General features: G+C 70.8%; 103 protein-coding genes, 2 tRNA genes and 1 riboswitch. Of the genes, 54 read left to right on the forward strand and 51 right to left on the reverse strand.

What is annotated here, in order from left to right; genetic code table 11:
* The 3 genes from D0D28_RS13945 to D0D28_RS13955 all read right to left on the reverse strand — a co-directional run.
* Positions 1–1,328, reverse strand: a 1,328-nt coding sequence (locus D0D28_RS13945; RefSeq protein ID WP_240323204.1) for a serine/threonine-protein kinase, incomplete at its 3' end; no start/stop codon positions are given.
* A 23-nt stretch (positions 1,329–1,351) separates the two neighbouring features.
* A complete protein-coding gene (locus D0D28_RS13950) occupies positions 1,352–1,558 on the reverse strand; it encodes a cold-shock protein (RefSeq protein ID WP_094005748.1) in 207 nt (68 codons plus the stop codon).
* A gap of 94 nt (positions 1,559–1,652) precedes the next feature.
* Positions 1,653–2,240, reverse strand: a complete 588-nt coding sequence (locus D0D28_RS13955; protein WP_094005747.1) for an AIM24 family protein — start codon at positions 2,238–2,240, stop codon at positions 1,653–1,655.
* Between the two features lie 70 nt (positions 2,241–2,310).
* On the opposite strand from D0D28_RS13955, the gene moeA reads away from it, so the two are divergent.
* Positions 2,311–3,534, forward strand: a complete 1,224-nt coding sequence (gene moeA, locus D0D28_RS13960) for a molybdopterin molybdotransferase MoeA (RefSeq protein WP_116110855.1) — start codon at positions 2,311–2,313, stop codon at positions 3,532–3,534.
* Positions 3,535–3,587: 53 nt separating this feature from the next.
* On the opposite strand, the gene D0D28_RS13965 is transcribed toward moeA, so the two are convergent.
* The gene (locus D0D28_RS13965; protein ID WP_094005745.1) at positions 3,588–3,797 is read right to left on the reverse strand and encodes a hypothetical protein; all 210 of its coding nucleotides are present in this window, start codon (positions 3,795–3,797) and stop codon (positions 3,588–3,590) included.
* Between the two features lie 214 nt (positions 3,798–4,011).
* On the opposite strand from D0D28_RS13965, the gene D0D28_RS13970 reads away from it, so the two are divergent.
* Both D0D28_RS13970 and D0D28_RS13975 read left to right on the forward strand, forming a co-directional pair.
* Positions 4,012–4,731, forward strand: coding sequence for a phosphatidylserine decarboxylase (locus tag D0D28_RS13970; RefSeq protein WP_116110856.1), 720 nt, complete (start codon positions 4,012–4,014; stop codon positions 4,729–4,731).
* Between the two features lie 2 nt (positions 4,732–4,733).
* The gene (locus tag D0D28_RS13975; protein WP_116110857.1) at positions 4,734–5,684 is read left to right on the forward strand and encodes a CDP-alcohol phosphatidyltransferase family protein; all 951 of its coding nucleotides are present in this window, start codon (positions 4,734–4,736) and stop codon (positions 5,682–5,684) included.
* On the opposite strand, the gene D0D28_RS13980 is transcribed toward D0D28_RS13975, so the two are convergent.
* Complete coding sequence (locus D0D28_RS13980; protein WP_116110858.1) at positions 5,681–6,292, reverse strand: TetR/AcrR family transcriptional regulator; 612 nt, start codon at positions 6,290–6,292, stop codon at positions 5,681–5,683. The genes D0D28_RS13975 and D0D28_RS13980 overlap by 4 nt on opposite strands.
* Positions 6,293–6,339: 47 nt before the next feature.
* Here D0D28_RS13980 and D0D28_RS13985 point away from each other — a divergent pair, with 47 nt between their 5' ends.
* Positions 6,340–6,957, forward strand: a complete 618-nt coding sequence (locus D0D28_RS13985) for a nitroreductase family protein (RefSeq protein ID WP_116110859.1) — start codon at positions 6,340–6,342, stop codon at positions 6,955–6,957.
* Here D0D28_RS13985 and D0D28_RS13990 read toward each other — a convergent pair.
* Complete coding sequence (locus D0D28_RS13990; protein WP_116110860.1) at positions 6,950–7,885, reverse strand: zinc-binding dehydrogenase; 936 nt, start codon at positions 7,883–7,885, stop codon at positions 6,950–6,952. The genes D0D28_RS13985 and D0D28_RS13990 overlap by 8 nt on opposite strands.
* An 83-nt stretch (positions 7,886–7,968) precedes the next feature.
* Here D0D28_RS13990 and D0D28_RS13995 point away from each other — a divergent pair, with 83 nt between their 5' ends.
* A complete protein-coding gene (locus D0D28_RS13995) occupies positions 7,969–8,562 on the forward strand; it encodes a TetR/AcrR family transcriptional regulator (protein WP_116110914.1) in 594 nt (197 codons plus the stop codon).
* 4 nt (positions 8,563–8,566) lie between these two features.
* Positions 8,567–10,771, forward strand: a complete 2,205-nt coding sequence (locus D0D28_RS14000) for an AAA family ATPase (RefSeq protein WP_116110861.1) — start codon at positions 8,567–8,569, stop codon at positions 10,769–10,771.
* Positions 10,772–10,799: 28 nt separating this feature from the next.
* Here the strand turns inward: D0D28_RS14000 and D0D28_RS14005 are convergent, their stop codons facing one another.
* Both D0D28_RS14005 and D0D28_RS14010 read right to left on the reverse strand, forming a co-directional pair.
* Positions 10,800–11,471: a LytR C-terminal domain-containing protein gene (locus tag D0D28_RS14005; RefSeq protein ID WP_094005738.1), complete on the reverse strand. Its 672-nt coding sequence runs from the start codon at positions 11,469–11,471 to the stop codon at positions 10,800–10,802.
* Positions 11,468–11,785 carry a DUF3263 domain-containing protein gene (locus D0D28_RS14010; RefSeq protein ID WP_094005737.1) on the reverse strand — a complete coding sequence of 106 codons (318 nt, stop codon included), beginning with the start codon at positions 11,783–11,785 and terminating at the stop codon, positions 11,468–11,470. The genes D0D28_RS14005 and D0D28_RS14010 overlap by 4 nt, the downstream gene beginning before the upstream one ends.
* A 128-nt stretch (positions 11,786–11,913) precedes the next feature.
* Here D0D28_RS14010 and D0D28_RS14015 point away from each other — a divergent pair, with 128 nt between their 5' ends.
* Positions 11,914–12,468, forward strand: coding sequence for a peptide deformylase (locus D0D28_RS14015; protein WP_094005736.1), 555 nt, complete (start codon positions 11,914–11,916; stop codon positions 12,466–12,468).
* Positions 12,469–12,616: 148 nt separating this feature from the next.
* Positions 12,617–13,531, forward strand: coding sequence for a S1C family serine protease (locus tag D0D28_RS14020; protein WP_094005786.1), 915 nt, complete (start codon positions 12,617–12,619; stop codon positions 13,529–13,531).
* Here the strand turns inward: D0D28_RS14020 and D0D28_RS14025 are convergent.
* Together D0D28_RS14025 and D0D28_RS14030 are read right to left on the reverse strand one after the other, a co-directional pair.
* Positions 13,528–14,076: a Uma2 family endonuclease gene (locus D0D28_RS14025; protein WP_116110862.1), complete on the reverse strand. Its 549-nt coding sequence runs from the start codon at positions 14,074–14,076 to the stop codon at positions 13,528–13,530. The two genes, D0D28_RS14020 and D0D28_RS14025, sit on opposite strands and share 4 nt — an antisense overlap.
* Positions 14,077–14,140: 64 nt before the next feature.
* Positions 14,141–14,863, reverse strand: a complete 723-nt coding sequence (locus tag D0D28_RS14030; RefSeq protein WP_116110863.1) for an alpha/beta fold hydrolase — start codon at positions 14,861–14,863, stop codon at positions 14,141–14,143.
* 87 nt (positions 14,864–14,950) lie between these two features.
* On the opposite strand from D0D28_RS14030, the gene D0D28_RS14035 reads away from it, so the two are divergent.
* The 4 genes from D0D28_RS14035 (at position 14,951) to thiD (D0D28_RS14050) (ending at position 19,000) form a co-directional block, all read left to right on the forward strand.
* On the forward strand, positions 14,951–15,505 hold the full coding sequence (locus D0D28_RS14035; RefSeq protein ID WP_116110864.1) for a TetR/AcrR family transcriptional regulator: 555 nt from the start codon (positions 14,951–14,953) through the stop codon (positions 15,503–15,505).
* 177 nt (positions 15,506–15,682) lie between these two features.
* Positions 15,683–17,326, forward strand: a complete 1,644-nt coding sequence (gene thiC / locus D0D28_RS14040) for a phosphomethylpyrimidine synthase ThiC (protein WP_162831059.1) — start codon at positions 15,683–15,685, stop codon at positions 17,324–17,326.
* On the forward strand, positions 17,326–18,141 hold the full coding sequence (thiD, locus tag D0D28_RS14045) for a bifunctional hydroxymethylpyrimidine kinase/phosphomethylpyrimidine kinase (protein ID WP_116110865.1): 816 nt from the start codon (positions 17,326–17,328) through the stop codon (positions 18,139–18,141). The genes thiC and thiD (D0D28_RS14045) overlap by 1 nt, the downstream gene beginning before the upstream one ends.
* Positions 18,142–18,166: 25 nt before the next feature.
* Positions 18,167–19,000: a bifunctional hydroxymethylpyrimidine kinase/phosphomethylpyrimidine kinase gene (gene thiD / locus D0D28_RS14050; RefSeq protein ID WP_094005731.1), complete on the forward strand. Its 834-nt coding sequence runs from the start codon at positions 18,167–18,169 to the stop codon at positions 18,998–19,000.
* A gap of 122 nt (positions 19,001–19,122) precedes the next feature.
* Here the strand turns inward: thiD (D0D28_RS14050) and D0D28_RS14055 are convergent, their stop codons facing one another.
* The 4 genes from D0D28_RS14055 to thiO all read right to left on the reverse strand — a co-directional run bounded on the left by D0D28_RS14055 (position 19,123) and on the right by thiO (position 21,712).
* Positions 19,123–19,554, reverse strand: a complete 432-nt coding sequence (locus D0D28_RS14055; RefSeq protein ID WP_094005730.1) for a MarR family winged helix-turn-helix transcriptional regulator — start codon at positions 19,552–19,554, stop codon at positions 19,123–19,125.
* A gap of 85 nt (positions 19,555–19,639) precedes the next feature.
* Positions 19,640–20,401, reverse strand: a complete 762-nt coding sequence (locus D0D28_RS14060) for a thiazole synthase (protein WP_116110916.1) — start codon at positions 20,399–20,401, stop codon at positions 19,640–19,642.
* A gap of 4 nt (positions 20,402–20,405) precedes the next feature.
* A complete protein-coding gene (gene thiS / locus D0D28_RS14065; RefSeq protein WP_094005729.1) occupies positions 20,406–20,606 on the reverse strand; it encodes a sulfur carrier protein ThiS in 201 nt (66 codons plus the stop codon).
* Positions 20,606–21,712 (reverse strand): glycine oxidase ThiO, encoded by a 1,107-nt coding sequence (gene thiO / locus D0D28_RS14070; protein WP_116110866.1) that lies wholly within the window; start codon positions 21,710–21,712, stop codon positions 20,606–20,608. The genes thiS and thiO overlap by 1 nt, the downstream gene beginning before the upstream one ends.
* Positions 21,708–21,816, reverse strand: a riboswitch (TPP riboswitch). Its footprint overlaps the gene before it by 5 nt.
* Before the next feature lie 31 nt (positions 21,817–21,847).
* On the opposite strand from thiO, the gene thiE reads away from it, so the two are divergent.
* Positions 21,848–22,504: a thiamine phosphate synthase gene (gene thiE, locus D0D28_RS14075; protein WP_116110867.1), complete on the forward strand. Its 657-nt coding sequence runs from the start codon at positions 21,848–21,850 to the stop codon at positions 22,502–22,504.
* A gap of 175 nt (positions 22,505–22,679) precedes the next feature.
* Here thiE and D0D28_RS14080 read toward each other — a convergent pair whose 3' ends face one another.
* Positions 22,680–23,264 carry a TetR/AcrR family transcriptional regulator gene (locus D0D28_RS14080; RefSeq protein WP_116110917.1) on the reverse strand — a complete coding sequence of 195 codons (585 nt, stop codon included), beginning with the start codon at positions 23,262–23,264 and terminating at the stop codon, positions 22,680–22,682.
* Between the two features lie 80 nt (positions 23,265–23,344).
* Here D0D28_RS14080 and D0D28_RS14085 point away from each other — a divergent pair, with 80 nt between their 5' ends.
* A complete protein-coding gene (locus tag D0D28_RS14085) occupies positions 23,345–23,578 on the forward strand; it encodes a hypothetical protein (protein ID WP_116110868.1) in 234 nt (77 codons plus the stop codon).
* Between the two features lie 132 nt (positions 23,579–23,710).
* Here the strand turns inward: D0D28_RS14085 and D0D28_RS36170 are convergent, their stop codons facing one another.
* Together D0D28_RS36170 and D0D28_RS14100 are read right to left on the reverse strand one after the other, a co-directional pair.
* On the reverse strand, positions 23,711–24,613 hold the full coding sequence (locus D0D28_RS36170; RefSeq protein ID WP_205413260.1) for a hypothetical protein: 903 nt from the start codon (positions 24,611–24,613) through the stop codon (positions 23,711–23,713).
* 169 nt (positions 24,614–24,782) lie between these two features.
* On the reverse strand, positions 24,783–25,511 hold the full coding sequence (locus D0D28_RS14100) for a GntR family transcriptional regulator (protein ID WP_094005725.1): 729 nt from the start codon (positions 25,509–25,511) through the stop codon (positions 24,783–24,785).
* Between the two features lie 127 nt (positions 25,512–25,638).
* Here D0D28_RS14100 and D0D28_RS14105 point away from each other — a divergent pair, with 127 nt between their 5' ends.
* On the forward strand, positions 25,639–26,646 hold the full coding sequence (locus tag D0D28_RS14105; RefSeq protein ID WP_094005783.1) for an SIS domain-containing protein: 1,008 nt from the start codon (positions 25,639–25,641) through the stop codon (positions 26,644–26,646).
* Entirely contained in the window at positions 26,643–27,557 is a 915-nt protein-coding gene (locus D0D28_RS14110; protein ID WP_116110869.1) for an N-acetylglucosamine kinase, read from the forward strand. The genes D0D28_RS14105 and D0D28_RS14110 overlap by 4 nt, the downstream gene beginning before the upstream one ends.
* Positions 27,558–27,664: 107 nt before the next feature.
* Here D0D28_RS14110 and D0D28_RS14115 read toward each other — a convergent pair whose 3' ends face one another.
* Positions 27,665–28,318 carry a DUF3159 domain-containing protein gene (locus D0D28_RS14115; protein WP_116110870.1) on the reverse strand — a complete coding sequence of 218 codons (654 nt, stop codon included), beginning with the start codon at positions 28,316–28,318 and terminating at the stop codon, positions 27,665–27,667.
* 220 nt (positions 28,319–28,538) lie between these two features.
* On the opposite strand from D0D28_RS14115, the gene D0D28_RS14120 reads away from it, so the two are divergent.
* The 3 genes from D0D28_RS14120 to D0D28_RS14130 all read left to right on the forward strand — a co-directional run bounded on the left by D0D28_RS14120 (position 28,539) and on the right by D0D28_RS14130 (position 31,084).
* Positions 28,539–29,342 carry an SGNH/GDSL hydrolase family protein gene (locus tag D0D28_RS14120; protein WP_167481460.1) on the forward strand — a complete coding sequence of 268 codons (804 nt, stop codon included), beginning with the start codon at positions 28,539–28,541 and terminating at the stop codon, positions 29,340–29,342.
* Between the two features lie 381 nt (positions 29,343–29,723).
* Complete coding sequence (locus tag D0D28_RS14125; RefSeq protein ID WP_162830506.1) at positions 29,724–30,203, forward strand: DUF6932 family protein; 480 nt, start codon at positions 29,724–29,726, stop codon at positions 30,201–30,203.
* 2 nt (positions 30,204–30,205) lie between these two features.
* On the forward strand, positions 30,206–31,084 hold the full coding sequence (locus D0D28_RS14130) for a hypothetical protein (protein WP_198958241.1): 879 nt from the start codon (positions 30,206–30,208) through the stop codon (positions 31,082–31,084).
* A 420-nt stretch (positions 31,085–31,504) separates the two neighbouring features.
* Here the strand turns inward: D0D28_RS14130 and D0D28_RS14135 are convergent, their stop codons facing one another.
* From D0D28_RS14135 to D0D28_RS14170, 8 genes are all read right to left on the reverse strand, one after another.
* Positions 31,505–34,213, reverse strand: coding sequence for an AfsR/SARP family transcriptional regulator (locus D0D28_RS14135; protein ID WP_116110871.1), 2,709 nt, complete (start codon positions 34,211–34,213; stop codon positions 31,505–31,507).
* A gap of 246 nt (positions 34,214–34,459) precedes the next feature.
* Positions 34,460–35,353 (reverse strand): ectoine hydroxylase, encoded by an 894-nt coding sequence (thpD, locus tag D0D28_RS14140; RefSeq protein ID WP_369806799.1) that lies wholly within the window; start codon positions 35,351–35,353, stop codon positions 34,460–34,462.
* 66 nt (positions 35,354–35,419) lie between these two features.
* The gene (locus tag D0D28_RS14145) at positions 35,420–35,833 is read right to left on the reverse strand and encodes an ectoine synthase (protein WP_020416992.1); all 414 of its coding nucleotides are present in this window, start codon (positions 35,831–35,833) and stop codon (positions 35,420–35,422) included.
* Between the two features lie 22 nt (positions 35,834–35,855).
* Entirely contained in the window at positions 35,856–37,109 is a 1,254-nt protein-coding gene (gene ectB, locus D0D28_RS14150; RefSeq protein WP_094005718.1) for a diaminobutyrate--2-oxoglutarate transaminase, read from the reverse strand.
* A gap of 68 nt (positions 37,110–37,177) precedes the next feature.
* Positions 37,178–37,678 (reverse strand): diaminobutyrate acetyltransferase, encoded by a 501-nt coding sequence (ectA, locus tag D0D28_RS14155; RefSeq protein WP_162830505.1) that lies wholly within the window; start codon positions 37,676–37,678, stop codon positions 37,178–37,180.
* 209 nt (positions 37,679–37,887) lie between these two features.
* Complete coding sequence (locus D0D28_RS14160) at positions 37,888–38,664, reverse strand: Abi-alpha family protein (RefSeq protein ID WP_116110872.1); 777 nt, start codon at positions 38,662–38,664, stop codon at positions 37,888–37,890.
* 33 nt (positions 38,665–38,697) lie between these two features.
* Positions 38,698–39,042 carry a LapA family protein gene (locus D0D28_RS14165; protein ID WP_094005716.1) on the reverse strand — a complete coding sequence of 115 codons (345 nt, stop codon included), beginning with the start codon at positions 39,040–39,042 and terminating at the stop codon, positions 38,698–38,700.
* 42 nt (positions 39,043–39,084) lie between these two features.
* A complete protein-coding gene (locus D0D28_RS14170; RefSeq protein ID WP_116110873.1) occupies positions 39,085–39,879 on the reverse strand; it encodes a class I SAM-dependent methyltransferase in 795 nt (264 codons plus the stop codon).
* 62 nt (positions 39,880–39,941) lie between these two features.
* Here D0D28_RS14170 and D0D28_RS14175 point away from each other — a divergent pair, with 62 nt between their 5' ends.
* From D0D28_RS14175 to D0D28_RS14185, 3 genes are read left to right on the forward strand one after another with little or no spacing between them, the layout of a single operon-like run.
* Positions 39,942–40,508: a helix-turn-helix domain-containing protein gene (locus D0D28_RS14175; protein WP_116110874.1), complete on the forward strand. Its 567-nt coding sequence runs from the start codon at positions 39,942–39,944 to the stop codon at positions 40,506–40,508.
* Positions 40,505–41,656 carry an NADH:flavin oxidoreductase gene (locus D0D28_RS14180; RefSeq protein ID WP_116110875.1) on the forward strand — a complete coding sequence of 384 codons (1,152 nt, stop codon included), beginning with the start codon at positions 40,505–40,507 and terminating at the stop codon, positions 41,654–41,656. The genes D0D28_RS14175 and D0D28_RS14180 overlap by 4 nt, the downstream gene beginning before the upstream one ends.
* A 5-nt stretch (positions 41,657–41,661) precedes the next feature.
* Complete coding sequence (locus D0D28_RS14185) at positions 41,662–42,381, forward strand: SDR family oxidoreductase (protein WP_240323205.1); 720 nt, start codon at positions 41,662–41,664, stop codon at positions 42,379–42,381.
* Positions 42,382–42,768: 387 nt separating this feature from the next.
* Here the strand turns inward: D0D28_RS14185 and D0D28_RS14190 are convergent, their stop codons facing one another.
* Both D0D28_RS14190 and D0D28_RS14195 read right to left on the reverse strand, forming a co-directional pair.
* Positions 42,769–43,170, reverse strand: a complete 402-nt coding sequence (locus D0D28_RS14190; RefSeq protein WP_116110876.1) for a DUF4259 domain-containing protein — start codon at positions 43,168–43,170, stop codon at positions 42,769–42,771.
* Positions 43,171–43,268: 98 nt separating this feature from the next.
* Positions 43,269–44,222: a ring-cleaving dioxygenase gene (locus tag D0D28_RS14195; protein ID WP_116110877.1), complete on the reverse strand. Its 954-nt coding sequence runs from the start codon at positions 44,220–44,222 to the stop codon at positions 43,269–43,271.
* Between the two features lie 95 nt (positions 44,223–44,317).
* Here D0D28_RS14195 and D0D28_RS14200 point away from each other — a divergent pair, with 95 nt between their 5' ends.
* Both D0D28_RS14200 and D0D28_RS14205 read left to right on the forward strand, forming a co-directional pair.
* Entirely contained in the window at positions 44,318–44,770 is a 453-nt protein-coding gene (locus D0D28_RS14200; RefSeq protein ID WP_116110878.1) for a MarR family winged helix-turn-helix transcriptional regulator, read from the forward strand.
* 62 nt (positions 44,771–44,832) lie between these two features.
* On the forward strand, positions 44,833–45,216 hold the full coding sequence (locus D0D28_RS14205) for a VOC family protein (RefSeq protein WP_116110879.1): 384 nt from the start codon (positions 44,833–44,835) through the stop codon (positions 45,214–45,216).
* A 170-nt stretch (positions 45,217–45,386) separates the two neighbouring features.
* Here D0D28_RS14205 and D0D28_RS14215 read toward each other — a convergent pair whose 3' ends face one another.
* From D0D28_RS14215 to boxC, 4 genes are read right to left on the reverse strand one after another with little or no spacing between them, the layout of a single operon-like run.
* Positions 45,387–46,244 carry an amidohydrolase family protein gene (locus D0D28_RS14215; protein ID WP_116110880.1) on the reverse strand — a complete coding sequence of 286 codons (858 nt, stop codon included), beginning with the start codon at positions 46,242–46,244 and terminating at the stop codon, positions 45,387–45,389.
* Complete coding sequence (locus tag D0D28_RS14220; protein ID WP_116110881.1) at positions 46,241–47,803, reverse strand: benzoate-CoA ligase family protein; 1,563 nt, start codon at positions 47,801–47,803, stop codon at positions 46,241–46,243. The genes D0D28_RS14215 and D0D28_RS14220 overlap by 4 nt, the downstream gene beginning before the upstream one ends.
* 21 nt (positions 47,804–47,824) lie before the next feature.
* Positions 47,825–49,243: a benzoyl-CoA 2,3-epoxidase subunit BoxB gene (gene boxB, locus D0D28_RS14225; RefSeq protein ID WP_116110882.1), complete on the reverse strand. Its 1,419-nt coding sequence runs from the start codon at positions 49,241–49,243 to the stop codon at positions 47,825–47,827.
* Position 49,244: 1 nt separating this feature from the next.
* A complete protein-coding gene (boxC, locus tag D0D28_RS14230; RefSeq protein ID WP_116110883.1) occupies positions 49,245–50,861 on the reverse strand; it encodes a 2,3-epoxybenzoyl-CoA dihydrolase in 1,617 nt (538 codons plus the stop codon).
* A gap of 76 nt (positions 50,862–50,937) precedes the next feature.
* Between boxC and ilvD the strand changes: the two genes are divergently transcribed.
* Genes ilvD through D0D28_RS14245 form a run of 4 tightly spaced genes read left to right on the forward strand, consistent with a single transcriptional unit; the run spans position 50,938 to position 54,399 of the window.
* Entirely contained in the window at positions 50,938–52,605 is a 1,668-nt protein-coding gene (ilvD, locus tag D0D28_RS14235; protein ID WP_094005779.1) for a dihydroxy-acid dehydratase, read from the forward strand.
* Between the two features lie 21 nt (positions 52,606–52,626).
* Entirely contained in the window at positions 52,627–52,824 is a 198-nt protein-coding gene (locus tag D0D28_RS35625) for a hypothetical protein (protein WP_162831060.1), read from the forward strand.
* 40 nt (positions 52,825–52,864) lie between these two features.
* Positions 52,865–53,518: a TetR/AcrR family transcriptional regulator gene (locus D0D28_RS14240; RefSeq protein WP_116110884.1), complete on the forward strand. Its 654-nt coding sequence runs from the start codon at positions 52,865–52,867 to the stop codon at positions 53,516–53,518.
* Entirely contained in the window at positions 53,515–54,399 is an 885-nt protein-coding gene (locus D0D28_RS14245) for a TIGR03564 family F420-dependent LLM class oxidoreductase (RefSeq protein ID WP_116110885.1), read from the forward strand. The genes D0D28_RS14240 and D0D28_RS14245 overlap by 4 nt, the downstream gene beginning before the upstream one ends.
* Here D0D28_RS14245 and D0D28_RS14250 read toward each other — a convergent pair.
* The 4 genes from D0D28_RS14250 to D0D28_RS14265 all read right to left on the reverse strand — a co-directional run bounded on the left by D0D28_RS14250 (position 54,396) and on the right by D0D28_RS14265 (position 58,026).
* The gene (locus D0D28_RS14250) at positions 54,396–54,875 is read right to left on the reverse strand and encodes a hypothetical protein (RefSeq protein ID WP_094005701.1); all 480 of its coding nucleotides are present in this window, start codon (positions 54,873–54,875) and stop codon (positions 54,396–54,398) included. The two genes, D0D28_RS14245 and D0D28_RS14250, sit on opposite strands and share 4 nt — an antisense overlap.
* A gap of 72 nt (positions 54,876–54,947) precedes the next feature.
* Positions 54,948–56,645 (reverse strand): SelB C-terminal domain-containing protein, encoded by a 1,698-nt coding sequence (locus D0D28_RS14255; RefSeq protein WP_116110886.1) that lies wholly within the window; start codon positions 56,643–56,645, stop codon positions 54,948–54,950.
* Positions 56,633–57,913 (reverse strand): L-seryl-tRNA(Sec) selenium transferase, encoded by a 1,281-nt coding sequence (gene selA, locus D0D28_RS14260; RefSeq protein ID WP_094005699.1) that lies wholly within the window; start codon positions 57,911–57,913, stop codon positions 56,633–56,635. The genes D0D28_RS14255 and selA overlap by 13 nt, the downstream gene beginning before the upstream one ends.
* 18 nt (positions 57,914–57,931) lie before the next feature.
* A tRNA-Sec gene (locus tag D0D28_RS14265) sits at positions 57,932–58,026 on the reverse strand.
* A 66-nt stretch (positions 58,027–58,092) separates the two neighbouring features.
* On the opposite strand from D0D28_RS14265, the gene selD reads away from it, so the two are divergent.
* The 3 genes from selD to D0D28_RS14280 are packed head-to-tail and all read left to right on the forward strand — an operon-like array spanning position 58,093 to position 61,681.
* Positions 58,093–59,085 (forward strand): selenide, water dikinase SelD, encoded by a 993-nt coding sequence (gene selD, locus D0D28_RS14270; protein ID WP_116110887.1) that lies wholly within the window; start codon positions 58,093–58,095, stop codon positions 59,083–59,085.
* A gap of 15 nt (positions 59,086–59,100) precedes the next feature.
* Positions 59,101–61,248 carry a P-loop NTPase fold protein gene (locus D0D28_RS14275; RefSeq protein WP_116110888.1) on the forward strand — a complete coding sequence of 716 codons (2,148 nt, stop codon included), beginning with the start codon at positions 59,101–59,103 and terminating at the stop codon, positions 61,246–61,248.
* 28 nt (positions 61,249–61,276) lie between these two features.
* Positions 61,277–61,681, forward strand: a complete 405-nt coding sequence (locus D0D28_RS14280; protein WP_116110889.1) for a CoA-binding protein — start codon at positions 61,277–61,279, stop codon at positions 61,679–61,681.
* A 1-nt stretch (position 61,682) separates the two neighbouring features.
* On the opposite strand, the gene D0D28_RS14285 is transcribed toward D0D28_RS14280, so the two are convergent.
* Positions 61,683–62,459, reverse strand: a complete 777-nt coding sequence (locus D0D28_RS14285; RefSeq protein WP_094005695.1) for an SDR family NAD(P)-dependent oxidoreductase — start codon at positions 62,457–62,459, stop codon at positions 61,683–61,685.
* A gap of 108 nt (positions 62,460–62,567) precedes the next feature.
* Between D0D28_RS14285 and D0D28_RS14290 the strand changes: the two genes are divergently transcribed.
* From D0D28_RS14290 to D0D28_RS14300, 3 genes are all read left to right on the forward strand, one after another.
* The gene (locus D0D28_RS14290) at positions 62,568–63,674 is read left to right on the forward strand and encodes a PucR family transcriptional regulator (RefSeq protein ID WP_116110890.1); all 1,107 of its coding nucleotides are present in this window, start codon (positions 62,568–62,570) and stop codon (positions 63,672–63,674) included.
* Between the two features lie 120 nt (positions 63,675–63,794).
* On the forward strand, positions 63,795–65,090 hold the full coding sequence (locus D0D28_RS14295; protein WP_116110891.1) for an MFS transporter: 1,296 nt from the start codon (positions 63,795–63,797) through the stop codon (positions 65,088–65,090).
* Between the two features lie 127 nt (positions 65,091–65,217).
* On the forward strand, positions 65,218–66,072 hold the full coding sequence (locus D0D28_RS14300) for an endonuclease/exonuclease/phosphatase family protein (RefSeq protein WP_205413265.1): 855 nt from the start codon (positions 65,218–65,220) through the stop codon (positions 66,070–66,072).
* Between the two features lie 40 nt (positions 66,073–66,112).
* Here the strand turns inward: D0D28_RS14300 and D0D28_RS14305 are convergent, their stop codons facing one another.
* The 3 genes from D0D28_RS14305 to D0D28_RS14315 all read right to left on the reverse strand — a co-directional run bounded on the left by D0D28_RS14305 (position 66,113) and on the right by D0D28_RS14315 (position 68,782).
* Positions 66,113–66,550, reverse strand: a complete 438-nt coding sequence (locus D0D28_RS14305; protein ID WP_116110893.1) for an ester cyclase — start codon at positions 66,548–66,550, stop codon at positions 66,113–66,115.
* 305 nt (positions 66,551–66,855) lie between these two features.
* Complete coding sequence (locus tag D0D28_RS14310) at positions 66,856–67,956, reverse strand: Glu/Leu/Phe/Val family dehydrogenase (RefSeq protein ID WP_116110894.1); 1,101 nt, start codon at positions 67,954–67,956, stop codon at positions 66,856–66,858.
* A 13-nt stretch (positions 67,957–67,969) separates the two neighbouring features.
* Positions 67,970–68,782 carry an HpcH/HpaI aldolase/citrate lyase family protein gene (locus D0D28_RS14315; protein WP_198958238.1) on the reverse strand — a complete coding sequence of 271 codons (813 nt, stop codon included), beginning with the start codon at positions 68,780–68,782 and terminating at the stop codon, positions 67,970–67,972.
* A 332-nt stretch (positions 68,783–69,114) separates the two neighbouring features.
* Here D0D28_RS14315 and D0D28_RS14320 point away from each other — a divergent pair, with 332 nt between their 5' ends.
* The 4 genes from D0D28_RS14320 (at position 69,115) to D0D28_RS14335 (ending at position 72,815) form a co-directional block, all read left to right on the forward strand.
* Positions 69,115–69,951 carry an HpcH/HpaI aldolase/citrate lyase family protein gene (locus tag D0D28_RS14320; protein ID WP_116110895.1) on the forward strand — a complete coding sequence of 279 codons (837 nt, stop codon included), beginning with the start codon at positions 69,115–69,117 and terminating at the stop codon, positions 69,949–69,951.
* Between the two features lie 265 nt (positions 69,952–70,216).
* A complete protein-coding gene (locus tag D0D28_RS14325; RefSeq protein ID WP_116110896.1) occupies positions 70,217–71,506 on the forward strand; it encodes an SLC13 family permease in 1,290 nt (429 codons plus the stop codon).
* Between the two features lie 803 nt (positions 71,507–72,309).
* Positions 72,310–72,492 (forward strand): hypothetical protein, encoded by a 183-nt coding sequence (locus tag D0D28_RS14330; protein WP_116110897.1) that lies wholly within the window; start codon positions 72,310–72,312, stop codon positions 72,490–72,492.
* An 11-nt stretch (positions 72,493–72,503) separates the two neighbouring features.
* Positions 72,504–72,815, forward strand: coding sequence for a hypothetical protein (locus tag D0D28_RS14335; protein ID WP_205413261.1), 312 nt, complete (start codon positions 72,504–72,506; stop codon positions 72,813–72,815).
* A 38-nt stretch (positions 72,816–72,853) separates the two neighbouring features.
* Here the strand turns inward: D0D28_RS14335 and D0D28_RS35630 are convergent, their stop codons facing one another.
* Entirely contained in the window at positions 72,854–73,387 is a 534-nt protein-coding gene (locus D0D28_RS35630) for a hypothetical protein (RefSeq protein ID WP_162831061.1), read from the reverse strand.
* Between the two features lie 546 nt (positions 73,388–73,933).
* Here D0D28_RS35630 and D0D28_RS14350 point away from each other — a divergent pair.
* Genes D0D28_RS14350 through D0D28_RS14360 form a run of 3 tightly spaced genes read left to right on the forward strand, consistent with a single transcriptional unit; the run spans position 73,934 to position 75,518 of the window.
* The gene (locus D0D28_RS14350; RefSeq protein WP_116110900.1) at positions 73,934–74,176 is read left to right on the forward strand and encodes a hypothetical protein; all 243 of its coding nucleotides are present in this window, start codon (positions 73,934–73,936) and stop codon (positions 74,174–74,176) included.
* Positions 74,169–74,678 carry a DUF6879 family protein gene (locus D0D28_RS14355; RefSeq protein WP_116110901.1) on the forward strand — a complete coding sequence of 170 codons (510 nt, stop codon included), beginning with the start codon at positions 74,169–74,171 and terminating at the stop codon, positions 74,676–74,678. Before D0D28_RS14350 ends, D0D28_RS14355 begins: the two co-directional genes overlap by 8 nt.
* 12 nt (positions 74,679–74,690) lie before the next feature.
* Positions 74,691–75,518 carry a helix-turn-helix domain-containing protein gene (locus D0D28_RS14360; protein ID WP_116110902.1) on the forward strand — a complete coding sequence of 276 codons (828 nt, stop codon included), beginning with the start codon at positions 74,691–74,693 and terminating at the stop codon, positions 75,516–75,518.
* Positions 75,519–75,571: 53 nt separating this feature from the next.
* Here D0D28_RS14360 and D0D28_RS14365 read toward each other — a convergent pair whose 3' ends face one another.
* From D0D28_RS14365 to D0D28_RS35645, 7 genes are all read right to left on the reverse strand, one after another.
* The gene (locus D0D28_RS14365) at positions 75,572–75,943 is read right to left on the reverse strand and encodes a hypothetical protein (protein WP_116110903.1); all 372 of its coding nucleotides are present in this window, start codon (positions 75,941–75,943) and stop codon (positions 75,572–75,574) included.
* 378 nt (positions 75,944–76,321) lie between these two features.
* Positions 76,322–76,882 (reverse strand): hypothetical protein, encoded by a 561-nt coding sequence (locus D0D28_RS14370; protein ID WP_116110904.1) that lies wholly within the window; start codon positions 76,880–76,882, stop codon positions 76,322–76,324.
* The gene (locus D0D28_RS37355; RefSeq protein WP_275895902.1) at positions 76,879–77,007 is read right to left on the reverse strand and encodes a hypothetical protein; all 129 of its coding nucleotides are present in this window, start codon (positions 77,005–77,007) and stop codon (positions 76,879–76,881) included. The genes D0D28_RS14370 and D0D28_RS37355 overlap by 4 nt, the downstream gene beginning before the upstream one ends.
* Before the next feature lie 16 nt (positions 77,008–77,023).
* Entirely contained in the window at positions 77,024–77,383 is a 360-nt protein-coding gene (locus tag D0D28_RS35635; RefSeq protein WP_162831062.1) for a hypothetical protein, read from the reverse strand.
* A gap of 441 nt (positions 77,384–77,824) precedes the next feature.
* Positions 77,825–78,451: a hypothetical protein gene (locus tag D0D28_RS35640; protein ID WP_162831063.1), complete on the reverse strand. Its 627-nt coding sequence runs from the start codon at positions 78,449–78,451 to the stop codon at positions 77,825–77,827.
* A 614-nt stretch (positions 78,452–79,065) separates the two neighbouring features.
* Positions 79,066–80,310 carry an AAA family ATPase gene (locus tag D0D28_RS14375; protein ID WP_116110905.1) on the reverse strand — a complete coding sequence of 415 codons (1,245 nt, stop codon included), beginning with the start codon at positions 80,308–80,310 and terminating at the stop codon, positions 79,066–79,068.
* A complete protein-coding gene (locus tag D0D28_RS35645) occupies positions 80,307–80,717 on the reverse strand; it encodes a hypothetical protein (protein WP_162831064.1) in 411 nt (136 codons plus the stop codon). Before D0D28_RS35645 ends, D0D28_RS14375 begins: the two co-directional genes overlap by 4 nt.
* Positions 80,718–80,849: 132 nt before the next feature.
* On the opposite strand from D0D28_RS35645, the gene D0D28_RS14380 reads away from it, so the two are divergent.
* Together D0D28_RS14380 and D0D28_RS14385 are read left to right on the forward strand one after the other, a co-directional pair.
* Positions 80,850–81,296 carry a helix-turn-helix domain-containing protein gene (locus D0D28_RS14380; protein ID WP_162831065.1) on the forward strand — a complete coding sequence of 149 codons (447 nt, stop codon included), beginning with the start codon at positions 80,850–80,852 and terminating at the stop codon, positions 81,294–81,296.
* 258 nt (positions 81,297–81,554) lie between these two features.
* A complete protein-coding gene (locus D0D28_RS14385; RefSeq protein WP_162831066.1) occupies positions 81,555–82,883 on the forward strand; it encodes a site-specific integrase in 1,329 nt (442 codons plus the stop codon).
* A 99-nt stretch (positions 82,884–82,982) separates the two neighbouring features.
* Here the strand turns inward: D0D28_RS14385 and D0D28_RS14390 are convergent.
* Positions 82,983–83,058, reverse strand: a tRNA-Thr gene (locus D0D28_RS14390).
* A gap of 152 nt (positions 83,059–83,210) precedes the next feature.
* On the opposite strand from D0D28_RS14390, the gene D0D28_RS14395 reads away from it, so the two are divergent.
* The 3 genes from D0D28_RS14395 (at position 83,211) to otsB (ending at position 88,835) form a co-directional block, all read left to right on the forward strand.
* The gene (locus D0D28_RS14395; RefSeq protein ID WP_094005687.1) at positions 83,211–84,731 is read left to right on the forward strand and encodes a threonine/serine ThrE exporter family protein; all 1,521 of its coding nucleotides are present in this window, start codon (positions 83,211–83,213) and stop codon (positions 84,729–84,731) included.
* 82 nt (positions 84,732–84,813) lie between these two features.
* A complete protein-coding gene (locus D0D28_RS14400; protein WP_017985373.1) occupies positions 84,814–86,256 on the forward strand; it encodes an alpha,alpha-trehalose-phosphate synthase (UDP-forming) in 1,443 nt (480 codons plus the stop codon).
* Between the two features lie 47 nt (positions 86,257–86,303).
* A complete protein-coding gene (otsB, locus tag D0D28_RS14405; RefSeq protein WP_162831067.1) occupies positions 86,304–88,835 on the forward strand; it encodes a trehalose-phosphatase in 2,532 nt (843 codons plus the stop codon).
* A 723-nt stretch (positions 88,836–89,558) separates the two neighbouring features.
* On the opposite strand, the gene radA is transcribed toward otsB, so the two are convergent.
* Both radA and D0D28_RS14415 read right to left on the reverse strand, forming a co-directional pair.
* On the reverse strand, positions 89,559–90,917 hold the full coding sequence (gene radA / locus D0D28_RS14410; protein ID WP_116110908.1) for a DNA repair protein RadA: 1,359 nt from the start codon (positions 90,915–90,917) through the stop codon (positions 89,559–89,561).
* 33 nt (positions 90,918–90,950) lie between these two features.
* The gene (locus D0D28_RS14415) at positions 90,951–91,607 is read right to left on the reverse strand and encodes a copper chaperone PCu(A)C (RefSeq protein ID WP_240323206.1); all 657 of its coding nucleotides are present in this window, start codon (positions 91,605–91,607) and stop codon (positions 90,951–90,953) included.
* Between the two features lie 325 nt (positions 91,608–91,932).
* Here D0D28_RS14415 and D0D28_RS14420 point away from each other — a divergent pair, with 325 nt between their 5' ends.
* The 8 genes from D0D28_RS14420 to D0D28_RS14455 form a co-directional block, all read left to right on the forward strand.
* A complete protein-coding gene (locus D0D28_RS14420; RefSeq protein WP_020417039.1) occupies positions 91,933–92,424 on the forward strand; it encodes a CarD family transcriptional regulator in 492 nt (163 codons plus the stop codon).
* Between the two features lie 99 nt (positions 92,425–92,523).
* Positions 92,524–93,159 carry an IspD/TarI family cytidylyltransferase gene (locus D0D28_RS14425; protein WP_116110910.1) on the forward strand — a complete coding sequence of 212 codons (636 nt, stop codon included), beginning with the start codon at positions 92,524–92,526 and terminating at the stop codon, positions 93,157–93,159.
* Positions 93,156–93,623 carry a 2-C-methyl-D-erythritol 2,4-cyclodiphosphate synthase gene (ispF, locus tag D0D28_RS14430; protein ID WP_116110911.1) on the forward strand — a complete coding sequence of 156 codons (468 nt, stop codon included), beginning with the start codon at positions 93,156–93,158 and terminating at the stop codon, positions 93,621–93,623. The genes D0D28_RS14425 and ispF overlap by 4 nt, the downstream gene beginning before the upstream one ends.
* A gap of 41 nt (positions 93,624–93,664) precedes the next feature.
* Positions 93,665–94,351: an HAD family hydrolase gene (locus tag D0D28_RS14435; RefSeq protein WP_116110912.1), complete on the forward strand. Its 687-nt coding sequence runs from the start codon at positions 93,665–93,667 to the stop codon at positions 94,349–94,351.
* 31 nt (positions 94,352–94,382) lie between these two features.
* Positions 94,383–95,774 (forward strand): cysteine--tRNA ligase, encoded by a 1,392-nt coding sequence (gene cysS / locus D0D28_RS14440; RefSeq protein WP_116110913.1) that lies wholly within the window; start codon positions 94,383–94,385, stop codon positions 95,772–95,774.
* Positions 95,775–96,731, forward strand: coding sequence for a 23S rRNA (guanosine(2251)-2'-O)-methyltransferase RlmB (gene rlmB / locus D0D28_RS14445; protein ID WP_094005679.1), 957 nt, complete (start codon positions 95,775–95,777; stop codon positions 96,729–96,731).
* A 395-nt stretch (positions 96,732–97,126) separates the two neighbouring features.
* Entirely contained in the window at positions 97,127–98,560 is a 1,434-nt protein-coding gene (locus D0D28_RS14450; protein ID WP_094005678.1) for an MBOAT family O-acyltransferase, read from the forward strand.
* A 174-nt stretch (positions 98,561–98,734) separates the two neighbouring features.
* Positions 98,735–99,202: transposase family protein (locus D0D28_RS14455; RefSeq protein ID WP_162831068.1), on the forward strand; the 468-nt coding region annotated here is incomplete at its 3' end.

Genomic DNA, 99,202 nt, shown 5'->3' on the forward strand with positions numbered 1-99,202 from the left:
TGACTGCCCTGGCCCGGCTGGTCCTGGTGACCGGGGTGGCTGCCCTGGCCCGGGTGGCCGCCGGAGCTCGGCTGGCCGAAGTTGCCGGGCTGGCCGGGCTGCCCTGGCTGACCGCCGTGGGCTGGCGGGCCGAAGTTGCCGGGCTGGCCCGGCTGATCGCCGGAGCCCGGCTGGCCGGGGTAGCCGCCATGGGCGGCGTCGGGCTGACCGCCCGGACCGGGGACGCCCGGCGGGCCGAAGTTGCCGGGCTGGCCGGTGCCCTGCGGGCCGCGGTAGCCGCCTTGGGCGGCGTCGGGCTGACCGCCCGGACCGGGCTCGCCGGGCTGGCTGGCGCCCTGCGGGCCGGAGTAGCCGGCGCCGGGCTGCGCGCCCGGCGTGATACCGCCCGCGCCGGGGTGGCCGCCCGGCTGTCCCGCTGAGTACGGCTGCATCCCGGCCTCCCGGGTCGTCGGCTGGGGTGGTCCCGGCGGGGTGGTCGAGCCGGCGGCCGGGCCGAGGGACTTGCGCGCCGCGGTGATCAACTCGACGCAATTGTCGTAGCGGTCGGCGGGGTTCTTCGCCATGCCTTTGCGCACGACCTCGTCCACGGCGGAGGGCAGCCCGACCACCCCCGACACCGCGGGCGGCTCCACGGCCAGGTGTCCCTTGATGACCGTCGGCACGTCGCCGCTGAACGGGGGCTGCCCGGTGAGGCACGCGTACAGCACACAGGCCAGCGCGTACTGGTCGGTGCGCCCGTCCAGCGGCTCCCCGCGCAGGTGTTCCGGCGCGGCGTACGTCGGCGACCCGAGGAAGTCGCCGCCCCGGGTGCGGTGCCCGGTCGCGCCGCGGCGGGTCAGCCCGAAGTCGGCGACGTAGACGTGCTCGCGCGCCGACTCCCGGCTGGTGACCAGCACGTTGGCCGGTTTGACGTCGAGGTGGACCAGGCCGCGCTCGTGCAGGCAGTCCAACGCGTCGGCGACCTGGTCGAGCAGCCTCAGCGTGCGGTCCGGGGAGATCGGCCCGTCCGCGATGAGACTGGCCAGATCGGCCCCGTCGACCAGGCGCATGGCGATGTAGAGCATCCCGTCGAGCTCACCGAAGTCGTACAACGGCACGACGTTCGCGTGATCCACGGCGGAGGTGTTGCGCGCCTCGTCCACGAACCGTTCGCGGAACTCGGCGTCGGCACCCAGGTGCTCGCCGATCACCTTCAAGGCCACCTTGCGACCAAGCCGCACGTCGGTGGCCTTGTACATGACGCTCATACCACCCTTGCCGAGCACTCCGTCTATGCGGTAGTTGCCCAGCCGGCGACCGGTGAGGTCCCCCGACACATCGCCTGTCACACCGCGCAGCCTAGCCGCCGCGGCTACGACACCTTGCGGACGTCCGCTGCCTGCGTCCGGCCGTCCCGGCCCGACTCGATCTGGAACTCGACCTGATCGCCTTCGTCCAGGGTGCGGAATCCATCCGACTGGATGGCCGAGTAATGCACGAACACATCAGGCCCCTCGGGGGACGCGATGAAGCCGTAGCCTTTTTCGGAATTGAACCACTTGACCGTGCCAACAGCCACGGTTTCCTCCTTGCGAAAACCACCGGGAGCCGTGCCCGCCCGGCTCCCGAAGTGGAAGTCACGGTACCGGAGAAACGCGAAGGATCAATAAGATTCAGCGAGATTTCCGCGCTTGCACCAAAAGCGTTCCCGGTCCGGCGAAGTCGAGCATCAGCCCTTCGCCCGTCCGGATGGACTGCTGCCCCGAAGGGTCCAGCGCGCGCAGGCGGACCTGGACGCTGTCCGGATACGCCAGCAGGTGCCCCGGCCGCACCGAGATCAGCTCGCCCGCCGCGAGGTGGAACTGGTCCACCGGGCCGGCGCAGGCGAGCACGAGCGGGCCGGTTCCGCTGTAGTGCTCCAGGAACCCGTGCTCCGCGCCGAACATCGCCTGCAGCCCCGGCCACGAGTCGGCCCGCACCGACGCCGGGCGGGCGAGCACGGCGTGCCGCGCGACGCACCAGCCGGTGCGGCCGTCGAACTCCAGCGGGTAGACGTCACCGGCGCCGGGCGGCGCGAGGTCGAGCCAGCCGCCCTCCTTGGGCGCGGTGAACACCGATGGCGACCGGCGGCCGTTCGACGCTTCGGTGAGGCCGAAGCTGCTCGCGAACATCGACTCGCCCGGGGCCTGCACGGCCTCCCCGGGACCCAGGATCACTCGGGCGACGCCGAACGCGGGCGTGTGCCGGGTGCGGACCTGCATGCCTCCCCCTTGCGGATCAACGAGCGGGGGAAGTGTTGCACGGCCACCCCCGCGAGGCAGGATGGTCCGCGTGATTTCCGTCGACACCTACCGCGCGGCCGTCGTCGAGCTGCTCGGCACCGCGCCGCCGAAGGCGCTCCCGCTGGCCGAGTGCGCCGGGCTGGTGCTGGCTGAGGACGTGCCCGCGGGCGTTTCGCTGCCGCCGTTCGACAACTCGGCGATGGACGGCTACGCGGTGCGCGCGGTCGACGTCGCCTCGGCCACCGCCACCACGCCGGTCGAGCTGCCGGTCGCCGAGGACATCCCGGCCGGGCGCACCGACGTGCCGCCGCTGCTGCCGGGCACCGCGCACCGGATCATGACCGGCGCGCCGATGCCGCCGGGCGCGGACGCCGTGGTGAAGGTCGAGGACACCGACGGCGGCACGGAGAAGGTGTCGATCCGCGAACCGGCCCCGGTGGGCACGCACCTGCGGCGCACCGGTGAGGACGTGGCGGCGGGCACGATCGCGCTGCACGCCGGCACCGTGCTCGGGCCGGCGCAGCTCGGGCTGGCCGCCGCGGTCGGCCTGGACCGGCTGACCGTGCACGCGCCACTGCGGGTGCTCGTGGTGTCCACCGGTTCGGAGCTGGTGACCCCGCCCCAGGAGCTGCGGCACGGGCAGATCTACGAGTCGAACAGCATCATGCTGGCCGCCGGGATCCGCGCGCTGGGCTGCGCGGTCGAGGTGGTGCGCAGCGTGGTGGACGACGTCGCCGAGTTCCGCGCGGTCATCGAGCCGCGGCTGGCGGAGACCGACCTGGTGGTCACCTCCGGCGGGGTCAGCGCGGGCGCCTACGAGGTGGTGAAGGACTCGCTGACCGGCGCCGGCGTCGAGTTCGTCAAGGTCGCGATGCAGCCGGGCGGGCCGCAGGGCAACGGCCGCTGGCACGGGGTGCCGGTGGTGACCCTGCCCGGCAACCCGGTCAGCGTGCTCGTGTCGTTCGAAGTGTTCCTGCGCCCGGCGATCCTGACCGCGCTCGGCCACCGCCAGGTCGACCGGTCGCGGGTGCGGGCGCGGCTGACCGAGGCCCTGCGCTCGCCCGCCGGGCGGCGCCAGTTCCGCCGCGGGTTCTACTCGCACCACGACGGCGAGGTGACCGGCGAGGTCGGTCCGCGCGGCGGCCCCGGATCGCACCTGCTGGCCGCGTTCGCGCAGGCCAACTGCCTGATCGAATTGCCGGAGGACGTGGTGGACGCGCCGGAGGGCAGCGAGGTGGACGTCCTGCTCCTGCCAACGCGTGACTTCTTGTAACAGTTGGCCTACGACTCGTTACTCATTCGCTTGCCGAAGCTAAGATTCAGCCCTTACGGCACCAGCCCGTCGTGCCGGGCCGCTGGGCCGTCGGGGGGTTCAGCGGCTCGGCGCGACGCATCGAGGGCTCGCGCGCAGCGCACCAGGGCCACCGCGGTTTCGGTCGACACCAGCCGGGGTATCGGGACACTGTTCACGTCGTCGCGCCAGGCCTGGAACAGCTCGGAAAGGCGCTCTTCGCGGATGCGCTCCGGGGCCGACATGACGGTTCCTCTCTGCTGTTACTACGGTCTGCATCGGGCGTCGCCACGAAGTGTTAGCAGCGCCTGACCCGTGTGGGGGGCCGTTTGGCGGGACGCGGAACGGTCCACGCAGACCTGGCGGTAGCGTGGATACCCGGATCGGCGAACCGCCACGCCTGGCCAGGCGTCACGGACCGGTCACACGTTGGACACGAATCACCGGGACACCGCTTCGATGAGCAGCACTGCGCCGGACAAGGCGAGCAATCCGATCACCCATGCCCTGAACCTCGCGCGCGAGACACTGCCGCCGATGCACCCCGCCGGGCGGCCGTTCGTCGCCGGCGGGGTCGCGGCCACGCTGCTGCTGCGCCGGGCCTGGAAGCCGCTGGGCGCCGTCGGCGCGCTGGCGACCCTGGCCACCGCGGCGTTCTTCCGCGAGCCGAAGCGCGTGCCGCCGGAGCGGGACGACCTCGTCCTCGCCGCGGCCGACGGCATCGTCTCGCTGATCGAGGAGGCCACCCCGCCCGCGGAGCTGGGCCTGCCCGCCGAACCGCGGATGCGGGTCAGCGTGTTCCTGTCGGTCTTCGACGTGCACGTGCAGCGCGTGTCGGCCACCGGGGTGGTCGAGCGCGTGGCCTACCGGCCGGGCAAGTTCCTGTCCGCCGACCTGGACAAGGCCAGCGACGACAACGAGCGCAACTCGGTGCTGCTGCGCACCGAGGCCGGGCACGAGCTGGTGGTCGTGCAGATCGCCGGCCTGGTCGCGCGCCGGATCCTGTGCCAGGTCGCCGACGGGGAGAAGGTCCGGGCCGGTGACACCTACGGGCTGATCCGGTTCGGCTCGCGGGTGGACATCTACCTGCCGCCGGGCAGCGAGGTGCTGGTGCGCAAGGGCCAGCGGACGATCGGCGGCGAGACGCCCCTGGCCGCGCTGCCGGAGCGAGGAGCCTGATCATGGTCCGGGTGATGACACCGTCGGTGCGGCTGCTGCCGAACGCGATCACGGTCCTCGCGCTGTGCGCGGGCCTGTCCGCCGCGCAGTTCGCGCTCAACCGGCAGTTCGTGCTGGCGATCGGCGCGATCGGCGTCGCGGCCGTCCTGGACAGCCTGGACGGCCGGATCGCCCGCCTGCTCGACGCGACGTCGAAGATGGGCGCGGAGCTGGACTCGCTGTCCGACGCGATCTCCTTCGGTGTCTCCCCGGCCCTCGTGCTCTACATCTGGTTCGGCGACACGTCCGGCATCGGCTGGATCGTGTCGCTGACCTTCGCCGTGTGCATCGTGCTGCGGCTGGCCCGGTTCAACACGCTGCTGGACGTGGAGAAACCGCCGTACGCGAAGGAGTTCTTCGTCGGCGTGCCCGCGCCCGCGGGTGGCCTGTGCGCGTTGATGCCGGTGATCCTGACGCTGGAGTTCGGCGACGGCTGGTGGTCGTCGGCGCCGGTCGTCTACGTGTGGACGGTGGCGATCGCGCTGCTGCTGATCAGCCGGCTGCCGACGCTGTCGCTGAAGTCGGTCAAGGTCCCGGCGAAGGCGGCCGCGCCGCTGCTGGTCGGCGTCGGCCTCGCGGCGGCGGCGATCATCCAGTACCCGCTGATCGCGCTGGCCGTCGCGCTGCTGCTGTACCTGGCGCACATCCCGTATGCGATCCGGCGCTACCAGTGGCTGGCCAGCCACCCCGAGGCGTGGGGCGTGCCGCTGACCGAGCGGCGGGCGATCCGGCGCAGCACGAGCCGCCTGCGCCTGCGGCGGCCACGGATCCGGGTGGCAGGCAACCAGCGGCTGTCCGTGCGCCGGACGCAGGACCACGTGGTGCGCGGGGTGCGCACCTACCCGGCGGAGAGCCAGGACCGCGCGCGCCGCCGCAGCTGGCGTCGCATCGGCCTGCGCCAGCGCAACCGCTAACGCAGGCCCTTGATGAACAGGTCGAGCTGGTAGCGGAAGTCCTGCAGGCAGTCGATCCCGGCGAGCGCGGGCATCGCCCGGTGCAGGTTCGGGTGCCGCTGCGGGGTGACGGTCCGGCGGAACCACTCGACGGCGGGCTCCTCCCGTTCCGCGGCCAGCCCACCGGCGCCGACGAGCACCGCGCCGAACACCATCCCGATCAGCGACCGGTACCCGCGGGCCGCGTGGTGCTCGTCGAGCCCGGCGTCCAGCAGCGCGCCGAGGATGGCGTCCATCAGCCGGACGGCACCCTCGGACAGCGGGTTGGCCTGCTCGGCGGTCATCGCGCGGACGACGGCCGGATGCCGGTTGAGCGTCTCGAACGCGCCCAGCCCGAGCGCACGCAGCCGCTCGTCCCACGGCAGCTCCGGGTCCGGTAGCTCGACCTGCTCGAACACCCGCGCCGCGACGCCGTCCAGCAGGTCCTGCTTGTTCGCGACGTGGTTGTAGAGCGACATCGCCTCCACGCCCAGCTCGGCGGCGAGCTTGCGCATGGACAGGCCGCTCAGGCCGTTCTCCCCGACCAGCCGCAACGCGGCGTCGAGCACCTTCTCCCGCGTCAGCGCCATGACGTACAGCGTAAGTACTTACAGTGTAAGTCTCTGGGAGGATTCAGATGGACGCGGACACGTTGCTGACCACCACCCGCTCGGTGCGGCGCAAGCTGGACCTCGATCGGCCGGTCGAGCCGGAGGTGATCACCGAGTGCCTGCGGATCGCGATGCAGGCGCCGATCGCCGGCAACCAGCTGAGCGCGATCCGCTGGCTCGTGGTCCGCGACCCGGAGCTGAAGGCCCGCATCGCCGAGCCGATCCGCGAGGTCGGCCAGGCCGCCCAGCGCGAGTACGGGCACCTGGTCGCGCCGCGCTCGCTGGAGTCGGCGAAGTTCCTGCTGGACAACATCCACCGCGTCCCGGCGCTGGTGCTGGCCTGCCTGGCCGGGCGCCCGACCGGCGGCAACGGCGAGCTGACCGGGTTCTACGGCTCGATCTACCCGGCGATCTGGAGCTTCCAGCTCGCGCTGCGCGCCCGCGGCCTGGGCAGCACGATCACCGGCTACCACCTGTTCGGCCACGAGGAGGAGGTCGCGCGGGTGGTCGGCATCCCGGAGGACTTCACGCAGGTCGCGTTGCTGCCGGTCGCCTACACCACGCAACGGGACTTCCGGCCGGCCGCGCGGCCACCGGTCGAGGACATCACCTTCCTCGACCGGTGGGGCTCGCGCGTCAGCTGATCTCGAGCACGGCCTTGCCGCGCAGGCGGCGGCCGAGCAACGCCGCGGTCGCCTCGGCGTGCCGGGACCAGTCGCCACGCCAGGTGATCCCGGCGTCGAGACGGCCCGCGGCGACCTCGGCGGCCAGCCAGGTCAGGTCCTCGCGCACGTCCGCCCGCGGGTCGGCCAACAGGAAGAACGTGCTGATCGACCGGTCGTGGCGGCCCTCGGTGGCCACGAACGCGCCGACCGGGAACACCACGTCCTGCCCCGCGGAGTGCCCGACGCTCACCAGCGTCCCGCCGGGCCCCAGTGCGTTGAACGCGGCCACCATCTGCTCGCCCTCCACGTTGTCGAGCACGCCGTGGACGGGCCGGCTCGCCTCGGCCGGGTGCTTGATCACCTCGCGCGCGCCGAGCGCTTCGAGCACGCTCACCTGCGCGGGATCCGCGCTGACCGCCACGACCTCGGCGCCGGCCCGCGCGGCGAGCTGGACGGCGAAGCGGCCGACCCCACCGGACGCGCCGGTGATCATGATCCGGCGCCCCAGGGTCTGCCCGAACCGCCGCAGGACGTGCAGCGCGGTCAGCCCGGCGACGGGAACGGTGCTGATCGCGCCGCCGTCCGCCGCCTCCGGCACGGTGCCCATCGTCGCGGTCGGCACGGCTCGCAACTCCGCCCAGGCGCCGGCCAGCCCCAGGGTGATCACGCGGGTTCCGGGGGCCGGGCCGGAGCCGTCGGCGGCCGCCCGCACCACCACGCCCGTCGCGTCCCAGCCCGGCACGCTCCCCTCGGGCACCTGGGCGGTGTCCACCATGAACGCCTCGCCGTAGTTGAGCGAGACGGCCTCGACCCGGACCAGGGCCTCGTCCGGCGCCGGCACCGGATCGGGCACCTCGGCGAGTTCCAGGTGTGACGACGACGAGTGGTCGACGACCAGCGCACGCATGTTCTCTCCTTCGCAGCGATCTCGCCGCCATAGTGCCACCGAGTGGCACTTGCCATCAAGGAGCATCAACTAGACTGGTGGTGATGACGACGACCGAGCAGTCGCTCTCCCTGCGTGAACGCAAGAAGCTGCGCACCCGCCAGGCGCTGGCCGAGACCGCGGTGGCCATGTTCACCGAGCGCGGCTTCGACGCGACCACGCTCGACGAGCTGGTCGACGCGGTCGAGGTCTCCAAGCGGACCTTCTTCCGCAACTTCACGTCCAAAGAGGACGTCGCGCTCACCGCGATCAAGCAGCTGTGGGAGACCTGCCTCGGCGTGCTCGCCGAGCGGCCGCCGTCCGGACCGCTGCTCGGCGTCCTGAAGGACGCGTTGCTCACCGCCATCGACCGGATGGACGACTACTGGTACCGGCAGTTCCTGCCGACGGTCCGGCTGACCGAGGGCTGCGCCGCGCTGCACGCCCACACGCTGCGGTACTGCGCCGAGGTCAAGACCGAGATCATCCGCGTCCTCGGCGTCCCGCCCGGACTGGAACAGCGCCTGCTGGTCGAGGTCGTGATCGGGGCGTGGAACTGCGCGCTGGCCGAGTGGAGCCCGTCCGGCGAGCGCGACCTGCTGCCGGTCCTCGTCGATCGGGCGTTCGCCGCCATCCCGGCCGCGCTCGCCCTAGAGTGAGGGCGTGAGCGCGCCCCAGATCACGCTGACCATCCGGCACACGCCGTCCGCCCTCGACACCCGGCGCGGCATCGTCCGCCTGCACCCGGAAGTCCTCGACGCGCTCGGCCTGCGCGCCTGGGACGCCGTGCACCTCACCGGCGCCCGGGTGAGCGCCGCGCTCGCCGCACCCGGCAACGCGAGCGGCACCCCCGGCGTGGTCTACGCCGACGACGTGACGCTGTCCAACCTCGGCGTCACCGAGGGCTCGGAGGTCGTCGTCGCGCCGGCGGACGTCTCGCAGGCCCGCTCGGTGACCGTCGCCGGGTCGCGGCTGGCCAGCGCGTCGGTGTCGCCGAACACGCTGCGGCTCGCGCTGACCGGGAAGGTCCTCACGGTCGGCGACGCGGTGTCGCTCCTCCCGCAGGACCTCGCGCCCGCGCCCGGCTCGGACGTGACGACCGTGCGCGGCCAGCTGTCCCGGGCGATCGGCGCCGGCTGGACCACCGAGCTGCTCACCGTCACCGCGACCGAACCCGGCGGGCCGGTCGTGATCAGCCCGTCCACGGTGGTCAGCTGGCGGGACGGCGCACGCGCCACCGCGCCCGCGGCCCCGGCCGCCCCGCAGGCGGCACCCGAGGTGATCGCCGAGCCGGAGGAGCCCGCCCCGCCGCTGGCCGACCTGTGCGGGGCGCACGACCAGGCCCGCACGCTCGCCGAGTGGGTCGATCTGACCTTCCGCCGCCCCGAGCTGCTCGCCCGCCTGGGCACGTCGGCCCGGCTCGGCGTGCTGCTCTCCGGCGCGGAGGGCGTCGGCAAGACGACGCTCGTGCGGTCGGTCGCCGCGGCCGAGAAACTCCGCCTGGTCACGCTGACCGCGCCGTCGATCGCCGTGCTGGAGCCGAACGCGATCGCCACCCGGCTGCGCGAGGCGATCGACCAGGCCGCCGCGGGCGGTCCGGCGGTGCTGCTGATCACCGACATCGACACGCTGCTCCCGGCGACGCAGCCGCCGCCCGTCGCCACGGTGGTGCTGGACGAGCTGCGCGGCGCGCTGACCCGGCCGGACCTCGCGGTCGTCGCCACCACGGCCCGTCCCGAGGCGTGCGATCCGCGGCTGCGGGCGGCCGACCTGCTCGACCGCGAGCTCGCGATCCCGCAGCCGGACGCCCGGGTCCGCACCGAACTGCTGCGCGTGCTGCTGCGGGACGTGCCGCTGGAATCCACTGTGGACTTCGGCGAGATCGCCGACCGCACACCGGGTTTCGTGGCCGCGGACCTGCTGGCGCTGCGCCGGGACGCCGCGGTGCTGGCCGAGCTGCGGCAGCGGGAGGCCGCGGAGCCGCACATCTCGCAGCAGGACCTGCTGGACGCGCTGCAGTCCGTCCGTCCGATCTCGATGTCCACTTCGGACAGCCTGGCGACCGGCGGGCTGACGCTGGACGAAGTCGGCGACATGACCGAGGTCAAGCAGTCGCTGACGGAGGCCGTCCTGTGGCCGCTGCGGTACCCGGATTCGTTCTCGCGGCTGGGCATCGCGCCGCCGCGCGGGGTGCTGCTGTACGGGCCGCCGGGTGGTGGCAAGACGTTCCTGGTGCGGGCGCTGGCCGGCACCGGCGCGCTGAACGTGTTCGTGGTCAAGGGCGCCGAGCTGCTGGACAAGTGGGTCGGTGAGTCCGAGCGAGCGGTGCGGGAGCTGTTCCGCAAGGCCGCCGACGCTGCGCCGTCGCTGGTGTTCCTGGACGAGATCGACGCGCTGGCGCCGCGCCGCGGGCAGTCCGGGGATTCGGGGGTGTCGGACCGGGTGGTGGCCGCGCTGCTGACCGAGCTGGACGGGGTCGAGCCGATGCGCGACGTGGTGGTGCTCGGCGCGACCAACCGGCCCGAGCTGGTCGACCCGGCCCTGCTGCGGCCCGGGCGGCTGGAGCGCCTGGTGTACGTGCCGCCGCCGGACGCCGAAGCGCGAGCCGACATCCTGCGCGCCACGGCCCGGCACACGCCGCTGGCGTCCGATGTGGACCTGGACGCGATCGCGGCCACTTTGGACGGCTACTCGGCGGCGGACTGCGCGGCACTGATCCGCGAGGCGGCGCTCACGGCGATGCGCGAGTCGCTGGAGGCCGCCGAGGTGACGGCGGCGCACCTGGAGACCGCGCGGAAGACGGTGCGGCCGTCGCTGGACCCGGCGCAGCTCGCGGCACTGGAGGCCTACGCGAAGAACCGCGCCTGAGGCGCCGGCCGCCCTTCCGCGCCCGGCGTCAGGAACCCTTGACCTGCGAACCCTTGTAGTCGTTGGTCACGATCACGATGACACCCGGGCTCGCGTCCTGGATGCCCTTGAACCGCGGCTCGACCTTCATCCCGAACGCGGCGGCCAGCGACCGCGCCGCCGTCTCTTCGTCCGTGCCGGGCGTGTAGTACGCCGTGGTCGTCGGGATGATGCCGTGCGGGTAGTTGCCCACCTCGACCACGTTCCAGCCGTTGGCCTTCAGCTCGTCGGCGGCGCGGGCGGCGAGTCCGTGGATGGTGCTGTTGTTGTAGACGCGCACGGGCACCCACTTGGCCGCGGTCTGGTCGGCAGGCACGCCGCCGTCACCCGCGCCCGGGGTTCCCGCGGTGCCGCCCGGCTGGGTCGCCGTGCCACCGGGCGCGCCCGGGGCGACGGTGTCCGTCGGCTGCCCGGGCGGCGGCGTCTCCGACGTCGGCGAGGCCGGGACCGACGGCGGCGGCTCGGTGGGGCTCGCGCCGGTGGTCTCGGTCGGCGCGGTCGTCCCCCCGGTGGCCGTGGGGCTCGGCGCCGCGGTCTGGCCGTTGTCCCCGTCGCCGTTCAGCGCGGTGATGCCGCCGATCACGACCGCCACGAGGGCGACGCCGATCAGCACCACACCGGCCAGGCGCAGCGGGCGGGACAGGCCCTGCAGGAAGTTCATCGCGCCTCGATCCCCAGTCGGCGGGCGACCCGTTTGCGCTGCCGCGCGGTGCGCATCTTGCGCAGCCGCTTGACCAGCATCGGGTCGGCGGCCATCGCTTCCTCTTTGTCGAGGAGCTGGTTGAGCAGCTGGTAGTAGCGGGTGGGCGAGAGGCCGAACTCCTCGCGGACGGCCTGCTCCTTCGCGCCCGCGTAGCGCCACCACTGGCGTTCGAACGCCAGCACCTTGAGCTCGCGGGGCGTGAGCCCGCCCTCGTCGCCGGTGGGCTCGGGCGACGGCCGGTCGCCCTCGGCCATCGACTCCGCGGCGTCCATCTGACTCCTCAACTCGCAAACCACACGGTTGTGATCCCGCGGGCGTCATTCAACCACGGGTCGAGGGTCCGGTTGTGGGATCACGGCCCGGCGCGTCACGGCTCGTCCGCTGGGTACGATCGCGGATTGTGACCATCCACCCGATCCGGATCGCCGGCGACCCGGTGCTGCACAACCCCACCCGCGAGGTGGAGAAGTTCGACGACGAGCTGCGCACCCTCACCGACGACATGTTCGAGACCATGTACGCCGCCGAAGGGGTGGGGCTGGCGGCCAACCAGATCGGCGTCGACCTGCGCGTCTTCGTCTACGACTGCCCCGACGACCAGGGCGTCCGGCACAAGGGCCTGGTGGTCAACCCGCGGCTGGAGACCTCCGAGATCCCGGAGACCATGCCCGACCCGGACGACGACTGGGAGGGTTGCCTGTCCGCGCCCGGGGAGTCGTATCCCACCGGGCGCGCGAGCTGGGCCAAGGTCACCGGCTTCGACCTGGACGGCAACCCGATCGAGGTCGAGGGCACCGGCTACTTCGCGCGCTGCCTGCAGCACGAGACCGACCACCTGAACGGCTACCTCTACCTGGACCGGCTGGTCGGCCGCCACGCGCGGGACGCCAAGCGCATGCTCAAGCGCAACAAGTGGGGCGTGCCCGGGCTGTCCTGGCTGCCCGGCTCGGAGTGAGCTTTCGCCCTCGGTGAACGGGGCGCTTTTCCACGTGCCCGCGAGCGCACACTGGAAAAGCGCAGCAGCCGCGCAGCGGCTTCCATCAGGGGTGGTGGCCGGGCTGACGGGTGGGCGTAACCGTGTAATCGCAGGGGTGGTGGTCGTGGTGGATGACACCGATGCCCTGGACGCCTACTCACGCGCGGTGAGCACGGTGGCCGCCGAGGTGACCCCGCACGTGGCGAGCGTGCGGCTGTCCCGGGGCAGCGGTTCAGCGGTCGTGTTCGCCGACGACGGCCACCTGGTGACCAACGCGCACGTGGTCGGCGACGGCTCGCACGGCACGGCGACGTACGCCGACGGCACCGAGGCGCGGTTCACGGTGGTCGGCGCGGATCCGCTGTCGGACCTGGCCGTGCTGCGCGCGTCGGAGGCGCCACCCGCGGCCCGGCTCGGGGACGCGGACAAGCTGGTCGTCGGGCAGCTGGTGGTGGCGATCGGCAGCCCGCTCGGGCTGGCCGGGTCGGTGACCGCCGGGGTGGTCAGCGCGCTGGGCCGGTCGCTGCCGGTGCGCACGCGCAGCGCCGGGCGGGTGATCGAGAACGTGATCCAGACCGACGCGGCCCTGAACCCGGGCAACTCGGGCGGTGCGCTGGCCGATTCGGCGGGCCGGGTGGTGGGGGTCAACACGGCGGTCGCCGGGTTCGGGCTGGGGCTGGCCGTGCCGGTCAACGAGACCACCCGGCGGATCATCGACACGCTGCTGGTGGAGGGCCGGGTGCGGCGGGCGTACCTCGGGCTGGTCGGGGTGCCGGCGCCGCTGCCGGACGAGGTCGCCGAGCACACCGGGCAGCGCGCCGGGCTGCGGATCGCCGAGGTGGTGCGCGGCGGACCGGCCGAGCGGGCGGGGCTGCGGCCGGGCGATCTGGTGCTGACGGTGGGGCGGTCGCGGATCACGGACGCGCAGGACATCCAGCGGCAGCTGTTCGCCGAGGTGATCGGCACGCGGCTGGCCATCACGGTGCTGCGGAACGGCGCGATGGTCGACGTGTTCGCGACACCGAGCGAGCTGGTGAGCTAAAAGGCCGCGGTCGCGAGCACGAGATCGAACGGCGCGGGCAGGCGGATCTCCTCGCCGAACGAGACCTGCTCCGAGCGGCGGTAGTGCCCGTCGACGGGATCCGAGAACAGGGTGACCGACGGTTTCGGCTCCGCGTAGCGGTCGATCAGGAGGTAGAGGGGCACCGGCGCTTGGGCGTAGGCCCACAGCTTCTCGACGCGATCCGTGCGGGCGTTGCCCTGGGAGACGATCTCCACCACCAGTTCCGCGGCCTCCGCCGGAACGGGCACGTTGTCCGGGCGCGACAGCTCCCGCTCGGGTACCACCACCAAGTCGGGCAGGTAGAGCCGGCTCGCGCCCCGGATGGCGATGCCGAGCGTCTGCAGGATGACCCGGTCCTCCGGCACCGCTCTCGCGAAGGCACGATGGACCGACGCAGCGATTCTGCTGTGCCCGTTGTCGACGGGCGGCGTCAAGCGCACCCCTGCCGAAGTGATCTCCGCCCGCCAGCCCTCGGGCACGTCGAGGTTCTGCCACTCGCGAAGCCGGGTATCCCAGTTGCTCACGTGCCGCAGCCTAGAAGTGCGTTTTCCGTGGTCAACCGCGGTCCGGCGCTCCAGTCCGCGGCCCTCAGGCGAGCTTCAGCAGCAGCTCCGCGAGCTCTCCGGGCGCCGTGATCATGCAGTCGTGGCCGGTGGGCAGCTCCCAGACCTCCGCGGGCGTTCCGTTGGGCTGCACGGCGGGCACCGGGCGCCGCTCGAAGCCCTCGGGCTTGATCGTGCAGTGGATGTGCGTGCGCGGGATCCGCCGCGCCGCCGGGTTGTCCAGCCGCACCGGTTGCTGCAGGCAGCGCACCGGCTGGTCGGACAGCATCGTGCGCAGCCACGCCACGTCGGCCGGGTCGGTCACGCCGAACAGACCCGCAGGTGGTGGCAGCTCGGGCATCGGCGGGACCCGCCAGCCGCTTTCGGACGCCAGCGCCGCGTCGATCAGCCCCTGGGTGACGGGGAGGACGTCCGCCGCGGATTCGCCGTGCTCGGGGACCATCGCGTCGAGGTAGACCAGCCGCGCGATCCGGTCCGGCACCTCGTTGGCCGCCGAGGAGATGACCAGCCCGGCGTAGCTGTGCCCCACGAGCACCACGTCGGTGAGGCCCTCCGCGCGGATCAGCCGGACGACGTCGCCGACGTGGGTGTCCAGCCCGACCTCCGGCCCGGCCAGGTGCACCGTCTCGCCGTAGCCGGTCAGCGTCGGCGCGAGCACCCGGTGCCCGGCCGCCTCCAGCAGCGGCACCACCCGTGCCCAGGCCTGTCCGGTGTGCCACGCGCCGTGCACCAGCAGATACGTCGTCATCAGCCCTCCAACCAAAACGGGACACTGTCCCACTTACGATACGGGACACTGTCCCGCTTAGCCATCACCGGGTGCGACAATGGGCTGGTGGACGACAGCGCACCCAAGCGAGCCGACGCGCGGCGCAACCAGAAGGCGCTGCTCGACGCGGCCGCCGCGGTCTTCGTCGCGTCCGGGGTGGAGGCGCCGATCCGCGACATCGCGGCCAAGGCCGGCGTCGGGACCGCCACCATCTACCGCCACTTCCCCACGCGCGCGGACCTGATCGTCGCCGTCTACCGGCACCAGGTCGAGACCCTCGCCGAAGCCGGCCCCGAGCTGCTCGCCTCCAGCACCACCCCGTACGACGCCCTCGCGACGTGGCTCGACCAGTTCGTCGACTTCGTGATCACCAAGCAGGGCCTCGCCGCGGTGCTGCAGTCCGACGATCCCTGCTACGACCCGCTGCACTCCTACTTCCTGGACCGGCTCGTCCCCGTCTGCACCCAGCTGCTCGACGCCGCCGCCGGGGAGATCCACGACGGCCTGGACGCCTACGAACTCATGCGCGGCATCGGCGGCCTCTGCGCGGGCGCGAGCCGGAAGCACCCCTACGACGCGCGCCGCCTGGTCGGCTTCCTCGTCGCCGGTCTGCGGGTGTGAAACCGCCGTCGCGGGGTTGAGGTCTGCGGTCCCGCATGGCATGGTCGGACGGACAACCGAACAACGCGGGAGCTCGCGCCTTGGCGGGCTGAGAGGGCGGCTGGTGTCCGTTGGGACCCGGCGCCGCCGACCGCCGAACCTGACCGGGTAATGCCGGCGTAGGGAGTGAATTTTCGCGTGACGACGCTGGAAAACGGCAAGACCGTCGCACCGACCGTGACCACCGGGCCGATCACCGGCTCGCGCAAGGTCTACCACCACACCGAGAACGGGCTGAAGGTCCCGGCCCGCCGCATCGAGCTGACGAACGGCGACCACTTCGACGTCTACGACACCTCCGGCCCGTACACCGACCCGGACGCCCCGATCGACGTCCACAATGGACTCTTTCCGCTCCGCTCCGGCTGGCTGGACGGCCGCGAGCACAACACCCAGCTGGGCTTCGCGAAGGCCGGCGTGATCACCCGGGAGATGGAGTTCGTCGCGGCCCGGGAGCGGGTGAGCCCCGAGTTCGTGCGCGACGAGGTCGCCGCGGGCCGCGCGGTGATCCCGGCGAACCGGCGGCACCCGGAGAGCGAACCCATGATCATCGGGAAGAACTTCCTGGTGAAGGTCAACGCGAACATGGGCAACTCGGCCGTGTGGTCCTCGGTCGAGGAGGAGGTCGACAAGATGGTGTGGGCGACCCGCTGGGGCGCCGACACGATCATGGACCTGTCCACCGGCAAGCGCATCCACGAGACCCGCGAGTGGATCCTGCGCAACTCCCCCGTCCCGGTCGGCACGGTGCCCATCTACCAGGCGCTGGAGAAGGTCGACGGCGATCCGGCGAAGCTGTCCTGGGAGGTCTACCGGGACACCGTGATCGAGCAGTGCGAGCAGGGCGTGGACTACATGACCGTGCACGCCGGGGTGCTGCTGCGCTACATCCCGCTGACCGCGAACCGGGTCACCGGCATCGTCTCGCGCGGCGGGTCGATCATGGCCGCGTGGTGCCTGGCGCACCACAAGGAGTCGTTCCTCTACACGCACTTCGCGGAGCTGTGCGAGATCCTGCGCGCCTACGACGTCACCTTCTCCCTCGGTGACGGCCTGCGCCCGGGCTCGATCGCGGACGCCAACGACCGCGCCCAGTTCGCGGAGCTGGAGACGCTCGGCGAGCTGACGCACATCGCGCGCGAGCACGACGTCCAGGTGATGATCGAGGGCCCCGGCCACGTGCCGATGCACAAGATCAAGGAGAACGTGGAGCTGGAGGAACGGCTCTGCGGCGAGGCCCCGTTCTACACGCTCGGTCCACTCACGACGGACATCGCGCCGGCCTACGACCACATCACGTCGGCCATCGGGGCGGCGCAGATCGGCTGGTACGGCACCGCGATGCTGTGCTACGTCACGCCGAAGGAGCACCTGGGCCTGCCCAACCGCGACGACGTGAAGGCCGGGGTGATCGCGTACAAGATCGCCGCGCACGCCGCGGATCTCGCCAAGGGCCACCAGTACGCCCAGGAGTGGGACGACGAGCTGTCCAAGGCCCGGTTCGAGTTCCGCTGGACCGACCAGTTCAACCTCTCGCTCGACCCGGACACCGCGCGCTCCTACCACGACGAGACCCTGCCCGCGGAGCCGGCCAAGACCGCGCACTTCTGCTCGATGTGCGGGCCGAAGTTCTGCTCGATGCGGATCACCCAGGACGTGCGCAAGTACGCCGAGGAGCACGGGCTGTCCACTGTGGATGCCATCGAGGCCGGGATGCAGGAGAAGTCGGCCGAGTTCCAGCAGGGCGGCAAGCAGGTCTACCTCCCGGTGGTCCAGCCGTAATGAGCGTCACCCCGAAGACCGCGCTGACCATCGCCGGGAGCGATTCCGGCGGTGGCGCGGGGATCCAGGCGGACCTGCGCACGTTCTTCGCCTGCGGGGTGCACGGGATGACCGCGGTCACCGCGGTCACGGTGCAGAACTCGCTGGGCGTGCAGGGATTCACCGAGATCCCGCCGGACGTGGTGTCGGCGCAGATCAAGGCGGTCGCCGGCGACATGGGCGTGGACGCGGCCAAGACCGGCATGCTCGCCACGGCGGAGATCATCGGCGAGGTCGCCAAGACGCTCGACGAGGTCCACATCGGACGCGCGACGAACGTGCCGTTCGTGGTCGACCCGGTCGCGGCCTCGATGCACGGGGATTCCCTGCTGCGCGAGGAGGCCCTGGCGGCCATCCGCACGGAGCTGTTCCCCCGCGCGACGCTGGTGACGCCGAACCTCGACGAGGTCCGGTTGCTCACCGGCGTGGAGGTCACCGACCGGGCGAGCCAGCGCGACGCGGCGCGGGCGCTGCTGGCGCTGGGGCCGGTGTGGGTGCTGGTCAAGGGCGGGCACCTCTACGACGACCCGGAGTGCGTCGACCTGCTCTCCGACGGCGTGCAGTTCATCGAGCTGTCCGCGCGCCGGATCGACACGAAACACACCCACGGCGGCGGCGACACGCTGGCGTCGTCGATCACCGCGTTCCTCGCCAAGGGCCTGGGCGTGCCGGACGCGGTGGACGAGGGCAAGCGGTTCATCGAGCGGTGCGTCGCCGAGGCGTACCCGCTGGGCGAGGGCGTCGGGCCGGTGTCCCCGTTCTGGCGGCTCGCTTGATCGACGGGTTTGCGACACTGGAGGCATGAGCCAGAACGCGAGTCCGCCTGCCGCCCTGACCATCGCCGGATCCGACTCCGGTGGTGCGGCGGGGTTGCAGGCGGACCTGCGCACGTTCCTGACCTGCGGGGTGCACGGGCTGGTCGCGGTGACGGCGGTGACCGTGCAGAACACGCTCGGCGTGCACGACCGGTCGGACATCCCGGCGCGGATCGTGGCCGGGCAGATCGAGGCCGTCGCCGCCGACATGGGCATGCAGGCGGCGAAGACCGGGATGCTCGCCTCGGCGGAGATCATCGAGGCGGTCGCGCGGGCGTGTGACCGGGCGGAGATCGGCCGGGACACGAAGGTGCCGTTCGTGGTCGACCCGGTGGCCGCGTCGATGCACGGGCACCCGCTGTTCGACGCGGCCGGGCTGGCCGCGCTGCGCGATCTGCTGCTGCCGCGGGCCGCGGTGATCACGCCCAACCTCGACGAGGTGCGCCTGCTGACCGGGCTCGAGGTGACCGACCGCGCCGGCATGCACGACGCGGCGGTGGCCCTGAAGGAGCTGGGCCCGAAGTACGTGCTGGTCAAGAGCGGTCACCTGACCACTGATCCGGAATGCGTGGACCTGCTCTACGACGGCCGCTCGTTCGTCGAGCTGCCCGGGCCGCGGTTCGCCACGCCGCACACGCACGGCGCCGGGGACGCGATGGCGTCGGCGCTGACCGCCGGCCTCGCGCGCGGCATGTCGGTGCCGGAGGCGGCGCGGTTCGGGAAGTGGTTCGTCAGCAACGCGGTGGCGAACTCCTACCCCATGGGCGCGAAGGTCGGCCCGGTGTCGGCGTTCTGGCGGCTGGCGCCGGAGAACCGCTGACCCGCGAGTCCCACGCTCCCGCACGCGAGTCCCACGCTCAGCCGCGCGAGTCCCACACTCACGCACGCGAGTCCCACGCTCACGCAGGCGAGTTCCACGCTCGTGGCCAGGGCGCCGGTCCGTCAGCTTTCGTCGCCGGCCAGCAGTGCCTCCAGCGCCGGCAGCGCCTGGCCGAGCGCGGCCTGGTGCTCCGGCGACAGCCGGTCGATCCGCTTCTGCAGCTCGTGCACCCGCGTGGACCGCAGGTCGAGCAGCATGCGCTCGCCCGACGGGGTGGCCGTCGCGAGCCAGGCGCGGCGGTCGATCGGGTCGGGCTCGCGGCTGGCCCAGCCCGCGTCGACCAGCGAGGCGACGATCCGCGACATCGTCGCGGCCGCCACGCCCTCCTTCGCCGCCAGGTCACCGAGCCGCATCGGTCCGAAGGCGACCAGCGTCGACAGCGCGGAAATGGAGCCGTGGCCGGGACCGGGTGTGCCGGCCTGCCGCAGCGACCGGGACAGCCGGCCGACGGCAAGGAACAACCGCCCAGCGACATCCTCGGTTGACTCAACCACTCTCGAGCTCCTTCGCCTCGCCGACCGCTCGGGTGCGGTAAACCATACGTGCTCGCCGCGGTAAACCGAGGTGAAGGCGGTCAATTCAGCGCGGCGGGCTGGACGCCTGCGCCCAGAACCGCTGCGGGATCCGCCCCGCCTGCCGCGCCAGCCGCCCCGCGACCACCGCCGAGCGCATCGCGCACGCCATCCGCTCCGGGTCCTGCGCGCGGGTGACGGCCGTGGCCAGCAGCACCGCGTCGCAGCCCAGCTCCATCGCCAGCGCCGCGTCGGAGGCCGTGCCGATCCCCGCGTCGAGGATGATCGGCACGCCGGCGCGGGACACGATCAGTTCGATGTTGTGCGGGTTGCGGATGCCGAGGCCGGTGCCGATCGGCGCGCCCAGCGGCATCACCGCCGCGCACCCGGCCTCCTCCAGGCGCAGCGCGAGCACCGGGTCGTCGTTGGTGTAGGCGAACACGGTGAACCCGTCGGCGACGAGCTGCTCGGCCGCGTCGAGGGTTTCCACCGGGTCGGGCAGCAGGGTCCGGTCGTCGGCGTGCACCTCGAGCTTGATCAGGTCGGTCTCCAGCGCCTCGCGCGCCAGCCGCGCGGTGAGCACCGCCTCGGCGGCGCTGCGGCAGCCCGCGGTGTTCGGCAGGAGCCGGATGCCCAGGCGCCGCACCAGGTCCAGGACACCGGAACCGCCCTCGGCGTCCGCGCGGCGCAGCGCGACCGTCGTCAGCTCGGTGCCGGACGCGACGAGCGCCCGTTCCAGCACGGACAGGTTCGCCGCGCCACCGGTTCCGATGATCAGCCGTGAGCCGAGCTTGTGCTCGCCGATCACGAGCTGGTCGCCGTCGAACATGACCTCACCCACCTTGCACCGCCGTCAGGATCTCCAGCCGCGCCCCCGGGGGCACGGCCGTGGCCGCCCACTCGCCGCGCCGCACGACCTCGCCGTTGAGCGCGACCGCCACCCCGCGCTCGGGCGCGTCGATCGCCTTGAGCACGTCGGTCACCGTCGCGTCGTCGGGGACCTCCCGCCAGTCCCCGTTGACCTGCACTTCCATCAGACCCCTCCTGTTCCGAGCCGGGCCGGGTCCGCCGCGAGCGCCTCCTCGGGCGGTTTCTCCCCGGCCAGGCGAGCCACGACGGCGTCGGCGGTCACCGGCGCCATGAGCAGACCGTTGCGGTGGTGACCGGTGGCGGCGAGGACACCGTCGCCGAGGTCACCGATGAACGGGAGCGTGTCGGTGCTGGCCGCGCGCAGCCCGGCCGCGGTCTCGACCAGCTCGTACTCGTCGATGCTGGGGAAGATCCGCTCGGCGCCCTCCAGCAGCTCGCGCACGCCGCGCGCGCTCACGGTGTCGTCGAAACCGGCCTCGTACTGGGTCGCGCCGAGGACGAGTTCGCCGTCCGCGCGCGGCACCAGGTACACCGGCCGCCCCTCGACGACCGCGCGCACCGTGCGCGTGGGAGGTGGCAGGCTCGTGCGCCGCGCACGCAGGCGGAGGATCTCGCCCTTGAGCGGACGGACACCTCGCGCGAGCAGCGGGTGGAGCCGCGCGCTGTGGGCGCCCGCGGCGATCACGACCACGTCGCAGTGGACCTCGCAATGGGCCGTGCGGACACGGCCGGGTTCGACGGCCTGCGCGGCGTCTCCGGTGAACTCCGCGCCGCGCCGGAGTGCGGCGGCTTCCAGGGCGCGGAGCAGCTTGCGGTTGTCGACAGCCAGGTCACCGGGCACGAGCAGGCCGCCGCGGACGGCGCCCAGGCCCGGTTCGAGCGAGCGCAGCCGTCGGCCGGTGACCTGCTCGACGTCGCGGCCGACCGACCGCAGGTAGCCGGCGACGATGTCCAGCTGGTCGGCGTCGGCGCGGTCCAGCGCCACGACGAGGGTGCCCGCGGTGGACAGCCCCGGGTCGCCACCGTCGTGCGCAAGCGCTTGCGCGAACGCCGGCCAGCGCTTCAGGGACTCCTCGCCGAGTGCGAGGGACTCTTCTTCGCCGGGCCAGGCCTCGGTGACCGGGGCCAGCATGCCGCCGGCGACCCAGGACGCGCCGCGGCCCGGCGTGGGGTCGACGACGGTGACGCGGTGCCCGGCCGCGGCGGCGCGCCAGGCCACGGACAGGCCGATGACCCCGCCGCCGACGACGGCCACGTGCTGGTTGCTCATGAGGAATCACGCTCCCTGCGCCGGCATGATCCGGATCAGGTTCCACGGTCGGAGCGCTGACAGCTCCCTCTCAGCCCGTGGCTCGGGCTCCCGTGCGGACACCCCCACCCTAACGTGCGAGATAGGGTTCGGGCCATGCCAGGGCTCAGTGGTGACGAGATCAGGAAGCGCCTCGACGCGGCGCGGCTCTACCTGTGCACGGGAGACCGGCCGGATCTGGCGGAGTTCGCCGATGCCGCGCTGGCCGGCGGGGTGGACATCATCCAGCTGCGGGACAAGCGGGACGGGGCGCCGCTGGAGGCCCGTCAGGAGCTGGCCGCGCTGGAGATCCTGGCCGAGGCGTGCGCGCGGCACGGGGCGCTGCTGGCGGTGAACGACCGGGCGGACATCGCGGCGGCTGTCGATGCGGACGTGCTGCACCTGGGCCAGGACGACCTGCCGGTCCCCCTGGCGCGGCGCGTGATCGGCGAGGAGCCGGTGGTCGGCCGCTCGACGCACGACCTTCCACAGGCCCAGGCGGCGGCTGTGGAAGAAGGTGTGGACTACTTCTGCACCGGCCCCTGCTGGCCGACGCCGACGAAGCCGGGCCGCCCGGCGCCCGGCCTGGAGCTGGTGCGTGACGCCGCCGCGCTCGGCACCCCGCGGCCGTGGTTCGCCATCGGCGGTATCGACGCGGAGCGGCTGCCGGAGGTGCTCGCGGCGGGCTCGTCACGCATCGTGGTCGTGCGTGCGATCACCGAAGCCGACGACCCGGCGGCGGCAGCCCGCGCACTGCGGGCACAGCTGGACTGAGCCGGACGGACCCACGCCACCGCTGAGCCGCTGCCCGGGTTGGCGCGGCGTGCACGTCGCGCCGCAGCCCGCGTACGGCGGGCACCGCCGGACTGACCTCGACGCGCGCGCCGTCAGGGGCCTCCCGCGTCTGCACTCAAACAGCGGCCACCAGCGCGCCGAGCCCCCGCAGCGCTCAAGCCGTCCGCAGCCCGTCGAGGCGGGTGTGCAGTTGCTCCCGTGCCGAGGCCACCGTGCGGCGGCCGAGCAGGATCTGCACCGTGAGGCCGTCCGCGAGGGTGATGAGCGTCTCCACCTCCGCCGCCACGTCGAGGCCGGCCCGCACCTGCCCCGCGTCCTGCGCGGCGCGCAACAACACGGCGAGCAGTTCGGCCAGCCCGGCGTAGTGGCCGCGCTGCACCTCCGCCAGCGCCGGGTCCACCGCCGACTGCGCGGTGAACGCCATCCACACGCGCGCCTCCACCAGGTCGTCGGCCGCGAGCATGGCCGTCAGCGTCTCCGCGAGCATCCTGATCGGCGATGTGGAGCCCGCGATCCGGGCCTGCGCCCGCTCGGTGATCCGCCGGTTCACGTGCTCCTGCGCGAAGACCAGCATGTCCTCCTTGGTGCTGAAACACCGTTGCACCGCGCCCATCGACACACCCGCCTCGCCGGCCACCTCGCGCAGGCTCACCCCCTCCAGCCCGCGCCTGCCGATCAGCGCGCAGACGGCGTCCGCGATCCGCCGCCGCCGGTCCTCGTGGTCGATCTTCCTGGGCACGCCACCCACTTTACCGATGCGAGTGCATCGGATCGTGCTACCGTTTCGATGCACTCGCATCGGAAACCATCGGAGGCACCATGAAGACCGGCACGGCCCAGGGGGCGCGCTGGATAGTCGGCACACTCCTGTTCGTCCAGGGCTTCGGCTCCGCCGTCACGGCCGCCCTGTGGCAGACCACGTTCGGCGTCGCCGGGCTGCTCCGGGCGGCCGGACTGCCAGGCTGGTCCGACTACGTGGTCGGCACGGCCGGCGCGGTCCTGCTGATCTGGGCGCTCACCCGCAGCCGGACGCAGCAGAACGCGGTCAGGTAGACCAGCCGGGCGACGAAGCCGGAGATCTGGTTGGCGACGCCGGTGATCGTCCCCCGCCGAGGCCGTGGCCCACGAGGGATGAAAAAGGGCCCTTCGCGAAAACTCGCGAAGGGCCCTTCTCCGTCTCGGCTCTTACGGGCTGCTCGGCGCCGTCGTGGCGGTCTCGGACGCCTGCGACGGGGTCTCCTGCACGCTGGTGCTCGGCGTGGTCGTCACCGGCGATTGCGTCTCTTCGGCGCTGGAGGACGTCGTGGGCGCGCTGCTGCGGGTGCTCGCCGGCGCCTGCTCGTCCGCGGAGGAGCTCTCCGTCACCGTCGAGACCTGCGGGGTCGTCTTCTCGGCGGGGCCGCTGCCGCCGACCACCCGGCCCAGCGTCGTGCCGTTCCCGCCGGACACCGTGCTGCCGGTCGCCGCCTCGAAGCTGGTGATCGCCAGCATCCCGACCACGAACGCGACCACGCTGGTGGCCGCCGCGAGCGTCCACCGGCTCTTCCACCAGGGCTTCTTCCCGGCCGGCGGCGCCTCTTCGGCCGCGGGCGGGTCCACCGGCTTCGGGATGAACACCGTCTTCTCGCCACCCCGGGAACCACCCTGCCCGGCGATCGGCATCCGGCGCGTCGTGCCCGACAGCGGCGGCGTGATCGGGTGGATGACCCGGGTCCGCTGCACGTCGGTGAGCTGGGCCGCCGGTCTGGCGACCGTCGTCCCGTTCTGCTGCTGGTGCCTGATCAACGGGTGCGTCGAACGCGGTGCGACGGCGGGTGGGACCACCTTGGTCTGCTGCCGGGTCTCGGCCACGGCCAGCAGCTCGGCGGTCTTGCGCGCCGCCTGCCGCGTACGCCGCAGCGACCGCAGGTAGACCTCGCCGCCCACGGTCGTCACGATGCTCGCGACACCGGCGCCGATGACCGTCCCCGCCACGCCCAGGGTGGAGCCCAGGAAGGCAGCCGTCACCGCGGCCAGCGCCGACGCCACCACCTGCGCCGGAGACAGCCCGGTCTTCTTCTCGCCGCTTGCTTCCTTCTCCTCGGTCATGATCGCGGTGTGTTCGCTCTCCCTCTCGTGTTAACCCCATCGTGTCCAACGTGTTTGTCGATTGAGATGCTCCCAGCGTTGCCGGAAGGTGACGCAGGACACCTCCATCGTCCACAGTGGACACGACGGGCTTAACGATCCCTTGACACGGCAAGGGATGTTGCGGGAGTTACGGACGCCGCAGCGTGGTCACGAACTTGTACCGGTCACCGCGGTAGATCGACCGCACGAATTCGACCGGTTTGCCGTCCGCGGCGAACGAATGCCGCGACAGCAGCAGCATCGGGGTGCCGACGTCGGCGCCCAGCAGGTCCGCCTCCTGTGGCCCGGCCAGCGCGGTCTCGATCGTCTCCTCCGCGCTGTCCATCTCCACCCCGTACTGCTCCCGCAACACCGCGTACAGGGAACCGCCGGCCGACACGTGTTTGCGCAGGCCACGGAACCGCCCGAGCGGCAGGTGCGTGGTCTCCAGCGCCATCGGCTCGCCGTCGGCCAGCCGGAGCCGGCGCATCCGCAGCACCTTCGCGCCGTTGCGGATGCCGAGCAGCTTCGCCAGCTCGGGCTCGGCCGTCAGCTCCTCGACCTCCAGCAGCTTCGACGACGGCTCGCGCCCCTTCGCCCGCATGTCCTCGGTGTACGACGACAGCTGCAGCCGCTGCGCCAGCTTCGGCTCGGCGGCGAACGTGCCCTTGCCCTGCACCCGGTGCAGCCTGCCCTCGGCGGTCAGGTCCGCCAGCGCCTGCCGCACCGTGGTGCGGGAGACCGCGAACTCGGTGGCCAGCGAGCGTTCGGTGGGAATCGGCGAACCCGGCGGCATCGTCTCCAGCAGGTCGAGCAGATGCTGCTTCAACGCCCAGTACTTCGGTTCGCGCTGACCGCGCGTGGCTGACTCCAACATGACCGACTCCTCCTCGAACCGCGCCCGTGGCGCAGGATGAAACTACCCTTTCCGGATGGAACCTCGCCCGGGGTAGCATTGGTCTAGACCTCCGAAGGGATCAGGGATGAGCAACCCCGGACAGCACATGGCCGCGGAAATCGCCGAACAGCCCGCCGTTCTGGGTGGGCTGGTGGCCCGCCGCGGGGACATCGCCGACGTCGCGGCCGCCATCTCCCGGCGGCCGCCGCGGTTCGCCCTGCTGGCCGCGCGCGGCTCCAGCGACCACGCGGCGCTGTACGCGAAATACCTCATCGAGGTCCTGCTCGGGCTGCCAGCCGGGCTCGTCTCACCCTCCACGGTGACCCTCTACGGCGCGCGTCCCGACCTGCGGGACGTGCTGCTGGTGTCGGTCAGCCAGAGCGGCGGCTCGCCCGACCTGCTCGAGTTCACCCAGACCGCGCGCAAGCAGGGCGCGCTGACCGTCGCGGTCACCAACACGCCCGCCTCGCCGCTGGGCGGGGCCGCCGAGCTGGCCGTCGACATCGGGGCCGGCACCGAGACGGCGGTGGCCGCGACCAAGACGTACTCGGCCACGCTGCTCGCGTTGTACCTGCTCATCGACGCCGTCCGGGGTGGCGACGGCTCGGCCGCCGCGGAGATCGAGCCGCTGGCCCGGCAGGCGCTGGAGGCCGACGTGCACCGCGCCGTGGACCGCTACCGCTTCGTCGACCGGATCATCACCACCGGCCGCGGCTACTCCTACGCCACCGCGCTGGAGTCGGCGCTCAAGCTCGCCGAGACCAGCTACCTCGCCGCCCGCGCGTACAGCGGCGCGGACCTGCTGCACGGGCCGGTCGCCGCCGTCGACGAGGAGACCGCGGTCCTCGCCATCACCGGCGCCGGGCGGGGCGGCGCGGCACTGCGCGACGTGCTGGCCGCGGTCGCCGAGCGGGGCGCCGACGTGCTGGCGCTCGGGTCGTCCGCCGACGCGGTGCCGGCCGCGGTGCGCATCCCCGTACCGTCCGTGGCCGAGGAACTCGCGCCAGTGCTGGAGGTGCTGCCGGTGCAGCGGATCGCGCTCGGGCTGGCCCTGGCCCGCGGCTTCGACCCGGACCGCCCGCGCGGGCTGAACAAGGTGACCCGGACGCGATGAGGTTCGTCCTCGGCGTCGACGCGGGTGGCACGTCCACGCGCGCGCTGGCCGTCGCCGCGGACGGCACGGTGCTCGGCACCGGGCGCGCGGGCGGCGCGAACCCGAACTCGCACCCGCCGGCGGAGGCGGTCGCCAACCTCGCGGCGGCCATCCGCGCGGCGGCCGAGGTCCCGGGCCGGGCAAGCGCTTGCGTCATCGGCATGGCCGGCACCTCGAAGCTGACCGACCCGGCGGTCGCGGCCCTGTTCGACGCCACCTGGCGGGACCTGGGCCTGGACCGGGTGGTGGTCCTGACCGACGCCGAGGTCGCGTTCGCCTCCGCCACCGACGCGCCCGACGGCACGGTGCTGATCGCCGGCACCGGCTCGATCGCGGGCCGGATCCGCAAGCGCCGCATGGTCGCGACCGAGGGTGGCTACGGCTGGCTGCTCGGCGACGAGGGCTCCGGGTTCTGGCTGGGGCGGGAGGCCGTGCGCGGCACGCTGGCCGCGCTGGGCCGGGACGGCGACCTCGGCCCGCTGGCCACCGCGGTGCTCGCCGAGGCCGGGATCGACGCGACCGACCGGAGGTACGCGTGGCGGCGGCTGATCACGGTCGCCAACGCCGAGCCGCCGGTCCGCCTCGCCCGGTTCGCGCCGCTGGTCGCGGTGGACGACCCGGCCGCCGCGGACATCGTCGAGCGCGCGGCGGACCTGCTGGTCGCGACCGCGCTGGCGACCCGCGAGCCGGGCGAGGACACGCCGGTCGTGCTGGTCGGCAGCGTGCTCGGCGAGGGCAGCCGGGTGGGCGAGCGGGTGCGGGCGAAGCTGGCCGGGCTCGAGGTCCGGACCAGCTCGGACGGCGTGTTCGGGGCGGCCTGGCTGGCCGCGGTGGAGGCGTTCGGGGAGGCCGCGGCACACCGCCCGGCCTGACCGGACCAAAGAACCGGACATTTTTCGTGCGCGCAGCACGAATGCCCAGGTGCGCCACCGGGCGTACGGTGTGGACGGCCCCCGGACCTCCCCCTCGCCGGGGGCTCTTACTCGCGCCCCGGTCCCCGCACGACCCGCAGCCCCGGGTGCTCCTTCGGCAGCGTCCGGTACAGCACCCAGCCGCTCACCGCGATCGTCAGCGCCTGCAACGGCCAGGTCAGGACCGTGCGCGCGACGCCCAGCTCGTCCAGCTCGCCCGCCCACCACAGCGGCAGGTAGACGACCACGCGCAGCACGTACTGCAGCGACCACACCAGGCTCGCCCGCGAGTAGGCGCGCATCAGGTCGGGGTCCGTGCGCCAGCGGGTCTTCTGGCCGAGCAGCAGCCCGACCACGACACCCAGCAGGGGCCACCGGACGACGACGCTGGTCACCCACAGCAACGCGCTGGCGACGTTGGACAGCACCTGGATGAGGAAGAAGTCCTGGGCGCGACCGGTGTGCAGCGCGATCAGCTCGGCCACGATCACCGCCGCGAGGCTGACCACGACGGCGCGCGCCTTGTCGCCGCGGGTCAGACGGAGCACGCCCACCACGACAGCGGTGGCGATCGCCGCGGCCGCGCCCCAGGCGATCGAGTTCCCCGCGACCAGCCAGCCGACCACGAACGCCAGCGGCGGCAGGCTCGCGTCGATCGCGCCCTTGCGCCCACCGAGGATGCTGCCCAGGGACTCCCGCTGCGGCGTGGCTTGTTCGGTCACCCTTACAGCGTGCCCCAAAACTGTCGGTGGGGGCAGCTACCATCGAGATCTTCGCCACACCATCCGGCGAAGAGCGGTAATAAGGAAGCTCAGGAGGCCGACAACGTAAGAGACTGTGACCTTGCTCTGAACCGACGGTGGCGTAGGTCGGGACTACAGGTGCATCCTGCTGAGTTGTTCTAGGGGCGATCAACAGGTGCTGGCGAAAGGGGACGGCAGCGTGCGTGCGTACGACAGCTATGTCGCACTGGGTGACAGCTTCACCGAAGGTCTCAACGACTTCAACCCGGACGGGACCTTCCGAGGCTGGGCCGACCGGCTCGCCGAGATCCTGGCCGAAGGACAACCCGGCTTCCAATACGCCAACCTGGCGTTGCGGGGGAAGATGCTCGCCGAAATCATCGAAGAGCAGGTTCCCCTCGCTCTCGATCTCAAACCCGATCTCGTGACGTTGTGCGCCGGGGGCAACGACGTGATCGTGCCCGGTTCGGACGTGGACGAGATCGCGGCCCAGCTGGACGAGGTGATCGGCAAGCTGCGCGCGGCGGGGATCGACGTGCTCGTGTTCAACGGGCCGGACACCAAGCACCTGCCGGTGATGAGCGTGCTGCGCGGCAAGATCGGCATCTACAACGCGCACCTGTGGACGAGCGCGCTCCGGCACGGCGCCAAGATCGTCGACCTGTGGGCGATGGACCCGCTGCACGACCCGCGCGCCTGGAGCGACGACAGGTTGCACTTCACGGCCGAGGGTCACCGGCGGATCGCGTTGCGCGCGGCGGAGGTGCTGGGCGTGCCGACGGCCGAGGACTGGCGCGAGCCGTGGCCGCTCACGGAGACGCGCGCGGACTGGATCGCGATGCGGCGATCGGACCTGGCGTGGACGAAGACGCACCTGCTGCCGTGGATCCGGCGCCAGCTACGCGGCGAGTCGATGGGCGACGGGTTGTCCCCGAAGCGCCCGCAGCTGACCCCGTTCGTGGCGCGGCCCCCCGTATCGGAGGACCGCGCCCCGGCGAGTTGAGGCAAGCCGGCTCCCTCGGCGGGGCGATTCGTTCGCCCCGCCGTTTCGCCGTGCGCGGGTGAATGGCGGTGCCCACGCGCGATCGAGAAACCCGACCTCGTCTCGGCGCGCACCCACCCGTCGCCTCCAGACGGACACCGCGCGCTCAACAATCCACGCGCCGCCCAGCCACGCCTCGCCGAGTGCCCGCCCATCGGCCATCGCCGCGACGCCGCCCCGGGCGCCCACCCGTGACCCATCACCACCCTCACCAGAGACCCGGCGCCTCGCTGACGGCCCAACCACCACCCTCAACGGAAACGCGGCGCCCCACCGAGAGCCCACCCGTCAGCCACCACCACCCTCAATGGAGACGCCGCGCGTCGCTGATAGTTTCTGGGCATGCCGCTGCCCCATTGGACCCCGGAGGGGGTTTTGCCGCCTGGGCGGCTTCCGGCGGACGTGGCCGACATCTACGAACGTCTCGTCTTCGACGCGCCGCACCAGAACGCCCGCGAGATCCTGTTCAGCGCCCTCAACAGCTATCTCGGCGCGGTCGCCCGCATCATCCCGAGCGGGCGCGCGTGGATCGGCGGGCAGTTCATCACGCGCACCCCGGACGTGCCCAGCGGGCTCGACGTCGTGCTGCTCCCGGACGACTGGGGCGGTCTCAAGCGCATGACGGGCCGGGTGCGGGATTCGCTGTACGGGTTGCTGACCCTGCGCGGGGTCATCGTCGGGCAGCCCGCGATGTACCTCGATCAGGTACAACCCGTCGGCGGTTTGCTGGACGGGTTCCTGTGCTTCCCCGGTGACGAGGAAACGTGGGCGAACACCTGGTCCTACGAGGGGCGCCGCGGGTTCCCCGAGGTGGTGTGGTGATGATGGACTTCCGCCGGATCGCCGACGAGATCCCGGGCGGCACGTGGCTCGACGACCTGGCGCGCGCATCGGCGATGGCCGCGCACGCGAAGTTCGAGCGCACGGCGCGGTCGCCGTTGCTGCGGGTGTCGATGCTGGGGCCGACGAACCTGGACGCGTACACGTTCTCCGACATCAGCCGGGCGCTGCAGGACGCGACGGCGAAGGTCGGGCACATCATCCGCAACCCGCAGGGTGAGATCACCTACGTCCAGCAGGCCGACCGGGACAAGGCGCCGCTGATCCAGCGCGGGCAGGCGGGCAACACGATCTTCTTCGGCTTCCCCGAGCCGGCGCCGGACGACGCGTTGATCCACGACGGGATCGAGACGCTGTCCGAGCGCGCGGTGAAGGAACTGTGCGATTTCCTGCCGGCGAACGGTTCCGACGACGGCGCCCTGGACGCGGTGCTGCTCCAGCGGGACACGGTGCGCAACGCGGTGAGCGACATCGTCAGCGCGGTCGTGAAGAACACCGGCATCGGGCTGCAGCTGACCCCGACGGCCGGCGAGGACGTGACGCGCAGCATGACGACCGACCAGGCGAAGGTGCTGCACAACAGCCTGCGGGAGTCGCGCGAAGAGGTCGGCTACGAGACGGTGTCCGGCCGCCTGGACGGGGTCCGCACGCGCCGCCGGATCTTCTACCTGGAGCGCGAGTCCGGGGGGACGATCCAGGGAGCGGTGGCGCCGGACCTGCTGGACCAGATCAAGGAGAACCTGGACCGCCCGGTGACCGCCCGGCTACGCGTGGTGCGCACAACAACGATCGACGGCCGCCGCGGCCGCCCGGTGCACGAGCTGCTGGAGATCACGCCGGAAGTGAACCTGTTCGACCAGTGACTCCCAGGGGGCAGTCCTGGCGCTCGGTGCCCGTAGGGGCCGGCGGCCCGGTGGTTGGGTGGCAGGTGCCAGCGGGGGCTGTCGGCTAGCGCCCCCGGGGCTCCCGGCTGGCGCCAGCGGGACCGGGTGGCTGGCGCCCGGAAAGCCAGGTAGCTGTGCTCGGGGGCCCGGGAGCCCGGTGGCTGGTACCCGTCGCTGGTTCTGGTGATCGCCGCCGGGTGAATGGACCATTCGTCCGCGCGCGGGTCAACGACAGGGCCGTCCAGCGGAAGCGAGACGGCCGTCTGGCGCTCCCCCACTGCGCCAGACAGCCAAGCGGCACCATACGCCCTCGGCAAGATCCATCGCTAAGGATTCGCTAAGTGCGGGGTTTCTTCTACTCGAAAGCGTCAGTTCGATTGGCCGATCGGGGGAGCAACCTCAGGCCTCACCAGCGGCATCCGTGCTGGGCGCCTCGGCGGGCAGGCCCAGCTCCTCCAGCTCCCGGGCCACCTCGGCAGGCAGCCCGGGGCCCACCCGCTGGTACAGCTCCGCCGCCAGCCCGACCTGCAACCGCGCCTCCTCGAGATCGCCTCGGCGGCGGCACACCCGGCCGAGCGTCAGCCGTCCGACGGCCTCCTGCAACAGGAATCCCCGCCGGGCCGCCAGGTCCACCGCCTCGGCCGCGTACGACGCCGCCATCCCGGCATCACCGAGCCCGAAATACGACTCCGCCAGGTTGTTCAGCGACACCACCACATAACTGTCGTCCCCGAGACGGCGGTCGATCTCCAGCGACGACAGCTGGTGCGCGATCGCCTCGGCATACCTGCCCCGCGCCTTCTCCGCCTCCGCGCAGTTCGCCAGCGCCTGCCCCCGCAGCTCGTCCGAACCCGCGGCCGCCACCGCCTTCGTCAGGCACTCCACCGCCTCGTCGTGCCGGCCCACGCTGTTCAGCGCGCACCCCAGGTGGATCATCGCGCAGGTGTGGCTCCGCTCGTCCGCCGCGATCGACAACGCCTCGGCCGCGTCCACCAGCGACGCCGCACCCAGGTCGAACGTCAGCGACATCGCACAACGCGAGATCAGCATCCAGAACCGCGCCTCGGCACCGCCGCACGCCCGAGCCGCCGCCATCCCCAGCGCCACCAGCCGCTGCCACTCGCCCCACAGCGGGCGCACCACCCGGTACGTGTGCGCCACCCGCGCCAGCCGCCAGACGTCCTCGTCCAGCCCGGCCGCCGCCGCGGCCTCCAGCACGGCCAAGAGGTTCGGCCACTCAGCCACGAACCACGCCAGCGCGTCGTCGAAGCCCTCCAGCGAAGGCACCGGCACCGCAACAGCAGAAAAGTCCAGCGGGTCCACGACCCGCAACAACCGCCGCCGCGCCGCGTCGGCCGCCGCCTGGTAGTACCGCACCGCCCGCGACAGCCCCGACGAATCCGCCAGTTCGTGCGCGTACAACCGCACCAGGTCGTGCCGCGTGAACACCTCCGGCCCGCTCTCGGTCAGCAGGTGGTGCGCCGCCAGCACCCGCAACCGCCGCCGCGCCTCCGCGACCGGCACCCCGCACAACGCCGCCGCCACGAACGGTCCGACCGTCGGCCCGGGAAACGCCCCCAGCGCCCGGAACATCGCCGCGACCTCGTCCGGCAACCCCCGCACCGACACGTCCAGCGTCGCTCGCACCCCGGCGTCGTCCACGTCCAGCGCCGCCAGCCGCGTCCGCTCGCTCGCCAGCTCGGCCACGAACTCCGGCACCGTCCACGCCGGGCCGGCCGCCAGCCGCGCCCCCGCGATCCGCAACGCGAGCGGCAGGTCCCCGCACAACCCCGCCACCCGCGAGTGGTACTCCGCGAACGCCCCACCGGCGACATCCGCGATCAGCCGCACCGAGTCCCGCCGCGCCAACGGCTCCAGCGCCCGGACCCGCGCCCCGTGCGACACGGTCAGCCCGTCCAGCCGCGCCCGCGAGGTCACCACCGCGACCGAGCCCGGCCCCGGCGGCAGCAACGGCCGCACCTGTTCGGCCGACCGCGCGTCGTCGAGTACCACCAGCATCCGCCGCCCGCCGGCCAGCGACCGGTACAGCGCCAGCCGCTCCCCCTCCGGCTCCGGCACCTCGGCCGCCGGCACCCCGAGCCCGAGCAGGAACCGCGCCAGCACCTCCGCCACCGGCACCGGCGCGTCGAACCCGCGCAGCGCGGCGAACAGGACCCCGTCCGGAAACCGCGAAGCCGCCCGGTGCGCCCACGACACCGCGAGCGCGCTCTTGCCGATCCCGGGCGGCCCGGTGATCACCCCGACCGCGCCGGCACCGTCCAGCCACGCCAGGTCCGCGGCCCGCCCGGCCAGCATCGGCACCGCGGGCGGCAGCTGGCGCGGCACCACCCGGGTCACGTCGATCGCCGACACCACCGGCGCCAGGTCGTCGTGCAACACGTGCGAGTGCAGCGCGCGCAGGTCCGGCCCGGGGTCGAGGCCGAGCTTCTCCGACGCCACCCGCGCCGCCTCCCGGTAGACCTCGAGCGCGTCGGCCCGGCGACCCGAGTAGTACAGCGCGCGCATCAGCTGGCCCACGGTCCGCTCGCGCCGCGGATCGTCCCGGACGATCGTGGTCAGCTCGGTGATCAGCTCCTCGTGCCGGCCCAGCGCCAGGTCGGCGTCGACCCGGGCGCCGTGCACCGCGATCCGCAGCTCCGCCAGCTCGGGCGCGCGCACCGGCACCCCGCCCAGCTCCGGCCCCTGCCACAGGGCCCACGCCTCGGCCAGCAACGCGGCACGTTCGCCGAGCGGCGCCGCCTCGGCGCGCTCGAACAGCGCGCGGGCGCGGTGCACGTCGACCAGCAGCGGGTCGACGGTCAGCCGGTAGCCGGGCGCGGCGGTGTCGATCCGGGCCTCCGGCGCGTCGACCGACCGCAGTGCCCGGCGCAGCTGGGAGACGTTGCCGTGCACGATCGCCCGCGCCGTCGGCGGCGGGTCGTGGTGCCACAGCGCGTCGATCAGGTCGTCGAGCGCGACGACGCGGTTCGGGCTCAGCGCCAGGATCGCGAGCAGCCCGCGCGCCCCCGGCCCGCCGATCGGCACCGGCCGGTCGCCGGCGAAGAGCTGGACGGGACCGAGCAGCTGGATGCGCAAACCCTTGAGCACAGGCCCCTCCCCGAGCACCGCGCCGGAGGAAACGAGTACGGCCCCGCACCATCAGTCCCGATCTGATGGTGCGGGGCCGCACTCGGTGAAACAAGTGACGGGGCCGGGTTCGCCTCGCCCATCGCTACCGGCGTCACACGGGATTCACCCCGAGCAAGGAAGACCCATGCTGCCGCCGTTCGCAGTGGCGGCACTGTAACAGGGCGCGATGAACCGGCTACACCCGACCCGCACTTCTTCCGGTGTCTATCGCGTCACAGGCGTGAAGTCCCGGCTGCCGATGAAGGTCGGCCGGGGCTTCGTCGCCGCGTACGGCTCGACGAGCGCGTTCTCGACGCTGTTGAACACCAGGAAGATGTTCGAGCGCGGGTACGGCGTGATGTTGTTGCCGGACCCGTGCATGATGTTGGAGTCGAACCACAGCGCCGAGCCGGCCGGCCCGGTGAACTGGTCGATCCCGTACTCCGCGGCGAGCTTGGTGATGTCGTTCTCGCTGGGAACGCCGATCTCCTGCTCCTTCAGCGACGACTTGTAGTAGTCCTCCGGGGTTTCGCCGACGCACGGGACGAACGTCCGCTGCGAACCCGGCATGACCATCAGGCCGCCGTTGAAGGGGTAGTTGTCGGTCAGCGCGATCGAGCAGCTCACCGCCCGAGGCCGCGGCATGCCGTCCTCGGCGTGCCAGGTCTCGAAGTCGGAGTGCCAGTAGAACCCGGTGCCCTTGAAGCCCGGCATGTAGTTCACCCGGCTCTGGTGGATGTACACCTCGGAGCCGAGGATCTGCCGGGCCCGGTCGAGGACGCGGGGGTCGCGCACGAGTTCGGCGATCAGCTCGCTGATCTTGTGCACCTCGAAGATGGACCGGACGCTGCCGGTCTTCTTCTCGGTGATGACCCGCTCGTCGGCCTTCAGCTGCTCGTCGCTGGAGAGCCGGACGAGCTCTTGCCAGTAGCCCTGCACTTCGGCGGGCGACAGCAGGCCCTCGACGATGTGGTACCCCTTCGCGTCGTGCGAAGCGAGTGTCGCCGCATCGATCGGACCGTCGGCCTCGCTGCCCCAGACAGTCGGGTCGACACGATCGAAGGGCTCGGCCGGGACGGGAACCCTGGTCGGGTAACTGTCCTCGACACCGGTTTCCATGATCGTCAAATCGGTTCGCCTCCTTTTATGCGTTGCCTTTCGGTAGGGGCCTCGCTCCGTGGTGGCTCAGGCGGACTTCTCGTCCGCCTCGTCCTCCTCGACGACCAGCGGGTACACGCCGTTCTCGTCGTGCACCTCCCGGCCGGTGACCGGCGGGTTGAAGACGCACACGGTCTTCATGTCGGTCTTCGGGCGGACCTGGTGCTTGTCGTGGTCGTTGAGGAGGTACAGGGAACCCGGCTTGAGCTGGAACGTCTCGCCGGTCGCCTTGTTGGTGATCTCGCCTTCGCCCTCGTAGACGAAGACCGCCTCGATGTGGTTGGCGTACCAGAAGTCGTTGACGGTCCCCGCGTACAGCGTGGTCTCGTGCACCGAGAAGCCGACCTTCTCCTTGGCCAGGATGATCCGCTTCGAGCGCCAGTTCGGCGTCTTGATGTCGGCGTCGGTGTCGGTGATCTCGTCGAGGGTCCGGACGATCAAAACTTTTCCCCTTCTCGTTCTTCTACTTACCGAGCACGGCCTTGACGGAGGCGTCGATGATCTCCAGCCCCTCGCCGACCTCGGCGTCCGTGAGCGTCAGCGGCGGCAGCAGCTTCACCACCTCGCCGTCCGGCCCGGAGGTCTCCATGAGCAGGCCGCGTTCGAACGCGGCGGCGCAGACCTTGCCGGCGAGTTCCCCGTTCTGGAACTCCAGACCGCGGGCCAGGCCACGGCCCTTGGCGGTCAGCTGCGCGTCGGGGTAGGCGTCGACCAGGCCCTGCAGCGCCGCGCCGATGCGCTCGCCCTTGGCCCGGACCGACTTCTCCAGCTCGTCGTCGCTCCAGTAGGTGCGCATCGCCTCGGCGGCGGTGACGAACGCCGGGCTGATGCCGCGGAACGTGCCGTTGTGCTCGCCCGGCTCCCAGACGTCGAGGTCCGGGCGGATCAGGGTGAGCGCCATCGGGATCCCGTAGCCGGACAGCGACTTGGACAGGCAGACGATGTCCGGCTTGATGCCGGCGTCCTCGAAGCTGAAGAACGGGCCGGTGCGGCCGCAGCCCATCTGCACGTCGTCGACGATCAGCAGGATGTCGTGCCGCTTGCACAGGTCGGACAGGCCGCGCAGCCACTCCAGGCCGGCGGCGTTGATGCCGCCCTCGCCCTGCACGGTCTCCACGATCACCGCGGCCGGCTCGTTGAGCCCGCTGCCGGAGTCCTGGAGCAGCCGCTCGAAGTACAGGAAGTCCGGGTAGGCGCCGTCGAAGTACTGGTCGTAGGGCATCGGCGTGGCGTGCACCAGCGGGATGCCGGCGCCGTGGCGCTTCATCGAGTTGCCGGTGACCGACAGCGCGCCGATCGTCATGCCGTGGAAGGCGTTGGTGAAGTTGATGACCGACTCGCGGCCGGTCACCTTGCGGGCCAGCTTCAGCGCGGCTTCGACGGCGTTGGCGCCGCCCGGGCCGGGGAAGATGACCTTGTAGTCCAGCTCGCGCGGCTTGAGGATCTTCTCGTCGAGCGTCTCGAGCAGGTCGCGCTTGGCGACGGTGAACATGTCGAGCGCGTGCGTGACGCCGTCGCGCTCGATGTAGTCGATCAGCGCCTTCTTGAGCACGGGGTTGTTGTGGCCGTAGTTCAGCGCCCCGGCGCCGGCGAAGAAGTCGAGGTACGGGCGCCCGTCCTCGCCGTAGAGGCGGCTGCCCTGCGCGCGGTCGAACACGACCGGCCATCCCCGGCTGTAGCTGCGCACTTCGGATTCGAGCTTTTCGAAGATGCTCACTTTGGGTTTTCCCCTCACTGGTGCTTGTCGACAGCTGATCGCACGGGCGTCCTCGCCCAATTCCGGCGTTATCTGGGGCTCAGCGGGCCGATTCGGTAAAGGTCTTCCGGCTCGTGCCGCGTGCCGTCGTCCGGAAAGTCCGCCGAGCCGAACAGCTCGGTGCACTCCAGCTCCGCGCCCCATCGCTCGGCGAATGAGGTGAACAGGCGGATGGACGCTTTGTTGTCGGGCGTGATGGTGGTCTCCAGGTGTCGCACCCCGTCGGCCACCAGCCGCGTGAACAGGTTGTCGAGCAGGGCTCCGGCCAGCCCCTGCCCGCGTTGCGACGCATCGACGGCGACCTGCCAGACGAGCGCGGTGTCCGGCGCCGAGGGACGGCGATAAGCGATCACGAATCCGACCGCGTCACCGTCCACCCGCGCCACCACCGAGGTGTCGGCGAAATCGCGGCACCACAACAGATATGCATAAGGCGAGTTGAGATCGAGCTTCTGCGAATCGCGTGCGATTCGCCAAAGCGCAGCCCCGTCGGCCTTGGTCGGATTTTCGATCAAGTGCTTTCCGGACATGTCAAAACAACCTAACAGAGTTGTTTGGGTCGTTCAGCGCATCGCGGACCGGGCAGGCGAACTACCTGCAACAACGGCGAAACACACGTGAGAATGACAACAGGAAGCTGGCGCTGCGGAGCCCAGGTGTGGTATGGCCCCAGCCTGGGCGGGGCCTTATCACGTAGAGCGCTCGATGCGCGCCGTCCGTTACACGGTAGTGGCAGCGCTCACAGGATGCGAGTCCACTCGCCGGGATCGCACGCCGCCCAGAAGCGGACGCCGAACCGCGACAGGCGAACCGTGCGCCGCACCAGCCGTGCCCGCCGGGCCGATTTCACGGCCGTGCGGACCAGGTCCTCGGTGGCCAGGATCTCGTACTGCGATTCCAGCTCGGCGGATTCGGCGTCCAGCTCGACCAGGCCGAACCCGGCCAGCCGGGTCAGGTAGCCGGGCACCTCGTCGGGCAGCGTGACACCGGCCGTCTTGCCTACCGTCGAGGCGTTGCGCAAGATCGTCCGGCCGCCACCGAATCCGCGCTCGGTGACGTCGATCACAGGGAACGCGGTGCCGCTGGCGAGCGTGGCGACGATGCGGGCCTCGTCCGGGGTGAGCTGGCGCAGCACGGTCGCGTAGAGGTACTCGCGGGCCTGCTCCCGGCCGAAGCCCACGGACCGGTCGAGCAGCTCCTTCATCGCGGCGCGCAGCGGTTCCCGCACCGGCACCAGTTCGCCGGCGCCGTTGGGGGTGTGCTCGGAGCCGGCCGCGCTCAGCGCGACCACGTACGGGTCGTCGACCTCGTCGAGACGGCGGCGCAGGCCGGTCAGGACCTGCCGCTCGACCTGCCGCAGCCCCTCACCAGCCAGTTCGAGGCCGGGCAACGGCAGACGGCGTCCGATCGTGAACCCGGTGCGCGCGGCCCACCCGGCGAGCCGTCCCGCGCGGCGCAGCAGGTTCTCGTCGCCACCCTCCGGCGAACTCGGCAGGTTCTCGCTGGTCAACCACATCACCCCGTTTCCCGGGATGATGGTACGGCCGGATCAGCGCAGAGCCTTGTTCGCCTTCCGCGTCGCCTTCCGCAGCTGGACGATGCGCGCGCCACCGACCAGTGCGACCAGCAGCGCGCCGGCGATCGCGGAGAACAGCATGGCCACGGCCAGCGGCATGCTGCCCTCCATGCCGAGGAAGGCCACCGTCGTCGAGGCCAGGTTCTGCAGGATGAAGATCAGCAGGAACACCAGGATGATCAGCGCGACGATGATCGCGACCCAGGTGCCGCTGACCCGGGTCCGTTTGATCTTGACCGGCTTCGCGGGCGCGGGCTCCGCCACGGGCGGCTGGGGCGGGGTGCCGGTGACCGGTTCGTCCCCCTGCGCGTGAGTCATACACCGATTGTGCTCGGGTGCGAAGGTCTCCGCAGGTCGAAATCACACGGAACGGCCAACCGGCCAGCTGAGCGTGACCACATCGCGACCCGCGGAACCGAAGTCGGGTGCGCCGCGCAGCGCTTCGGCCACTTCACCGGCGCGGTCCGGGGGCAGGCACAACCGGCGGCGGGTGACGTCGACCAGCTCGTCGAAGCGCTGGTACTCCGGCTTCGCGTGCTGGTGCCACCGCACGATCTCCGGCTCGACGCCGAGTTCGCGCAGCGCGGCGACGGCGTCGTCGGCCGTCGGGCCGTCCGGGCGCGCGATGCCGTGGAACCGCCGCCACAACGGGTTCAGGCTGGTCATCGGGTGGACGGCGGCGAGTTCGACGACCACCCGGCGGCGCGCGTGGGCGGTCAGCGCGCCGGCGAACGGCGCCAGGTCGGGGGCGTTGTAGAGGACGTGGGCGCAGACCACGACGTCGGCGGGTTCGGCCTCGACGTCCGGCCACCGCCCCTCGATCGTCGTGCAGGGCACGGACAGCGCTTTCGCGCGGTTGGCGAACTCGGCGAGCAGGCGGGCGTTGGTGTCCACCGCCGTGACCCGCGTGATGGCTCGCGCGCAGGGCAGGCTCGCCGCGCCCGCCCCCGCGCCCACGTCGAGCACGGAACCCGGAAGGGCCGCGAGAACCGCGTCGTGGGTCGGGGTGGCGGGTCCGGCGATGAGGCGGTCGGCGCGGCGCGCGAACGCCCGCGGCGGCACGAACCAGGGCGATTCCGGGGCCGCGGACAGGATGTGCTCCGGGATCGCCCAGCCGGCCAGCTGCTCCGACCACCTGCGCACCGCGTCCGCCATGCCTCGATTGTGCCGGTCAATCAGTGATTGATTCGGTGATGGAAGTGTGGTGTGCTGGACGGGTGCCGAGCACCGACGCCCGCGAGCGACTGCTGACCGTCGCCGAGCGGCTGCTGCTGGAATCCGGCTACGACGCGGTGTCCGTGCGGGCGATCAACAGCGCGGCCGGCATGAACCCGGCGGCGGTGCACTACCACTTCGGGTCGAAGGACGCGCTGATCGCGGCGCTGCTGGAGGCCCGGCTCGCGCCGGTGTGGCAGCAGCGGCTGGACGAAGTCACCGAGCGGCGGCGCGACGGCTGGGCGCCGACCGTGCCCGAGCTGGTGGACCTGGTCGTGACCCCGCTGGCCGAGCTGGCCGCGGATCCGGTCGGGCGGTTGCGGTTGCGGCTGCTGGCGCGGTTCGTGCTGGGGCGGCGGGAACCGGCGTGGACATCCCGGTGGTTCGGGCTGGGGCCGTGGATCGAGCTGCTGCGGGACGCGCGGCCGGAGCTGTCGAAGGCGGGCGCGGCACAGCGCTGGCTGCTCGCGTTCGGGCTGGTGCTGCAGTTCTTCGCCGACGGAATGCCCGGCGAGGTGCCGGTGGAGACGCTGCGGGCGTTCGTCGCGGCGGGATTGGCGGGGTCATGACCGACGTCTTCGCGCCCGCGCGGCTGGGGCCGGTGCGGCTGCGCAACCGGATCATCAAGGCGGCGACGTTCGAGGGCGCGACCCCGGACGCGCTGGTCACGGACCGGCTGATCGAGTTCCACCGGCGGCCGGCGCGCGGCGGGGTGGGGATGACGACCGTGGCGTACTGCGCGGTGTCGCCGGAGGGACGCACCGACCGGCACCAGATCTGGATGCGCCCGGAGGCGCTGCCCGGGCTGCGGCGGCTGACCGACGCGGTGCACGCCGAAGGGGCGGCGGTGAGCGCGCAGATCGGGCACGCGGGTCCAGTGGCGAACGCGGCGTCGAACCGCCTGCCGGCGCTGGCTCCGGGCCGGTTCCCGAACCCGCTGGGGATGCGGATGACGCGAGCGGCCACTGTGGACGATCTCGCGCGGGTGGTGCGGGCACACGCTTCGGCGGCCCGGCTGGCGGCCGAGGCCGGGTTCGACGCCGTGGAACTCCACTTCGGACACAACTACCTGGTGAGCTCGTTCCTGAGCCCGCGGCTGAACCGGCGCCGGGACTCCTACGGCGGGTCGCTGGCGAACCGGGCGCGGCTGGCGCTGGAGGTCGCGCGGGCGGTGCGGGACGCGGTCGGCTCACGCATCGCCGTGACGGCGAAGCTGAACATGGACGACGGCGTGCCCGGCGGGTTCTGGCTGGACGAGAGCGTGCAGGTCGCGCGGTGGCTGGAGGCGGAGGGGACGGTCGACGCGCTGGAGCTGACCGCCGGGAGTTCGCTGCTGAACCCGATGTACCTGTTCACCGGGGACGCGCCGGTGCGGGAGTTCGCGGCCGCGTTCCCGGCGCCGGTGCGATGGGGCATCCGCGCGGGTGGCGGGGCGTTCCTGAAGAGTTACCCGTTCCAGGAGGCCTACCTGCTGGACCGGGCGCGCCAGTTCCGCGCGGCGCTGGAGCTGCCGTTGATCCTGCTCGGCGGGATCACGCGGCTGGAGACGATGGAGCGGGCGGTGGCCGAGGGTTTCCAGTTCGTGGCGATGGCGCGCGCGTTGCTGCGTGAGCCTGACCTGCCGCGGCGGTTGCGGTCCGGGGCGCGTTCGCTGTGCGTGCACTGCAACCGCTGCATGCCGACGATCTACCGGGGGACGCGATGTGTGCTGACGTGATTGCCGTGACGGGGTCCGCGTCGGGGATCGGGGCCGCGGTAGTGGCGGCGCTGCGGGCGGACGGGCACGAGGTGATCGGCGTGGACCTGCGTGACGCGGAGGTGTGCGCGGATCTGTCCACTGCGGACGGTCGCCGGGCGGCGGTGGACGGGGTGCGCGGGCTGGCGCCGGAACTGGACGGGCTGGTGGTGTGCGCGGGGCTGGGGCCGCACGTCCCGGATCCGCGGCAGATCGTCGAGGTGAACTACCGCGGTGCGGTCGAGGTGCTGGACGGGTTGTTCCCGGTGTTGCGCGGGGCGGCGGTGGCGGTGTCGTCTTCGGCGTCGACGATGGTGAAGTGGGCGGACAACCCGATCTCGCGCGGCGAGGAGGCCGCGGCGCTGGCCGACGCCGGCGAGTACGCGGGGCACCTGGCCTACTCGTGGTCGAAGAACGCGTTGACGGTCGCGGTGCGGCAACGGGTCGCCACGTGGGGCGCGGCGGGCGTGCGGCTGAACACGGTGGCCCCCGGCGCGGTCGACACGCCACTGCTGCAGGCGGGCCTGGACTCCCGCTTCGGCGACGCGATCCGCGGCTACCAGGCCCCGATCGCGCGGCGGGGCCGGCCGGCGGAGATCGCGTCGCTGATCCGCTACCTGCTCGGCCCGGAGGCGGGCTACATCCACGGCGCCCAGTTCCTGATCGACGGCGGCTCGGACGCGTTGCTGCGGCCCACGGAGTTCTAGGCACGCGGCCGCCGGGCGAGCCGGACAGCGCAGAGGTGCGGATGGACTCACCCCCCGCGTCGGCTCCCGCGGACGGGAGCGGCACCGCACGCGGTCGAGACCTTCTTCGTGGCTCGTTCCGCGCCCCGGCCGCCGGCACCGCGGGACGGCACACCGGCGAGACTTCCCGTGAGCGCTTGGATCGCGGAACCGGCCGCCAGCACCACAGCCCACGCCCGCCGTCGCGCCTTTCCCACAACCCGGCCGCTGGCGCCGCACCGCATGACTTCCCGCGGGCTCCTTCCGCTCAACCGGCCGCCAGCACCACAGCCCACGCCCGCCGTCGCGCCTTTCCCACAACCCGGCCGCTGGCGCCGCACCGCATGACTTCCCGCGGGCTCCTTCCGCTCAACCGGCCGCCAGTACCGTGCGCAGCCGGTCGATTTCGGCCGGCCAGGACGGCCGGTCCGGCTCCTCCCACAGTTCGTCCAGTTCGGACTTCTCGCCCAGGACGCGGTCGATCGCGCGCACCGCGAGCGGTCTCAGCTCGGCGGGCAGCGCGGGCAGCGGCTCCTCCGGCCCGTAGCTGTCGTCCACCGGATCGCCGTCGGGGACCTGTGACGCCACGAGCGCGGCCGCCGCCACGGCGAGCATCCCCTCCGGCGCCTCGAGATACCCGGAATCGTCCGCGGCGGTCTCCAGCGTCGTGCGGATCAGCGCCACCCGCTCACCAGCCGGCAGATCGTCCAGCTCGTTCGCGAAGTCGGCGGCCTCGTCGTTGTCGAAGTGCCCGATTCCCCCTGTGCCCATTGGCGCCTCCTCGAAGTTGCCGTGATCTTCTCAGGAGGCACCGACAAAACCGGTCGTTACGCCACCGGCGCACCCCTCGGTGAACTCGGGCTCCAGCGTCAACGGTTGTTCTCGCCAGGGATGTCCAGCTTCGGCAGCGCGCGCTCGATCTGCTCGCGGTCCGGTTCCAGCCACGGCGGCAGCTTGAGCGCACGGCCCAGCTCCAGCAGCGGCTCGTCGATGGCGAACCCGGGCTGGTCGGTCGCGATCTCCAGCAGCGTGCCGCCCGGCTCGCGGAAGTAGATCGAGCGGAAGTACTGCCGGTCCAGGATCGAGGTGACGTGCACGCCCCGGTCGGCCAGCTCCGCGCGCCACGCGGCCTGGCTGTCCTCGTCCGGCGCGCGCCACGCGACGTGGTGGACGGTGCCCGCGGCGACGAGCCCGCGCGGCACGTCCGGCGTGACCAGCGCGCCGACCAGCGCGCCCGGCCCGCCCGCGCCGGCCGTGAAGCGCAGGCGGTTGCTGTCCTGGCTGCTGAAGGTCAGACCCAGGTCGCCGAACATCTCGGCGGTCGCGTCCTCCTCGGCGACCGACAGGGTCACCGAGTGCAGGCCGCGGATCGCGTGCTCGGCCGGGACGTGCCCGTTGTCCCACGGGTCACGTGGGTCGCCCTGCGGGTGCGCGACCAGGGCGAGCTGGAGGCCGTCCGGATCGCGGAACGTCAGGACGTCCTCGCCGGCCCGGTTGGCGATGCGACCGGTGGTGAGGCCGGCTTCCGCGAGGTGGTCCTTCCACCAGCCGATCGAGTTCGCCGGCACGGAGAACGCGGTCGTGGTGGCCTGGCCGGTGCCGAGGCGGCCGCTGGGGGCGCCGGGCCACGGGAAGAAGGTCATCAGCGTGCCGGGCTTGCCGGACTGGTCGCCGTAGTAGAGGTGGTAGGTGCCCGGGTCGTCGAAGTTGACCGTGGTCTTCACCAGGCGCAGGCCGAGCGTGCGCAGGTAGAAGTCGGCGTTGCGCTGGGGGTCGCCGCCGATCGCGGTCACGTGGTGCAAGCCGCTCGTCTTGATGGACATCCGTCTGCTCCTTCGCCGGGGCCTCAAGGTAACCCGGAGAACCTCTCGCCAGCAAGATATATTCCAGGAAGAGTTCTGGGCGGTATAGTCATGGCGTGACCACTCCCGGCGATGACGAGATCGTGACCTGGTGGGGCTTCGTGATCGAGGGGTACCTCGCCACGCAGGATCGACTCATGGGCGAGATCGCCGAGCGGTTCGGACTGGCGCCGGCGCCGTTCGACATCCTGCTGCGGCTGGTGCGCACGCCCGGTCACCGCATGCCGATGACGCGCCTGGCCACCGAGGCGGCGCTGTCCAGCGGCGGGTTCACCAAGGTGGCGGACCGGCTGGTCGCCGCCGGGCTGATCACCCGCAAGCCGAGCCCGGACGACCGGCGCGTGACGTTCGCGTGCCTGACCGAGCACGGCCGCGAGGTGGCGGAGAAGGCGCGCCAGGCGTGCGCGGAGATCCTGCGGCGCCGGGTGCTGGAGCCGCTGGGCCCGGAGGCGTCGGAAGCCCTGGCCGACGCGATGCGCACGCTCCGCGAGGTGAACGGCACCAGCTGAAACCCCCGTTGCCTCGACCGGATCCGCGGCGCACCATGGGTGCTCTCGTGAAGGAGGCGGCCATGCTCACCACGTCCACCATCACGCACATGCTCCCCGCGCAGGACACCGACCGCGCCCGGCACTTCTACGGCGACCAGCTCGGCCTGCACCAGACCGGAACCGGCCCGGACGGCACCTGCTACTTCGAAGCCGGCTCCGGGCACGTGATCGGCCTGCGCCCGCTGCCGGACACCGCACCGAGCGAGAACACGGTGCTCAGCTTCGAGGTCGACGACATCTCCGCCGAGGTGCACGACCTGGAGGCCCGCGGCGTGCGCTTCGCCGACTACGACTCCGGTGACCTCCGCACCGAAGGCCACATCGCCACGCTGGGCAACGAGAAAGCCGCGTGGTTCTCCGACTCCGAAGGCAACTGGCTCTGCCTCCACGAGGTGATGCGCTAGCCGACCCCGGCGCCCGCGAGTCCCACCTTCGGCGCTGAGAGTCCGACCTGCCCGGAACCGCATCGGGTGTGGGACTCGCGCGCGGGAGCGCGGGACTCGCGCGCGGGAGCGCGGGACTCGCGAGCCGGAGCGTGGGACTCGCGCGCGGGAGCGTGGGACTCGCGGCTGCGTCAGATCCCCAAGCCCGGGTAGATCTTCGCTGCGTTGCCGGACAGCACGTCGCGCAGCACGGGGTCCGGCAGGTCCAGCTCCATCAGCGCCCGGACGTTCCGCGCGACGCCCGGGACGCCTGGCCAGTCCGTGCCGAACACGAACCGGCCGGCCAGCCGCACGAAGTCGAACCGCGCGTAGTACTCCGGCAGCTTCCGCGGCGGCAGCCCGGACAGGTCCAGCCACACGTTGTCCCGCGCCAGGGCCAGGAACGCGGCCACGTCGTACCACCACCCGCGGCCGCCGTGGGCGAACACGAACTGCACCGACGGGAAGTCCTCGACGACGTCCGCCATCAACTCCGGGTTGCCGAAGCTCGCGCGGGCGCCGGGGAAGCTGCTCGTGCCGGAGTGGATGATCACCGGCACCCCGCGCTCCGCACAGACGTGGTACGCGGCGTACATCTCCTTGTCCCCCGGCGAGAACGCGCCGTGCACGGGGTGGATCTTCAACGCCACCGCACCCAGGTCCAGCTGCCGCTCCACCTCGGCCGCCACCGGGTGGTGCAGGTACGGGTTCACGTTCGCCACCAGCCGGAACCGCGTCGGGTTCTCCGCGACCAGCGGCAGGTTGTCCTCGATCGGCTGGATCCCGGTCGCGCGCGGGCTGTACTCGCAGAACAACAACGCGCGGTCGACGCCCTCGGACTCGAACAACGCATCCAGCCGCGAAGGCACGACGTTCCCCTCCGCGTCGTACGCCGACCGCCAGTCGTGCGGCCCGGAGAACCGCTCCGCCCACTCCAGCCACGCCGGCTTCAACGTGCCCAGCCGCGGCGCGTGGACGTGCGCGTCGACCACCGCATACCCGTCGATCACGTGAGCGCTCCCGGCCGCAGCGAATCCCGCACCAGCTCGCGGATCACGTTCCGGCGGATCTTGCCCGTCGCGGTCTTCGGCAGCTCCTCGACCCCCACCACGGCGCGCGGCCGTTTGAACGCGGCCAGCCCCTCCCGGCAGAAGCCGATCAGCGCGTCCGGGTCGACCGTCCGCCCGGCGGCCGGCACCACGCACGCCACCGGCTTCTCGATGCCGTCGGAGTCCGGCGCCGCCACCACCGCCACCTCGGCCACGTCCGGGTGCTGCAGCAACCGCTGCTCGACCTCCGCCGGCGACACCCAGATCCCGCCCGCCTTCAGCATGTCGTTGAACCGGCCGAGACACGTGTACGTGCCGTCCGGGTTGCGCACGAAGCTGTCGCCCGTCCGCAGCCACTCGCCCTGGAACACCTGCTTCGACGTCTCGTACCGGCTCCAGTACCCGAACGCCGTCGACGGCCCGCGCACGTACAGCTCGCCGGGCTGCCCGGTGGTCTCGATCACCGTGCCCAGCGGATCGCGGATCTCCAGGTCGTACCCGGGCACCGCGACGCCCGTCGTGCCCGGCACCACCGCGCCCGGCCGGTTGGACAGGAAGATGTGCAGCGCCTCGGTGGACCCGATGCCGTCCAGGATCTCCACCCCGAACCGCTCCCGGAACCGCTCGAACAGCACCGCGGGCAGCGGCTCACCGGCGGAAACCGCCTGGCGCACCGAGGAGAACGTGTCGCGCGGCAGGTCGGCGGACAGCAGGGCGGAGTAGAACGTCGGCACGCCGAAGAACAACGTCGGCCGCTCGGCGCGCACCCGGTCGGCCACCAGCTGCGGCGTCGGGCGGCCCGGTTCGAACACCGTGCTCGCGCCCACCGACAGCGGGAAGAACGCGGAATTGCCGATGCCGTAGGCGAAGAACAGCTTGGCGACCGAGAAGCACCGGTCGTCCGGCCGGATGCCGAGCACCTGCCGTCCGTAGGTCTCGCACACCGCGCGGATGCTCGCGTGCCGGTGCATCGCGCCCTTGGGACGGCCGGTCGTGCCGGAGGTGTACAGCCACAGCGCGGGCGAATCCTCCCAGGTGGCGTAGGTTTCCCGCGGGTCCGCCGTGGACAGACGCGACCAGTCGTGTGTGGACATCGAAGAGAACTGGGCCGCGTCCGCCCGGTCCAGGACGACGTCGGTGACCTCCGGCGCCAGCTCGACCGCCTCCTTCGCGGCCGCGGCGAACTCGCCGGACACGCACAGCACGCGGGCCCGCGAGTCGGCGAGCACCCGGCCCAGCTCGGGCCCGGTCACCATGGTCGACACCGGCACCGGCACCGCCCCGGCGCACATCGCGCCGAGGATGCCGGTGAGCATCTCGACGCCGTCCACCATGCACAACATGACCCGTTCCTCGGGCCGCACACCGATGCCGGTCAACCCGCCCGCGACGCGGTGCACCGCTTCGGACAGTTCCGCGTAGGTGAGCGTGCGGGAGACCGTGACGACCGCGGTACGGGCGCCGTCACCGTCCCGGACGTGCCGGTCGACCAGGTAGTCCGCGGCGTTGAACTCGGCCATCGCGCCCGCCCTTCGCAGGATTCACAGGTACACGTACTCGTAGTCGAACGGCTTCCCGTTGATGCCCTGCCGCGGCGGCGCCACCCAGCTCGCGATCTTGCCCCGCTCGTACACCGGGTGCATGAGCGAGCGGACGAACGCCAGGTCCTCGTCGGTGGGCAGCCAGTGCCTGCGGCTGCGCTCCCAGGTCGCTTCGTCCACGATCGTCCCGTCCGGCGTGATGTGGTGGCCGGAGTTTATGCCGACTTTCCGGTTGAAACCAGGGTGCGGCAGGCGGAACCGGAAGTCGATGCCGGCATCGGCGAGGATCTTGTTCCACCGCTTGACCCCGGATTCGCAGTCGGCGATGTACTCGGTGCGCAGGTCGAGGTTGAGCAGCAGGATCTTCTGCATCTCCTCGGTGGTCCAGGTGCCGTCGTCGCGCGGTTTCTCCAGCAGCGCCGCGTCGTCGGTGAGCTGGTGGTCGTCCTTGCGGCGGGTCTCCATCCAGCGGCCCTTGAGGCCGGAGGTGTAGTAGTTGGCCGCGTTCGTCGACGTCTCGCTGCCGAACAGGTCGAGCGAGACGGTGTAGTGGAAGTTCAGGTAGCGCTGGATGATGTCCAGCGGGATGCCGCCGTGCGCGGCGATGTCCATCGTGTCGTGCTCGCGGATCAGCTCGGCGCTGCGCGTGACCACCCGGTCGACACCGGTGGTGCCGACGAACATGTGGTGCGCCTCCTCCTTGAGCATGAACTCGCAGGTCCGCGACAGCGGGTCGAACGCGGACTCCTTGAGCGTGCCCAGCTGGTACTTGCCGTCGCGGTCGGTGAAGTAGGTGAACATGTAGAACGCGAGCCAGTCCGCGGTCTCCTCGTTGAACGCGCCGAGGATGCGCGGCGTGTCCGGGCTGCCCGAGTTGCGGTAGAGCAGCGCTTCGGCCTCCTCGCGGCCCTCCTTGCCGAAGTAGGCGTGCAGCAGGTAGACCATCGCCCACAGGTGACGGCCCTCCTCCACGTTGACCTGGAAGAGGTTGCGCAGGTCGTACAGGCTGGGCGCGGTCAGGCCGAGCAGCTTCTGCTGCTCCACCGACGCCGGCTCGGTGTCGCCCTGGATGACGATCAGCCGCTGCAGGTCGGCGCGGTACTCGCCGGGCACCTGCTGCCACGCCGGCTCGCCGCGGTGCTCGCCGAACGCGATCCGGCGGTCCGGGTCGCGCTCGGACAGGAAGATGCCCCAGCGGTAGTCCTGCGGCACGACGTGGTCGAAGTGCGCCCAGCCCTCACGGCCGACGCTGACCGCCGTGCGCAGGTACACGCCCTGCGTCTCCAGCGCCGGGCCCATCTCGGCCCACCAGTGCATGAACTTCGGCTGCCAGCCCTCCAGCGCCCGCTGCAGGCGCCGGTTGTCGGACAGCTCCACGTTGTTCGGGATCTTGGCGTCGTAGTCGATCCTGGTCGGCATCTCACACCCGCTTGCGGTCGAAGGTCGCCTTCTGGCCGGTGCCGTAGCGGCGCAGCGCGCCGTCCGGGCCCGAGGCGTTCGGTCTCGTGAAGATCCAGTTCTGCCAGGCCGTCAGGCGGCCGAAGATCTTGGTCTCGATGGTTTCCGGGCCGACGAACCGGTGGTTGGCCTCCATGCCGGTGAGCGCGTCCGGCGACAGCGCTGCGCGCCCCTCCAGCACGATCCGGATCTCGTCCTCCCAGTCGATGTCGTCCGGCGCCTCGGTGACCAGGCCCAGCTCGACGGCCTCGCCCGCGGACAGGCGCCGGTCGCGTTCGCGTTTGAGCCAGTCGAGGTGGTCGTGCTCGCCGTAGAACCGGGATTCCAGGCGGGACAGGCCGTTGCCCATCGGGAACGCGCCGAAGTTCGCGTCCGACAGCACGAGGCACGCGCGCTCCTCGCTGTCCTCGTCGTCGATCGGAGGGCCGTCCAGCATGTACTGGCGGTCGCAGGCCAGCGCCAGTTCCAGCAGCACCCCGGCGAAGCAGCTGCCCGGTTCGATCAGGGCGATGAGGCTGCGGCTGGTGACGTCGAGCCGTTTCAGCGTGCGCTTGTAGTAGTGCAGGATTTCGTTGGACAGCCAGTCGGAACCGGTGAGCACCTCGCGTTCGGCGGCGAGCACGGCGTCCGGGTCGCCCTCGGTGCGGAAGACCCAGGTGCCCAGCTCGGGTTCGTTGGTGCGCAGGCGCAGGATGAGGTCGTCCAGCTCGCGGGTCATCGCGAGCAGCCAGCCGTCCTCGTGTGGCCCGTGGACGGTGATGGTGACGACGCCGGCGGCCCGGTCCAGCTCGGCGGTGGTGTTCGGGTAGGTGATGCGGTCGTCGTCTTCGGTGCGCTCGAGCGGTTCGAGCACGATGCCCTGCGCGTCCTGCGGCCGGGTGCTCCGCGCGGCGAGTTCGCGGGCCCGCTGCTCGACGATCGCGCGGAACTCCTGGCGCGGGACCAGCTCGTCGACCAGGCGCCAGTCGACCGCGGTGCGGCCCTTCACGCCGTCCGGGCGGGTGGCGAACACGTCGGCGCGGTCCTTGCGGACGCGGCGCTTGTCGGTGACCCGGGTGAGGCCGCCGGTGCCGGGCAGCACGCCGAGCAACGGCACCTCGGGCAGCGCGACGGTCGAGGAGTTGTCGTCGACCAGCAGGATCTTCTCGCAGGCCAGGGCGATTTCGTAGCCGCCGCCGGCGCAGCTGCCGTTGACCGCGGCGAGGTAGATCTGACCGGAGTTCTCGGTGGCGTCCTCGATGCCGTTGCGGGTCTCGTTGGTGAACTTGCAGAAGTTCACCTTCCACTCGTGCGAGGAGCCGGCCAGCATCCGGATGTTCGCGCCGGCGCAGAACACCTTGTCCTTGGCGCTGGTGAGGATGACCGCGCGCACCTCGGGGTGCTCGAAGCGCAGCCGCTGGACGGCGTCGTACAGCTCGATGTCGACGCCCAGGTCGTAGGAGTTGAGCTTGAGCTCGTAGCCGGGAACCAGGCCGCCGTTCTCGTCGACGTCCATCTCCAGCCAGGCCAGCGGCGGCTCGATGCGGAGCCGCCAGTGCCGGTAGGAGTCCGGTCGCCGATCGAATGACACCGTCGTCATGACTTCGATTCTCTACAACTTGCTCTCGGTCGTCAACGTTGTGTAGATAATGGATCTCCGGCCTATCGTGCTCACCATGGCTGACCTCAAACCCCGGTCGCGGGACGTGACGGATGGGCTGGAACGCGCGGCGGCGCGGGGCATGCTGCGTGCGGTCGGAATGGGCGACGAGGACTTCGCCAAACCGCAGATCGGCATCGCCTCGTCATGGAACGAGATAACACCGTGCAACCTGTCCCTGCAACGGCTGGCGCAGGCGAGCAAACAGGGGGTGCACGCCGGCGGCGGCTTCCCGATGGAGTTCGGCACGATCTCCGTCTCCGACGGCATCTCGATGGGCCACGAGGGCATGCACTTCTCGCTGGTGTCCCGGGAGATCATCGCCGACTCGGTGGAGACGGTGATGGAGGCCGAGCGGCTGGACGGCGCGGTGCTGCTGGCCGGCTGCGACAAGAGCCTGCCCGGGATGCTGATGGCCGCCGCCCGTCTGGACGTCGCCGCGGTGTTCCTCTACGCCGGGTCGATCCTGCCGGGCAACGTCGACGGACGCGAGGTGACGATCATCGACGCGTTCGAGGCCGTCGGCGCGTGTGCCCGCGGGCTGATCTCGCGCGCGGAGGTCGACAAGATCGAACGCGCGATCTGCCCTGGCGAGGGCGCGTGTGGCGGCATGTACACGGCCAACACGATGGCCTGCGCGGCGGAGGCGCTGGGCATGTCGCTGCCCGGGTCGGCCAGCCCGCCGTCGGTGGACCGGCGGCGGGACCGGTTCGCGCGGGAGAGCGGCGAGGCCGTGGTCGGGATGCTCGCCGCCGGGATCACCGCGCGGGACGTGCTGACGCGCGAGGCGTTCGAGAACGCGATCGCCGTCGTGATGGCGCTGGGCGGGTCGACCAACGCGGTGCTGCACCTGCTGGCGATCGCGCACGAGGCGCAGGTCGAGCTGACGCTGGACGATTTCACCCGGATCGGTGACCGGGTGCCACACCTGGCCGACGTCAAGCCGTTCGGGCGGCACGTGATGACCGCGGTGGACCGGGTCGGCGGGGTGCCGGTGGTGATGAAGGCCCTGCTCGACGCGGGTCTGCTGCACGGCGACTGCCTGACGGTGACGGGCAAGACGCTGGCGGAGAACCTGGCCGAGCTGGCGCCGCCGGAGCTGGACGGCGAGGTGGTGCGGAAGCTGTCGAACCCGATCCACCCGACCGGCGGGCTGACGATCCTGCACGGCAGCCTCGCGCCGGAAGGTGCGGTGGTGAAGAGCGCCGGGTTCGACTCGTCGCGGTTCGAGGGCACGGCGCGCGTGTTCGACGGGGAGCAGGCGGCGATGGACGCGCTGCCGACGCTGCAGCCCGGCGACGTGGTGGTGATCCGGTACGAGGGGCCGCGCGGCGGGCCCGGGATGCGCGAGATGCTGGCCGTGACGGGCGCGATCAAGGGCGCCGGGCTGGGCAAGGACGTCCTGCTGCTCACCGACGGGCGGTTCTCCGGCGGGACCACCGGGTTGTGCATCGGGCACGTCGCCCCGGAAGCCGCGCACGGCGGCCCGATCGCCTTCGTCCGCGACGGCGACCCGATCGTGCTGGACATGGAGACGCGGACGCTCGACGTGGGGATTTCCGCCGAGGAACTGGAGGCGCGGCGCGCCGGCTGGGAACCGCCGGAGCTGCCGCGCCGGACGGGCGTGCTGGCGAAGTACGCGCGGCTGGTCGGGTCCGCGGCCCAGGGCGCGATCTGTTCCTAGCGGCAGCCGACGAACTGCCGGATGCCGTGCAGCCCTTCCAGACCTCGCACCTGCGGAACGCCGCTCACCGAGCTGACGCCGGGCGTGTGCCTGACGATCCCGCTCGGCACGACCTTCCAGTTCCGCGCGGGCCCGCACGGCCTGGAGGTCGTCGCGGCCACCGCCCCACCCTGGCCCGGCACGCCGGACGAGACCACTCCGACGACGGGACACTGCTGACCGTTGACTGAAATTCAAAATCAGTCATAAGATCACCCGCATGGATCGGCGGGAGCGGGCGGAACGCATCCTCGACGTGGCCGCCGGCCTGCTGCTGCGCTGGGGCTACCAGAAGGTGACCGTCGACGACGTGGCCGAGCGGGCCGGTATCGGCAAGGGCACCGTCTACCTGCACTGGAAGTCGCGGCAGGACCTGTTCCGCGCGGTGTTCCGGCGCGAGCTGGCCGCGGCCGCCGACGAGCTGGTGGCCGCGATCCGCGCGGACCCGCGCACGGTTCTGCTGCACGAGCTGACCCGCGTGAACTTCGAGTCGGTCGCCGGCCGTCCCCTGCTGCGCGCCCACGTGCGCGCCGATCCCGCCGTGCTCGGCAAGCTGGCTCGCGACCGGGCGGAGTCGCGGCACGACGAGGCTTTCGCCGATTACCTGTGGCTGCTCGCCGAGCACGACCTGGTGCGCACCGACCTGCCGTTCGACGACCTGCGCTACGCCTGGCACGCCACGCTCGAAGGCTTCTTCCTGTCCCCGCCGCACCCGGGCGCCGCGGATCTGCTCGCCGCGACCGTGCGCGGCGCCTTCGAACCGGCGGCCGAACCGGACCCGGCGGTGCTGGCCGAGCTGGCGCCCCGGGTCGCCGACCTGTTCACCGAGATCGGGAACCAGCACCGCGCCGCCTACGAAGGGGGAAAACCATGAGGATCGGCCTGATGGTCGACACCGCGAGCAAGACCATCGACGACATCGTCGCGGCGGCGCGCTCCGGGCTGCCCGCCCTGTGGCTGGGCCAGCGGTTCAGCTGGGACCCGCTGACCGCGCTCGCCGTGGCCGGGCGAGAGGTGCCCGGGATCGAACTGGGCACCGCGATCGTGCCGACCTGGCCGCAGCACCCGATCACGCTGGCCACGCGGGCGCTGAGCACCCAGTCGGTCACCGGCAACCGGCTCAGCCTCGGCGTCGGGCTCAGCCACCCGGTGATGATCGAGGACCAGTACGGCCTCTCCTACGACAAGCCGGCGCGGCACCTGCGCGAGTACCTGACCGCCCTGGGCCCGCTGCTGCGCGGGGAATCCGTTGCCTACCAAGGCGAAACGCTGGCCGCGCGGGCACAGGTGGAGGTCACCGGCGCGCAGCCGCCCGCCCTGCTGGTGTCCGCGCTCGGCGACCTGACGTTGCGCATCGCGGGTGAGCTGGCGGACGGGACGATCACCACCTGGGCCGGACCGCGGACGCTCGGCGACCACATCGTCCCGAAGATCCGGAAAGCCGCGGCGGGACGGGCGGAACCACGGGTGGTCACCGGCGTGATCGTGGCGGTGACCGACGATCCGGCCGCGGTCCGCGCGCGGATCACGCGGGAGTACGGCATGGCCGCGACGATGCCCGCGTACCGCGCGGTCCTCGATCGGGAGGGGGTGCGGGAGGTCGCGGAGACGGTCGTCGCCGGGGACGAGGATGCGGTCGAACGGCAGCTCCGGCGCCACCTGGACGCCGGAGCCACCGAATTCGCCGCCGCGCTCGCCGGGTCACCGGCGGAGCAGGCCCGCACGCTGGAACTGCTGCGGAGCCTGAACCGCTAGTACCGGTCGGTCGTGTACGGGGTGCCGCTCTCGATGCTGGGGCTGACGCGCGGGTCGCGGCCCTCCTGACCAGGCACCGGGGAGACGACCGGGTCGTTCAGCGAATGGTCCGCGGGGCGCGGGGTGTTCATCCGCGTGTTGATCTGCTCGACGACCTGTTCCTCGCGCTGACGCGACAGCACGGCGATCGTGATGCCGTGGGCCAGCGCCAGTACCAGCAGGAACACGCCGACGCGTCCCACGATCGCCGTCGGCGTGGTGCCGCCGGGGAAGTCGATCGTCGAGATGAGCGCGAGCACACCCAGCGTCGCGATGTGGAACAACACCGCGACCAGCCGGGCCATGGACGCCCCCGATTCCGATTCGCCCTGCCCGTTCGCCAGGTACCGCTTCCCGCTGTGGTAGACGAACTGGCCGTCGACCAAGACGATCAGCGCGCCTATCACCAGGAAGGCCACATAGGCGTTCGTGTCCATGACGAGCTCCTCTCCTCACCGTGAGTCGAGTACCCGTCACGCTTCCGAGCGAAACCCGCGTGTCGCTCCAGCTCAGCGCAGGTGGCGGCGGGAATCCGCGCCCTGGACCGTGATCCCGCGGGCGTCGAGCAGCTCCAGCAACGGCACCGCCGCCCGGCGGGTCGTGTCCAGGGCGCGCCGGGCCTCGCTGACCGTGAACGGCTGCGGCAGCGTCACCAGCGCCTCCGCCGCGCGGGCCGGCGCGTCCGGACCGAGGAACACACCCTCCCCGATCCGGACCAGCCGTCCCGCCCGCACCGCCGCCGCCAGCTCGCGCTGGCCCAATCCCAGTTCCGCGAGCTCGTCGGCCTCGGGAGCGCGGAACGGATGTGCCCGGAACCGCTGGTCCAGCCGCCCCAGTGCCGACAGCACCCGCGCCGGCAGCCCCGCACCCGGGCGCCGCACGGTCCCTTCGGTGATCTCCAGCCCCGTGCCGTCCAGCGCGGCCGGCACCAGCTCGGCCGCGGGCAGGCCCACCGCCTGCCGCAGCGCCTCCACCGGCATCCCGGCCGCCACCTGATGATGAGATGACCACTCGTCGAACCGCGACAGGGCCTTCTCGCGCGCCCGGGTGAGCGCGTCGTAGTCCACGACCCACTCGCCGATCCGCTTGCCGGCCAACGGAAAGCCCATCGCGCGCAGCTCGCTCGCACGCGCGATCGGCGGTGGCGGCACCCGCCCGGACGCCAGCTCCGCCGCCCGCTCCCGCGCGGCCCCGCGACGCCCCAGCGGCGGCGGCCGCACGTCCAGCACCGTGATCCCGGCCGCGATCCGGTGCTCGCCCGGGTCCCGCAGCAGCCCGGTGTCCCCGATCCGCAGCGGCAACGCCACGCGCAGCCGCAACCGCGCCGCGTCCGTCCCGAGTGGACGGACGTGCACCGGTACCGCCGCCGCGCCCAGGTGCAGCACCAGCTCCCGGTGCAACTCCCCCTGCGCGCGCACCGCCACGTCCACCTCCGACGTGTGCACCCACGCGCCGGGCGTCAGCAACGCGTCCCCGCGCCGCACCCGGTCCCGGTCCACGCCACGCAGGTTCACCGCGACCCGCGCCACCGCGGTCACCTCGGTCTCCGTCTCCCCGAGCGACTGCAGGCCACGCACGCTCACCCGCTCGCCGCCCAGCTCCAGCTCGTCCCCGGCGCGCAGGGTGCCGCCCGCGAGCGTCCCGGTCACCACCGTCCCGGCGCCGCGGACAGTGAACGCCCGGTCCACCCACAGCCGCACGTCCGCCGCCGGATCCGGCGCGGGCAGCCGGTCGACCAGCGTGCACAGCGCCCGCCGCACCGGCGCGAGGTCGCCGCCGCGCCCGATCGACACCGCGTCGACCCGGCCCAGCACCGCCAGGTGGGAAAGCGCTTCCTCCGCCGCCGGCCCCGGGTCGGCGAGGTCGGCCTTCGTCACGACCAGCAGGGCGTGCCGGACGCCGAGCGCCGCCAGCGCCGCCCGGTGCTCGGCCGACTGCGGCATCCACCCCTCGTTCGCGGCGACCACGAACACCACGGCCGGCACCGGTCCGACCCCGGCGAGCATGTTCGGCACGAACCGCTCGTGCCCGGGCACGTCGACGAACGCCAGCCGCCGCCCGTCGATCTCCGTCCACGCGAACCCCAGCTCGATCGTCAGCCCCCGCCGCTGCTCCTCCGCCAGCCGGTCGGGCCAGGTGCCGGTGAGCCGCTCGACCAGCGTCGACTTGCCGTGGTCGACGTGCCCCGCGGTCGCTACGACGTACACGCGCGCACCGCCGCGAGCAGCAGTTCGTCCTCGTCCGGGCCGACCGTGCGCAGGTCCAGCAGGCACCGGCCGTGCTCGACGCGGCCCACCACCGACGGCGTCCCGGTCCGCAGCGGCTCCGCGCACGACTCGGGCAGGCTCACCGCGACCGACGGCAGCTCCACCCCGGGCGCCCCGCCACCACCGACCGCCGCCCGGCAGGACACCACGCTCGCGCCGGGAATCCGCGCGGCCAGCGCTTCCGCCCGGCGGCGCAGCTCCGCGACATCGGCGACCAGTGCCCGCGCGACCGGCGGTTCCGGCCCGCGCAGGGTCGCCTCCAGCGCGGCGAGGGTCAGCTTGTCGACCCGCAGCGCCCGGGCGGCGGGATGGCGGCGCAACCGCTCCACCAGGCCGGCCGAGCCCAGCAGCAACCCGGCCTGCGGGCCGCCGAGGAGCTTGTCCCCGCTCGCGGTCACCAGATCGGCGCCGTCGCGCAGGGCGGTGGTCGCGTCCGGTTCGTCCGGCAGGACCGGGTGCGGCGCCAGCAGCCCGGACCCGATGTCGACGACCAGCGGCGCCTCCAGCGTGGCGAGCTCACGCACCGACGCCTCCGCGGTGAAGCCGGTGACCCGGAAGTTCGACGGGTGCACCTTGAGCACGAACCCGGTGTCCGGGCCGAGCGCGGCCGCGTAGTCGCGCAGGCTCGTCCGGTTCGTCGTGCCGACCTCGCGCAGCCGCGCGCCGGTGGACGCCAGCAGTTCGGGGATGCGGAACCCGTCGCCGATCTCGACCAGCTCGCCGCGGCTGATCACGATCTCCCTGCCGGGCGCGAGCGCGAGCGCGGCCAGGAGCAGGGCGGCGGCGTTGTTGTTCACCACGTGCACCCCGCCCGCGGCCGGCACCGCGTCGGCGAGCGCGGCCAGCGCACCGCGGCCACGGCGCGCGCGGCGGCCGGTCGCGAGGTCGAACTCGACGTCGGTGCTCCGCCCGGCCGTGACCACCGCGTCCAGCGCGGCCCGCGACAACGGCGCCCGGCCCAGGTTGGTGTGCACGACGACGCCGGTCGCGTTGACCACCGGCCGCAGCGTGGTCGCTGCCACCGGCAGCGCCGCGATGGCCTGCTCGGCGACCTGTTCCGGCTCGATCTCCCCGGCGCGGGCCCGGTCCTGCGCCGCCACCACCGCGGCCTTGACCAGGGCGCGGCCGAGCACGCGCTCCGCCTCGGCCAGGCGCGGGTGCGCGAGCAGCACGTCGGTTCGCGGCACGCGGCGACGGGGGTCCGCCACTCCTCGCTCCTCCCTGGGTGGCGGAGGCGGACGGGAATCGAACCCGCCAGCGACAGCGCCTGCCGCTCAACGGTTTTGAAGACCGCGCCGGCCACCAGACCGGATACGCCTCCCTGCGGGATACCCCATGATCGCAACTTCGCGCGGCCGCCGCAGCGCGAAGGCGGCACGATGAGGGCATGGGCCATCGACTCACGCAGTACGCGCACGGCGGCGGGTGCGCGTGCAAGATCCCGCCCGGGGAGCTGGAGGACGTGGTGCGCGGGCTGGTCGGCAGGCGGCCGTCCGATCCGGTGGGCGAACTGGTGGTCGGCCTGGACGACGGGGACGACGCCGCCGCGGTGCGGATCTCCGATGGGCTCGCGCTGATCGCCACCACCGACTTCTTCACCCCGGTGGTCGACGACGCCTACGACTGGGGGCGCATCGCGGCGGCCAACGCGCTGTCCGACGTCTACGCGATGGGCGGCCGCCCGGTCGTGGCGGTCAACCTGCTGGGCTGGCCGCGGGAGGTGCTGCCGTTCGAGCTGGCGGCCGAGGCGCTGCGTGGCGGGGCGGACATCTGCGCCGACGCCGGCTGCCACCTCGCCGGCGGGCACAGCGTCGACGACCCGGAGCCGAAGTACGGGCTCGCGGTGACCGGCGTCGGCGACCCGGACCGCCTGCTGCGCAACGATTCCGCCCGGCCGGGGATGGCGTTGTCGCTGACCAAGCCGCTGGGCATCGGTGTGCTGAACTCCCGGCACAAGGTGACCGGCGAGCGTTTCCCCGCGGCCATCGACGTGATGACCACCCTCAACGCCCCGGCCGCCCGGGCCGCGCTCGACGCCGGTATCCCGGCCGCGACCGACGTGACCGGCTTCGGCCTGCTCGGGCACCTGTACAAGATGGCGCGCGCCAGCGGGGTGACCGCCGTCGTGGACGCCGCCGTGGTGTCCTATGTGGAGGGAGCACGGGCGGCGCTGGCGGCGGGTTACGTCAGCGGCGGCACGCGGCGCAACCTCGACTGGGTCCGGCCGCACACCGACCTGTCCGCGGTGCGCGAGGAGGAGGCCCTGCTGCTGGCCGACGCCCAGACCTCGGGCGGCCTCCTGCTGGCCGGCGAGATCCCGGGCGCCCCGGTGATCGGCGAGTTCGTCCCCCGCGGGGAGCACGTCGTGGTGGTGCGCTGATCTAGTCTGATCGCCGTGGGGGACGACGGGCTGATCGCGAACGTCCTGGTGACCGACGACGCGCGCGAGCTGCTCGCCGCCGAGCGGATCCCGGTGCGGGAGGCGCACGAGGCGCTGGCCGGGGACCCGGAGCTGCGGGAACGGCTGGACACCGAACGCGCCACCTTCCTGCGCGACCCTGCCTTCGAAGGCGTGATCGCGTCGCGCCTGCCCGGGCACCGGCCGGCCGACCTCCGGCTCGCCGCCGCCTTCGCCGTGGTGTTCGGCTACCACCTGCTGCTGGTCCGCGCGTGGCCGAACCTGCCGTGGGGGTTCGCCGTGTTCGGGGTCGCCGCTTACCTCGCCGTGCTGGCGATCGCCTGCCGCATCGGGTACCGCTGGATCGCGCCGCTGCGGCGGCTGTTCCGCCGCGTCGGCACACTGCCGGTGGAGGACCTCTGGCGCGTGTACGCGGTCGAGCGGATCGTGTGGCCGGCCCTGGTCCGGTTCGTCGAGGAGAAGCGGACTCCGCCGGACAGCACCGAGTTCACCTACCGCGCGGTCGACGGTCTGCACGCCGAATCCCCCACCGCGACCCCGGTGATCACGGGCGCCGGGGAGCGGTTGCGCACCGCCGTCGCGCGGTCGGCGACCGGGGCGATCGCGCTGACCGGGCACCGCGGCGTGGGCAAGACCACCGCGATCCGGTTCGTCGCCGACGGGGTGCTCGGTGATCCGGACCGGCCGCCGCTCGCGGTGATCGCCTCCGCGCCCGCCCGCTACGACGCCCGCGACTTCGTCCTGTACCTGCACGCCCTGCTGTGCAAGGAGGTCATCACCCGCACCCACGGCACCGGCCGGCCGCGACGCTGGGCGACCTTCGCGCGCCTGGTGGCCCCGGTCCGGCGGCGGGAGCGGGCCGCGCAGCTGGTCCGCTCCCTGCTCGCCCACCTCGTGGCCATCGCGGTGCCGGTGCTGCTCGGGGCGTGGGCGTGGGGCCGGCCACCGCTGCGGTTCGTCACCGATCCGCCCCCGCTGTTCACCGGCCTGACCGGCTGGCGGATCGCCGTCCTGGTGCTCGCCGCGCTGGTCGCGCTCGTGGTCGTGGTGGACCTCGCCGCGTCGGTGTGGCGGACGGCGCGCGGGCTGCGTCCGGCGCGGCGGGCCGACCCGCTGCTGCGCGAGCTGCGGGCGGTCGCCGGGCAGCAGCTGCGCCGCATCCGGTTCCTGCAGACCTACACCACCGGCTGGTCCGGCAAGCTCACCCTGCCGCTCAAGGGCGAGGCCGGCTGGACCCGCTCCACGCAGAGCGCCGAGCAGCAGCTCAGCTACCCGGAGGTGGTCGACGAGTTCCGCGCCTTCGCCGAGTACGCGGCCGGCGTGCTGCGGGCCGCGCACGTGACCGACCGGCTGGTGATCGCGATCGACGAGCTGGACAAGATCGCCGAGCCGGAGAAGGCCCAGGAGCTGATCAACGACATCAAGGGCGTCTTCGACGTGCCCGGCTGCCTGTTCCTGGTGTCGGTGTCCGACGACGCGATCGTCTCGTTCGAGCGCCGCGGCATCCCGGCGCGGGACGCGTTCGACAGTGCGTTCTCCGAGATGGTCCGGCTGGACAACTTCACGCCGGACGACACGCGCGCCTGGATCAGCCGCCGCGTGCCCGGGTTGCCGGAGCAGTTCGTCTGCCTGTGCCACTGCCTGTCCGGCGGCCTGCCCCGCGACCTGCGGCGCACCGTCGTCGAACTGCTCGACCTCCCCGCCGGACAGCCGTTGAGCGCCGTCGTCGAGCTGCTGGTCCGGCGCGAGCTGGACCGCAAGGCACACGCGTTCACCGGAGCCGCGCGCACCGTCGAGCCCTCGCCCGAGCGGTCGAGCCTGATCGCGGACCTGGTGCGCATCCCGGCCGTGCGCGGGCCCGGCGAACTGCGTGCGCTGGCGGCGAGGATCACCTCGGGCGAGGGTCTGGCGGCGCTGCGCGCGCAGGCCGCCGCGTACCTGCTGTTCAGCGCGACGATCCTGGAGGTGTTCACCGACGACCTCACCCGTGACCGGCTGTACGGCGTGCCCGGCGGCGAGCCGCAGCTGCTCGCGCTGGCCCGGCAGCAGATGGCGTTCGACCCGCGGGTGTCGATGGACCTGCTCGCCTCGGTCCGCGCCGCCCGCGGGCTCGCGGTGGAATAGCGCCTGCTCGCCGGGGGTTTCACGAGGTATGGCCGACCTAGCCGAAGAAGTCCTGAAAGCCGCGAAGACCATCGCCGTGGTGGGGCTGAGCCGCGACCCGGCGAAGGCCGCGCACTCGGTCCCGGCCGCGATGCAGGCCGCCGGATTCCGGGTGATCCCGGTCCACCCCTCGGCGGACGAGCTCCTGGGCGAGAAGGTCTACCGGACCCTGGCCGACATCCCGGAACCGGTGGACCTCGTCGACGTGTTCCGGCCGTCGCGCGAGGCACCCGGCGTGGCGGAGCAGGCGGTCGCCATCGGGGCGAAGACGCTGTGGCTGCAGCAGGGCATCGTGTCGGCGGAGGCCCGGCGCATCGCCGAGGCCGGCGGGCTGAACTACGTCGAGGACCGGTGCATCGCGGTGGTCCGCGCCCTCGGCCGCATCCGGAAGTGACTCACGCGCACCGCGCGGTCAGCCCGCCGTCCACCGGCAGGCACACCCCGTTGACGTAGGCCGCCTCGTCCGAGGCGAGGAACACCGCCGCGGCGGCCACGTGCCACGGGCTGCCCATCCGTCCCGTCGGGCTGGCCGCGTGCCGCCGCGCCAGCTCAGCGGGGTCGGCCGCGATGCCACGCGTCACCAGGGGCGTCTCGATCAGGCCGGGCAGGATCGCGTTCACCCGGATCCCGCTCGCGGCGTAGTGCAGCGCCAGCGACACCGTCAGCTGGTTCACCGCCGCCTTCGCCGCGCTGTAGGCCGGGTAGACGTAACCGGTGTCCCGGATCGAGGCGATCGACGAGACGTTCACGATCGCGCCGCCGCCGGCCGCGAGCATCCGCGGCACCACGTACTTGCAGGTCAGGAACACCGGCCGGAGGTTCACCGCCAGCGCGGCGTCCCACTCCGGCAGGGACAGGTCCACCACGTCCCCCACCCGGGTGGCGCCGACGTTGTTGTGCAGCACCGACGGCGGCCCCAGCACCGAGGCGGCCTCGACGGCAGCGGCGACCTGCGCTTCGTCCGTGACGTCCGCGGTCAGCGCCACGGCCGAACCGCCAGCCGCCGCGATGTCCGCGGCCGTGCGCTCCGCCTCCGTGGCGCGGATGTCGATCGCCGCGACCCGCGCCCCCTCCCGCGCGAACGCGAGCGCCGCCGCCTTGCCGTTGCTCATCCCGTCGCCGCTGGAGCCCGCGCCGAAGACGAGCGCCACCTTGCCGTCCAGTCTCCCCATGCGCCGCAGTATCGGCACGCCACCGGCCCACCGGGAACCGCCGGGCGTCGAAGATCGCCCGGCGGCCGTTCCGAAAACCAGAGAAACGGGCTGGTGGATCATGTATCCATGGTCGAGAGCGAACTGCAGCGGAAGGTCGACGCGCTCGCCGAAGCCCTCGGCCGGTCGGTGGCGATCAACGATCCGTCGGTCCGGCTGCTCTGCGCGAGCAGGCACTTCGGCGACGAGGACGCCGTGCGGGTGCGGGCGATGCTGCAGCGCAGCGCGGGCAGCGAGGCGATCGGTCACATCCTCGCGCAGGGGGTGACCCGCTGGACCGGCCCCGGCGTCATCCCGCCACGCCCCGACCTGGACATGCTCGCCCGCGTCAGCATGCCGCTGCGCTGGCGCGGCACCCTGCTCGGCCTGCTGATGGTCATCGACCCGGACGGCTCGCTCACCGCCGCCGACCTGGCGGCGATCAAGGCCGCCGCCGAACCCATGGCCGCCCTGCTGTACCGGGACTTCCTCGTCGCCGACTCCGAACGCGCGGCCCGCGAGGACAACCTCCGCAAGCTGCTCAGCGGCGAGCCGGCCGACCGTGCCGGCCTCGCGCACGACTCCGCGACGGTGCTGATCGCCGAGGTCATCGACGGGGAGAGCGCCTGGACCGAGGTCGCCCTGCGCACCGCGCTGGAGGCCGCCACCCGTGGGCGCGAACCGTCCTTCTACGTCTCCGGTCACCAGGGCGTGCTGCTGGGCGGCGGCGATCCGGAGATGATCGTCCGGCAGGTTCAGGACGTGCTCGGCGGCTCCGCCCGCTGCGTGGCCGGCATCGGCAGCGGCAGCAGGCCCTGGACAGCCCGGGACCGCGCCGCCACCGCCGTCCGGGCCGCCGCGACGCTGCCCCGGTTCGGCGGCATCGCGCGCTGGGAGGACCTCGGCGCCTACGCGACACTCCTGCAGATCCCCGCCCCGGCCCGCGCCCAGCTGCCGGAACCGCTGCTCGACCTGCTCGCGCAGGACACCAGCGGCCGGCTGGTGGAAACCCTCGCCGCCTACCTCGACCACGCCGGGTCGAGCCTGGACACCGCCGCCGCGCTGCACATCCACCGCACGTCGCTGTACTACCGGCTGCACCGGATCGAGGAGATCACCGGGCTCGACCTCGGCGACGGGGAGCACCGCCTCACCCTGCACCTCGGCCTGCGACTGCTCCCCCTGGTGCGGGACTGACCTGGCCGTTTCGACAGGATGAGGAAAGACGGCCGGCAAAACCCGACCACCGTAGGTCGTCAGCGGGCGGGGTGGCACCGATACTCCGACCCGGATCACCAGGCCCCGAAGGAGCAGCCGATGAGTACCGCCGCGCAGACGTCCGCCGCCCCGGTGTCGGCCTCGCGCATCGCTGTCGCCAGCTTCATCGGCACGGCCATCGAGTTCTACGACTTCTACCTCTACGGCACGGCCGCGGCGCTGGTGTTCGGGCACCAGTTCTTCCCGACGTTCTCCGCGCTCGCCGGCACGCTGGCGGCGTTCGCGACCTTCGGCGTCGGGTTCATCGCGCGACCGGTCGGCGCGGTGGTGTTCGGGCACTTCGGCGACCGGGTCGGGCGCAAGGCGATGCTCGTCGCGTCGCTGCTGGTCATGGGCACCGGCACGGTCGCCATCGGGGTGCTGCCGACCTACGGCGCGATCGGCATCGGCGCGCCGATCCTGCTCGTGCTGTGCCGGTTCCTGCAGGGCTTCGGCCTCGGCGGCGAATGGGGTGGCGAGGTGCTGCTGGCCACCGAGTACGCGCCGCGCAACCGCCGCGGGCTGTGGTCGAGCTTCCCGCAGATGGGCCCGGCGATCGGGTTCATCATCGCCGGCGGCGCGTTCCTGGTGCTGGGCCAGACGATGTCGCAGGAGTCGTTCGACGACTGGGGCTGGCGGATCCCGTTCCTGGCCAGCTCGCTGCTGATCGTCATCGGCTACTACATCCGGATGAAGATCGCGGAGACGCCGGTCTTCGAGCGCGCGATGGCCGAGCACGACAAGGCGAAGGTGCCGATCGTCGAGGTCGTGCAGCGGCAGCCGAAGACGTTGTTCCTGAGCACGTGCGCGTTCATCCTGGCGCACACGCTCTTCTACACGATCACCACGTTCTCGCTGTCCTACGGCACGACGGTGCTGGAGCTGGACAAGAACATGCTGCTGATCTGCGCGATGATCAGCGCGCTGGTGATGGGCCTGGCGACCCCGCTGCTCGCCACGTGGTCGGACCGGGTCGGCCGGCGCCGGGTGTGCCTGGGCGCCGCGGTGCTCGCGGTGGTGTGGGCGTTCCCGATGTTCGCGTTGATCAACACGGGCGAGCCGGTGCTGATCGCGCTCGCGATGGCCGTCGGGATGATCGCGTTCGCCGCGTTGTTCGCGCCGATGGGCGCGTTCCTGCCGGAGCTGTTCGCGACCCGCTACCGCTACACCGGCGCGTCGATCGCGTACAACGCCAGCGGCGTGATCGGCGGCGGGGTGAGCCCGATCCTGGCCACGCAGCTCATCGCCTCGACGGGTTCGTCCCTGCCGGTTTCCGGGTACGTCGCGCTGATCGCGGTGATCTGCGCGGTGTGCGTCTGGTTCCTGCGCGAGACCCGGGGCACCGAACTCGAGTGAGATCGACGCGCGTTGTTCGCCCGGGTGTTGCCTGACGGTCGGCGCCGCCACACGCGGAACGGACAAAGTGCGCCACATGTCTGACATCACTCGAAGGGGTGCACTTGGTCTCGCCGGCGCGGGTGCGGTGACGCTGATGACCGCGAACGGGGCGCAGGCCCGGACCGACGAGGCGGTCATCGGCCGCGCGTCCGGCGACACCCTGCACGTGACCACGTTCAACATCCGCCTGGACACCAAGGCCGCGCCGGGCACGCCGGACTCGTGGACCGACCGGCGGCCGGTGATCGCGCGGTTCCTGGAGATCGAGCAGCCGACCGTGCTGGGCATCCAGGAGGGCCTGTACCACCAGGTCAAGCAGATCGCGGCCGACCTGCCCAAGCACTACGAGTGGATCGGGCTGGGCCGTGAGGGCGGTGGGCGCGGCGAGTTCATGAGCATCTACTACGACACCCGCCGCGTCGAGCCGATCGACTTCGACCACTTCTGGCTGTCCGACACGCCGTACGTGATCGGGTCGAAGACCTGGGGCAACAACGTGGTGCGCATGGTGACCTGGGTGCGGTTCCGGGATGCCCGCACCGGCAAGGAGTTCGTGCACGTCAACACGCACTTCGACCACCAGTCGGAGAACGCGCGGCAGCGCAGCGCGGCCCTGGTGCGCGACCGGATCGCCGGCTTCGACCCGGCGCTGCCGGTGGTGCTGACCGGCGACTTCAACACCCCGGCGGACTCGGTGTCGTACCGGACGCTGGTCGAGAGCGGGCTGTCCGACACGTGGCGCACCGCCGCGAAGCAGCTGACGCCGGAGTGGGGCACGTTCCCGAACTACCGCGAGCCGGTGCTGGGCGCCAACCGCATCGACTGGGTCCTGGCGAACTCGCGGGTGTCGGTCCTGGCGGCGGCGATCAACACGTTCCGCGTGGACGGCCGCTACCCGTCCGACCACGTGCCGGTGCAGGCGCTGGTGCGGCTGCGCTGAGGCTGGTGGGCGCTGCACGGACCGCGCAGCGCCCACCACTTCAGCCCGCCGTCTCCCGCGGCGCCATCTCCGAGATGATGCCGAGCTGCTGCAACGCGCCCAGCAGGTCGTAGTTGACCCACATCTCGACCAGGCGGTCGTCGGCCCACTTGCCGCACATCATGCCGGTCATCACGTACGTCTTGCCGGTGGCGGGCAGGCCGCGGAACTCCGCCCGCGACGTGCCGCCCACCGTGAACCGCATCGCGCACAGGTCGCCGTCGACGAGCACGTCGTGGATGTCCATGTGCAGGTCGGGGTTGGCCGTGCGCAGGTCGCTGACCTGGCGCTTGAACCCGGCCACCCCGTCCACCTCGAAGTTCGGATCGTGGAACGTGCAGTGCGGCGCGCAGAGGTCTTCGCAGGCGTCGAGCTCGCCCTGGTTCCACATCAGGTCCAGCACGCGGCGCAAGCGCTCCCGCCGCTCGTCGGAAGTCATCGAGCTGCCTCCTTCCGGCCACGCCCGAGCGGGCGGCGCCCGCTGACTCCTGCCGCGGCCGCGTCCCGCAGTGGACACCCGCGGCGCGCATGGCGGCCAGAGGATTTGGGCTCTTCATCGCCCCACCCGGGCGGTGGTGTCCGATGCGGCGCACGGCCAGCGCCAGTGGCCCGAGGCTGTGGGTGGCCGGGCTGAGCACCCACGCCCAGCGCCCGACCACCACTTTCCGCGTCGCGGGTCGCTTCCGCATGGCACCTCCGCTCGGGCCCGGCCAGTGCCGGAAGTCGCCCCGCCGGCGGGCGGTGTTACCCGGTGCCCGTGGGTGCCTCGACCCGCTCCCGGGCCCGTGCGGTGCGCTGTCGTGCCTCCGCCATCCGGCGTTCCGCGACCCGGTCCGCCGCCGTGGCAGGCGGCAAGCCCTCCTCGTCGGCCAGTTCCAGCACGTACCGCGTCGCTTCGAAGATCTTCGCGGCGCGGCGTTTGGCCCGCTGGAAGGTGAACCCGTGCAACTCGTCCGCCACCTGGATGACCCCGCCGGCGTTCACCACGTAGTCCGGCGCGTACAGCACGCCGCGATCGTGCAGCTCCTTCGCGATTGCCGGCTCGGCGAGCTGGTTGTTGGCCGCGCCGCAGACGATCTCCGAACCCAGCAGTCCCACCGCCTGTTCGTCGAGGACCCCGCCCAGGGCGCAGGGTGCGAAGATGTCCGCCTTCGTGCGCATGAGGGCAGGCCCGTCGACCGCGGCGCGGATCTCGGGACGAGCCAGGCGCAGGCGCCGCACCGCCTCGAAGTCGCCGTCGTGGACGACCACCCGCGCGCCCTGCTCGACGAGGAGTTTGGCCAGCAGCGACCCGACTTTGCCGACACCCGAGACCGCGATCCGCAGCCCCTTCACCGACGGCGTGCCCCACCGGTACTCGGCGCACGCGAGCATCGCTCGGTAGACCCCGAACGCCGTCAGCACCGACGAATCGCCGGCACCACCGTCGGCTCGTGAGCGGCCGAGGACGTAATGCGACTCCTGAGCTGCGACGTCCATGTCCCGCACTGTGGTGCCGACATCGCAGGCGGTGATGTACGTGCCGTGCAGAGACTCGACGAACCGGCCGTACGAACGCAGGAGGGCGTCTGACTTGTCCACTCGCGGGTCGCCGATGATCACGGCCTTGCCGCCACCGTGGGGAAGCCCGGCCACGGCGTTCTTGTAGGCCATGCCCTTGGCCAGCTCGAGAACGTCGGCCAGCGCGGCTTCCTCCGACGGGTACGGGTGGAACCTGGTCCCGCCCAACGCCGGTCCGAGCGCGGTCGAATAGATGGCGATGATCGCCCGCAACCCCGACTCGCTGTCCTGGCAGAACACCACCTGCTCGTGTCCTGACCGACGTTCGAACACGCCCTGGTGCATCCGACCTCCCCGGCTAGCAACCGGCCTGCGCCAGCAACCGCTTGGCCCGGTCGATGATCGGTTTGCCGACGATCTGGTTGTCCACGGCCTTGATCGAGCCACCGCTGTCCGCGGCGGCGAGAACCCGGCGGGCCCACTCGATCGCCTCGGGCGAGGGCGTGAAGACCGCGTTGACCACGTCGACCTGCCTGGGGTGCAGACAGACCTTGCCGGTGAAGCCCAGCTCCGCCGCATGTGTCGCGTCGGCGGTGATCACGTCCCGGTCGGTGAGGTCGAGCGTCGCGCCGTCGATGGGGGGCACGATCCCGGCGGCCGCGGACCCGAGCACGACCTGCGCGCGGGCGTGGACCAGCGACGCCTGGTGCGCCGGGTCCAACCCCAGCTCACTCCCGAGATCGGCGTTCCCGAACGCGGCCCGGACCACGCCTGGCACGGAGCAGATCGACTGCGCGTTGAGCACTCCCGCCGCGGTCTCCAGGATCGCGATCACGCACGAACCAGGCGCGAGCGCGCGGACCAGGTCGACCACCTGACCGGGGTGGGTGATCTTCGGCAGCATCACCGCTGCCTGCCGCTCCGCGAGCATCGCGACGTCGTCGGAGTACCAGGAGGTGTCGGCGTCGTTGATCCGGACGATGCCCTGTCCGCCACCGGCGAGCCACTCGGCGACGTTCTTGCGCGCGACGGGCTTCTCGTCGGGACCGACCGCGTCCTCCAGGTCGAGGACGATGGTGTCGGCGGTGGTCGCGGCCGCCTTGTCGAAGCGGTCCGGCCGGTGGCCAGGCACGAACAGCACCGATCGCGCCCGTGCGAGGGATTCGGACATCGCCGTCATGACACAACCTCCGTCGGGATTTCCGTTGATACCGAAGAATGTCATCGCGAGATTTCCGCGGGCCATGGAGTCGAGTTTCGTTCCACCGACTCCGAGCGCGTCACCGCAGCTCGAACACCCAGAGTCGGCCACGGTGAATTCAACCGACACATTCCGGGAAATGTCGGCCGTCGATTTTCGCGAACGTTTCCCGGAACCGATTTCAACCGATCCGCCCGACGCGTCCGACCGCAACGCGGCTTGTCCCACCACGTGTCGCGCACCTACCATCGTTTCAATAGACGGCATGATCAGTTCGCTGACCGGTTCGAAGGGGTTTGCCGATGAACGAGCACCGAGACAGGGACTTCTCGGCGGATTTCGGCCGGATCGCCTCCGCGCGCACCATCCTGTTCGTACCCGGCGATCGCCCGGACCGGTTCGGCAAGGCCGCGACCAGCGGCGCGGACGGCATCGTCCTCGACCTGGAGGACGCCGTCGCACCCGGCCGCAAGGACGAGGCCAGGGAGAACGTCCGGCAATGGCGGGCCACGGGCGGGCCGGGCCTGGTACGCGTGAACGACGCGACGAGCCCTTGGTACGAGGACGACGTCGCCGCCCTCAAGGACGGGCCCTGCTCGGTCGTGCTGCCCAAGGCCACGGGACCGGACCAGGTCCGCGACCTGATCGATCGCCTGCCGGAGGGTTCCTGCGTGGTGCCAACGCTGGAAACGGCCGCGGGCATCCTCGAGGCACGGGCGATCTGCTCGGTGCCGGGAGTCGTCCGCGTCGCGTTCGGCAACGGGGATCTCGCGCAGGAGCTGGGCGTCGACCACGGCGATCATCTCGGGCTGGCGCACGCTCGGTCGGCCGTCGTCCTCGCGTCTGCCGCGGCGGGGGTCGCACCCCCGCTCGACGGCGTCACTATCGCCATCCGGGACGAACGCAAGCTCGTCGAGGACACCCGGCACGCCGCGCGGCTCGGCTTCACCGGCCGGATGTGCATCCACCCGGCCCAGATCTCCGTGATCCACGAGGTCCTCGCCCCGACCGAGGAGGCCCTCGCGTGGGCGCGCGGAGTGCTCGAATCGGCCACCGACGGCGCGAGCACCGATTTGCACGGCAACATGATCGACAAGCCGATCGTCGAACGTGCCCGGCGCCTGCTCGAACACGGCTGAGCCGCCCCTGGTGTCCCGCCGGTGAGCGAGGTCACCCTCGTTTGCCCCGCCCGCCTCCGTACGGCATTTTTACGGGCGGCGCGCCGGGAAGTCTGGTCGGCACACCCGTCCCCAGCAGGGCCGGGCGGTAGGTCGACGGCAGGAGTGGCTCGGTGGTGCTCGTCAGGATTCCGGCAAGGACCTGGGACCCCGCTGGTCGCGTCGGATCCGGGTGCTCTCGCGGCGGCCCGGTTGCTGGGGCTGGCTCCGCGCCAGGCGGTGCGCGGTGACCGTGCTCGCGATCGCCGTGTTCGCGGTGGCGTACCTGCTCATCGCGACGGAACGCATCCCGAAGACGGCCGCGGCGCTGGGCTTCGCCGGGATCGTGCTGGCGGCCGGCGTGGTCGGCTCGGACGAGGCGTTCTACTCGCACGACACCGGCGTCGACTGGGACGTCATCTTCCTGCTGCTCGGGATGATGATCATCGTCGGGATCCTGCGCCGCACCGGTGCCTTCGAGTTCACCGCGATCTGGGCGGTCAAGCGCGCGCGGGGCTCGCCGCTGCGGGTGATGGTCCTGCTGGTGCTGCTCACGGCCGTGGCGTCGGCGTTCCTGGACAACGTCACCACCGTCCTGTTGATCGCGCCGGTGACGCTGCTGGTCTGCGACCGGCTCGGGATCAACCCGGTGCCGTTCCTGATCGCGGAGGTGTTCGCGTCGAACATCGGCGGCGCCGCGACGCTGATCGGCGATCCGCCGAACATCATCATCGGCAGCCGGGCCGGGCTGACGTTCAACGACTTCCTCGTCCACATGGCGCCGATCGTGGTGGTCGAGGTCGCCGTGTTGGCACTGGTGCTGCGGTGGCTGTTCCGTGGCTCGTTCGACGCCGACGCGCAGCGCATCGCCGAGGTGATGACCCTCGACGAGCGCGAAGCCATCCGTGACAAGCGGCTGCTGGTCAAGTGCGGCGTCGTGCTGGCGCTGGTGTTCGCCGGCTTCATCGGGCACTCGGTGTTCCACCTGGACCCGTCGGTCGTGGCGCTGCTGGGTGCCGGGATCCTCGTGCTGGTCTCGGGCAGCCGGCCGAAGGACTACCTGGCCGCGGTCGAGTGGGAGACGCTGCTGTTCTTCGCGGGCCTGTTCATCATGATCGGAGCGCTCGTGCACACCGGCGTGATCGGCCACCTGGCGCGACTCGCGGCGGACGCGACCGGCGGGCGGGCCCTGCTGGCCGTGATGCTGATCCTGGTGGTCTCCGCGGTGCTCTCCGGGATCATCGACAACATCCCCTACGTGGCGACGATGAGCCCGCTGGTCGCGGGCATGGTGGCGGACCTGCCGGACCCCGGGCAGGGCCAGGCGCTGTGGTGGGCGCTGGCGCTGGGCGCGGACTTCGGAGGCAACCTGACGGCGATCGGCGCCAGCGCGAACGTGGTGATGCTGGGAATCGCCGCGCGCGAGGGAACGCCCATCACGTTCTGGGAGTTCACCCGCAAGGGCGCGGTGGTCACGCTGATCACCGTCACCCTCGCGGCGCCGTACCTGTGGCTGCGGTACTTCCTGCTGGCGTGAGTCCGGGGTGCCCAAGCCAGCCGAGGCGAGCGAGACCGCGGGAATGCGTTTCGATCATCTGCTCCTGCCGGTGCCGGAGGGCCTGTCCTCGGCTGCGGAGCAGCGCGACCCGCTGCAGGCAGTCCTCGCCGCCACCGTGCGCACGTCCGTGGTCCCCCTGCTGACGCAGGGACGGTTGGCAACCTCGCCTCATCCACGGCGGTGCCTGCGGCAGGAAGGCACCAAGCCGGCAATCTGCAACAGCTCCACGTCGCACTCCGCGTCTCGCGCCGAAGATCGAAGAGGCCGAGATCGAACCTCTGACCGTCGACGACGCGATGGCGATCTTCGGCGTCGGCTCGCGGGCGGCGAAACGGCGTGCGCGGTGGGGCGAGGCCATCGGCACCGACAAACGACGAGCCGGCCGCCGCTTCGGTACCGGCCGGAACGAACCACTGAGACGGGCCCGGACCAGGGTGTTTCCCACCACAGGGGAACACCCTGGTCGGCCGGGGAGCCGACTAGGGGGCTCGAACCCCTGACCTGCTGTTTACAAGTGAGTATTCGTCTACCTGACGACGTATGACCGAGCATGACAGCAGAAGCGAACTTCGCAGGTAGGTTGCAAGATGCGGCTTCCGGGACACGCCCACTCATGACACGTGATGAGTACGTGTGTTGTCACACTGGTGAACACAATCGCCTGCCCTCGCGTAGGCATGGCGGAGACCTTGGCGACGCAGGGTCACAACTTCCCATGGATCACCTGACTTCGCTGGTCATCGCGTCTTACGTTGCTGCCTCCTCGCCACCAAGGAGACGCGATGCTGTACCTCGTTCGACGGCCCGACGGGCATGTCTATGCCCGCGACACCGACCTTGGCCTGTGCCGCTTCGCAGCCGACGGGCTGGGTTTGGGCGCGACGATCGAACAGCCCGACGGCGAAGTGATCTACCGCGTGACCGAGGAATCGCTGCACGACGACTACGACCTGTTCAACGAGTAGGGAGATCATTCATGGCCGAGAAGAAGGTCGAGACGCTGACGACCAAGCAGGTCGCTGAGGCGTTGGGCACCACGCCAAAGGAGCTTCGCGTGTTCCTCCGCGCGAGCGAGCACTACAGCAACGCCGGCTCCGGCGGCCGCTACGCGTTCGCACCCAAGGATGTGGGCCCGATGAAGACCCACTTCACCACGTGGAAGAAGGAGCGGGAGGAGGCGCGCCAGGCCGCGAGGGTTGCCGCCGAGCCTGAGGTTGAAGACGTCGCCGACGAGGCCGAAGACGTCGAGACGTCTGCTCCCGCACGTCGCGCACGCAAGACCGCCTGATCCACACCACGACAACTGGCGCCTTCGGGCGCCTTTTGTCAGAGACGGCTCGTTTGCTTGTGCAGACCGGCGCTGAGATCGTCCGTACGGCGGCTGCGATGCGACGAACGAGTGACGACACCAGCGAGCACGTGCAGAGGCGCCACAATCGCCCTCAGGTGTGGATGCGCACGTGCGACGATGACGCGATGATGTTTCGACGGCGTCTGACCAGCGCACATGTCCACGAGGCGGGTCACGTCGTCGCACACCTTGCCCTGGGCATCCCGTTCGAGTTCGTACAGGCTGGCCGCGAAGAGGGGTACGTGCGCCGTCGTAAAGATCACGGGGCGGACTCGCTCGACACAATCCGGACTTACCTCGCCGGTCCGATAGCCGAGTCGTTGTGCTCGGGCTTCGACGACCTCGAAGACTGCATGAAGATCTACGGGCGGCACGACCTTAAGCAGGCCGCGGAAATCCACCGCGAACTTGGGTGTGGACCGATCCCCCACGTCTTTCACGACACGATCAAGCTGGTGATAGGTCGAACCACGGAGCTGTTGACTGTGGCGCAAGTGCTGCGAGATCACCCGCGCGGGCTCACTTACGAGCAGGTCTTGACTCTGACGGGTCCGCGCTCGAAACGCTGGACGTGGTTTCGAGGCTGACAATGCCGCACGAGTCCCATTGCACCGGGAACAATGTTCCGTGCCGCCACTTGCCAGTTGTCTCGTCGAGCCAGCCATAGGGAAGCACCCGGCCGTACTCCCACGCCTCGTGGCGCGGATGTTCGCGCCGGACCCGCATCCCGGGTGTGGGCATCGCGGGCAGCATGATCACGGCCCCTCTAAGCAGGGCTGGCACGCACCGGCCGGTTCCCACTTCCGCCCAGCCCCGACGACGTACGTTGCCCCGCACGCGAAGCGCACGACCTCGCCGGGGAGGACCACTCCCTCAACAACGATGTGCTCGATACCGCCCACGACAGCCGTGGACGTCGGTCGCGCCAGCATCATGATTTCGCCCAATCGCATCTCGATTTCTCGAAATTTCATCGTACAACCACACGATTGGCGCAATCAACAGCACCGGCCTCTGTGTCATGCTCGGAGCACCCAGATCAACAGGAGGGCGACATGACCGAACCGGCCAAGCTCAACGAGCCGTTGGGCGAGCTGACGTTCCTCGGCAAGGACGCCGACAGCGTCGGCGGCAACTGTCCCAGCGTGTTCAAGACCAGTCGGGGCAGCTACGTCGTGCAGGGTTGGAAGATCAAGGATCCGGACGCAATGGCCCAGCTCAAGGCGGCCGGGATGCCCGACTGGGAAGACGCGGTGGAGATTCCCGCAAACCTTGTGCGCCTGTTCGACCATGGGTGAACGCTTGTCTGGCGAGGCGTGGACGAAGGCGTTCTCGTCGTTCACCCGCACGGCGTTTCGCTGGGAAGCGCAGGGGGTCTACCGCGAACCGTACGAGCAGGAACCCCTGCGACAGTTCCTCTCCGGTGAGGAACCGGACACCACGTTCGTACAGGGCTGGCTGGCCGAGGTTCGCGCGAACACAGCAGCCGGGCGACGGTACTCACGTGTCCGCGTCCTGACCGACCCTCTTACTGACTACCTACAGTTCGAGCTTGCCTTGACGCCACTCAACATCGCGGCAGGTGAGGACGTGCGCCTTATGCCCGAAGCACGCCGCCGTGAGTTGGACCTACCCGATCAGGATTTCTGGCTGTTCGATGACGAGTGGGTCGCCCTGATGCACTTCGGGCCTGAGGGGTTCGAGTACGCCGAGGTCATCCGCGATTTCCACACCGTGGCGAGATTTCGCGAAATTCGTGCTCTAGCATGGGAGGAGGCACGCCCGTTCGCAACGACCTGACGTAGGAGAGGTGTGGCGACCTTCGAGCAGCGACGAGCCAAGTTCGGCGAACGCCTGCGTCAGATCCGCGAGGAAGCTGGGCTCAACGGCAAGGAAGCCGCGGCCCAGATCGGCTGGAATCCGCCCAAGGTATCGAAGATCGAGAAGGGCCGTCAGGCCATGACCTCGGCCGACCTTGAGGAATGGATCGCCGGGCTCGGCGTGTCCGCCAAGGTCGCCACACAACTCCGACTGGAACTGGCTGACCTCGACGCCGAGCACATCGCGTGGAAGGAACGCCTCCGCGCCGGCCACAAAGCACGGCAGGAAGAGTCAGCCCTCCGCGAGGCTCGGGCAAAGGTCATACGCGCGGTCGATATCGGCGTGGTCCCCGGCGTACTCCAGAACGCCGACTACGCGAGGTACGTCCTGGAGGCCGTCTCGAAGTTGCACGGGGCACGCGACGTGGACGAAGGCGTGAAGGCCCGGATGCGGCGTCAGCAGGTGTTGTACGAACCCGGCAAGACCATCGAGATCTTGATGTCGTACTCAGCGCTCATCCACCCGATCGCCCCGCCCGATGTGATGGTCGGGCAGATCCACCGCTTGATCGCCACCATCGGAATGCCCAACGTGCGCTTCGGCATCATCAAGCCGCACGTGCAACTGCCCTATCCCCTCACGCACGGGTACTGGGTTGTGGACGACCTGGTGATGATCGAGCAGACGCACGGTGAAGTGATCTTGCACGACCCTGACGAGATCACCGTCTACAACCGGCTCACGGACTTGTTGTGGGACTGCGCCGCAGAAGGCACCGAGGCCCGCGAGCTGCTGATGTCGGTACGAGCCGCCTCATAGGCTGATCACACACCCTCCGACCAGGTGTGGAACAGGCGCTTTCTGACGAACGATCAGGACTGATCATCCGGCTTCATGAAGTCGTCGGTCAGCCGGTACAGGTGTGGGCGTGTCGTGGCGTCCTTCTCCACGATGCCTTGCTGAATGAGACCTTTGAGCGTCAAGTAAACGTTGGGCTGGTCGTAGTTCATCTTGCGGTGGAGGTATCCCGTGTCCGCCCCCTTGGGATACAACTCATCGAGCAGAGTGATGATCTCCGCTTGACGCGGCCCCAACTGCGGGTTCATGATCCGCGCTCGGTCAACGGCACTCAAGGCCCGCGCCTCTACAGCCGGGCTCAGCGCCAAGGCGTGCTGTCTGAGCACCGCACTCGCAGCGCTCAAAGCATCTGACCACGCGTTCAACACTGCGGCAGCCTCGTCCATGACGTCCCTCCGACACTTGTAGCTTATGTGAAGAAATATATGCCCCCATAAGTCGGTCTGTCCAGCCCTCAGATCGCCGCTGACGCCTCGACGGACGCACCGCGACGAATCACGCGTGCGGCACATGCGCAGGTCCACCAAGAACCCCCGACAGGGTCTGAGGTATCGGGGGCCTTGGCCGTCTCGGAAGGAGAGGGGGAACGAGACGTATTCAGTTAGCTTGTATGGCCCTGTCGACGGCCCGCACCGTTGAGCATGGCCACTTGTCGCAGCCATTGGTGGCGACGCAGTGATCGGATCCGGTGTACCGGCCGTGGACTTCTAAGACAGCCTTGAGCGCAGCCCGCACCTGCTCGTCGGACATGTCGTCTACGTTCATCAGGCGTCCGGATGCGTGAGCTGCGACGGGTCGACCGCGCCAGGTGCCACAGGACGGGCACGAACGGCCGCCCGATGCTTCGCCTCCGCGACATACTCTTCCACGGCCTGCTGCAGGGTCGGCGTGTGCTCGCGATCAGACGGGAAACGCTGGAAACACTCGTCCTGGAAGTCGTCCACACTCTTGGCTTCGAACTCGGCCAACGAGGGTTCCATTTCCGCGATCGCCGCGTGCTGCTTGGTCAGTTGGTCGTGATAGCTGAACACGTCGCGCAGCCACGCCCGCCCTTCCTCCGGGCTCATGAGTCCGTCAGTCACCTTGGACAGGATTTCCTTGGCGCTCTGCGCAGTGGCTGTCGCAACCTCGACAACTTCCGCGTGCTGCCGATCGCGCATCGCAAGGGCTTTGCTGTACTGCTCCTGCTTGCGCTGCAACCACTGCGTCTCGATGCGACCGATGGCCTGATCGACGGCGCGCCGGCTCATCGGCGACAGCGCGACCGATTCGGCGAACAGACGCATATCCGCCAGTCGCCGCGAGTTCACGAGTTCTTCCATCATCGATCACCCTTCAGTGCCGGGAAACGCTCGGCCATGTCCTTGGGCACCCCGGCTGCTCCCATGCGAGCCTTGCGCTGCTCTGCCTCCGTAATGGCCTGCTCCACCTTGACGAGTTCACGATGCATGATGCCAAGGTGATATTCACGCTCGGCGCCGCTTGACTCCTGGTGTGGCATCAGAGTCTCCCTTCATGATTTCCTCAGCGATTTGCTTCTTGTATTCCTCGACAACCGCGCGCAGACGAGCACTCGGCGCATCCCTGCTTTTGAGCAGCCGCGGGTCCAGCTGAGACACGGTCTCAAGGGCGTGTTTGATGGTCTTGCCGAATGGGTCCTCGGGGACGGTCCGCCTCTCCAAGCCTTCTCTGATGAAGGTACGGATGAGCGATGAAACAGGGACACCGTCAAGTTCTGCAAAAATGCGAAGACGCGCATTGGTCGAACGACTCAACCTGAGCGGAATCGTTTTCTGATACTCAGGCACCTTGCCGCGAGCGCCCATTGCCACACCTCCACAATGTCGATATCGGAATATTGACATCAAGGCACCGACATTGGCAAATTCTTGATCGAAATTGAGGGGTTTTGCGAGGACGTGGGCGCTTAATGCAGTGTCGCCATTGTTGAAGGTAACTCCCCTCCCGAAAGGGAACGAGTACCATTAGAACTTCGGGGACCTACTGGTGCCGGGTGGTTCGTCAGCATCATCGCGCGGGCGCTGAGCGTCGCTGTGACGTGCCTCAACGGTGTGGCGAGCATGAATACTCGTTGGGACGACGTTCAGGCCGCGGCGAGTATCTGAGGGCCGGATGCGCCGCCTTGCACCGTCACGATGTCGGCGACGTGAACGCGGTCGACGCTGCGTGGGTACACAGCCTGATCACACACCGCGTGACCTGCGAAAAGAAGTGCGTCATCTGTTGTGCAATCAGCCGATGTGCAACTAGCCGACTTCTTGCATCGGTCCTCCACACCGCGCGCAGTACAGCCAATCCGGTTCCCCGAACTGATGGCACTTGCCTGCACACTGGCGCTTGACGGGGCGTGCGCCGTCTGAGCCGTCGATCTCGGCCAGGAGGTTATGCAGGTCGGTCACGATGCGCTTGAGCTTGCGGTCGAGGCGATAACGGCCCCACAGGGCTCGCTCCGACCGGATGATGGCTTTCGACGAGCTGGCGCTGTGGGTTCGCGTCACGCTGCGACTCTCGGTCTTGCTGGTCGACAGACGCGGCCCTGATCCTCGGCCCACACCCACCAGCTCGTTGGGGTTACCGGGTCGTGCAGATCCGAGGTTGTGAGCGCCGAACTCGATCTCAAGGACTCGCGAGTACAGATCAACGAATCCGGACGGCAGAAAGCGGGCGACGATCTCAAGGTCCGAGGCGTCCGTGTCGGCCGCGAACAGTCTGGCTTGGTTGCGCGAACGCCCCGCGGCTTTGCCCCTCTGCCCGGGTGTGGATCGATCGGCCACGCTCATGAGGATGAGATCTCGCTCGTCTGGATCGGCCGGCCTGCAATGCGCGCAGTCTCTGACCAGCAGCTCAGTGCGCTCACAACGCTCGTCCGTCATTTCTTGATTTGTTCCGTCCGAGGCGCAGGCTCATCCTTCTTCGCCGGGTCCGTACGATAGATGTCCCGCAACGGGTTGGGCTCTGGGCTTGTCATCGCGAGGCTTCCTTCCGAGACGCGACCTGCGGACAGGTCTTATCGTGGATGACGCGCGTAACCTTCAACTCGGAATCCACGTCAAGCGCGGTCGTCCAGCAGTCGAGACATAGTTGCGAGGTTGGGACTTCGAATTTCTGGCCGGTTTTTGGGTCTTGGAACTTTTCCATGTCCCATAGGTCGAGTGACCCGACGTGGTAGATTCGCATGTGTCCTCCCAATTTGTCAGTCCGACGTTATCACTAATTTCCCACACCCCCGAAACCGAAGATGAGCGATGATCTGCGTCAGCAGCATTAGGAGCGACCAGACCACAACAGCGATTCCCATTATCTTCTCTCTTTGCTTTGGCGATACCCTGTCACATCGGCGATAGGTGATACCAGTACCAACGCGTGATACCCCTCCTAAAGGAGGGGGGTATCGTCGCGGTACTGGTACCACTCTTATCACCTGGACGATTCGATGCACCGGTACCAATACCAGTACCGATACCAGTACCAACATTTTGGTACCACCCTAGGTTTCAGTGGTACGCGCAGCTCGTAGTTCGTCCACCTTGGCAAGCACGGCCTTACGATTCCCTTTTACCTGATCATAAATCTTGTTCTTGCTCATGGCCGGGTCGCGGTCCAAGCACGCCTTAATGCCTTCAACATTCACGCCGCCCGTGGAGCCTCGTCGACGCGCACCGGGGTGACGACGCCCGGAGGGTGTGGAAGATGCGCCAGACGACGGCTGGGGCATGTCTAGGTACACGTCGAGGTCAGCGACCTGTCGTGTTTCGCCATCTGCACGCAGGATGCCGACAAGTTCGAGGTTTCCCTCGATATCGGGATAGCCTGCGTTCTGCATAGACTTCTTCTGAATCTGTCCTTCTTTGTCCCGCGCCAACCACACCAGGGATTTGCCCCGCCCACCAGGCGAGATTGGCACTTCCCGCTGAATCATGTACATGGCACCATTGGTCATGGCCCTTTTATGCTTGGCTCCCATCGGGTAACGGGTGATCGGACCAGGCGCGGTGTGGTCGATCACGAGAACTGCCGCGCCGAAGTCGATAATGGGTTGAAGTAGACGACGCTTGAAGGCGATCACGTCATTGGGATTCATGATGAGGTCAAGACCTTCGTTCACTGCAGCCTCAGTCGCCGTATCGACGATCACGAGAGCAGGGTCAATGCGCCCGATCACTTCTTCGAATCGGCTCCGCGACTCTTTATCACTAACCGACGTACCGGGCTTGACATAGTGGAAATACTTCAGGAGGGTTTCTTTATCAGCGCCCATATCGAGTAGGCGTCGAAGGATCGCCATCCGGGTGTGGTCGAAGTCGATATAAACGACCGGCCACCCATCTTCCATCGTCTGCAACGCGACCATCAGGGCGAACCATCCCTTGCCCGCCTCAGGTTCGCCAGCGACCCAGTTGATCCGACCTCGGTAAATCAGGCATTGCCCATCCTCACGGTAACCCATATCTGGCATGAGAGTGAGGTCATAACCTGCCTCGATATCAAGGAAGTCTTCCCACAGGCTTTGTGGGTACCATGAATTCGGTCCCTCATCTTTGTGGTCGAACCACTCGAAATCCTCGCCTTCGACAACGAGCTCGGATCGATTGTCGCGACCATCGTCGGTGCGTGCGATGGCGATTAGGTGCTCCTCAGGTCGCCGCTGCGCGAGTGCTGGGCGCTCGTCGCGTGATTCGTCGTCGGTGTCATATTCAGGCCCTAGAACGTCGCTCAGAGGCTGGATCGTCATGCCTGACGCTCCGCGATGATGTCGGCGCCGAGAACCCGACGACCACCACGCCTGTACATCTTGTCGGGGTCGATCTTGATCCGCTTGCCGCTCTTGGTCTTCACGTACACAGCGGGCGAGAAGTCGAGCGATCGCCTGACAGCAGGTGAGAAAGACGCCTCCCCGTTCAAGGTAGAAGCGTGTGTGTCGTGAGTGTGATCACGCTCGATACCGAGGAATCGGAGGATCGGTGCCGTCGGCACGCGATAGTGAGCGCCAATCTTACGCACTGGAACCGGGAATGTTCCCTCACGAGCCCACTGATAACCCTTGGTCGGGTCGATGTTCAGAGCGTTGCACGCCTGGCGAAAGTGGATCATCGCTGGCAACGCCAGCAGTTCTTCTTGCGTCATAGGCTTCTTAGCCATGTTTCCTCCTGTTTCCGCAGGTAGCCGCCCTGTCGAGCGTCGTTTTCATACGTTGTCATGCAGACATGACGTTGTCAATACGTAGCGTACGTGGTAAGTTGTGACGAGACACAACAGGTGAACGGGAGGCTCATGGAGATCGAAGCCGTGATAGGCGCGAACATCGCCGAGACACGAGAACAGCGCGGGGTCACCCAGGGTGAGCTGGGCAAACAGCTCGGGCACTACCTTGAGAAAGACTGGTCGCGACAGATGGTGTGGGCGGCCGAGCGAGGTAAGCGCGCCTTCACGGCCGTAGAACTCGTCGCGTTCGCGCACGTGCTCGGTGTTGGTGTGGATCAGCTACTTACACCCGGCGTCGAGGTCCGAGGCATCGACATGCCAAGTGGGGCAACGATTTCTCGGTCTGAGTTGTTCGAGGCGACGTTGCCGAGCGAGCCTGTGCGCGAGGTATTCCACGACATGCAACAGGCGTTAGCCGACCTGGTGGAAGGTCTCAGCAACGCCCAGGAACGCGCCGGATCCCTGAGTGTCCAGATCGACCAAGCACGACGACTAACAGGAAAGGAAGAGAAATGAAGAAGAAGCAATGCGCATGCTGCACAAGGCTTACCCCCGTCCACATGCTCAAAGAAGGGTTTTGCGGTTGGTGCCGATGCCGATCGATGTTCCCTCGCGTCAATGACGACACCGTGAAGAAGATCGTTGACTTGCTGGAGAAGCAAGCCGCATAAGCAGAAACCCAAGGCGATCGGCCCCGGAAACGGGGCCATTGCTATGTCTGGAGGAAGAATGGCTCAGGGAACGGTTTTCAAGCGATGCGGGTGCACCGAGGTCGTGAACGGCAAGCGCCGACAGCTCGGGCGATCGTGTCCGAAGCTCAAGCGGCCGGACGGCGCGTGGAACCCCCGTCACGGCACGTGGTACTTCGCGCTTCCGGTCGTGGGTGTGGGCGGCAAGCGTAGTCAGATGTTGCGCGGTGGGTTCGAGAGCCGCGACGACGCCCAGGACGCGATGGACGACGTCAAGGCGAAAGCGTCAAAGGGGATCATCGTCAACGACCGCCTGACTGTCGGCGAGTACCTGGACGGCTGGATCAAGGGCAAGACCGACATCAAGCGCAAGACGCGTGCTCTCTACCAAGGTCACATCGACCGCTACTGGACGCCACACCTCGGGCACCTCCGCCTCGGCGATCTTCGGGTGGCACACGTGTCCGCCGTGTTCGACGCGATCAACGAGCGCAACGAGCAGGTGCGAAAAGGACGCCTCAGGAACGTCAAGCACGTCTCTGCGGCGACGATGCAACGCATACGCGCGACGTTGCGCGTGGCGCTCTCAGACGCGCTCAGGGAGGGCCTCGTGTCGGTCAACGTCGCGTCGCTCGTCAAGCTGCCCAGCGGCAAGTCACCCAAGCCGATGGTGTGGACGGTCGAGCGTGAGAAGCGCTGGCGCGACGAGGTGGCCAAGCTGGTCGAGCAGGGCAAGTCGTACAAGCGCGCTCGTGACCTCGTGCCCCCGCCTCAGTCGGTAATGGTGTGGCGTCCTGATCAGCTCGGGGTGTTCCTCGACCACGTGCAGGACCACCGTCTCTTTGCGCTGTGGTTCCTCCTGTCGCATCGCGGTCTGCGTCGTGGGGAAGCCTGCGGGCTGGAATGGCTCGACTGCGCGATGGACGCCACACCCCCATCGGCCACCATCGAACGACAGCGCGTGGTCGTCGAAGGACGAGTAATAGAGGACACGCCGAAGTCCGAGGCCGGCGGCCGCGTCGTCCCGCTGGGCACTGACGGTGTGGAGGTGTTTCGTGCACACCGAGTCGCCCAAAAGAAAGAACGACTCGCGTGGGGTGAGGCATGGGTCGACTCGGGCAAGGTGTTCACGCAAGAGGACGGCTCACCCCTGCACCCGGACTGGGTGTCTGACGAGTTCGAACGACTGATCGAGGAATGCGACCTCCCGCCTGTACGCCTGCACGACCTCAGGCACGGGGCAGCGTCGATCATGCTCGCTGCCAAGGTCGAGATGAAAGTCGTTCAGGAGATCTTGGGTCACGCGAACCTGTCCACGACGGCCAACACGTACACGTCGGTCTATCCCGAGGTGGCCGCCGCAGCAGCCGACGCAGTGGCCGCGTTCGTCCCGCGCGCGAAGAAGACATCATGACAGGCACGCCGGTTATCACACCGTTGTCACACGCCTCTGCGGCGATCGTCCGCGTCGAGGGTGTGGAACGCATCACTGCACGTCGGCACGTGAACTTCGTGGAGCCGACTAGGGGGCTCGAACCCCTGACCTGCTGTTTACAAGACAGCTGCTCTACCAGCTGAGCTAAGTCGGCCTGATCGGGGTCATCCTAGCAACCGCTGCCGGGCCCTCCGGTTTCGTGGATGATCGGCGGAGTGGTGCACGCCACGGTTGCCCCTTTGCAACGACCGGCTTGATCCAGGCGATGGGCCTGCCGGGAGGCCAAATCAAGGAGGTGACGGCCGTATGAACAGCACCCAGCGCGTCCGGGGCCCGGTGACCCGCAGGCGCGGCTGGCACATCCTCGAAGCGCCGGAGGACCCCGGCGTCGAAAAGGCGAACCGGCGGCGCCGGGCGACCGAGCCTCGGCGCCGGGCCTGGCACATCCTGGAAGCGCCCACCGGAGAGCAGCCGGCGCCGGACGCGACCACCGAACTCGGTCCCGCCCTGCCGGACGAGGCGACGGTCAACTTCGTCCTCGACCTGGTCCTGCGCGTCGGCGAGGTGCAGATGGCCAGCGGCGCCGGCGCGTCCGACGTGACCGCGACCATCCTGTCCCTCACCTCCGCCTTCGGTCTCCCGCATTGCGAGGTGGACGTCATCTTCACGTCCATCACCGTCACCTGCCACCGCGGCACCGACGCGAACCCGATCACGGCCCTGCGCGTGGTCCGCTCGCGCAGCCTGGACTACACCCGCCTGTCCCAGACGGAGATGCTGGTCCAGCAGATCCTGCGCGGCCACCTCAGCGCGGAAGAGGCCTACACCGAGCTGCACAAGATCACCACCGCCCCGCACCCGTACCCGCGCTGGTTCGCCACGCTGGCCTGGGGCGGCATGGCCTTCTTCATCACCCTGCTGCTCAGCGGCACCCTCGACGTCGCGGTCGGCGCGCTGATCATCTCGGCCCTCATCGACCGGCTCGGCCGCCTCCTCAACCGCGTCGCGCTGCCGTTCTTCTTCCAGCAGGCCGTCGGCGGGCTGGTCGCGACCGGGCTGGCCACGGTCGCCGTGAACACCGATCTCGTGCCGTCGAGGTTCTCCACGCTGGTCGCCGCCGCGGCGATCACCGTGTTGCTGTCCGGTCTGTCCACGGTGTCCGCGGTGCAGGACGCCATCACCGGTTACAACGTGACCGCCGCGGGCCGCACGATGGAAACCGTCCTGATGTCCGCCGGCCTGATCACCGGTGTCGCGCTCGCGCTGAACATCGCCAAGGCGCTCGGCTTCACCCCGGCCGAACCGGTGCTGCCCGCCCAGACCGCGAACAGCCTGCTGGTCATCGTGCCCGCGGGCGCGGCCGCGGCGGCCTGCTTCGCGATCGCCAGCTACTCGACGCTGCGCTCGATGCTCGTCGCCGCCGCGGCGGGCGCGATCGGCGCGGGCGTGTACGGCGCGCTGGTGATCGTGGGCCAGTTCGACGTCATCACCTCCTCGGCCGTCGCGGCGGTCGTGATCGGCTTCTCGGGTGGCGTGCTGGCCCGCCGTCTGAAGGTGACGCCGCTGGTCGTGGCGGTGTCGGGAATCACCCCCCTGTTGCCGGGTCTGTCCACGTACCGTGGCCTTTATGAACTGGCCACCCAGAGCAACGGCAACCTCTCCACGCTGATCAAAGCCGCGGCGATCGGGCTTGCGCTGGCCGCCGGCGTGGTACTCGGCGAGTACCTCGCGCAGCCGGTCCGCACCGGTCTCGGCCGCCTCGAACGGAAGCTCGCGGGCCCCCGGATGGCGGGTCCGCTGCGGACGACCGAGCGCCGACTGGAGTAGCCGTCCATGAGCCACCGCGCGGTGGATCTTGGCTCGCCGTCGCGAGATAGTGTTCGAGGGGACGACAAGGGAGCATGGCCACGTGAGCGAACCAGGGATCGGCACGGCTTCGGCGGATTTCGTCGTGGTCGCCAACCGGCTGCCCGTCGACCTCGAACGGACGGCCGATGGCAACCAGCGCTGGACCGCGAGCCCGGGTGGCTTGGTGTCGGCGCTGGAGCCGTTCCTGCGTTCGCGCAAGGGCGCCTGGGTCGGCTGGCCGGGCGTGCCCGGTGTGGACGTCGACCCGTTCAGTGACGAGGGCATGGTCCTCTACCCCGTTTCGCTGTCCACCGAAGAGGTCCGCGACTACTACGAGGGCTTCTCCAACGCCACGCTGTGGCCGCTCTACCACGACGTCGTCGCGCCGCCGGTGTTCGACCGCGGCTGGTGGGAGAGCTACGTCCAGGTCAACCGCCGCTTCGCCGAGGCCAGCGCGCAGGTCTCCGCCGAGGGCGCCACGGTGTGGGTGCAGGACTACCAGCTGCAGCTGGTGCCGAGCATGCTCCGCGAGCTGCGCCCCGACCTGCGCATCGGCTTCTTCCTGCACATCCCGTTCCCGCCGGTCGAGTTGTTCATGCAGCTCCCGTGGCGCGCGGAGATCGTGCGCGGCCTGATCGGCGCCGACCTGGTCGGCTTCCACCGGCCGGGTGGCGCGCAGAACTTCCTGTGGCTGGCCCGCACGCTGCTCGGCCTCGAACCGAGCCGCGGCGCGGTCGGCGTGCGGTCCCGGCCGGGCATGATGCAGGTCGGCAACCGCACGGTCCGGGTCGGGGCGTTCCCGATCTCGATCGACGCCGCCGGCCTGGACACGCTCGCCCGTACCAAGGAGGTCGCGGAGCGGGCCGCCCAGATCCGCCGTGACCTGGGCAATCCGAAGACCGTCCTGCTCGGGGTCGACCGCCTGGACTACACCAAGGGCATCGACCTGCGCCTGCAGGCACTGCACGAACTGCTCCAGGAGGGCCGTGTCCAGCCCGAGGACGTCACCTTCGTCCAGCTGGCGACCCCGAGCCGGGAACGCGTCGAGCACTACCAGCGGATGCGCACCGAGATCGAGCAGATGGTGGGCCGGATCAACGGTGAGTTCGCCCGCGTCGGTCATCCGGTGGTGCACTACCTGCACCAGTCGGTGGACCGCAAGGAACTGGCCGCGTTCTACAGTGCGGCCGACGTCATGGTCGTCACCCCACTACGCGATGGGATGAATCTCGTCTGCAAGGAGTACGTCGCGTGCCGCCACGACCTCGGCGGCTCGCTCGTGCTGTCCGAGTTCGCTGGTGCCGCCGCCGAGCTGACCAGCGCGTTTCTCGTCAATCCACACGATCTTGACGGGGTGAAGAACGCGTTGGAGGCGGCCATTACGCTCGACCCTGCCGAGGGCAGACGCCGGATGCGCGCGTTGCGGCGTCAGGTCCTCACCCACGACGTCGACAGGTGGGCACGGTCGTTCCTCGAGGCACTCGGGTCCGAACCGGCCGCCTGAGTGTCCCACCTGCAGCAATACGCTTCTGAGCTCCTTAAGGAGGAGTGGTGACCGCCGAGTCCCTGCCCGCTGAGCTGCGCCGTGCGATCGTGCAGATCGCTCGCACGCCGCGTTTGCTGGTCGCTTGCGACTACGACGGGACCTTGGCTCCGATCGTGACCAACCCGGACGAGGCGCGCCCGCTGCCCGAGTCGGTGGGCGCGCTGCGCTCGCTGGCCGGGCTGCACGAGACGACCACCGCGGTCATCTCCGGCCGCGCGCTGCGCGACCTCGCCATCCTGTCGCGACTGCCGCACGAGGTGCACCTGGTCGGCAGCCACGGTTCCGAATTCGACATCGGCTTCGTGCACGAGCTCGACGCGCAGGCCCGTGACCTGCACCGGCGGGTCGAGCAGGAGCTGGAGCGCATCGCCGGTGGCGTGCCGGGCGTGTCGCTGGAGGTCAAGCCGGCCAGCATCGCCGTGCACGTCCGCCGCGCCGACCGCGAAGCCGCCCGCCGCGTCCTCGACGAGGTCCACAGTGGACCGTGCACGTGGGAGGGTGTGACGACCACCGACGGCAAGGAGGTCGTCGAACTGGCCGTCGTGCAGACCGACAAGGGCCGCGCGCTGGACACCCTGCGCCACCAGGTCGGCGCCACCGCGGCGATCTTCCTCGGTGACGACGTGACCGACGAGAAGGCGTTCGCGCGGCTGTCCGGTCCCGACGTGGGCGTCAAGGTCGGCGACGGTGAGACGCTGGCGGGCTACCGGGTGGCCAGCACCGACGACGTCGCCACGGTTCTCGCGTTCATGCTGGAGGAGCGCCGCAACTGGCTCTACGGCGAGCAGGCGCCGCCGATCGAGCGGCTGTCGATGCTGTCCAACGAGCGCGCGGTCGCCCTGGTGACCCCGGACGCCCGGCTGACCTGGATGTGCCACCCCGGCCCGGACGCGCCCGCGGTGTTCGCCGACCTGCTCGGCGGCGCCAGCGCCGGCCACTTCTCGATCAAGCCGCACCACAACGGCCTGCCGCTGGGCCAGCGGTACCTGCCGAACACGATGACGGTCGAGACCCGCTGGTCGCGGCTGCTGGTGACGGACTACCTGGAGCCGGAGGGCCCGCCGCACCGCACCGACCTGGTGCGCGTGATCTCCGGGACGGCCGCGGCGTCCGTGGTGTTCGCGCCGCGGCCGGAGTTCGGCGGCGTGCCGGTGCGACTGGTGCCGGACGCCGAGGGCCTGCGCGTGCTGGGCACGTCGGAGCCGTTCGTGCTCCGCTCGCCGGGCGTGGCGTGGGAGATCACCTCCGACGGCCTGCACGACACCGCCACGGCACTGGTCCAGCCCACCCAGGACGAGCCGGTCGTGCTCGAACTGCGTTGCGGCACCACGGATCTGTCCGCGCACGAGTTGTCCGAAGTGGAGCGGCGGGCGCGCGCCGGGGCGTACTGGAGCGACTGGGCGACCACGCTGAAGCTGCCGAACGTGGAGTCGGAGCTGGTCGCGCGTTCGGCGCTGACGCTGCGCGGGCTGTGCAACGCCGACACCGGCGCGGTGCTGGCGGCCGCCACGACGTCGCTGCCGGAGGAGATCGGCGGCGTGCGGAACTGGGACTACCGCTACTGCTGGATCCGGGACGCCGCGTTCACCGTGCGGGAGCTGGTCGGGCTGGGCTCGATGGCCGAGGCCGAGGGCTACCTGCGGTGGCTGCACGGCGTGCTGGCGACGCTGGCCGGCCCGGAGCGGCTGCACCCGCTGTACACGATCAACGGCACCCAGCTGGGCGCCGAGGCCGTGATCGACTCGCTGCCCGGGTACGCGGGTTCGCGCCCGGTGCGCGTCGGCAACCTGGCGAACCACCAGGTGCAGCTGGACGTGTTCGGACCGGTCGTCGAGCTGGTGGCCGAGCTGGCGCAGGTGCGTGGCGAGCTGCGGGACGAGGACTGGCAGCTGGTGCGCGCGATGGCCGAGGCCGTGACGCGGCGCTGGTCGGAGCCGGACCACGGCATCTGGGAAGAGCGGCACGTGCCGCGGCACCGGGTGTACTCGCGGGTCATGTGCTGGGTGACGGTGGACCGGGCCATCAAGCTCGGCGAGGTGTACGGGCGTGAGATCCCGGCCGGGTGGCACGACCTGCGCGAGGAGATCGCGAACGACGTGCTGACCCACGGCTGGAACGACGAGGTGCAGGCGTTCACCACGGCCTACGACGGGACGGACCTGGACGCGGCTTCGCTGTTCGTCGGGCTGGCCGGGCTGATCGACCCCTCCGACGAGCGGTTCCAGCACACGGTGACCGCGATCGAGGCCGAGCTGCGCAGCGGTTCCACGGTGTACCGCTACCGCCGCGACGACGGCCTGCCCGGCGGCGAGGGCGGGTTCCACCTGTGCGCCGCGTGGCTGATCGAGGCGTACCTGCTGACCGGCCGCCGCACCGAGGCGGAGGAGCTGTTCGAGCAGCTGGTCGACGCGGCCGGCCCGACGGGGCTGCTGCCGGAGCAGTACGACCCGGTGGCGGAGCGCTCGCTGGGCAACCACCCGCAGGCGTACTCGCACCTGGGCCTGATCCGCTGCGCGAAGCTGCTGTCGGGCGCGTAAGCACGGTTGGACGAAGGCCCCCTCCGGCTGCCGGAGGGGGCCTTCTCTCTTGCCAGGCGGAGCCGGACAGGCTCGGACTGGATGATTCATCCCGCCGCCCTGGCACGGCCCCGCGCCGGGTGCGACGAGCGGATTGCTCGCACGGCGGTCGCCAGCAGCCTGACTGCGACCGAGCCACGCACGATCCCGGCGCCGCCGCCCCGGTCCCCACCCCAGGCGCGGTCCACCGCGCGCCGGGCCACCACCACCGCAGCCTGAGTGCGACGGGACACGGGCGGCCCCGGCACCGCCGCTCCGATTCCCGCCCCAGGCGCACTGGGCCACCGCCACCGATTCGACCTGGCGGATGGTGCGGTCGCAGCTGCCGCGGAACAGGGCTTCAAGCCGGCCGGCTGGTGTATGCGGTGCCGGTGGTGGCCTGCTCCCGCGGTCCCAAGCAGGTCTGCAGCGCCTTCCGGTCGCCATTGTTGCGAGGAGTGCTGGCCATCGAGAGCCGCACCGCCTTGGCACGGCCCCGCGGCGTGAGCGACGAGCGGATTGCTCGCACGGCGGTCGCCAGCAGCCTGACCACGGCCGGGACACGGGCGATTCCGGGGCCGCCGCCAGGCTCCCGCCTCAGGCACGGTTCACCGCATGCATGGCCGCCGCTACAGCAGCCTCACTGCGACCGAGCCACGCGCGATTCCGGCGCCGCCGCCCCGTCGCCGCCGCCCGGCTCCCGCCTCAGGCGTGGTTCGCCGCGTGGAGGGCCGCCGCTACCGAGTCCACCTCCAGCACGCGGATGCCGTCCGGCAGCTTCCCCGGGTCGGGCGGCACCAGGGCGTGCGTGAACCCCAGCCGCCCGACCTCGGCCAGCCGGCGGCCGGCTCCGGAGACCCGCCGGATCTCCCCCGCCAGCCCGACCTCGCCGACGACCACCAGCCGCGGCGACAGCGCCACATCACGCACCGAGGACCACAACGCCAGGATCACCGCGAGGTCCACCGCCGGCTCGGTCACCTTCATGCCGCCGACCGTCGCCGAGTAGACGTCCCGGTCGCCCAGCCGGATCCCGCCGCGCTTCTCCAGCACGGCGAGGATCATCGCCACCCGCGCCGAGTCCAGCCCGCTCACGGCCCGCCTGGGCTGCGGCGCCCCCGCACTCGACACGAGCGCCTGCACCTCGCACAGCAGCGGCCGCTTGCCCTCGACCGTGACCGTCACCGCGGTGCCCGGCACCGCGTCCTCCCGCCGGTTCAGGAACAGCCCCGACGGGTCCGGCACCCCGGCGATGCCGTCCTCACGCAGCTCGAAGCAGCCGATCTCGTCCGCGGGCCCGAACCGGTTCTTCACCCCGCGCACCATCCGCAGCGTCGAATGCCGGTCGCCCTCGAAGTGCAGCACCACGTCGACCAGGTGCTCCAGCACGCGCGGCCCGGCCACCGAGCCGTCCTTCGTGACGTGCCCCACGAGCACGACCGGCAGCCCGCGCTCCTTCGCCAGCGCCACCAGACCGGCGGTGACCGCACGGACCTGCGTCACACCGCCCGGCGCGCCCTCCACCTGCGGCGAGGCCATCGTCTGCACCGAGTCGACGATCAGCACACCCGGTTTGACGGCGTCGACGTGCCCGAGGATGGCCGAGAGATCGCTTTCCGCGGCCAGGAACACGCGCTCGTGCAGGTTCTTCGTCCGCTCGGCCCGCAGTCGGACCTGCCCCGCGGACTCCTCACCGGTGACGTACAGCGCGGGACCGGACCCGCCGCGGGCCCACTGGTAGGCCACCTCGAGCAGCAGGGTCGACTTGCCGACACCGGGTTCACCCGCCAGCAGCACGACCGCCCCCGGCACGAGCCCACCACCGAGCACGCGATCCAGCTCACCCACACCCGTGGTGCGGGCGCGGGCGGCCTCGATGTCGACCTGGCCGATCGGCCGGGCCGGGGCACTGGGCGCACCGGCGGCCACGCGGGCGATGGCCGGGCGCGCGTCCCCGCGCTCCTCGATCGTGCCCCAGGCCTGGCATTCCGGGCAGCGGCCGACCCACTTGGCGGCCTCGTACCCGCACTCACCGCAGCGGTAGCTCGTGCCCTTCTTGACCATGGTCGGTCACGCTAGCGGGCACCACCGACAGTTCTAGTGACCGCCGGCCTCGTGCGAGGCGCTGGGCTGGCAGCTCAGCTCGACCGTGGGCGCGTGGATCGGCAGCTGCACGGTCACCGGGCCGGCGTCGCGGAAGGTGAAGGTCACCGGGACGGTCTGCCCGGGCCACACGACCTGCTTGATGCCCTGCAGCACGATCTCGGCGTGACCGACGCGGGTCGGCTGGCCGGTGGGGCCCGCCGACGGCGAGGCCGAGGCCGGCGACGTGGGCGAACCCGACGTCGGCGAAGTCGGCGAGGCGGAGCTGGGCTGCTGCACGGACTCGCCCTCGGTGGCCGGGCCGACCAGCAGCTTGCTGCCCGCCACGACGGCCTTCTGGCCCTCGATGGTGGCGCTCGCGGCGTTCGCGCTGCTCACGCTGACCAGCTCGTCGTCGGCGGTGCCGTCGTTGGCGATCACCAGCGTCAGCGGGGCGCTCGACCCGCTCGCGTACGCCTGCTGGCAGTCGTTGCGGTTGACCAGGCCGGCGTCGCGCAGGACGAGCTTGCCCGCCTGCGCCATGGCGCCGTTGACCGCGGGCAGCATGGTGTTGGTCTGGGTGATCTGCCCGGCCCCGCACCCGGCGAGAGCCAGGGCGGCACCCACGGCGACCACGCTCGCGCCGACCACACGACGTTTCTGCAGCCTCACGGTCTCAGTCCCTCCTAGAAGCTATACCGGCCCGATCCTATCTGCGCCGCGAAGCGGCTCCGTTGAGGGTGGTGGTGGGCTGGCGGGAGGGACCTGGCCATGGCCGGAATGCTCGCCACCGAGGGCGCGCGGAGGGGACCATAAACCGTCCACAGTGGATCAATTCGGCAATGTCGACAGGGTTCCCCACCACCTGCATGAGCATGCACTTTATCGGTTTGTCAACCCCCCGGATGGCCCCTGACCTGCGACGACGATCTCGGCCCGCTAGGTGACCCCCCTCGCCGCGTGCTAAGATGGACCCAGCGAAAGGGGCAGAGGACACATGGTTTTCAAGGTCGGAGAGACCGTCGTCTACCCGCACCACGGTGCCGCACTCATCGAAGCGATCGAGACCCGCGTGATCAAGGGCGAGGAGAAGCAGTACCTCGTCCTCAAAGTCGCGCAAGGGGACCTCACGGTTCGCGTGCCCGCTGACAACGCCGAGATCGTCGGTGTGCGGGACGTCGTGGGCCAGGATGGCCTGAACCGGGTCTTCGACGTGCTGCGAGCGCCGCACACCGAGGAGCCCACGAACTGGTCTCGTCGGTACAAGGCCAACCTGGAGAAGCTCGCCTCGGGCGATGTGAACAAGGTGGCCGAAGTGGTGCGCGACCTCTGGCGGCGCGAGAAGGACCGCGGCCTGTCCGCCGGCGAGAAGCGGATGCTGGCCAAGGCCCGGCAGATACTGGTCAGCGAGCTGGCCCTGGCCGAGGGCACCGACGAGGGCAAGGCGGAGACGCTGCTCGACGAGGTCCTGGAAACAGCGGCCGTCTAGAACGCACAGGCTGACCTCGCGAGATGAGCAGGCAAGCGTGCTCATCCGTTACGTGTGCCTGATGAGACACAGCTCGTCCCGCGAAGTGAGACCCCGGCGATGAAGGTCGCGACAGTCCTCATCGCCGACCCCGAGGGGCCGGATCCGTGCGCCCTCGTGCGCGGTGCGCCGGTGTTGCGGCACGCCGTGCGCGGCCTGCTGGAGTCCGGATGTGCGGACCGCCTGGTCGTGGCGGTCCCCGAACCCGTGCTCGGGGAATGTGAAGTGATCATACGGGCCGTACCCGGCGCCGGTTCCCGGTGCCGGGTACTGGTCTGTGGTCCTGATCGCGCCGAAACCGTCCGGGCGGCTCTCGAGGCCGCCGGGGATTCCGACGTCGTCCTGGTGCACGACGTCGCGCGTCCGTTCGTGCCGCCCGCCACCGTCCGCGCGGTGGCCGAGGCCGTGTTCGCCGGGGCAGAGGCGATCATCCCGGTCCTACCCGTCACCGACACCGTCAAACACGTCTCCGGTGACCTCGTCGACGGCACCTCGGACCGGGACCGGCTGCGCGTCGTGCAGACCCCCGTCGGCTACCGGCCCGACGTGCTCGGCAAGCTCTGCGCGCGCGGCGCGGACCCGCTGTCGGACCTGCCCGGTAGCGTGCGGACGGTGGCCGGGCACCCCACCGCGCTCCGGCTCACCACGGCCTTCGACGTGGCCGTCGCGGAAGCACTACTCGAGGAGCAGGGTTGAGGGTCGGGACCGGGGTCGACGTCCATCCGATCGAAGCGGGCCGCGAGTGCTGGATCGCCGGGCTGCGCTGGGACGGCGTCGACGGCTGCGCCGGGCACTCCGACGGCGACGTGGCCGCCCACGCGCTGTGTGACGCGATGCTGTCCGCGGCCGGGCTCGGCGATCTGGGCGCGGTGTTCGGCACCAGCGACCCGCGCTGGGCGGGCGTGCACGGCGCCGAGTTCGTGGCCGAGGCGCGGCGGCTGGTCGAGGCCAGGGGCTGGCGGCTGGGCAACGCGTCGGTGCAGGTCATCGGCAACGCGCCGCGCATCGGCACCCGCCGCGAGGAGGCCCAGGAGGTGCTGAGCAAGGCCGCGGGCGGCGCGGTCAGTGTCAGCGGCACCACCACCGACGGGCTCGGGCTGACCGGCCGCGGCGAGGGCATCGCGGCGGTCGCCACCGGGCTGCTGCTGCCGGCCGACTAAGTCACACGGATCGGGGCGCCCGCGCCGGTAGCCTGTGGTCTGTGACGATTCAGGCGGTGATGTTCGACTTCTCCGGCACCCTCTTCCGGCTCGAGCAGAACTCCAGCTGGCTCTCCGACCTCACCACCCCCGACGGCGCCCCGCTCGACGTCGAGGCGCAGACCGAGCTGATGCGCCGCATGACCGCCCCGACCGGGCAGGTCGTCGAGCTGTCCGAGGAGTACCAGTACGCGTGGGAGAACCGGGACCTCGACCCTGCCCTGCACCGCAAGATCTACCTCGAGGTGCTGCGCAAGTCCGGCGTCGGGAAGGCCGACCAGGCGGAGGCGCTGTACAACCGCCTGATCGATCCCGCGGAGTGGACGCCGTACCCGGACACCGAGGCGGCGCTGAAGGACACCGCGGCCAAGGGCGTCAAGGTCGGCGTGCTGAGCAACATCGCCTTCGACATCCGGCCCGCGTTCGCCATGCGCGGCTACGAGGACTTCGTCGACGAGTTCGTCCTCTCCTTCGAGGAGGGGTTCATCAAGCCGCAGCCCGAGATCTTCCGGCTGCTCGTCGACCGGCTCGGGGTCGCGCCGGAGCACACGCTGATGGTCGGCGACAGCGAGGAGGCCGACGGCGGGGCGAAGGTGCTCGGCTGCGCGTTCGCCCTCGTGGACCCGCTGCCGACCGCCGAGCGCCCGGACGGCCTGCTCACGGCCCTGCGCACGCACGGGGTGCTCTGAGCGACGCCGAGGTGACCCGTACCATTTCAGGGTGGCCCTACACCTATACGACACCGCGACCAGGAGCGTGCGGGAGTTCCACCCCGCCCGTAGCGGAACGGCGTCCATGTACGTGTGTGGGGCGACCGTGCAGGGCATCCCGCACATCGGGCACGTCCGCGGCGCCCTGAACTACGACGTCCTGCGCCGCTGGCTGATCCACAGTGGACTGGACGTGCTGTTCGTGCGCAACGTCACGGACATCGACGACAAGATCCTCACCAAGGCCGCCGACGCCGGACGGCCGTGGTGGGAGTGGGCCGCGACGCACGAACGGGCGTTCGAGGAGGCCTACACGGTCCTGGGCTGCCTGCCGCCGTCCATCGCACCGCGCGCCACCGGGCACGTCACGCAGATGGTGGAGCTGATGCAGCGCCTCATCGACGCCGGGCACGCCTACGCGGCCGGTGGCGACGTGTACTTCGCCGTGTCCACGTTCCCCGAGTACGGCGCGCTGTCCCGGCAGAAGCTGGACGAGGTGCAACAGGGCGAGACGCTGGCCGAGGGCAAGCGCGACCCGCGGGACTTCACGCTGTGGAAGAGCGCGAAGCCGGGTGAGCCGTCGTGGCCGACGCCGTGGGGCGACGGGCGGCCGGGCTGGCACCTGGAGTGCTCGGCGATGGCGACCACCTACCTCGGGTCCGAGTTCGACATCCACGGCGGCGGCGTCGACCTGGTGTTCCCGCACCACGAGAACGAGCGCGCCCAGTCGCAGGCGGCCGGTGACCCGTTCGCGCGGTTCTGGCTGCACAACGCGTGGGTGACGCTGTCCGGCGAGAAGATGTCGAAGTCGCTGGGCAACGTGGTCTCGATCGAGGCGATGCTGCAGAACTACCGGGCCGCCGAGCTGCGGTACTACCTGGTGCAGCCGCACTACCGGTCGACGATCGAGTACTCCGACGGCGCGCTGTCCGAGGCCGCGCAGGGCTACCGGCGGATCGAAGGGTTCCTGCGCCGCGCGGCGCAGCGGACGGGGCCGGTCGAGCCGGGTGAGCTGGCGCCCGAGTTCGTCACCGCGATGGACGACGATCTGTCCACGCCCGCGGCGGTCGCGGCCGTGCACAACCTGGTGCGCGAGGGTAACGCGGCGCTGGACTCGGGCGATGACGCCAAGGCGCGCGCGGCCGCCGGCTCGGTGCGCGCGATGATGGGTGTGCTCGGGCTGGACCCGCTGGCACCGGAATGGGCGGAGAGCTCGGCGGCGGAGACGCCGGCGAGGGCCGCACTGGCCGAGTTGGTCGAGGCGATGCTCGTGGAGCGCCAGGAGGCGCGCGCCACGCGTGACTTCGCCCGGGCCGACGCCGTGCGCGACCGCCTGCTCCAGGCGGGGATCACGGTCGAAGATACTCCCGATGGTCCGGTGTGGACCGTGAAAGAAGCTTAAATGGCAGGCAATTCCAAGCGCCGGGGTGCGGTTCGCAAGTCCGGCACCAAGAAGGGCGCGGTCGTCGGCTCCGGCGGTCAGCGTCGCCGTGGGCTCGAGGGCAAGGGCCCGACGCCGCGGGCGGAGATGCGTCCGGGGCACCCGGCGCAGAAGCGTGCGGCGGCGGCCGCGGCGCGGGCGGAGAAGAGCCGCGACCGTCGCGAAGGGCCGGAGATCATCGCGGGCCGCAACCCGGTGGTCGAGGCACTGCGGGCGGGCGTGCCGGGCACGACGCTGTTCGTGGCGCTGAACATCGACGCCGACGACCGGGTGACCGAGGCGGTGCGGCTGGCGGCGGACAAGGGCATCTCGATCCTGGAGATCCCGCGCGAGGAGCTGGACCGCAAGACCAACCGCGCGGTGCACCAGGGGCTCGGGCTGCAGGTGCCGCCGTTCGAGTACAGCCACCCGGACGACCTGCTGGCGATCGCGAAGAACTCGGGTGAGCCGCCGTTGCTGGTGGCGCTCGATGGTGTGACCGACCCGCGGAACCTGGGGGCGGTGGTGCGGTCGGCGGCGGCGTTCGGGGCGCACGGGGTGCTGCTGCCGCAGCGCCGCAGCGCGGGCATCACGGCCGTCGCGTGGCGGACGAGTGCCGGCACCGCGGCGAAGATGCCGATCGCGATCGCGACCAACCTGACGCGGCAGCTGAAGCTGTGGGCGGAGGAGGGGCTGATGATCGCGGGCCTGGACGCCGACGGCTCGGTGGGCATCGACGACCTGTCGCTGGCGACGGACCCGCTGGTGGTCGTGGTGGGCTCCGAGGGCCGCGGCCTGTCCCGCCTGGTACGAGAAACCTGCGACGAGACGGTGTCCATCCCGATGGCCGCCGGGGTGGAGTCGCTGAACGCCTCCGTCGCGGCCGCGGTGCTGCTGGCAGAGGTAGCAAGACGCCGCCGCGTGACGGGCCGCGTCTGAGCGGTGCCCGCCGCGGGCCGCAAGGCTGGCGGCGGTCGTCAAGCGCCGCCGCGTCACGGGCCACGCCTGACGCACGCCCCGTCCCCGGCCGCGGTGTCCCCGATCGCGGCCGCCACGTGGAGTGCCCCCGCGGCGGCCGCAAGGCTGGCGGCGGCACCGCTGAGCGGTGCCGCCGCAGCTGTCGCAGGGCCACCGATCCCCACCACCGTCGGTGGTTTCAGGGTGCGCCGTTGCCGGCGCAGCCGCGCCGTGTGCACGGCCCCGGCTGCCGCTCCTCGCCGTCGGAGGGGAACTTCACACGCCCCCTCGCGAAGCGGTGAGTTTCACTCCTTCGGGCCAACCTCGTCGGTTAAGGTCAGTGCGCTGATCCGGTTGCACAGGGGGACCCCAGGTCGATGTCGTTCGCTTCACCGCTGTTCCTCTGGTACTTCCTGCCGGCGACGCTGCTCGCCGTGCTGGTGCTGCCGAGGAGCTGGCGGAACGGCATCATCGCGGTCGCCAGCCTGATCTTCTACGCCAGCGGCGCGGGCGCGTTCACCCTCCTGCTGCTGGCCTGCATGGTGGTCAACTTCGCGGCGGGCACCGCCCTCGAACCGAACGCGTGGGAACCCCGCTCGAGCCGCAAACGCTTGCTGCTGATCGCGGTCATCTGCTTCGACGTCGGCATCCTGGTGGTCTGGAAGTACGCCGGGTTCGCCACGCAGCAGATCGACTACTTCACCCAGCTCTTCGGCGGTTCGTTCCCGGTGGCGCAGCTCGCGTTGCCGATCGGCATCTCGTTCTTCACGTTCCACCACATCTCCTACGTCGTCGACATCTACCGCGGGGAACGGCGGGCGCTGCGGAACCCGGTGTCGTTCGTGACCTACATCGCGATGTTCCCGCAGCTCGTCGCCGGGCCGATCGTGCGGTACCGGGAGATCGCGGACCAGCTGCCGCAGCAGCGGTCGCACCGGCTGGACGACATCGCCGCCGGCTTCCCGCGGTTCGCGCTCGGTCTGTGCAAGAAGGCGATCATCGCGGACTCGCTGAGCCCGATGGTCGAGGCGTGCTTCGCGACCTCCGCCGAGGACATGACGTTCGCGATCGCGTGGCTCGGCGCGGTCGGGTACACGCTGCAGCTGTACTTCGACTTCTCCGGCTACTCCGACATGGCGATCGGGCTGGGCCGGATGCTCGGGTTCCGGCTGCCGGAGAACTTCGCGCGGCCGTACTCGTCGGTGACGGTGACGGAGTTCTGGCGGCGCTGGCACATGTCGCTGAGCCGCTGGTTCCGCGACTACGTCTACATCCCGCTCGGCGGCAACCGCGCCGGCGCGGCGAAGACGTACCGGAACCTGTGCATCGTGTTCGTGCTGACGGGCTTCTGGCACGGCGCGAACTGGACGTTCGTGGTGTGGGGCTGCTACCACGGGCTGCTGCTGATCATCGAGCGCCGGTTCGGCTGGGACCGGACGCCGCCGGCGGTGGCGGCGCGGGTCGGACGGCGGATCCTGACGCTGGTGCTCGTGGTGTTCGGGTGGGTGTTCTTCAAGTCCGCCGACATCGGGCACGCGTTCACCATGATCGGCCACATGCTGGTCCCCGATTTCGACGGCCTGACGGACGTCGTCGAGGCGGCGCTGACGAACCAGCGGGTGGTCATCCTGATCGCGGCGCTGGCGATCTTCGCGCTGCCGGCCCACCCGGTGACCGGCCCGCTGCTGGAGTCCGCCCGAACCCGCGGCGCCGTGGGGCTGCGCATCGGCGTGATGACGGTGGGCGCACTGTACGCGGCGATCCTGGTGGCGAACGGGACGTTCAGCCCGTTCCTGTACTACCAGTTCTGACTGGCGCGCACTTGCTCGAGAGCGCTCCGGTACTCGTGCACGCCGAATCGGCCACGGCTTGACCAGTGCTGCTTCTCCGGGGCAACGCCACGTTGCCCAGTAACACCGGTGCTAAGGGATGTCTCGTAACCCGGTGCCGGGCTAGCTGATCCGGTAGTTGATCATGATGCTGTGGTGCGGGTGATCACAGCGTCGCGGCCGGAGTGGATTGGCCCGTTCACCGGGCTGGAGCCGGCCCAGTTCCGCACGCTCGTGCGGCTGGTCTCCAAGCGAGGCGGGGACGGAATCGCGGACGGCCGACCAGGCCGACAGTGGGCGTTGCCGCTGGCCGACCGCGTTCTGCTGGTGGCGACCTACTGGCGGACGAACCTGACGATGCGCCAGATCGGGCCGCTGTTCGGCGTGTCGCATTCCGCGGCTCATCGGGTGATCGACACGGTCGGACCGCTGCTGGCGCTGGCCCCGGTCCGCAAACGCCGGATCGATGCGGTCGCGATCGTGGACGGCACCCTCGTCCCGACCCGCGATCACCGGCTGGCCACGCCGTCGAAGAACTACCGGTACTCCACCAACGTGCAGGTCGCGATCGACCCCGAGACCCGGCTGGTGATCGCCACCGGCGACCCGCAACCAGGCAGCCGC

It is taken from the genome of Amycolatopsis ruanii (assembly GCF_003385175.1).
In the GTDB taxonomy this organism is placed as follows: Bacteria; Actinomycetota; Actinomycetes; order Mycobacteriales; family Pseudonocardiaceae; genus Amycolatopsis_E; species Amycolatopsis_E thermalba.

Coding starts and splice junctions, on each gene's coding strand:
- D0D28_RS13955 (WP_094005747.1), bottom strand. CDS start 2,240: ATGCAGGTCCGCACCCGGCACACGCCCGCGTTCGGCGTCGCCCGAGTG.
- D0D28_RS13965 (WP_094005745.1), bottom strand. CDS start 3,797: ATGTCGGCCCCGGAGCGCATCCGCGAAGAGCGCCTTTCCGAGCTGTTC.
- D0D28_RS13970 (WP_116110856.1), top strand. CDS start 4,012: ATGAGCAGCACTGCGCCGGACAAGGCGAGCAATCCGATCACCCATGCC.
- D0D28_RS13975 (WP_116110857.1), top strand. CDS start 4,734: ATGGTCCGGGTGATGACACCGTCGGTGCGGCTGCTGCCGAACGCGATC.
- D0D28_RS13980 (WP_116110858.1), bottom strand. CDS start 6,292: ATGGCGCTGACGCGGGAGAAGGTGCTCGACGCCGCGTTGCGGCTGGTC.
- D0D28_RS13985 (WP_116110859.1), top strand. CDS start 6,340: ATGGACGCGGACACGTTGCTGACCACCACCCGCTCGGTGCGGCGCAAG.
- D0D28_RS13990 (WP_116110860.1), bottom strand. CDS start 7,885: ATGCGTGCGCTGGTCGTCGACCACTCGTCGTCGTCACACCTGGAACTC.
- D0D28_RS13995 (WP_116110914.1), top strand. CDS start 7,969: ATGACGACGACCGAGCAGTCGCTCTCCCTGCGTGAACGCAAGAAGCTG.
- D0D28_RS14005 (WP_094005738.1), bottom strand. CDS start 11,471: ATGAACTTCCTGCAGGGCCTGTCCCGCCCGCTGCGCCTGGCCGGTGTG.
- D0D28_RS14010 (WP_094005737.1), bottom strand. CDS start 11,785: ATGGACGCCGCGGAGTCGATGGCCGAGGGCGACCGGCCGTCGCCCGAG.
- D0D28_RS14030 (WP_116110863.1), bottom strand. CDS start 14,863: ATGACGACGTATCTGCTGGTGCACGGCGCGTGGCACACCGGACAGGCC.
- thiD (WP_116110865.1), top strand. CDS start 17,326: ATGAGCGTCACCCCGAAGACCGCGCTGACCATCGCCGGGAGCGATTCC.
- thiD (WP_094005731.1), top strand. CDS start 18,167: ATGAGCCAGAACGCGAGTCCGCCTGCCGCCCTGACCATCGCCGGATCC.
- D0D28_RS14060 (WP_116110916.1), bottom strand. CDS start 20,401: ATGTTCGACGGCGACCAGCTCGTGATCGGCGAGCACAAGCTCGGCTCA.
- thiS (WP_094005729.1), bottom strand. CDS start 20,606: ATGGAAGTGCAGGTCAACGGGGACTGGCGGGAGGTCCCCGACGACGCG.
- thiO (WP_116110866.1), bottom strand. CDS start 21,712: ATGAGCAACCAGCACGTGGCCGTCGTCGGCGGCGGGGTCATCGGCCTG.
- thiE (WP_116110867.1), top strand. CDS start 21,848: ATGCCAGGGCTCAGTGGTGACGAGATCAGGAAGCGCCTCGACGCGGCG.
- D0D28_RS14085 (WP_116110868.1), top strand. CDS start 23,345: ATGAAGACCGGCACGGCCCAGGGGGCGCGCTGGATAGTCGGCACACTC.
- D0D28_RS36170 (WP_205413260.1), bottom strand. CDS start 24,613: ATGACCGAGGAGAAGGAAGCAAGCGGCGAGAAGAAGACCGGGCTGTCT.
- D0D28_RS14100 (WP_094005725.1), bottom strand. CDS start 25,511: ATGTTGGAGTCAGCCACGCGCGGTCAGCGCGAACCGAAGTACTGGGCG.
- D0D28_RS14105 (WP_094005783.1), top strand. CDS start 25,639: ATGGCCGCGGAAATCGCCGAACAGCCCGCCGTTCTGGGTGGGCTGGTG.
- D0D28_RS14110 (WP_116110869.1), top strand. CDS start 26,643: ATGAGGTTCGTCCTCGGCGTCGACGCGGGTGGCACGTCCACGCGCGCG.
- D0D28_RS14125 (WP_162830506.1), top strand. CDS start 29,724: ATGCCGCTGCCCCATTGGACCCCGGAGGGGGTTTTGCCGCCTGGGCGG.
- D0D28_RS14130 (WP_198958241.1), top strand. CDS start 30,206: ATGGACTTCCGCCGGATCGCCGACGAGATCCCGGGCGGCACGTGGCTC.
- thpD (WP_369806799.1), bottom strand. CDS start 35,353: ATGGAAACCGGTGTCGAGGACAGTTACCCGACCAGGGTTCCCGTCCCG.
- ectA (WP_162830505.1), bottom strand. CDS start 37,678: ATGTCCGGAAAGCACTTGATCGAAAATCCGACCAAGGCCGACGGGGCT.
- D0D28_RS14160 (WP_116110872.1), bottom strand. CDS start 38,664: ATGTGGTTGACCAGCGAGAACCTGCCGAGTTCGCCGGAGGGTGGCGAC.
- D0D28_RS14165 (WP_094005716.1), bottom strand. CDS start 39,042: ATGACTCACGCGCAGGGGGACGAACCGGTCACCGGCACCCCGCCCCAG.
- D0D28_RS14170 (WP_116110873.1), bottom strand. CDS start 39,879: ATGGCGGACGCGGTGCGCAGGTGGTCGGAGCAGCTGGCCGGCTGGGCG.
- D0D28_RS14180 (WP_116110875.1), top strand. CDS start 40,505: ATGACCGACGTCTTCGCGCCCGCGCGGCTGGGGCCGGTGCGGCTGCGC.
- D0D28_RS14190 (WP_116110876.1), bottom strand. CDS start 43,170: ATGGGCACAGGGGGAATCGGGCACTTCGACAACGACGAGGCCGCCGAC.
- D0D28_RS14195 (WP_116110877.1), bottom strand. CDS start 44,222: ATGTCCATCAAGACGAGCGGCTTGCACCACGTGACCGCGATCGGCGGC.
- D0D28_RS14205 (WP_116110879.1), top strand. CDS start 44,833: ATGCTCACCACGTCCACCATCACGCACATGCTCCCCGCGCAGGACACC.
- D0D28_RS14220 (WP_116110881.1), bottom strand. CDS start 47,803: ATGGCCGAGTTCAACGCCGCGGACTACCTGGTCGACCGGCACGTCCGG.
- boxB (WP_116110882.1), bottom strand. CDS start 49,243: ATGCCGACCAGGATCGACTACGACGCCAAGATCCCGAACAACGTGGAG.
- boxC (WP_116110883.1), bottom strand. CDS start 50,861: ATGACGACGGTGTCATTCGATCGGCGACCGGACTCCTACCGGCACTGG.
- ilvD (WP_094005779.1), top strand. CDS start 50,938: ATGGCTGACCTCAAACCCCGGTCGCGGGACGTGACGGATGGGCTGGAA.
- D0D28_RS35625 (WP_162831060.1), top strand. CDS start 52,627: ATGCCGTGCAGCCCTTCCAGACCTCGCACCTGCGGAACGCCGCTCACC.
- D0D28_RS14240 (WP_116110884.1), top strand. CDS start 52,865: ATGGATCGGCGGGAGCGGGCGGAACGCATCCTCGACGTGGCCGCCGGC.
- D0D28_RS14245 (WP_116110885.1), top strand. CDS start 53,515: ATGAGGATCGGCCTGATGGTCGACACCGCGAGCAAGACCATCGACGAC.
- D0D28_RS14250 (WP_094005701.1), bottom strand. CDS start 54,875: ATGGACACGAACGCCTATGTGGCCTTCCTGGTGATAGGCGCGCTGATC.
- selD (WP_116110887.1), top strand. CDS start 58,093: ATGGGCCATCGACTCACGCAGTACGCGCACGGCGGCGGGTGCGCGTGC.
- D0D28_RS14280 (WP_116110889.1), top strand. CDS start 61,277: ATGGCCGACCTAGCCGAAGAAGTCCTGAAAGCCGCGAAGACCATCGCC.
- D0D28_RS14285 (WP_094005695.1), bottom strand. CDS start 62,459: ATGGGGAGACTGGACGGCAAGGTGGCGCTCGTCTTCGGCGCGGGCTCC.
- D0D28_RS14290 (WP_116110890.1), top strand. CDS start 62,568: ATGGTCGAGAGCGAACTGCAGCGGAAGGTCGACGCGCTCGCCGAAGCC.
- D0D28_RS14295 (WP_116110891.1), top strand. CDS start 63,795: ATGAGTACCGCCGCGCAGACGTCCGCCGCCCCGGTGTCGGCCTCGCGC.
- D0D28_RS14305 (WP_116110893.1), bottom strand. CDS start 66,550: ATGACTTCCGACGAGCGGCGGGAGCGCTTGCGCCGCGTGCTGGACCTG.
- D0D28_RS14310 (WP_116110894.1), bottom strand. CDS start 67,956: ATGCACCAGGGCGTGTTCGAACGTCGGTCAGGACACGAGCAGGTGGTG.
- D0D28_RS14315 (WP_198958238.1), bottom strand. CDS start 68,782: ATGTCCGAATCCCTCGCACGGGCGCGATCGGTGCTGTTCGTGCCTGGC.
- D0D28_RS14320 (WP_116110895.1), top strand. CDS start 69,115: ATGAACGAGCACCGAGACAGGGACTTCTCGGCGGATTTCGGCCGGATC.
- D0D28_RS14330 (WP_116110897.1), top strand. CDS start 72,310: ATGCTGTACCTCGTTCGACGGCCCGACGGGCATGTCTATGCCCGCGAC.
- D0D28_RS14335 (WP_205413261.1), top strand. CDS start 72,504: ATGGCCGAGAAGAAGGTCGAGACGCTGACGACCAAGCAGGTCGCTGAG.
- D0D28_RS14350 (WP_116110900.1), top strand. CDS start 73,934: ATGACCGAACCGGCCAAGCTCAACGAGCCGTTGGGCGAGCTGACGTTC.
- D0D28_RS14355 (WP_116110901.1), top strand. CDS start 74,169: ATGGGTGAACGCTTGTCTGGCGAGGCGTGGACGAAGGCGTTCTCGTCG.
- D0D28_RS14365 (WP_116110903.1), bottom strand. CDS start 75,943: ATGGACGAGGCTGCCGCAGTGTTGAACGCGTGGTCAGATGCTTTGAGC.
- D0D28_RS14370 (WP_116110904.1), bottom strand. CDS start 76,882: ATGATGGAAGAACTCGTGAACTCGCGGCGACTGGCGGATATGCGTCTG.
- D0D28_RS37355 (WP_275895902.1), bottom strand. CDS start 77,007: ATGCATCGTGAACTCGTCAAGGTGGAGCAGGCCATTACGGAGGCAGAG.
- D0D28_RS35635 (WP_162831062.1), bottom strand. CDS start 77,383: ATGGGCGCTCGCGGCAAGGTGCCTGAGTATCAGAAAACGATTCCGCTC.
- D0D28_RS35640 (WP_162831063.1), bottom strand. CDS start 78,451: ATGACGGACGAGCGTTGTGAGCGCACTGAGCTGCTGGTCAGAGACTGC.
- D0D28_RS14375 (WP_116110905.1), bottom strand. CDS start 80,310: ATGACGATCCAGCCTCTGAGCGACGTTCTAGGGCCTGAATATGACACC.
- D0D28_RS35645 (WP_162831064.1), bottom strand. CDS start 80,717: ATGGCTAAGAAGCCTATGACGCAAGAAGAACTGCTGGCGTTGCCAGCG.
- D0D28_RS14380 (WP_162831065.1), top strand. CDS start 80,850: ATGGAGATCGAAGCCGTGATAGGCGCGAACATCGCCGAGACACGAGAA.
- D0D28_RS14395 (WP_094005687.1), top strand. CDS start 83,211: ATGAACAGCACCCAGCGCGTCCGGGGCCCGGTGACCCGCAGGCGCGGC.
- radA (WP_116110908.1), bottom strand. CDS start 90,917: ATGGTCAAGAAGGGCACGAGCTACCGCTGCGGTGAGTGCGGGTACGAG.
- D0D28_RS14420 (WP_020417039.1), top strand. CDS start 91,933: ATGGTTTTCAAGGTCGGAGAGACCGTCGTCTACCCGCACCACGGTGCC.
- D0D28_RS14425 (WP_116110910.1), top strand. CDS start 92,524: ATGAAGGTCGCGACAGTCCTCATCGCCGACCCCGAGGGGCCGGATCCG.
- rlmB (WP_094005679.1), top strand. CDS start 95,775: ATGGCAGGCAATTCCAAGCGCCGGGGTGCGGTTCGCAAGTCCGGCACC.
- D0D28_RS14450 (WP_094005678.1), top strand. CDS start 97,127: ATGTCGTTCGCTTCACCGCTGTTCCTCTGGTACTTCCTGCCGGCGACG.